Source organism: Knoellia tibetensis, from assembly GCF_048606415.1.
In the GTDB taxonomy this organism is placed as follows: domain Bacteria; phylum Actinomycetota; class Actinomycetes; order Actinomycetales; family Dermatophilaceae; genus Knoellia; species Knoellia tibetensis.
Map to the genome: position 1 here is coordinate 456,057 of NZ_JBMBWF010000001.1, position 113,112 is coordinate 569,168.

A 113,112-nucleotide genomic window follows, 5' to 3' on the forward strand; every position below is an offset into this window, starting at 1 on the left:
GACGATGGCCTCCGCGGGCATCATGATGCCGATGAGCATGAGGTAGAAGAGCGCGTCGGCACCGCGGAAGCGCATCGTCCCCAGGGCGTAGCCGGAGAGGACCGACAGCACCGTGCTCACGGCGACGACGAACGTCGAGACGAGCAGGCTCGTGCGCAGGTAGCTGCCGAACCGGCCGATCTCCCACGCCTCGGCGAGGTTGCCGAGCCCACCCGGCGCCTCGGCGTCGGGTTGGAGCCCGGCGACGACGATGCTGAGCACCGGCCAGATCGCGAAGACCGCGAAGGCGACGAGGATGACGTAGTTCATCGTCCGCTCGGAGGTGGAGACCCGCATCAGTCGGCCACCCTGTCGCCGACCCGGGTGATGCCGAAGCTGATCGCGAAGATGATGACGGTGAGGACGACGCCGATCGTGCAGGCGAGCCCGACCTGACCGATCTCGAACGCCTGCCGGTAGACCTCGTAGCTCGGCACCGTCGTCTGGTGGCCCGGACCGCCTGACGTCGTCATGTAGATGAGGTCGAAGGTCTTGAGCGCGGCGATGACGGTGAGGGTGAGGGCGACTGCGATCTCACCCCGCACCGACGGCAGCGTCACGGTGAAGAACTCACGCACCGCGCCCGCACCATCGAGCCGCGCCGCCTCGTAGAGCTCACGCGGGATGCGGCCCATCCCGGCGAGGAGCAGCACGGTGACGAGCCCGCTCTCGAACCACGTCCCGATGAGCCCGACGGCGGGCAGGGCGAAGGCATACTCCCCCAGCCACCCTCGCGTCCACGACTCGAGCCCGACGGCGGTGAGCACCGAGTTGATCGTCCCGTCGGGGGCATAGATCCGGCGCCACGCGACGGCGATGACGACCATGGCGACGACCTGCGGGAGGAAGACGACGGTCCGGAAGAACCCGAGCCCGCGCACGCTCGCCCGGTGCAGCACCGATGCCAGCACGAGCCCGACGACGAGCGGCACGACGGCGAAGAAGAGCATGAGCACGAGCGCGTGGACGAACCCGGCGCGCAGCCGCTCGTCGGTGAGCACCTCCTGGTAGTTCGACAGCCCCGCCCAGGTGCCGACCGTCAGCCCGTCCCACTCGAAGAGGGACAGGTGGACGGCCCGCAGCAACGGGTAGAGGGCGAAGACGGCATACACGAGGAGAGCCGGCAGGACGTAGAGGTAACCGATCCTGCGGGGCTCCCCCGGTGGTCCGAGCGAGCGCGTGCGCGACCCCATCACTTCGCGGTGAAGTCGCCGTAGTCCTTCTGGAGCGCCTCGAGCGCCTTCTCCGGGGTGGCCTTCTTGGCGAGGAGGTCCTGGAGCGTCGCGCCGAGGGTGTCACCCATCGTCGGCGTCGCCCAGTCGAGGTAGGGCACGAGACCGTCGTCCTTCGACACCGTCCCGAAAGCCGTGAAGACGTCGGTGCCGAGCGCGTCGGGCGCCTTCTGCTCGGCCGTCTCGACGACCGGCAGGTTGCCGTTGTCGGCGAGGACCTTCATCGCCTCCGGGCTCGTGATGAAGTTGATGTATGCCGCGGCGGCGTCCTTGTTCTTCGCCTTCTCGGTGATGGCGAAGGGCAGGCCCGACCCACCGGTCGTCACCGGGGTGCCACCGGCCTCGGGTGCGGGCGGGAGCATGAACTTCACGTCGGTCTTCATCGCCGACGACAGGTCGGCCTGGAGCCACGAGCCGGCGATGAGGAAGAGGCCCTGGCCCTTGGTGAAGCCCTGCCACGCGGGGTCGTAGTCCTGGCCGTTGAAGCCGGAGTTGAAGTAGCCCTTGTCCACCCAGTCCACGAGCGTCTGGGCGGCCTTGGTGTTCTCGGGGGTCACCCAGCTGCCGCCCGGCTGGCCGAAACCGAGCTTGCGGATGTCCTCGGCCTTGGTGAACCGGCCCTGGACGACACCGAAGACGTGGCCGGCGGGCCACTTCTCGAGGTTGCCGAGAACGAGCGGGACCTCGCCCTTGGACTTGGCCGTCGCGAGGGCGGCGTCGAAGTCGGCCCACGTCTTGGGCGGGTTGATGCCGAGCGTCTTGAGCTTGGCGTCGTTGTAGAAGATGCCGACGACCTCGCCGACCTGTGGCATGCCGAAGAGGGAGCCCGAGCCGAAGGTCTTGCCGTCGGGCGAGTAGGACGCGACGTTGCGGACGGACTGCGGGTAGCGCTTGTCCCACCCGTATGCCGTGGCGTAGGGGTCGAGGTTGACGAGCTGGCCGGCCTTGACGAACTCCCCCATCTGCGAGCGGGTGTTGTTGGCCTGCACGACGTCCGGGGCGTCGGCGCCGGTGAGCGCGAGGCGCAGGGTCTTGACGAGGTCGTCGAAGGAGCGCGAGACCCGCTTGATCTTGATGTTGGGGTACTTCTTCTGGAACTCGGCGTTGAGGGTCGACATCTGCTTCTCCTGGCCGCCGCGCACCTCCTGGTCCCAGACGGTGAGCGTGACGTCGCCGAGGCTCGCCGCGTCGGTCTTGACGGCTCCGGGCGTGGGCGACGCCGAGTCGCCCGAGGAGTCGTCGGACCCCCCGCCTGGGGCGCAGGCGCTCAGCGCCAGGCCGGCGCCGGCGACGAGTGCGACCAGCGTGGTGCGCGTGCGGTTCATGGGGTCTCCTTGAGAGGCAGGGTGGTGACGGGTGCGTCGGGGACGGTGGCTGGGCTGGCGGTCTGGTCGGCCGCCGAGGGAGCGCGAACGTCCTGACCGGACGCCTCGGAGGCGGCCTGGGCGTCGGACAGCTTGGCGATCGTCGCCGCGGCGCGGCGCACGGCCCCCGAGGGGACGTCGGCGACGAGGTCGTCGAGGAAGGAGAAGCGGCGCTGCACCGAGCGGGCCGCGGCGTTCGACGTCGGCTGGCGGCGCACGCGCTGCCACCAGTCGGCGATGTCGCCCCAGCCGGGTGCGGCGAGCGAGCCACCGAACTCCTGCACGGCCAGGCTCGAGCAGAGGGTCGCGAAGTTCATCCGGTCGAGCAGCGGCCAGCCGGCGAGGGTGCCGACGAGCATCCCCGCGTCGAAGACGTCACCGGCGCCGGTCGGGTCGATCGCCTCGACGCGCAGCGCGGGCACGACCGCCTCCTCGCCCGTCCCCGAGTCGATGGCCACGGCTCCCTCGCGCCCGTTCGTGACGACGGCGAGCGGCACGAGGTCGGCCAGCGCATAGAGCGCGTCGTGCGCGGAGTCGGTGCGGGTGTAGGCCATCGCCTCAACCGAGTTGGGCATGAACGCGTGGCACTCCTCGAGCTGGGCGAGCACCTGCGGTGACCACACCCCCGTGGGGTCCCAGCCGACGTCGGCGAAGAGCAGGGCGCCGCCGGCAGCGGCGACGTCGGCCCACTCGCGTTCGGGGTGCCCCTGTCCGAGGGGCCGCTCGGCGTCGAGGTCGAGGAGCACCGACCGGGCCCGGGGCACGGCGCCGATCATGTCGGTGGCCGACTCCGGCGCCGCGTGCCCGTGGGTGATCATCCGGCGGTCGCCGTGGACCGAGACCGAGACCGTGACGGGGGTGTGCCAGTGCGGGTAGCGACGCGAGCGGGAGAGGTCGATCCCCTCCTGCTCCTCGAGGGAGCGCCAGCAGAACTCGCCGTAGTCGTCGTCGCCGAAGGCCGCGCCGATCGAGGTGTTGAGCCCGAGCCGGGCCGCGGCGACGCCGAGGTTGGCGATGCCGCCCGGGCACGACCCCATGCCTTCGGCCCACACCTCGGTGCCGCTCTTGGGCATCGCCGAGAGCCCGGTGAAGATGATGTCGAGGAAGACCGTCCCCTGCACGAAGACATCGACGCCGGGGTCGTCGGCGCGCCTCAGCGAGGCGAGCGGGTCGTACGTCTGGTCCACCGGCACCTCGTCATCGTGGCCCGTTCGCGGCGTCTCCGCAAGACCGGCGTGCGCGTTTTTGCGCGTTTCTTCCCCGGCATACGTGCTGGGAGGGGACTCGACCTGCGCAGGCATGGCCGAAAATGCTCACTCTTGGTACCTTGCCCGATGTGAAGGTCCAGCGGCACAGCGAGATCGTCGCCCGGGTGCGCGAGGTCGGCACCGTGTCGGTGAGCGAGTTGTCGAGCGCCCTCGACGTGAGCCCCTCGACGATCCGCCGCGACCTCCACCAGCTCGACCGCGCCGGAGTCCTCACCCGCGTGCACGGCGGTGCGGCCGTGGCGACGACCGACCCGGACCGGCTCCGTCCCTTCGACGACGTCGCCCGGGCCGACGCGGAGGCCAAGGCCCGCGTCGCCGTCGCAGCTGCTGCCCGCGTCCGTGACGGCGAGGTCGTCGCCCTCGACATCGGCACGACGACGGCCCGGCTCGCGCAGAAGCTGCGCGGACGCGCGATCACCGTCGTCACCAACAGTCTCGCCGTCCTCGACGCGCTGCGCGACGACGAGGCCGTCGAGCTCATCCTCCTCGGCGGGATGCTGCGCCGGTCCTACCACTCGCTCGTCGGCGTCCTCACCGAGGACGCCGTGCACCAGATCGGCGTCGACCGCGCCTTCATCGGCACGAGCGGGATCGCGAGCGGCGGCCAGGTCATGGACTCGACCTTCGTCGAGGTGCCCGTGAAGCGGGCGTTCATCGCGGCCGCCCGCGAGGTGGTCGTCGTCGCCGACGGCCACAAGATCCCGGGGTCGGGGACGTTGCGCGTCTGCCGGGTGGACCAGGTCGACGTGCTCGTCACCTCGGCCGGGGCCGACCCGCTCATTCTCGACGAGTGCCGCGACCGCGGCGTGGAGGTGGAGGTCGCGTGAGGCTGACGATCCTGGGTGGGGGCGGCTTCCGCGTCCCCCTCGTGCACGGAGCCCTGCTCCGCGACCAGTCGGACGAGCGGGTGACCGAGGTGGTCCTCCACGACCGTGACGAGGGTCGCCTCAGGGCGATGACGCTCGTCCTCGACCAGCTCGGCGCGGGCCACGCGGACGCGCCCCGCGTGACGCGCACGACGGACCTCGACGTGGCCCTGAGCGGCGCCGACTTCGTCTTCTCGGCCATCCGGGTCGGCGGGCTCGAGGGCCGCACCCGTGACGAGCGGGTCGCGCTCGACCTCGGTGTCATCGGCCAGGAGACGACCGGACCCGGCGGCCTCGCCTATGCACTGCGCACCGTCCCCGTCGCGCTCGACATCGCCCGCCGCACCCGCGAGGTGGCGCCGGAGGCCTGGTTCATCAACTTCACCAACCCCGCCGGCATCGTCACCGAGGCCATGCAGTCCGTGCTCGGCGACCGGGTCATCGGCATCTGCGACTCTCCGATCGCCTTGGCGCGCAGGGCGATCGGGGCGCTCGGGCTCGACGCCACGACCACCGACATCGACTACGTCGGCCTCAACCACCTCGGCTGGCTTCGCGCACTGCGGGTCGACGGCACCGACCACCTCCCCCGGCTCCTTGCCGACCCCGCCGCCCTGGAGACCCTCGAGGAGGGGCGCCTCTTCGGACCCGAGTGGCTGGCGGCGCTCGGCGCGGTCCCCAACGAGTACCTCTACTACTACTACTTCTCGCGTGAGGCCCGGACCGCGATCACTTCGGCCCCGCAGACCCGCGGCGAGTTCCTCCGCGAGCAGCAGGACGCCTTCTACGCGAGCGTGGCGAGCGATCCCGAGGGCGCGGCATCCGAGTGGCACCGGGTGCGCGAGCAGCGCGACGCGACCTACATGCAGGAGGCCCGTGCCGAGGACGAGGCGCGCGACGAGGCCGACGTCGCCGGCGGCGGCTACGAGGGCGTCGCCCTGGCGATCATGGCGGCCATCAGCCGCGGCGAGCGGTCGTCGATGATCCTCAACGTGCGAGCGGGAGACGCCGTCCCCGGTATGCCGTCCGACGCCGTCGTCGAGATCCCGTGCGTCGTCGACCGCGACGGTCCGCACACGGCCGCGCTCCCGCCCGTCGAGGGCCACATGCTCGGTCTCATGCAGCAGGTCAAGGCCGTCGAGCGGTTCGTCATCGAGGCGGCGACGACCGGCTCGGCCGACGCGGCGCTCAAGGCCTTCGCGCTGCACCCGCTCGTCGACTCGGTGTCGACCGCACGGGCGCTGCTCGAGGGCTACCGCCGGGCCCACCCCGAGATCGAGGGACTCCTCGCGCGGCGCTGAGGACTGGCTCAGGTGGGCGGTATTTGGTCGTTCACCGATCGTCGTCCGGGCCCCGGAGGATGCTGGCTGGGGTCTGCATCCCCCATCCGAGCGGAGACCTCCATGACGTCCAGGACACTCGGCTTCGCGGCCATCGGGACCGCACTCGCGACCTCCGTCGCCCTCCTCGCCCCCTCGGCGGCCTTCGCCGACGGCGCACCCCTCCCCGTGGCCTCCGGCCTCAACAGCCCCCGCCAGCTCGCCTTCTCGCCGGGCGGCCAGCTCTACGTCGCCGAGGCCGGCGTTGGCGGTGACGGCGCCTGCGCCGAGCACCCCGAGTTCGGCTAGTCCTGCGTGGGGCCCTCCGGCAGCATCGCCCGGGTCAACGGCAACGGCTCGGTGAGCCGGGTCGTCACCGGCCTGCCGTCGGTCGCCAACGAGCAGGATGCGACCGGCCCCTCCGACATCGCCTTCACCGGCAACTCGAAGTTCGCCGTGAGCATCGGGCTCGGCGCCCCGCCCTCGTTCCGCGACGACCTCGGCTCGGCAGGCGCCTGGCTGGGCCACGTCCTCACCGGCGACCTGCGCACCGGCGCCCTTCAGAGCGCGGGTGACCTCGTCGCCCAGGAGGAGTCGAACAACCCCGACGGCACCGACCTCGACAGCAACCCGGTCGGTCTGGCGCGCTGGGGCAACACCTACGTCGTCGCGGACGCCGGCGCCAACGCCGTCGTGCGCACCAACGGCACCACGGTCACGGCCCTGCCGCCGGTCCCCGCGTTCGGTCCCGCCGCACCGTTCCCGGGCTTCCCGGCCGACGCGGTGCCGACCGACGTCGTCCGCGGTCCCGACGGCGCGTGGTACGTGAGCCAGCTCGTCGGCTACCCGTTCGAGAAGGGCGCCTCCTCGATCTGGCGGGTCGTCCCCGGCTCGATGCCGACGAAGTGGGCCACCGGCCTCACCAACGTCACCTCGCTCGCCTTCGCCGGGGACGGCAGCCTGTATGCCGTCGAGATCGCCGAGAACGGCCTGCTCAACGGCCCGATCGGTCGCCTCGCGAAGGTCACCAGGGGTGGCTCCACCCACGCCACCGTCGCCGCGGGCCTCTTCGCCCCCTACGGCGTGGCGGTGCGCGGCTCGAACGCCTTCGTCACCACCGGCAGCGTCCTGCCCGGTGGCGGCCAGGTCGTGAGGATCGCGCTCGGCGGCTGACAGCGACACGTCCTGCCGGGCGTGGCCCCGCGCCACGTCCGGCAGGTCGGGTCACCCGCCGACGACCCGGCCGTCGTCGAGCTCGATGACGACGTCCGCCCGGGCCGCTGCCTCGGGGTCGTGCGTCGCCATGATGACGACCGCGCCGGCGTCGGCCCGCGCCCGCATGAGGTCGAGGACGCGTTCGCGGTTGTCGTGGTCGAGCTCGCTCGTGGGCTCGTCGGCGAGGAGCACCGGGGCATCGATGGCCAGTCCCCGCGCGACCGCGGCGCGCTGCTGCTGACCGCCGCTCAGCTCCTCGACAAGGTGCGTCCCCGACTCACCGAGACCGACGGCGGCCAGGGCCTCGCTCGCCCTTGTGGCCGCCTCCGCCGGCGAGAGACCTCGCGCCCGCAGGGGGGCCAGGACGTTCTCGTATGCCGTGAGCACGCTCGCGAGACCGTTGCCCTGCGGGATGATCGCGACTGCGCTGGGGTCGCGGCGCTGGGTGGACCCGCGTCCGAGGTCGACCTCGCCGGAGGCGAGGGGCACGATGCCGGCGATGGCGTTGATGAGGCTCGTCTTGCCGGCCCCGGAGTGACCCGTGACGGCGATGAAGTTCCCGGGCCGCGCCGAGAGCGAGACACCGGCCAGCGCCGTGACGTCGCCGTAGGTGACGCCGACCGCCCGGACGTCGACGAAGCCCTCGGGAGCGCGCGACACCGAGGACGCCCCGGCCTGACCGCGCCGGCCGAAGGTCCGCTGCCGGTCAGAGTGCCTGCCCATCGGGCACCTCCCCACCGAGCTGGTCCACGGCGTTGACGTCGTCGATCTCGTCGCGCACGAGGGTCCAGCCGGCCTCCGACTCGACGAGCCGCACGAGCGTGCCCGGCGTCAGGGTGGCCAGCACGTGCGGTGGCAGCGGGACGGACCCGTCGGCCGAGACGACGGCGAACTCCTCGCCCTCGCGGCCCTCGGCGCCGACCCGGCCGTCGCGGATGGTGACGGTGCGCGGCATCCGGGCCGCGACCTCGGGGTCGTGGGTCACGACGATGACGGTCGTGCCCCAGGTCGCGTTGATGTCGGCGAGGGTCTGGAGGACCTGGTCGCGCGCCTCGTGGTCGAGCTGGCTCGTCGGCTCGTCGCCGAGGAGGAGGCCCGGCTTCGTCGAGACGGCCACCGCGAGTGCCCCGCGCTGGAGCTCGCCGGGCGTGAGCGAGGACAGCGGCAGGTCGGCTCGGTCGCCGAGCCGCACGAGGTCGAGCACCTCGTCGACCGGCACCACGTCGCCGCGAGAGCGACGCGAGCCCTGCGCGAAGGCGACGTTCTCGCGCATCGTCTTGTGCGGGATGAGGTTGCGCGAGGCGCCCTGCAGGACGATGCCGACCTCGCGACCGCGCAGGGCGTCGAGGTCGGGCTCGGACATGCGCGACAGCTCGTGGTCGCCGATGCGAATCCGGCCGGCGCTGGGTCGCAGGAGTCCACCGAAGAGCGTGAGGAGGGTCGACTTGCCGGCCCCCGAGGGCCCGAGGAGGGCGAGCATCTCCCCCGCCTGCACGGTGAGGTCGACACCGGCGAGGGCCGCGACGTCGTGGTGCTCGGCCCGGTAGATGTGCACCAGGCCAGCGGTGAGCACGGGCAGTCCGGTCACCACGCCTCCCTCAGCCGGTCGATGTCGCCGGAGCTCGACGCCCGGAGGGCGAGGAGCGCGGCCACGGCCCCGAGGACCGCGACGGTCACCACCCAGGCTGCGCCCATGACGAGCCACGACGGCGCCAGGTCGAGAGCGGGCACCGGAGCGGGCGTGTCGAAGAGCGGGATGAGCGGCATCGCGAGCACCGCACCCGCCACCCCGCAGGCGCCGCCGACGACGGCCGCGAGCGCCACCGGCACGACCGCCTCGCGCACCGTCGCCCGGCGCAGGTCCCGCCCGGAGACACCGGCGACCCGGAGCGCGGCGATGTCGCGGGTGACGACCCGGCCCGTCGTCATCGCGACGACGACGAGCATGACAGCCGCGAGCAGCAGCGACAGCAGAGCCGTGAAGAGCCCGAGCAGGAGGCCCCACCCGGTCGCCGACTCGTCGAGCAGGCGCTTGCTCTCTGGCAGCGACCGCGTCGAGAGGACCTCGAGGCCCTGGTCGCGCAGCACGCGCTCGGCGCCGGGCACACCACCGGGGAAGGCGTCGTCGATCCACACCTCCATCGACCCGGTGGCCGGCAGCTTGCCGCCCAGCCGGAGCATGAGGTCGAGGTTGACGAGCGCTCCCCGGTTGCCGACGAAGGGCAGGGCGGGAACCCGCTGGGACGCTCTCGCCGGCGTCGTCCGACCGGCGAGGCTCTGGATGTCGAACCGCTCGGCCGTGCCACCCGTGGGGATGCGACCTGACAGCAGCGCGGGGACCACCTCGGGTGCGTCGGCGCGGCTCACGGCGGCGTTGCGCCCGGTGTTGCTGAAGGTGAGGCGCAGCCCGCCCGCGGGGGCCTTGTCCAGCGCGATCGAGTCCGCCGCGGGCCCGGTGACCTCCATCGGCATGCCCGTGGCCGGGTCGATGACGGTGCCACCTCCGCCGCTCGGCGACTCCGCCGCCCCCCGCGGCCGCAGCCAGCCGGACGGGTCGTCGATGCCGAGCGAGCGGCCGTCGAGGGCGAACCCGGAGAGGTCGACCGAACCCTGCACGGCGTCGAGGGCCTGGCCCTGCGCCAGCTGGACCCACACCGACTGGAGCCGGCACCCGTTCGGGCACAGGATCGGTGCGTCGACCGCCTTGGTGCCGCGGCCGGCATACGGCAGGGCGGTGACGTCGCGGGTGAGGACGTCACCGGCAGGGGTCGTCACCGTGATCCCGACGCGCAGCGGCTCAGGGTCGACGGGGCCGGGCACCCAGCGCTTGGGGTCGATGCCGTCGGGCACGGGGCCGAAGCCGAAGCCGGTGGCCGAGAGGTCGTAGGCGATCCGGGCGGTGAGCCGGTTGCCGTCGAGGAGGACGGGGTCCTGGTCGGGCAGCGAGAGCGCACCGAGGTCGAGTGGGACCTGCGCCGGCGGAGCCCAGCCGATGCGTCGCAGCTGCTCCGGGCGGGCGGCGATCGTCGTCGTCGAGTCGGGGTCGCGCTGCTGGACGAAGCCCACCGGCATGGCGTGCTCGCGCTGCCCGGCCGGCAGCGCGTCGACGATGCGGGCGACGGCAGTCGGGTCCTTGGAGCCGGTGCGCAGCGCCGCGAAAGCCCCGACGATGACCTTGGCGCGGTTCTCCCGGTTGCGGTCGGCCACGGAGACGGCGTTGGCGGCGAAGACGACGAGGGCCGAGACCGCCGTGACGACGAGCAGGACGTGACGGGTCGTGGGGCGACGGCCCATGGCGACCCCGGCGAGACCGGACGCGAGGCGTCCCCCCTCGAGGGCCCGGCGGCCGAGGCGGGTGGCGAGGACGACGACCCCGACCCCGAGGAGGGCACCGGCGGCGAGGGCGAGCAGCGTCGGGGTGAGGATCGCCATCGGTCCGGTGACCTGCCCGGTGGCGATGCCGAGCACCCCGACCGCGGCGAGGACGACGAGGACGATGTCGCCGACGCGCAGGTGCCGCGAGGTCGTCGCAGGTGGGACGCTGCGCAGGAGCGAGGCGATGGGTTCGCGCAGGACCGGCCGCGCGGCGGCATACACGACCGCGAGCGACGCGAGCCCGGCGACACCGGCAGCGAGTGGCACCTGCCACCCCAGCTCGAACGGCACACCGGGTGGCAGGACGAACCGGCGCACGAGCTCACCCAGGCCCACGGCGAGCAGCACCCCGAGCGGCAGCCCGAGCAGGACCGTGAACCCGAGCTCGGCGATGACGAGGCGACGGCTGGCATCGCGGCTGCGACCGCGCAGGCGGGCGACGGCGATCTCCGGACGGCGTTGTGCCACAGCGGCCCCGGCGACGAGGACGAGGACCGCGAGCGCCACGGCCACGAGCTGCGCGATGAGGAGGGGCACGAGCTGGCGAACGAGGCCTTTGCCGTCGTCGACCTGCTGGGCGATCCGCGGCAACGGGCTGTCGACGGTGGCGAGGCTCGGTGGGCGCACGGCGTCAACCGCCCGTCCGGCCGCGGCGAGGGAGTCGAGGGTGATCGTCGACGTCTTCAGCCGGTAGTCGACCGACAGCTGCGCATCGGTCCAGCCCCGCTCGAGACCGGCCGGCGCCACGACGAAGTCGTCCACGGCGTCGACGAGGTCGCCGTAGTCGACGAGCTTGCCCGACTTGCCCTGGAGCTCGGTGCGCAGCCAGTAGTCCGGGTCCGCCTTGGCCGTGTAGACGCCCGAGACGACGAAGGGCTGCGGCTGCCCGTCGCTGTTGCGGACGACAAGGGTCGTGCCCAGCCGCCAGCCCCACGCCTTCGCGTCGGCGTCCGACACGAGCAGGTCGTCGGCGCCGCCGGGGCACGCTCCGGCGCTCAGGGTGAGGTGGTCGCAGACCTCGTCGCGGGCCACGAGGCGCACGGGTGACGGCTTCTTGCCCTTGGTCGGCACGACGTCGGTGTTGGCCGTGGTCATGGCGATGCCCGGCTCGTACCACTCGTCGAGCGTGCGCGGGATCTCGGCCTCGACCGCGCCCGCCGCGAGCTCGGGGTCGGAGGTGCGGCTCGCGAGCACGCCGAGCTTGAGGTCGGCCGGCTCGAGGCGGCCGAGGGTCGCGCGCAGCAGTGCCTGGTCGATCGAGCGTGAGAAGAGCGGTGCGAAGGCGGCGCACGTGGCGACGAGTGCGGAGATGAGGACGAGGACGAGGGACTGGCCGCCGCGGTAGCGGATCGCCTTCCACATGCCTCGTGCTCCTCCTGCGTCGTCCCCGGGCTCTCGTCGCCAACCCGGTCACGCTATCCGCGCGGCTGCGCGCCGACGAGGGAGTTCCGTCGACCGTGACGGTTTCGAAACTTCTTGGCGCGGGGGCCGGGAGGTCAGGCCCCGGAGGGCTCCGACTGCTCCGACTGCTCCGACTGCTCCGCGATCGTCGCCTCGAGGCGCTCGAGCTTGCCCTCGAGCTCACCGGTGCGGCCGGGACGGATGTCGGCCTTGAGGACGAGGCCGACGCGCGGGCCGTGCGCGGCGAGGGCGTCGACGCAGGCCTTGACGACGGCCATGCACTCGTCCCACTCCCCCTCGATCGTCGTGAACATCGCGTCGGTGCGGTGCGGGAGGCCGCTCTCGCGGACGATGCGGACGGCTTCGGCGACCGGTCGGGTCACCCCGCCCTGGTCGTCGGAGACGGACGGGGACACGGAGAAGGCGACGAGCATGACCCCACCGTATGCCGTCCGGCTCAGCCCGCGTCCGGCGCCAGGTGGGCGTGCACGAGCGGCACGACCCCGGCACCCTCGCCGCTGGCCGACGCGACTCGCTTCATCGAGCCGCAGCGGATGTCGCCGGCGACGAAGATCCCGGGCACGGTCGTCGCGAAGGGCTCCGGCGGACGGCCGCCCTGCCACGACTGCCACGGGGTGTCGGCGCCGGCGAGCACGAAGCCGAGGTCGTCGCGGGCGACGTCATTGGGCAGCCAGGAGCACATGGGCGCGGCGCCGATGAGGAGGTAGAGACCCGCCGCCTCGACCCGCTCGTCGGTCCCGGCGTCGACGTCATGGACGGTGAGCCACTCGAGGCGCCCTTCCCCGCCCCCGTCGGTGACGACGGTCCGGGGCCGGACGGTGATCCGCGGGTTCCCCTCGATCTCGCGGATGAGGTAGCTCGACATCGTCGCCACCAGGCTCTCGCGCCGGACGAGGATCGTCACGCTGCGCGCGAACCGCGACAGGTGCACGGCCGCCTGCCCGGCGCTGTTGCCACCGCCGACGACGTAGACGTCCTTGTGCTTCACCTCGCGCGACGTGCTCGCGGCGGCGCCGTAGTTGACGCCCCGCCCGACGAGCTCCTCGAGTGTGTCGATCCCGAGACGCCTGTACTCCACCCCGGTCGCGATGAGCACGGTCCGCCCGCGCACGGTGTCGTCGCCGAGCTCGACGACGTGCGAGCCGTCCGGGCCCTCGCCGATCCGCAGGCCGGTCACCTGGTGCCCGGCGAGGAAGCGGGCACCGAAGCGCACCGCCTGCGACCGGGCCCGCTGCGCGAGCCGCATGCCCGAGATGCCGCGGGGGAAGCCGAGGTAGTTGCGGATCATCGAGCTCGTGCCCGCCTGGCCGCCGATCGGCCCCTGGTCGATGACGAGGGTGTCGAGCCCCTCGGACGCGGCATAGACGGCGGCGGCGAGGCCCGCGGGACCGGCGCCGACGACGACGAGGTCGCAGACGGCGTCCGCGCCGATGTCGGTGGGACGTCCGTAGAGCACCGCGCCCAGGTCCGCGTTCGACGGGTTGGAGATGATCTCGTCGCTGTTCGAGGCCTGGAGCAGCGGCATGACGGCGTCCGGCCCGGCGGCCGCGAGCGCCGCGACGCCCGCCGGGCTGTCCGGGGCGTGGACGGTGTTGGGCAGGCCCATCCGGTCGAGGAAGTCACGGATCCGGCTGAGGTCCGGCGATGGTCCGTCGGCGATGATCCGGGTGCCGTCGATCTCGGAGAAGTTCACCGACTGCGCCCAGTCCGACAGGGTCTCGGAGATCGCCGTGTGGAACTCCTCGTCGCGCGCTCCCTGCGGAAGCATGAGGTAGAGGTCGAGCCGCCCCTCGGCGAGGCTCTCGCGCAGCTGGGCGACCGACCCGCGGAACCTCTCGACCGGCACGTAGACGAGCCGCCGTGCGGTCGGCATGAACTTCTGGAACTTCGCGAGCAGGTGGGTCGCCTTCTCGCCGCCGGCGAAGAACTCGCACGCGGCGAGCGCCACCGGCCGGCTCCCCGTCCTGAGCTCGGTGAGGACCTCGATGGCCTCCTCCATCGAGGTCGGCGCGACGATCTCGTACTCCGCCGAGTAGCGCAGGCTGAGGACGTCGACCATCGCCTGGCGGTACTCCGCTCCGAGGACGAGGATGACGGGGGTCGGTCGCGTGCCGGGAGGTGTCACCCGGGCCACGCTACGCGGGCGAGGGCTCCCCGGTGACCCGTCCCACGACCTGCTCCGCGGCGGCATACACGTCGGTCGCTCCGGAGGCGACGGCCGAGGCGAGCTCGTCGGGGACGAGGCCGCCCTCTCCCCCGAGCCGACGGCGCAGCTCGGCGAGGGCGATGGCCTCGACCTCGGAGCGAGCCCGCTCGCTGCGCCGCGCAGCGAGCGTGCCGGACTCGTCGAGCCAGCGGCGGTGTGTGTCAAGCGTTTCCACGAGCTCCGGTATGCCGTCCGCCCGGCTCGCCACGGTCCTCACCACCGGGGTCCGCCAGTCGACGGTGCGCTCGCGGTTGCCGAGCTGGATCATGTGCTTGAGGTCGCGGACGGTGTCGTCGGCACCGTCGCGGTCGGCCTTGTTGACGACGAAGACGTCGCCGATCTCGAGGATGCCGGCCTTGGCGGCCTGGATGCCGTCGCCCATCCCGGGGGCGACGATGACGACGGTCGTGTCGGCGCGTGCAGCGACCTCGACCTCGGACTGGCCGACGCCGACGGTCTCGAGCAGGACGACGTCGAAGCCCGCGGCGTCGAGGACTCGCAGCGCCTGCGGTGTCGCGAACGAGAGCCCGCCGAGGTGTCCACGCGAGGCGACCGAACGGATGAAGACCTCGGGGTCGGTCGAGTGCTGTTCCATCCTGATGCGGTCACCGAGCAGGGCACCGCCGGAGAACGGCGACGACGGGTCGACCGCGAGGACGGCGACGCGCCGGCCCTCGCCCCGAAGCGCCGCGATGAGCGCGGCGGTCGTCGTCGACTTGCCGACGCCGGGCGACCCGGTGAGACCGACGACGTGGGCGTGGCCCGAGTGGGGCGCGAGTGCGGCCATGACCTCCGGCAGGACGGGGTGCCCGTCCTCGACGAGGGAGATGAGCCGGGCCACCGCACGCGAGCGCCCCTCCCTCGCGTCGGACACGAGGGAGGGGACGTCGACGGTGCGAGGCGTCGCGATGGCGCGGCCCCCGGCTGCCGAGCCGGCTCGGTGGGTCAGCTCGCCGGGACGGTGAGGAGGAGGGCGTCACCCTGGCCGCCGCCACCACACAGCGCAGCCGCACCGGTGCCGCCACCGCGACGCTTGAGCTCGAGGGCGAGGGTGAGCACGACGCGGGCGCCCGACATGCCGAGCGGGTGGCCCATCGCGATGGCACCCCCGTTGGGGTTGACCTTCTCGGGGTCGAGCCCGAGCTCCTTGGTCGACGCGAGACCGACCGCGGCGAACGCCTCGTTGATCTCGACGAGGTCGAGGTCGGTGGGCTCGATGCCGGCGCGCTCGCAGGCCTTGCGGATCGCGTTTGCGGGCTGGCTCTGCAGGCTCGAGTCCGGGCCGGCGACGACGCCATGGGCGCCGATCTCGGCGAGCCACTCGAGGCCGAGCTCCTCGGCCTTGCTCTTCTTCATGACGACAACGGCGCACGCACCGTCGGAGATCTGCGAGGCGGAGCCGGCGGTGATCGTGCCGTCCTTGGCGAAGGCGGGACGCAGCCGCGACAGCGACTCGACCGTGGTGTCGGGCCGCACGCCCTCGTCGTCCTTGAACTCCACCGGGTCCCCCTTGCGCTGCGGGATCGACACGGGGACGACCTCGTCGTCGAAGAGCCCGTCCTTCCAGGCCTTCGCGGCGTTCTGGTGGCTGCGCGCGGCGAAGGCGTCCTGCTCCTCGCGCGTGAAGGCGCTCGCGTCGACGTTGCGCGACTCCGTGAGCGAGCCCATGGCCTGGGTCGTGAGGATGTCGTAGAGGCCGTCGTAGGCCATCGAGTCCTGCATGGTCACGTCGCCGTACTTGTAGCCGTCACGGCTCTTGGGCAGCAGGTGCGGGGCGTTGGTCATCGACTCCTGGCCGCCGGCGACCACGACCTCGAACTCGCCCGCGCGCACGAGCTGGTCGGCCAGCGCGATGGCGTCGATGCCCGAGAGGCACACCTTGTTGACCGTGAGGGCCGGGACGGTCAGCGGGATCCCGGCCTTGTGGGCCGCCTGACGGGCGGGGATCTGGCCCTCACCGGCCGTGAGGACCTGGCCCATGATGACGTAGTCGACGTCCTCGGGGCTGACGCCCGACTTCTCGAGCGCACCCTTGATGGCGAACCCGCCGAGGTCCGAGCCGCTGAAGCCCTTGAGGCTGCCGCTCATCCGTCCCATGGGGGTGCGGGCTCCCGCGACGATGACAGTGGGGTCGGTGTTCGGGGTCGAGGCGGTGCTCACTGCGGATCCTCCAACGTCGGTGTCGGGCTGGTCGCCCAGTTCGTCTCCGATGCTAGTTCCTGCCGCTTCGCGGCCCCACCCCCGCTGTGACCGATGTCCCGTAGGTGTCCATCACCACACCCGCAACACCTGTATGCCGTGCGCTCGCCTCCCTAGGCTCCCCTCCATGAGCGAGACACACGGGCACGCGGCGGTCGCCGGGCTCTTCACCGCGATCGACCACGTCGGCGTCGCGGTGCGGGACCTCGACGAGGCCATCGCGTTCTACCGCGACACCTACGGCATGACCCTCGCCCACGAGGAGGTCAACGAGGAGCAGGGCGTCCGCGAGGCGATGATGGCCGTCGGCGACTCCGGCTCGCACGTGCAGCTGCTCGCCCCGCTCTCCCCCACGTCGACGATCGCGAAGTTCCTCGACCGCTCCGGCCCCGGCGTCCAGCAGGTCGCCTACCGCGTCGAGGACATCGACGCCGTGAGCGCGACCCTGCGCAAGCGCGGCCTGCGCCTGCTCTACGACGAGCCGAAGCGCGGCACCTCCGACAGCCGCGTCAACTTCGTCCACCCCAAGGACGCCGGCGGCATCCTCGTCGAGCTCGTCGAGCCCGCTGCCCCACCCCACTGACTGCCAGTTCCAGCACCCCACGTCCCACTGACTGCCAGTTCGCAGAGCCCCACCCCGACTGATCGCCAGTTCCAGCGCCCACGACCGCCCTTCGCACCGCCGACCAAGGAGCACGACGACCCATGGACCAGATCCGCGACGCCATCCTCAGCGGGGACCGCACCGAGGAGACCTACGCGAACCTCTCCATCCCGCAGACCTACCGGGCCGTGACGGTCCACAAGGACGAGGTCGACATGTTCGAGGGGCTCGCCTCCCGCGACAAGGACCCGCGCAAGTCGCTCCACGTCGACGACGTCCCGGTGCCCGAGCTCGCACCCGGTGAGGCCCTCGTCGCCGTCATGGCGAGCGCGATCAACTACAACACCGTGTGGACCTCGATCTTCGAGCCGGTCTCCACCTTCGGCTTCCTCGAGCGCTACGGCCGCACGTCCGAGTACGCCAAGCGTCACGACCTGCCCTACCACGTCGTCGGCTCCGACCTCGCCGGCGTCGTGCTCCGCACCGGTCCCGGTGTCGGCAAGTGGAAGCCCGGCCAGGAGGTCGTCGCCCACTGCCTCAGCGTCGAGCTCGAGGACGCCGACGGCCACAACGACACGATGCTCGACCCGCAGCAGCGCATCTGGGGCTTCGAGACGAACTTCGGCGGTCTCGCCGAGCTCGCCATCGTCAAGGCCAACCAGCTCATGCCCAAGCCCACCCACCTGTCGTGGGAGGAGGCGGCCTCGCCCGGCCTCGTCAACAGCACGGCATACCGGCAGCTCATCTCCAAGAACGGTGCCGCCCTCAAGCTCGGTGACCGCGTCCTCATCTGGGGCGCCTCCGGTGGCCTCGGCTCCTACGCGACCCAGATGGCCCTCGCCGCGGGAGCGACCCCGATCTGCGTCGTGTCCTCGCCCGAGAAGGCCCAGATCTGCCGCGACATGGGCGCCGAGCTCATCATCGACCGCAACGCCGAGGGCTACCGGTTCTGGAACGACGACAACACCGTCCAGGACCCCAAGGAGTGGCAGCGCCTGGGCAAGAAGATCCGCGAGCTCACCGGCGGCCACGACGTCGACATCGTCTTCGAGCACCCGGGCCGCGAGACCTTCGGCGCCTCGGTCTACGTCGCGCGCAAGGGCGGCACGATCGTCACCTGTGCCTCCACCTCCGGCTACATGCACGAGTACGACAACCGCTACCTCTGGATGAACCTCAAGAACATCCTCTCCTCGCACTTCGCCAACTACCGCGAGGCGTGGGAGGCCAACGCCCTCATCGACCGCGGACTCATCCACCCGACCCTCTCCAAGACCTACACGATGGAGGAGGTCGGCCAGGCCGCCCTCGACGTCCACCAGAACGCCCACCAGGGCAAGGTCGGCGTCCTCACCCTCTCCCCCGAGGAGGGCCTGGGCGTCTCCGACCCCGAGAAGCGCGCCCGCTTCGAGAAGGAGATCAACCGCTTCCGCGACCACTGACAGACCCCCCACCCCGAAGTGCCCGCCGGTCGACGACCAGCGGGCACTTCCGTGTTCACGGAAGCGCCGTATTGCGTCCTTCAGGAGAGTGCGTCGGTGCGCCGGCCTGGGAGGAGAACGTGAGATCCGAGCGGAGCAGGGCCGGCGCGCCGCTAGCGCTCGACGAAGGTCGCGAGCGGCGCGGAGGCGACCGGACGCGGCGCGAAGGCGACACGCCCCGCCGAGCACCCGCTACTGGTGCCGCTGCCGCGGAACGAGCACCTCGTCGACGAGCAGCAGGAACGCCGCCGCCACGGGAATCGCGAGCAGCGCGCCGAGCACGCCGAGCAGCGTCCCACCGGCCAGAGCCGCGACGACCGTCACCGCACCCGGCACTGACACCGTGCGCTGCATGATCCGCGGAGCGATGACGTAGTTCTCGACCTGCTGGTAGACGAGGTAGTAGATGCCGGCGATGAGCGCGCTCCGGGGCTCGTCGAAGAACGCGACGAGGCAGACGAGCACGGCACCGAGGGTCGCACCAACCATGGGAACGAGCCCGAGGAAGCCGACGAGCACGGCCAGCACCGCGGCATACGGGATGCCGAGGATGCTCATCATGACGTAGCTCAGCACGGCGTTCACCGTGGCGATGGCGACCTGGCCGATGGCGTAGGAGCCGGTGCGCCGCATGACCTCCTCGCTCAGCTGCGCAACACGGTTGCGGCGGCTGGCGGGGACCATCGAGTAGGCGACGCGCTTCATCTTCGGCAGCGAGGCGAGGAAGTAGAGCGTGAGGATGAGGATGGTGAAGGTCTGGAAGACGCCGTTGACGACGGCGCGACCGGCGCCGAGGACGCCGCCGAGCACCGAGCCGATGAAGTTCTCGTCGGTGAGGCGCTTGTTGAACTCCTCGCTGATCTTGTCGACGACGTCGTAGTTCTTGTCGAGCTCCTGGACCCACCTGGCGTTGAGGATGCGGTCGACGTAGCTCGGCGCCTCCTGCACGAGCTGGGTGCCCTGGGTGATGACCGGCGGGAAGACGAGCAGGCCGAGCAGCACGAAGACGACGATGACGCCGACGAAGACGATGGCGACAGAGAGCGAGCGGCGCAGGCCGCGACGCCCGAGCCACTCGACGATCGGGTTGAGCGCGAGGGTGAGGAAGAGCGCGACGACGAGGATCGTGATCGTCGTCGCGAGCCGCCCGAGCGAGTGCCACAGACCGATGGCGATGAGTGCGCCGAGCGCGCCGACGAAGCCGAGGTAGAACGGCGACTGCCGGTTCATCGGCCGGCCCATCTCGCCGAACTGGGTCGTGCCGGTCGTCGACGCGGTGGCCGGAGCCGCCGCCGGCGGGGCGGACGGCTCGTCGGACGTGTCCGGCTCCTCGCCGTCGTCGCTGCCGAGGAGGTCGGCGAGCAACCGGCGCTCGAGGTGCTCGTCCTCGTGGGAGATCCGGTTGCTCTCGCGCAGCGCGGCCCGCTGGCGCAGCCGGTACTCCCGCCACGATCGGACCGAGTTCTTGCCCCAGCTCAGGTTCACGTCGCCTCCACGTCCGGCAGCCTAGACGGGACGGAGGGGGTGCTCAGCGATACGCGCCGGGCGGCCTGCGACGCTCGCGCGCCGTCCAGCACGTCGAGTGCCAGTGGCGCCGGTCCCCCACGCCACCGACGCCCTCCTCGGGCCAGGCCACGACGTGCGGGACTCCGGGCGGGATGCCCTGCTCGCACCCGGGGCACAGGTAGGTGCGGTCGGACGACTCCCCGGTGACCCGGCGGACGGCCCAGCGCTGGCCGGCATACGACTCGGTCGTCGTCGTGCCGCGACCGAGGCGGCCGAGGGCGAGGGGCACGTCGTCGCGGCGACGGCGGTTGGCGCGGGGCATGGCTCCAGTGTCGCGCGCCGGTGCCCACGCGCACGAGGACGGTCCTGCAGCCGGGGCTGCGGGACCGTCCCTGTCGTCCGTGCCGTCGTCAGGCGGTGGCGGTCACCGGGGTCCGGCGGGCCGTGGCGCCGATCTCCTCCTCGACCGGGACCCGGCGGAGGTGGCGGAAGCCGAGGAGGCTGAGGACGATCATCGCGGCGGCGCCGGCGAAGCTGGCCCAGGCGGCGTACATCGCGATCTTGCCCATGGTCCCGAAGGCGTAGGCGTTGAGCAGGAGCCCGCGGAGGGTCTCGCCGCGGAAGGCGAGCTGCACGAGACCGGCGGCCTTCTCGTCGTCCGGGTTGGCGCGCGAGATGGTGCTCAGCTCCGAGTAGGTCTTGCCACCGGTCGAGGCGTCGAGGTGGACCTTGATGAAGTGGTCGGCGTAGGCCTTGGCCTGCTCACCGGTGAGGAGCTGCTGGCCGGCGTACTTCTCGAGGTAGGGCTTGACGGCCGGGTCCTCGAGCTGCTCGCTGCCCTTGTCGGGGAAGTAGATGTTCTGCGCCGCGAGCTGGGTCCGGACGTTGTCGTCGACGAAGTTGTTGGCCCACGAGAGCAGTCCGCCTGCGACGAGGAGGACCATGGCGACGATGAGGCCGCCCGTCGTGAGCATTGCATCCAGGGTGCGACGTCGCATGGCGGTACTTCCTTCTGGGCTGCTGCCCGGTGTGGTGGGTGCCTGTGCCGGCACCACCACTGTCGCGTGGGCGAGGGGACCCGCATCAGGGACATAGGTCCCGACTGCTGGACCGTTCACTGAGATCCGGGTCACAGGGCCCTCGACGCCATCGCCTCGTGCCTGAGCGGCAGTCCTCGCTTCCGAGCAGGCACACGAGGCGAGCGTTCAGGCCCGCACGCGCGCGCTCGTCGGGTCGTAGAGGGGACGGAGCGACACCGTGGCCGGCACCCGGGTCCCGGCGACGTCGACCTCCCACGCGCCCTCGTCGAGCCACGCCTTGGTCACAGGCCCGTCACCGGTGACCGCCGCGAGCCCCACCGCGCCGCCGAGGGTCCAGCCGTAGGACGCCGAACGCACGTCACCGACCGCAACACCGTTGCGCAGCACCACTTCCGCGCCGAACATCAGCGGCTCGGGATCCGTGAGCAGGACCTGGACGAGCTTGTCGTGGCGCGGCTGCTCGCGCTCGGCGACGACGGCGCCACGCCCGACGAAGTCGGTCTCGAGGTCGACGGCGAAGCCGAGTCCGGCCATCCCCACGGTGTCGGTGTTGTCGATGTCGTGGCCGTAGTCGCGGTAGGCCTTCTCGAGGCGGAGCGAGCCGAGTGCGCGCAGCCCGACAGGCAGGAGCCCGTATGCCGTGCCCTCCTCGCGCAGTGCCCTCCAGACCGTGGCCGCGTGCTCGCGCGGGAGGTACAGCTCGTAGCCGAGCTCACCGACGTAGGTGATGCGGACGCAGAGCACCTCGACCCCGGCCACGGTGATCGTGCGAGCGGTCCGGAAGGGGAACGCCTCGGTCGACAGGTCGGCGTCGGTGAGCGCGGCGAGGAGCTCGCGCGACCGAGGGCCCTGGACGTTGAGCTGCCCGGTGACCTCGGTGACGTCCTCGATGTTCACGTCGGCGTCGCCCACCTGCCGGTGCAGCCACGCGAGGGTGTGCCCGTGCGCCGTGTCGGAGGCGACGACGAGGAAGTCGCCCTCCCCTCGCTTCGTCACGGTGAGGTCGGCCTCGATCCGGCCGTCCGGTCCGAGCCACTGCGTGTAGGTGATCCGGTCGACCTCGCCGTCGACGTGACCGGCGCTCACCCGCTCGAGCACCGCGCCCGCGTCCCGGCCGGTCACGGCGAAGGTCGCCATGAACGACATGTCGATGAGCCCGACCGCCTCTCGGACGGCGCGGTGCTCGGCCTCCCAGTGCTCGAACCACGGCTGGCGACCCCACGAGGGCGTGAGGTGCGGCGTGCGGCCGTCGCCGGCATACCAGTCGGCGCTCTCCCAGCCCGAGACGTCCTTGAGCCTCGCTCCGGCGGCGACCATCTCGTCGTGGACCGGCGAGACGAAGGTGCCGCGTCCGGTGAGGAGCTCCACTCCGGGCGTGTGGGCGGCATACGTCCTGCCGAGCACCTCCATGACCCGGTCGCGGCGGTAGTCGCGGTGGAGCTGGTGTGGCCGGAAGCGCGCGACGTCGATGGCGGTGACGTCGACGTCGGGACGCCCGCTCGGGATCCACTGTGCGACAACGCGTCCGAGGCCACCGCTGCTGAGGATGCCCACCGAGTTGAGGCCGGCGGCGACGAAGTAGCCCTGCAGCCCGGGTGCCTCTCCGACGGCAGGCAGGCGGTCGGGGGTGAAGGACTCCGGGCCGCAGAAGAAGGTCCGCACGCCGGCGTCGAGCGTGACGGGCACGCGCGACATGGCGGTCTCGAGCGGGCCGGCCACCCGCTCCCAGTCCGGCGGCAGCGTGCCGAAGGAGAAGTCCTCGGGGATGCCGTCGAGGTTCCAGGCCGCCGCCTCCGGCTCGAAGAGGCCGACCATCATGCCGCCTCCCTCCTCGCGGTAGTAGCCGTGGCGGGCGGGGTCCTCGAAGATCGGTCCGTCGGGGTCGAGGCCGGGGATCGTGTCGGTGATGAGGTAGTAGTGCTCGGCGGCCTGGTTGGGGATGACGACACCGTGCCGCTCGCCCAGCTGGCGGGCCCACATCCCGGTGCAGTTGACGACCGTCTCGCACTCGATGTCGCCCGCGCTCGTGCGCACGCCCGTGACGCGCGGCAGCGCCCCGTCCTGGCGCGTGACGACATCGCCGACGCTCACGCCCTCGACGATGCGGACGCCGAGGGTGCGCGCCCCGCGCGCCAGCGACATCGTGAGGTCGACCGGGTTGACCCGCCCGTCGCCGGGCACGTGGAAGCCCGCGACGAGCCCGTCCATGTCGGCGTGCGGGAAGAGCTCGGCCATCTCGCGCGGCCCGATCTCGTCGACCTCGAGCCCGAGCCGCCGCTGGAAGGTCGCGACCCTCCGGTACTCCTCGAGCCGGTCGGTGTCACCCACCGCCTCGATGACCCCGACGGGGCGGAAGCCGGTCGAGAGCCCCGTCTCTGCCTCGAGCCGCGCGAAGAGGTCGCGGGAGTGGAGCCGGATGTTCGTCAGCGTCTCGCTCGTCGTGCCGAAGCACGTCATGAGCCCGGCGGCGTGCCACGTCGTGCCGCTCGTGAGGCGGTCGCGCTCGACGAGGACGACGTCGGTCACCCCCTCGTGCGCCAGGTGGTAGGCGATCGAGGTGCCGATGACGCCGCCACCGACGACGACGACACGAGCCCGGTCCGGGAGCTGCTGCGCTGCACTCACACGCGGAGGCTACCCAGCGCGGCTGCGCCGGTCTCGGGGCGCGCGCTCAGTGGCGCATCTTGAGGAAGTCGTGCAGCGCGCGCGGCACCTTCTCGGGCTTCTCCTTGGTCTCGCCCGTGAGGCCGAACATGCCGGCGCCCATGAGCGAGCCCTGCAGGTTCGGCGTGAGCTGCCCGGTGCGCTCGGCCTCGAACGCCTCCTGCTGCTCCTCGGCGCTCAGCGCGTTCCACCACTGGGCGAGCATCGCATCGTCGTTCGTCATGAGGAACTCCCATCGACTGGTCGGGAGGCGAACGTTATTTCCGGAGCGCCCGGACGTCCGGCGAACGGGCGGAAACCCCCCGAGTGGGCCAGTCCCTCGGCCACCGCGTCCTCGATGGCGAGCGTGGCCCCCCGGTCGCGTGCCCGGTCCCACTCGGCCGGTCCGAGGGACTCGCGGGCGGACGTGACGAAGCGGTCGAGGTGACGCTGGTCGGGGTCGGCGCGTGGGATGCCGGCGACCTCGCGCTGCCGGTCCGACGCACCGAGGAGGGTGGCCGCGAGCGCCCCCTCGCCCAGCGCGGCCCACACCGACGCGCCGGAGTCGAGGAGGTCCAGCGACAGCTCGACGTCACCGAGGGCGACCGCCTCGTCCGCGACCGCCACGAACTGCTCCAGGGCGGCCTCGGCGCCCTCGGCGTTGAGCAGGGCCGGGATGAGGTTGCACTGGTTGATCGCCACCCCCCACGGGTCGCCGAGCGCGCGGTCGGCCTCGACCGCCCGGCGGGCGGCGACGACGGCGTCGCCGTACTCGCCCGCGTCGAGGTGGATCTGGACGACGTTGCTCAGGGCGATGGCCTCACGGTGGGTGTCGCCGATGTCGCGGGCGAGGGCGGTGCTGCGCAGGATGAGCTCGCGCGCGGCCTCGGTGTCCCCGGCCTCCCGCCGGGCCACTCCGAGGCTGTTGGACTCCCTCGACTCGCGGAAGGGGTCGCCGATGCGGTGCGCCAGCTCCAGCGCCCGTTCGAGGGCCTGCGAGCCCGTGGCCAGGTCGTTCTGCTGCACCGCGAGGATCCCCTTGCCGTGGAGCGCGTCGACGAGCCGCCCGGGATCGGCGTCGTCGTCGCTCTCGAGGACGCCGAGGGCGCGGTCGTGCCACGCGCGTCCCTCGGCGATGTAGCCGAAGCGGTACCAGTAGGCGTCCATCGGCTCGAGCAGGGCCAGCCCGCACTCGCGCCGCTCCGGTGTCGTGACCCGGCCGGGCGCCAGGCACCAGTCGAGCGCCGACCGGATGTCCTCCTCGACCGCCTCCATCCGGTCGAGGGCCGTCATCTGATGGGGTCCGGTGAGGAGGGCGCTGATCCCCGTGGCGACGTGCACGCACCAGCGAGCGTGCCGGAGCCGGATGTCGTCGCGCTCGCCCGCGGCACCGAGCCGGTCGCGGGCGAAGCGCCGGATGGTCTCGAGGAGCAGCACCATCGGCTCGCCGTCGGAGCCCTCGACGATCTCGACGAGGCTGACGTCGACGAGGTGTGCGACGAGGTCGAGCGGGTCCTCCCCCTCGTCCGCGGCGACCGCCTGAACGGCGTCGAGCCCGACCCGCCCGGCGAAGACGCCGAGCCGCCGCAGGGCCCGCTGGCTGTCGTCGTCGAGGAGGTCCCAGCTCCATGCGATCGTCGCGGCCAGCGTCTGCTGCCGCGAGGCCCGGTGGCCGGTCGTGAGCCGGTCGCCGAGGTGGTCGTCGATGCGGGCGAGCAGGGCCCGCGGGCTGAGCAGCTGCGACCGGGCCGCGGCGAGCTCGATGGCGAGCGGCAGCCCGTCGAGCCGCCGGCAGAGGGTGACGACCGCGTCGAGGTTGTCGGGGGTGAGCCGGAAGCTCGGCCGCACCATCCGGGCCCGCTGCTCGAAGAGCTCCACGGCCCCGGCCCGGGCGGCCTCGACGTCCTGCGGGGTCACCGCCGGCACGGCGAGCACGGCGACCGGGTAGACGTGCTCGTCGACGAGGTGCAGCGGCCGCCGCGACGTGGCGAGCACCGCGACGCCGGGGGCGGCGGCGAGGAGGTCGGCGACGACGTCGGCGGCCTCGGGGATCTGCTCGAGGTTGTCGAGGACGAGCAGGGCCGTCCGGTCCGCGAGGAAGCGCCTCACCCGGTCGTGCGGCAGCACCTCGGCGTCGACGGGCGCGCCGACCGCCTCGGAGATGCCCGACCACATGAGCGCGGCCCGGTCGGCGGTGTGCAGCGGCACGAAGATGATCTCGTGCGGGAACCGGTCCTGCAGGTCCCGCGCGACCGCCACGGCCAGGCGGGTCTTGCCCGTGCCACCCGTGCCGGTGAGCGTGACGAGCCGGGCCCGCGTGTCCTCGAGCAGTCCCGTGACGTCGTCCACCTCGCGCTCGCGCCCGATGATCTCGCTCGCGTATGCCGGCAGGTTGGCCTGGGTGCCCAGGCTCCGGAGCGGGGGATGGTCACCGAGCAGCCCGGGGGCCGTCAGCTCGTAGAGGTGCACCGGCTCGGGCAGGTCCTTGAGCCGGTGCAGGCCGAGGTCCCTCGCGCCGATGTCGTCGCCGACGCTCGCGGCCAGCGCCTGCGTGGCCGCCGAAAGGACGACCTGGCCGCCGTGCGCGGTGGCGGCGATCCGCGCGGCCTGGTGGACGTCGAGGCCGATGTAGCCCTCACCGTGGCGCTCGGGCTCGCCGGTGTGCAGCCCCATCCGGACCCGCAGGCGCGAGTCGTCGGGCCAGTCGTGCTCGAGCAGCCGGCGCTGACCCTCGACGGCCGCGAGCACCGCGTGCTGCGCCGACGTGAAGACGACGAAGAAGCTGTCGCCCTCGGTGCCCATCTCGCGTCCGTCGTGCTCCGCGAAGGTCGCCCGGAGGATCTCGCGGTGCGCCGTGAGGGCCTCGCCCCAGCGCGCGCCGAGGCGCTGGAGCATCGAGGTCGACCCCTCGATGTCGCTGAAGAGCAGGGTGAGGGTCCCGCCCGGCAGGGAAGGCATGGCTCAGTATGTCCGCTGGTCAGGGCGCTGTCTGCCCGATTTCCCCGACCTCCGGACACCCCGGCGACGTCTTTGTATCGTGGACGGACAGGCGAGGTCCGTGGGACATGGAGGCCGGATGCGACTCGAGGGAGCCGTGACATCGGTGTCGTGGATTCCGAGCGAGTCCGTGACGGGGTCGGTCTACCGCGTGCCGTTCGAGGTCGGGTTCGCGCACTACGACGCCCCGCCGCCGGACCACCTCGACGACGTCGACACGCTGCTGGCGGCCGACCGGGCCCGCTTCTGCAACCGGCTGAAGGCGTGGATCGAGGTCGAGGACGGGCGCGTCGTCGCCCACGGCCACGACGGCTCCGGGGCGATCGGCTCGACGACGGTGCGCCTCGGACCCCGGGACCTCACCTTCACCGCGATGGCGCTGCCCGACCGACGGCGTGCGGAGCCGGTCGGCGACACGGCGGTGCGCTTCGAGCAGACGGCCGGCGGGCGCACGGGCGTGCCGGCGCCGCGCCGGGTGAGCCACCCGCCCTACGTCCAGTACCTCGCACCCACCGCATGGACGACGCTGGCCCTCACCCTCCACGTCGACGGCCGGCAGGAGCTCGAGCTCGTCGGCGCGAGTCCCTTCCCCCGGCACTGGGTCTACGACGGCGAGGGCCGGCTCACCTCGAAGTCGGCGACGATCGACTACGCGCGGTGGAGCACGGAGGCCTTCGGACGGCATACGCCATGGGGCGACACGGACTCCCCTGCGTTCGTCAGCGAGGTCGAGAGCGCCCTCGAGCGCCAGCTGTCGGTGCGGATCATGCGTTCGGGCACCACGCCGCGGACGCGCCGGCTCGCGCAGGGCGAGCGGCTCACGACGCAGGGCGAGCCGGCCGACGAGCTCTTCCTCCTCCTCGACGGCATGCTCGCCGTGGACGTCGACGGCGAGACCCTCGCCGAGATCGGGCCGGGCGCCGTCCTCGGTGAGCGGGCCGTCCTCGAGACGGGCCGCCGCACCGCGACCCTGACGGCCCTCACCCCGTGCCGGGTGGCGGTCGCCCCACGCGACACCATCGACCTCGACGCACTCCACGAGCTCTCGGCCGGGCACCGACGCGAGGACGCCCCACCCGACGAGGGGTGAGGCGTCCGGTCGCGCTGTGCGGCGTCAGGCGTAGGTGCGGAAGCCGCGCCCGGTCTTGCGGCCCAGGTAGCCCGCCGTGACGAGGTGCTCGAGCAGCGGCGCCGGCGCGTAGCCGGGCTCGCGGAACTCGGTGTAGAGCTCGCGCTCGATGGCGAGCGAGACGTCGAGCCCGACGACGTCGAGCAGCTCGAAGGGACCCATCGGCAGGCCGCAGCCGGTCTTCATCGCCGTGTCGATGTCGTCGGCGCTCGCGTAGTTGGCCGACAGCATCTTGATGGCGTCGTTGAGGTAGGGGAAGAGCAGCGCGTTGACGATGAAGCCGGAGCGGTCACCGCATGTCACGGGGTGCTTGCCGATCTCGCGGCACAGCTCCTGCACCGTCGCGACGACGTCCTCGCCGGTCGAGACCGTGTGGACGACCTCGACGAGCTTCATGACCTGGGCCGGGTTGAAGAAGTGCATGCCGATGACGTCCTCGGGGCGCGAGGTCACCTTGGCGCAGTCGATGATGGGCAGCGACGACGTCGTCGTCGCGAGGATGGCACCGGGCTTGCAGACCTTGTCGAGGTCGCGGAAGAGCTCCTGCTTGAGGTCGAGGTCCTCGGCGATCGCCTCGACGACGAGGTCGACCTCGGCGAGGTCTGCCCGTGACGTCGTGGGGTGGAGCCGCGCGAGGAGCGCGTCGGCCTCCTCCTGCGTCGCCCGGCCCTTCTCGACGGCGCGCGCCTGAGAACGCTCGATCGCCGAGCGGACGCCGTCGAGCCGCTCCTCGGTGCGTGCGACGTAGGTGACCTGCTTGCCCGCCTTGGCGAAGACCTCGATGATCCCCGTTGCCATCGTGCCGGAGCCGACGACGCCGACCGAGGTGACCTCGCGCAGCGTCACCCCCTCGGCGCGGCCCTCGGCGGGGGTGTGGGCGTCGGCGACGACCTCGGGCGAGCCCGCGGCGGCGTAGGTGTAGAAGCCGCGCCCGGTCTTGCGACCCTTGAGCCCCGCGGAGACCATCTGCTTGATGATCGGGCTCGGTGCGTGGAGGCGGTCGCGTCCCTGCTTGTACATCGTGTCGAGGATCTCGTATGCCGTGTCGAGACCGATGAGGTCGAGCAGGGCGAGCGGGCCCATCGGGTAGCCGCAGCCGAGCTTCATCGCGGCGTCGATGTCCTCACGCGTGGCGTAGCGGCTCTCGAACATCGAGACCGCGTGGTTGAGGTAGCCGAAGAGCAGCGCGTTGGCGATGAAGCCGGCCTTGTCGCCCACGACGACGGGCTTCTTGTCGAGCCGCTCGGCGAGCGCCTTGACGTCCTCGAAGACGTCGTCGGCGGTGATAACCGTGCGGATGACCTCGACGAACTGGAGGACCGGGGCCGGGTTGAAGAAGTGCATGCCGACGACGCGCTTGGGGTTGCCGGTCGAGGCGGCGATCTCGGTGACCGGGAGCGAGGACGTGTTCGTCGCGAGGATCGCGTCCGGGGAGACGATCGTGTCGAGCGCGGCGAAGATCTCCTTCTTGAGCTCGAGGTGCTCGGGGACGGCCTCGACGACGAGCTGGCAGTCGGCGAGCGCGTCGAACCCGGTGGCATAGGTCACGTGTCCGTGGAGGGCGTCGTGGGCGGCCTGGTCGATTTTGCCGCGGTCGAGTGCCCGGCCGGTCGACTTCGCGAGGAAGGAGCGCCCACGCTCGACGGCCTCGTCGTCGGCGTCGACGGCGACGACGTCGATCCCGTTGCGCGCGAACACCTCCACGATGCCGGCACCCATGGTGCCCAGTCCGATGACGCCTACCCTGGTGAACTCGCGTGACATGGTCGGAATCCTCCCAGACCCCGTATGCCGTGTGGACCGCCTCCTAAGGTGAGAGTCCTCACCGTGGGTAGTGGCGGACCGTTAGGGTGACCCGGTGCGAGTGGTGATTGCGACGTGCAGTGTCGACTACGACGGGCGGCTGACCGCCCACCTCCCGCTCGCGACCCGGCTGCTCATGGTCAAGGCCGACGGCTCGGTGCTCATCCACTCCGACGGCGGCTCCTACAAGCCGCTCAACTGGATGTCACCACCCTGCGCGATGGCCGAGGTCGAGCCCGACGAGTCCGAGGTCGCCGACGGCGTCACGGCCGTCTGGGTCGTCCAGCACGCCAAGTCCGAGGACCGGCTGCGAGTCCGCCTCCACGACGTCCACAGCGACACCAGCCACGACCTCGGGGTCGACCCGGGCCTCGTCAAGGACGGCGTCGAGGCGCACCTCCAGAAGCTGCTCGCCGAGCACATCACCACCCTCGGCGACGGCTGGACGCTCACCCGACGCGAGTACATGACGCCCATCGGCCCGGTCGACATCCTCTGCAAGGACGCGTCCGGCGGGACCGTCGCGGTCGAGATCAAGCGGCGCGGCGAGATCGACGGCGTCGAGCAGCTCACCCGCTACCTCGAGCTCATGAACCGCGACCCCCACCTTGCCCCGGTGACCGGCATCTTCGCCGCGCAGCAGATCAAGCCGCAGGCGCGCACGCTCGCCGAGGACCGCGGCATCCGCTGCGTCGTCCTCGACTACGACGACCTCAAGGGCATCGACAACAGCGAGCACCGGCTCTTCTAGTCGAGCGACCTAGACGACCTAGACGACCGAGCGGTCGGTGCTGCCCGGCCACGAGACGACGGTGACGTCATCGGCGTCGACGAGGACCTCGGCGACGGCGCAGTTGGGCAGGTAGAGCTGCTCGGCGAGGTCGCTGCGCACGTTGCGGCCCATCCGCGGGACCGCGAACGACATCACCCCGCCGTGGGTGAAGACGAGGACCGTCTCGCCGCGGTGGAGGTCGGCGATCTCCTCGACGGCGGCGCGGTAGCGGTCGAGGACGGCCCGGCCGCTCTCGCCGCCGGGGACCACCGTCCCGAGGTGACCGGCCCTCCACGCCTCGAAGACACCGAGCAGCTCGGGGTCGTCGTGCTCGCGACCCGCGAGCGCCCCGACCGAGAGCTCCTCGAGCCCGTCGACGACCCGCGAGGCGACGCCCAGCGCCTCGGCGGCCACCACACCGGACTCGACCGCCCGCTGCAGCCGGCTCGTGTAGACGGCGGCGACGTTGCGCGAGCGCAGCGAGCCGGCGAGCTCGAGGACCTGGGCACGGCCGCTGTCGGTGAGCCAGCCGCCGTCGTCCGAGAGCACGGCGGGGTGGGGGTAGCCCGCGTCGCCGTGCCGGGCCACGAGCAGGGTCGCCGGGCAGTGCAGGTCGCTCACCCGCCCACCATCCCACGTCGCCCCGACCCCGCACCCGTATGCCGTCCGCGCGCCAAAGTCGGTCGACAGCGCAGCCGCGTCGCTGGTTGGCTGGCGGCGTGAGCTTCCACACCGGCACCGGCCACCTCGACGTCGTCACGCTCGACCTGCACGACGAGTCCGAGGACACGCGCGCCCGCGTGCGCGGGTGGGTGGAGGCGGTCCACCGCTCGTTCCACGAGCAGACCCCCAGCGACGAGCACCTCGAGAAGTGGCTCACGGTCCAGCGCGGCGAGGAGGCGGTCCTGCGGGGCGTGTGGGAGCAGCCGGACCTCCCGCTCGCCGGAGCCATCCCGGTCGCGACCTTCGGCTACTTCGACAAGCACCTCAATACCGGCGCCTCGATGCTGCTCGTGCGGATGATCACCGACGTCACGGTGTCGCCCACGCACCGTCGGCGGGGCCTCATGCGTCGGCTCATGACCGAGCACCTCGACGAGGCGGCCCGCGAGGGCCTCGCCGTCGCCGTGCTCACGGCGTCGGAGGGATCGATCTACCAACGCTTCGGCTTCGGGGTGGCCACGACCGAGCAGTCGGTGCGCATCGACACCTCCGCGAAGTTCCGGATGCGTCGCCCGGTGGACGACGACGGTCGCGTCGTCCTCGTCGAGCCGGGCCCGGGCTGGGAGTCGATGCGGACGGCATACGAGCGGTTCCACGAGGCGACGCGCGGCAGCCTCGAGCGGCCCGGCTACTACGAGACCTGGCTGCGCGGCTACGACTGGGAGGAGCAGGGCGAGGACCGCGCCCAGCGGGTCGCGGTCCGGCTCGACGCCGACGGGCGGCCGGACGGCTTCGTCGTCTGGGCGGTCAAGGAGGTCGACGACGCCTACGAGGTGCGCGTGCGCGACCTCATCGGCGTCACGCCGCAGGCGCGGCTGGCGCTCTGGCAGTTCGTCGCCGACATCGACCTGGCCGACGTCGCGGTCGCCACGACCCCGAACCTCGACCCGCTCCCGCTCGCGCTCGTCGACCATCGCGTCGTGCGGGTCCGCCAGCGGCCCGACCACGTCTGGGTGCGCGTTCTCGATGTGCCGGCCGCGCTGGCCGCACGGCCGTGGTTCGCCGACGACGTCCTCACGCTGCGGGTTCACGACCCGCTCGGCCACGCCGACGGGCACTTCACCCTCGGCACTGCCGACGGGCGTGTCCACGTCACTCCGGCCGGCGAGTCCGAGGCCGACGTCGAGCCCGACGTCGAGCTCGACGTCGAGACGCTCGGCGCGCTCTACCTCGGTGGGGTCAGGGTGCCGAGCCTCGTCGACGCAGGTCGCCTCACCGGCTCCACCGACTCGCTGGAGCGGTTCGCCGCGATGGCCGACGGCGGGCCGACGCCTCGCTGCGCGACGCACTTCTGACGCACGCGCAACCTGTTGCCAGTTCCAGCGCCCCGCGGCCGGGCTGGCTCCGGACGAACCGCTGGAACTGGCAATCAGTCGTCAGACGGGGGTGGGTTCCGCGCCCTCCGTGTGCCGTGACTCGCGGATGACGTCGACGAACCTGCCCATGATGTCGTTGAGCCCGAAGTCCTTCGGGGTGAAGACCTCGGCCACCCCGAGCGCCTTGAGCCGGGCCGCGTCGGACTCGGGGATGATCCCGCCGACGACGACCGGGATGTCGCCGGCCCCGGCGTCGCGCAGCCGCTCGAGCACCTCGGGCACGAGCTCCATGTGCGAGCCGGAGAGGATCGAGATGCCGACGAGGTGGACGTCCTCGGACACCGCGGCCGCGACGATCTGCTCCGGCGTGAGCCGGATGCCCTGGTAGATCACCTCGAAGCCGGCGTCGCGCGCCCGGACGGCGATCTGCTCTGCGCCGTTGGAGTGGCCGTCGAGCCCGGGCTTGCCGACGAGGATCCTCAGGGTCTCGCCCAGCTCGTCACGGAGGTCGGCCACACGCTGTCGGACCGCGGTGAGCTCGGTCCCGGCCGCACCGCCGGTGAGACCGACCGAGCCGGTGACGCCCGTGGGGGCCCGGAACTCACCGAAGACGTCACGCAGCGCCTGGGCCCACTCCCCCGTCGTCACCTCGGCGCGGGCGCACTCGAGCGAGGCCTCCATGAGGTTCTCGTCGGTCGCCGCCACCTCGCGCAGGCGGGCCAGCGCCGCGGCCGCGCGGTCGCGCCGGGCCGGGTCGGCGTCGCGCTGCTCGCGCCACTGGCGCACCGCGGTCGCCGCGGCCTGCTCGACCCCGGCGTCGACCGTCTGGATGGCGGTGTCGAGGTCGGCGGTGAGCGGGTTGGGCTCGGTCGACTCGAACCTGTTGACGCCGACGATGACGTCCTCGCCGGCCTCGATCCGCTGGCGCCGCAGCGCGTGCGAGGCGACGAGGGCCGACTTCATGTAGCCGCTCTCGACGGCCGCGACGGCCCCGCCCATCTCCTGCACCCGGGCGATCTCGGCCTTGGCGCCGGCGACGAGCTCGGCGACCTTGGCCTCGACGACCGTCGACCCGGCGAAGAGGTCGTCGTACTCGAGCAGGTCGGACTCGAAGGCGAGGACCTGCTGCATCCGCAGCGACCACTGCTGGTCCCAGGGGCGCGGCAGCCCGAGCGCCTCGTTCCACGCCGGCAGCTGGACGGCGCGGGCACGCGCGTCCTTCGACAGCGTGACCGCGAGCATCTCGAGGACGATCCGCTGGACGTTGTTCTCGGGCTGGGCCTCGGTGAGGCCGAGCGAGTTCACCTGCACGCCGTAGCGGAAGCGGCGCTGCTTGGCGTCGGTGACGCCGTACCTCTCCCGGGTCAGCTCGTCCCAGAGCTCGACGAAGGCGCGCATCTTGCACATCTCCTCGACGAAGCGGACGCCGGCGTTGACGAAGAAGGAGATGCGGGCGACGACCTCGCCGAACCGCTCCGGCGGCACCTGCCCGGCGTCGCGGACCGCGTCGAGGACGGCGATCGCCGTCGACATCGCGTAGGCGATCTCCTGCACGGGTGTCGCGCCGGCCTCCTGCAGGTGGTAGCTGCAGATGTTGATCGGGTTCCACTTGGGGATCTCGGCGACGGTGTAGCTCACCATGTCGGTGATGAGCCGCAGCGACGGCGCCGGCGCGAAGACGTAGGTCCCGCGCGAGAGGTACTCCTTGATGATGTCGTTCTGGGTCGTCCCCGCGAGCGCCCTGACGACGCTGGCCGGGTCCTCGCCGGCTGCCTCGGCCTGCTCCTCCGCCGCGACCTGGTACATCGCGAGCAGCCACATCGCCGTCGCGTTGATCGTCATCGACGTGTTCATCTGCCCCAGCGGGATCTGGTCGAAGAGCGCCTTCATGTCGCCGATGTGCGAGATCGGCACGCCGACCTTGCCGACCTCGCCGCGCGCGAGCACGTGGTCGGGGTCGTAGCCGGTCTGCGTGGGCAGGTCGAACGCGACGGACAGCCCGGTCTGGCCCTTCTCCAGGTTGCGCCGGTAGAGCGCGTTCGACGCAGCGGCGCTGGAGTGGCCGGCATACGTGCGCATGACCCAGGGGCGGTCGCGCTCGGGACGAGCGGGGGCGGCAGCGTCGGGGGCGTCGGGTCGGTCGTCGGCCATGGCGGCGACGCTACCGGCGGGCCAGCAGGCGAGACAGGGTCTCAGGCGGTGAGAGTCCTCACGCCGCGTCGACCGTCACCGGTGGCCGCCGGGAGGGCGAGACGGCGTCGAGGACCGCCTCGACCGGACCTCGTCCGACCAACCTGGCCCAGGCCCAGGCGGCGAGCACGCTCACCCCGACGAAGAGCGTGAACGGCAGCCAGCCGCCGTCGGGGAACGCCGGGATGACGGGCACGAGCAGCGCCACGTGCGCCACGTAGAGCGAGAGGGCGACCGTGCCGACCGCGGCCAGCGGACCGAGCACGACGTGCTGCACTCCTCTCGCCTCGCCCCCGATCCACACCGCCATGACGAGCCCGTATGCCGCGAGCGCGAGACCGTTCTCCTGCAGCTGGTCCGTGTGGTCGCCGGAGAAGACGACGGGGTGGCCGAGCAGCTCGGCCGCGAAGCTCGCCCAGACGAGGGCGAGACCGCCCATGAGGCACCACCACGAGGTCCGCTCGTCGCGCAGCCCTCGCCGGGCGAGGACCGCGCCGACGAGGAAGAGCGGGAGCAGCGAGAGCACCCGGTAGTGGGTGTTGAGGACGAGCCACTCGAGCACCGGGTTGCCGGCCCATGAGGTGGTGGGCGACGTGCCTCCCGCCTCTCCACCGGCCGCTCTCGTCACCGCCGCGATGACCGAGGGGGCGACGAGGAGCAGGACGACCGCGAACCCGAGGAGCCAGCGCGAGCCGAGCAGGAGCAGCGGCGTCCCGACGATGACGAGCATTCCGAGGATGTGGAGGATGACGGCGACCCAGTGGTCGAGCTGCTCCAGCCCAACACCGAGGGCGATGAGAGCCACCCCGCGCACGCCCGCACGGGCGAGACCACGTCCGACCGACGGACCGGGGAAGACGAGGCCCGCCGCGGCGCCCATGACGAGCGCGAAGAGCGGCGAGGCCAGGTCGTTGACCTGGAGGAGCAGGAACGTCGCGGCCTCCGAGAGCCGGGCGCTGACGAAGGGCAGGGCGTGCGCGACGACCATCGCGACGACCGCGAGGCCCCGGGCGGCGTCGAGCCCGAGGAGCCTCGTGGCCGGCGCCGGAGGTGTCGTCACCCCGACAGCGTGGCAGACGGGTCAGCCGGCAGCGGGGACGACCACCGCGTCGGCGGGGTCGACATGGCCGACGACGTGGCTCATGCGGGCCCGGCGGAGCAGGCGGTGGGTGCGGTCGTCGGCGTCGACGATGCAGAAGGTGCGCGAGCCCCGGCGAGCCCGGCGCAGGCACTCGACGAGGACGCCGAAGCCGGTGGCGTCCCCGATCTCGCACTCGGCCAGGTCGAGCAGCAGGTCGTCCGTGCCGTCGTCGACGACCCGGTGCAGGACGATCCGCAGGTCGGGGACGGAGCGGACGTCGAGTCGACCGCGCAGCGAGACGTGGTGCCCGGACGCGTCACGGTGCTCGTCGAGCGCGACGATCTGGTCTCGGCGGTGGGCCACGATGCACCCCTTTCCCTCTGGCGACCATTGAACGTGACCCTCTCCCCGCCCGGGGCATGCCACCGGTAAAGAGTCGGTCAAGACATCTGGCAGGCTCGAGCCATGGTCAACCTCACCCGCATCTACACCCGGACCGGCGACGACGGCACCACCGGGCTCGGGGACTTCAGCCGCACCCGCAAGACCGACCCCCGGCTGGCCGCCTACGCCGACGTCAACGAGGCCAACGCGGTCATCGGCGTCGTGCTCGCCACGGGCACGCTCGACGACGACGTCCGGGCCATCCTCGGGCGGGTGCAGAACGACCTCTTCGACGTCGGCGCCGACCTGTCGACCCCGCTGCTGGAGAACCCGGAGTACCCGCCGCTGCGGGTCCGGAGCGAGTGGGTGGACGAGCTCGAGGCCGACTGCGATGCCCAGAACGCCCGGCTCGAGAAGCTTCGGTCGTTCATCCTCCCCGGCGGCACGGTCGCAGCCGCCCACCTCCACCAGGCGACGACCGTCGTCCGTCGTGCCGAGCGCGCGACGTGGGCCGCCATCGAGGCCCACGGCACCGAGGTCGGGACGACGAAGGGCGAGGGCGGGGTCAACCCGACCGCCGCGGCCTACCTCAACCGGCTGTCGGACCTGCTCTTCATCCTCGCGCGGGTCGCCAACCTCGACGCCGGTGGCGACGTCCTGTGGCAGCCGGGTGGCGGGCGCGCCGAGGCGCCCGAGAGGAGCCGCCGCGCCGCGGTCGAGGCAGCGGACGACCCCACGACCGACGACGACTGACGCCGCGCTCGGGGCGCCGACCGCGCGCCGGGCCTCAGTCGAGCCGCGCCTCAGACGGGTCGGGCCCCAGGAGAGCCGGGCGTCAGGCCACGTTGACGTTGTAGCCGGGCGGCGAGCTCTCGAGCCACGCACGGACGGCGGTGTAGGCGGCTGGGCTCATCGCGAGCTCCCAGTCGTGCGAGGTCGACCGCCCGGTGACGCAGACGGCATCCGGCGGCAGGCCCGGCACGGCGTCGGGGAGGCGCTGCGGCGCCCCGAGGTCGAGCTCGTGGCGCACCCACGAGTGCGCCGGTCGCGGCGAGGGCCCCACGACCGAGAACCAGTCGAGCCGGTCGCCGGAGATCCGGGCCAGACCGAGGCGCCACCGGCTGTGCTGCCCCGCGCTGATCGCGCAGAGCATGAGCGGCTTGCCACCGGCGATCCACCGCCGGCGCAGCCAGACGTAGAGGATGAGCGCCACCATGAGGGCGAGCGCCACCGCGAGCACCAGCTCGACGGCGACGATCGGCGTCATGTCGTGACCGAGCCCTGCGTCAGCTCTTGAGGCCGGAGGCGTCCACGGCCTCGGCGAGGATCGTCACGCGGTCGTGGTCGACGGAGAGGAAGCCGCCGTCGATCGTCGCGGAGCGGACACCGCCCTCACCGTGGATCCTGACCTCGCCCTCGACGAGGACGCCGAGGATGGGGGTGTGACCGGGCATGATGCCGAGCTCGCCCTCGATGGAACGGGCACTGACCTGGCTCGCCTCGCCCTCCCAGACCTTGCGGTCCGCGGCGACGAGTTCGACCTGCAGCTGGCTCACGTGTTCCTCCGGGAAGTGGTGTGGAGATGAAGTCTACCGGCGCTGGAGGAGTGCCTCCGACGCCGTGTGCCGCAGGGCCGACACCGCGTGCGGCATCGGCCCTGCGATCGCCCCGTGTAGGGACGTCCTGCGACGATCAAGGAAGTGCGTGGCAGGCTCGCGACGAAGGAGCGCGCCACGCACTTCCGATGAGGAGCAGGCCCAGAGGACTCAGAGGTTCTTCTGGATCTCCGCGGCCTGGCGCTCGACGTCGTCGAGGCCACCGCACATGAAGAACGCCTGCTCCGGGAAGTGGTCGAACTCGCCGTCCGCGATCTTGGTGAAGGCCTCGATCGTGTCGGCCAGCGGAACCGTCGAGCCCTCGATGCCGGTGAACTGCTTGGCGACATAGGTGTTCTGACCGAGGAACCGCTGGATGCGACGGGCCCGGTTGACGAGGATCTTGTCCTCCTCGGACAGCTCGTCGATGCCGAGGATGGCGATGATGTCCTGCAGCTCCTTGTTGCGCTGGAGGATCTGCCGGATACGGACCGCCGTGTCGTAGTGGTCGTCGGCGATGTAGCGGCGGTCGAGGATGCGGGACGTCGACGTCAGCGGGTCCACGGCCGGGTAGATGCCGAGCGAGGCGATCTCGCGGGAGAGCTCGGTCGTCGCGTCGAGGTGCGCGAAGGTCGTCGCCGGGGCCGGGTCGGTGTAGTCGTCAGCGGGCACGTAGATCGCCTGCATCGAGGTGATCGAGTTGCCTCGCGTCGAGGTGATGCGCTCCTGGAGAACGCCCATCTCGTCGGCGAGGGTGGGCTGGTAGCCCACGGCGGACGGCATACGGCCGAGGAGGGTGGAGACCTCGGAACCCGCCTGGGTGAAGCGGAAGATGTTGTCGATGAAGAGGAGCACGTCCTGGTTCTGGACGTCCCGGAAGTACTCGGCCATCGTCAGGGCCGAGAGCGCGACGCGCAGACGCGTGCCCGGCGGCTCGTCCATCTGGCCGAAGACGAGGGCGGTCTGACCGAGGACGCCGGCCTCCTCCATCTCCACCATGAGGTCGTTGCCCTCACGGGTGCGCTCGCCGACACCGGCGAACACCGAGACGCCACCGTGGTTGCGTGCGACGCGGGCGATCATCTCCTGGATGAGGACGGTCTTGCCGACACCGGCGCCACCGAAGAGACCGATCTTGCCACCCTGCACATAGGGGGTCATGAGGTCGATGATCTTGATGCCGGTCTCGAACATCTGGGTCTTCGGCTCGAGCTGGTCGAAGTCCGGAGCCTTGCGGTGGATGCCCCAGCGCTCGGTGACCTCGAAGCGCTCGCCCTCCTCGAGGTTGAGCACCTCGCCGGTCGCGTTGAAGACCTTGCCGAGGGTCGCGTCGCCGACGGGCACCGTGATCGGGCCGCCGGTGTCCTGGACGGTCGAGCCGCGCACCAGGCCGTCGGTGGGCTGGAGCGAGATGGCGCGGACCATGTTGTCGCCGATGTGCTGGGCGACCTCGAGGTTGAGGTTCTTGGACTCGCCGCCGAGCTCGACGGTGGTCGTGAGCAGGTTGTACTGCTCCGGCATCGCGTCGACGGGGAACTCGATGTCGACGACCGGGCCGATGATCCGCGAGATCCGGCCGATGCCGCCCTCGCGGGTCTCCTGAGTGTCTTCAGTGACAGTGGCAGTCATGGGTTTCTCTCTCACTTGCTCTCGGCCAGGGCGCTGGCGCCACCGACGATTTCGCTGATCTCTTGGGTGATCTCCGCCTGACGGGCCTGGTTGGCCAGCCGGGTGTACTTCTTGACGAGCTCCTCGGCGTTGTCCGTCGCGGACTTCATCGCCCGCTGGCGCGCCGCGAGCTCGGAGGCCGCGGCCTGGAGCATCGCGTTGAACAGGCGCGAGTTGACATACTTGGGGAGCAGGGCGTCGAGGACCTCCTCGACGGTGGGCTCGAACTCGTAGAGCGGGAACAGCTCGCCCTCGGTGGGAGCCTCGGTGCCCTCGACGATCTCGAGGGGCAGGAGACGGATGACCTCGGGCTCCTGGGTGACCATGGAGACGAAGCGCGAGTAGACGATGTGCACCTCGTCGACGCCGCCCTCGGCCTCGGTGTCCTTGAGAAAGTCGTCGACGAGCCGGATCCCGATCTCGCGGGCCCGCTCGAAGGCCGGCTTCTCGGAGTCACCGGTCCAGTCGGCGGCGAACTCACGGCCACGGAAGGAGTAGTAGCCGACGGCCTTGCGGCCGAGGAGGTACGGGACCGTCTCCTTGCCCTCCTCGCGGAGGCGGGCGATGAGGCGCTCGGACTCCTTGAGGACCGATGAGCTGTAGGCGCCGGCGAGACCACGGTCGGAGGTGATGATGACGACCGCTGCCCGGGTCACCTTCTCCTTCTCGGTGGTGAGGACGTGCTCCTCGTTGGAGAAGGTCGCGACCGCCGACACCGCACGCGTGATGGCCCGCGCGTAGGGGGTCGACTCGCGCACGGCCTGCTGGGCCTTGACGACGCGCGCCGCGGCCATGAGCTCCATGGCCCGCGTGATCTTCTTCGTCGCGCTGACGGAGCGGATGCGCTGCCGGTACTCCCGGATCTGCGCTCCCATAGGTTTCCGCCTTCCTTGGTTTCTGGTGCTGCTCTGCGAAAAGTTCGTATGCCGTCCGGCCGACGTGGCGACCGCGCTCCCCGCGCCGGGCGGTCACGCGAGGTGACCACCCGGCATACGGGTCAGCGCTTCTGCTTGACGATCTGCTCCTGGGCGGAGTCGAGGGCGTCGTCGCCGCTCTCGCTCTCGTCGCCCACCGGGACGTTCTCCTTGTTGGAGGGCTCGAAGCCCTTCTTGAAGGAGTCGATCTCGGCCTTGAGGGCCTCCTCGGTGGACTCCTCGAACTTGCCCGTCTCGCGGATGGCCGCGAGGAGGTCGCCCTTGCTGCGACGCAGGTGGCCGAGGAAGTCGGCCTCGAAGCGGCGGATGTCCTCGACGGCGATGTCGTCGAGCTGGCCGGTGGTGCCGGCCCACACGGAGACGACCTGCTCCTCGACCGGGAACGGCGCCGACTGCGGCTGCTTGAGCAGCTCGACGAGACGCGCGCCCTTGGCGAGCTGGGCCTTCGAGGCCGGGTCGAGGTCGGACGCGAACATCGCGAAGGCCTCGAGCGCGCGGAACTGGGCGAGGTCGAGCTTGAGACGACCGGAGACCGACTTCATGGCCTTGGTCTGGGCGGCGCCACCGACTCGGGAGACCGAGACACCCACATCGACCGCGGGGCGGACGTTGGAGTTGAAGAGGTCGGCCTGGAGGTAGATCTGGCCGTCGGTGATGGAGATGACGTTCGTCGGGATGTAGGCCGAGACGTCACCGGCCTTGGTCTCGATGATCGGCAGGCCGGTCATCGATCCCGCTCCGAGCTCGTCGCTCAGCTTGGCGCAACGCTCGAGCAGGCGGGAGTGCAGGTAGAAGACGTCACCCGGGTAGGCCTCGCGGCCCGGCGGGCGGCGCAGGAGGAGCGAGACGGCGCGGTAGGCCTCTGCCTGCTTCGACAGGTCGTCGAAGACGATGAGGACGTGCTTGCCCTGGTACATCCAGTGCTGTCCGATGGCGGAGCCGGTGTAGGGCGCGAGGTACTTGAAGCCCGCGCTGTCGGAGGCCGGGGCGGCGACGATGGTGGTGTACTCCATCGCGCCCGCCTCCTCGAGGGTGGCGCGGACCGACGCGATGGTCGAGCCCTTCTGGCCGATCCCGACGTAGATGCAGCGGACCTGCTTGTTGGGGTCGCCGGTCTCCCAGAACTCCTTCTGGTTGATGATCGTGTCGACCGCGACAGTGGTCTTGCCGGTCTGGCGGTCACCGATGATGAGCTGGCGCTGGCCTCGCCCGATCGGCGTCATGGCGTCCACCGACTTCAGGCCGGTCTGCAGCGGCTCGTGCACCGACTTGCGCTGGACGACCGAGGGCGCCTGCAGCTCGAGCGCGCGGCGCTCGTCGCTGGCGATGTCGCCCAGGCCGTCGATCGGGGTGCCGAGCGGGTTGACGACGCGGCCGAGGTAGCCGTCGCCGACGGGCACCGAGAGGACCTCTCCGGTCCGCTTGACCTGCTGGCCCTCCTCGATACCGGAGAAGTCACCGAGGATGACGACACCGATCTCGTGGACGTCGAGGTTGAGCGCCAGGCCCAGCGTGCCGTCCTCGAACTCGAGCAGCTCGTTGGTCATCGCCGAGGGCAGGCCCTCGACGTGGGCGATGCCGTCACCGGCGTCGGTGACGCGGCCGACCTCTTCGCGGGAGGCCGCGCCGGGCTCGTAGGACTGGACGTAGCTGTCCAGTGCGTCCCGGATCTCCTCCGGACGGATCGAGAGCTCCGTCATGTGATCTCTTCTCCTCGGTTACCAGCCCCCGGTGGGGCCGAAGCGTGTTGGTTGAGTCGTCGTGCTTTTCAGGTGTGGTCGAGCAGTACGGCGTGTGCCGTGGGGTCCGGTCAGCCGGCGAGGTCGCGACGCACCGTGTCGAGGCGGCGCACGACCGTGCCGTCGACGACCTCGTCGCCGATCTGGACGCGGATGCCACCGACGACGCTCTTGTCGAGCACCGTCTGCAGCGTCACGGGCTTGCCGTAGATCGAACGGAGCGCCGACTTGAGCCGCGCCTGCTGGCGCTCGTCGAGCGCGACGGCGACGGTGACGAGGGCGGTGAGCTCCTCGCGCCGGTCGGCCGCCATCGTGAGGTAGGACTCGAGCACGCGGTCGAGGCGACGGCCCCGGTCCGCCCGCACGGCCTGCTCGGCGAGGCGCAGGGTCTCGGGCGCCACCTTGCCCTCGAGCAGGCGGCGCACCACCCCGGCCTTGCCCTCGGCGTCGGTGTTGCGGCTCGAGAGGGTGTCGCGCAGGCCGGTGTCGGCCGCGACGATCCGCTCGAACCGGAACAGCTGGTTCTCGACGTCGTCGATGCGACCGGCCTTCTCGGCGCTCGCGAGGAGCGCGCGGACGGCCAGGGCCTCGACGGTGTCGGCGAGGTCGCCCTCGGAGGACCAGCGCTGGGCGACGACCTCACCGATGACGCCGTTGGCCGACTCGCTCACCTTGCCGCCGAAGAGGCGCTCGGCGAGGTCACGCTTGGCCGACCCCTCCCGCGACGGGTCGGCGAACGCGCGGCGCAGGGCGATGTTGCCGTCGATCGCTGCCGCGATCGAGAAGAGCTCCTCGGCCAGGGCGGAGCGGTCGACGCCGTCGAGGGCGCCGGTGAGCGCCTTGTCGGCGGCCGCCCGCGCCGCACGGGACGAGCCAGCCATCAGGCGTCCCGCCCAGCGGGGCCGTCCGCACCGAGGTCGAGCTGGCCCTGCGCGGGCTGGTCGGCCGCGGGCGCGGCGGCCGGTGCGCTGGCACCGACCTTCTCGGGGCGGACCGAGCCGCTCTCGAGCTCCGCGAGGAAGCGGTCGATCATGCCCTTCTGACGGACCTCGTCCTCGAGGGACTCGCCGACGATGCGGCTGGCGAGGGTCGTCGAGAGCGTGCCGACCTCGGAGCGGAGCGAGACCACGGCCTGCTGGCGCTCGGCCTCGATCTGGCGCTTGGCCGACTCGGTGATCCGGTTCGCCTCCGCCTGGGCCTTCTCGCGCATCTCGGTGACGATCGAGGCACCCTCGGCGCGCGCCTCCTCACGGATGGCGTTGGCCTCGGTGCGGGCCTCGTGCAGCTGGGCTTCGTACTGCTGCTTCGCTGCCTGGGCCTGGGCCTGGGCCTCCTCGGCCTGCTCCATGCCGCCCTCGATGGCGGCGCGGCGCTCCTCGTAGGCCTTCTCCAGGTTGGGGACGACCTTGGTCGACACCACCCAGTAGAGGATCCCGATCATCACGAGGCCGAAGATCAGCTCGGGGATGTGCGGGATGAGCGGCATCTTGGCGCCCTCGGCCGTGGCCAAGGAAACAACCGACGATGCGGTGGCGGTGAACTGCACGGGTACTCCTAGTGCTTCGTGCCGGATCGGGGGATTGCCGGGATCGGCGGTCAGGCGCCCTTGACGAAGTAGAGCACCAGCGCGAAGATCGCGAGCGCCTCGGCGAGCGCGAAGCCGAGGATGGCGATCGGCTGCAGGAGGTTGCGGGCCTCGGGCTGACGGGCCACACCGTTGATGTAGGCGGCGAAGATCAGGCCGACGGCGATGGCCGGGCCGATGGTCGCAAGGCCGTAGCCGACGAGCGAGAGGTTGCCTTCCACGATGATTCCTCTTTCGTGTTTTTGGAGTTCCTCCACGGCCGTGTGCCACGGAGGAAGAACGGGGACGAGCTATGAAGTTGTGGGGTGGAGCAGCTGGGGGCCGGGTCGACTCAGTGGTCGTCGGCGAGGGCGCCGGCGATGTAGCTCGCCGAGAGCAGGACGAAGACGTAGGCCTGGAGGAACTGGACCAGCGCCTCGAAGATGAACATCACGGCCGCCATGACGAAGGTCGGCACGGAGAGCAGCTTGAACAGGACGCCCTGGGTGAGGAAGTAGGCGCCGGCGCTCACGAACAGCACGATGAGCATGTGGCCGGCGAACATGTTGCCGAAGAGTCGCAGGGCCAGCGTGAGCGGCCGGGTGATGAAGTACGTGATGATCTCGAGCAGCATGATGAACGGCTTGATCCAGCCGGGCAGCCCGTCCGGGACCATGTGGGCGAAGTAGCCCTTGAGCCCCATCCGCTTGATGCCGACCCAGTGGTAGACCACGTAGACGACGAGGACGAGGGCGATCGGGAAGCCGATCCGGCCCATCGTCGGGTTCATGACCGGCGGGATGATCCCGAACCAGTTGTTGAGCAGGATCAGCGCGAAGAGGCTGAACAGGAGCGGCACGAACCTGAGGAAGTGCCTGGTGCCGATCATGTCGCGGGCGACGCCGTTGCGCGCGAAGTTGTAGAAGCCCTCCATGAGCCACTGGCCCTTGGACGGGACGACCGCGGCGTTCTTGGACAGGGCCACCATGACGACGCTGAGCAGAAGGACGGAGACGCCGCCCCACACCATCTGCTCGGTGATGGCCCACTCGCCCTCACCGATCAGCGGAAGCCAGAAGATGTCGGGGGTCGGGGTCTCGAACCCCTCGCCACCCTCGGCGGTGACGACGGCGGTCGTGGTCCCTGCAGCAAGCGCAGTCAGGATCACAGGTGGGTCTCCTCGTTCATGGTGGTGGCGGCACCCTGCGTGCGCGGCTCGAACGCGAGTCGCCGGCGGCCGATGTTCAGGGGCGTCACGTCGTACCGTACCGGAGCCAGATGGTGTACAGCGACAGGGCCATCCCGCCCAGGATCCCGAGGACGACGACGAATCCGGTACCGAGAAGTCGGTCGACTCCCCAGCCGATGGCACCGAAGACGGCAGGTCCGGTGATGAGGTACGCGATGACGGTCGCACCGAGCGCGTCGGCCCGTGCGGTGGCGCTGGGGAGCTCGGGGTCGTCGTGCCACGTGGCGAACGGCTCGTGGCCCTCGACGCCCTTGGGGAGCCTGCGGTCGGCGCCCTCGGGGCGCGTGCTGTCCTCGCTCATGCGTCACCTCCGCGGTCGAGCGAGCCGGGTGCGACCTCGTGGCGCGCGCGGGCGTAGCCGGCCACCTGGCCGACCTGCATGACGAGGGTCTGGGCGATCGCCGAGAGCGCGAAGGGGCGGCCGTCGAGCCAGTCGGCGCCCCGCAATGCGAGCACCGCGGCGACGACGAGGATGAGCTGGCCGAGGTAGACGACGCCTGCGCCTGCCATGGACGTGGCGGCCGGGCCGAGGACGACGGCGGTGATGCCGAGCAGGCCCACGGTGAGCACGACGAAGACGAGCGCGGCACCCGCGAGGGCCGACAGCGCGGCCCGCTCGCCGGCATACGCCCAGACGGCTCCGGCGAGCACGGGAAGGGCGACCATCCCGGGGACGAGAGCACCTCGCAGCATCATCCGGACCGGGGTCCGGGGCGCGGGGTTCGAAGTCACTGGGAGCTCTCCATCGAGGTCGTTCCGGGGCTTGTGAAAACTATCACAAGCGCGGCAGGGGGACCAAACGCCCGTCGCGCGGGGCGTCCCGGAGTCCCCCCCGCGCTCCGAATACACTTCCCGCCATGAGACAGCGGCTCCTGGTCGGCATGGTCTGCGCCGACGCCGCACTCCTTGCCGTCGCGTTCGTGCTCGCGGCGTTCCTGCGCTTCGACGACCACCCCTTCAGCGACGCGGTCATCGCCCAGACGCAGGGGCGCGGTCTCGGCCAGATCTTCGTCATCGCCGTCGTCGGCGCCGTCCTCGGCGACGCGCTCGTCGCCGCGGTCATGCCGCAGGGCCCGCCGCGGCCGACCTACTCGCGCGGCGCCCTCGGCGCCCTCTTCGCCTTCCTCGCCATCACGGCGATGATCGTCCTCGTCCGCCCCTACTACTCGCGCCCGCACCTCTTCACGACGCTCGCGATCTGGTTCGTGCTCGTGCTCCTCATGCGGCTCGTGCTCCGGCGGCGACCGTGGACCGAGCGGCTCGTCGTCATCTCGTCGGCCGATGCGATCGTCCGCGAGCTCGACGAGACCCCCCACATCAGCGTCGTCGGCGTCATCGACCCCGAGGCCCACGGTCCGCTGCCGGCGCCCCCACCCGACACCGTCCTCATCGTCGACCTCAGCGACCGCTGGTCGCGCGAGGTGACGGCCTACGTCTCGGCGACCTCGGTCGCGGGGCGTGAGGTCCGCCCGCTCAACGACGTCTACGAGGAGCACACCGGCCGCGTCCCCCTCGGGCACCTCTCCGAGGGCTGGGAGATCGAGACCTCGCTGTTGCGCAAGCTGCCGTTCCTGCCGGTCAAGCACGCGGTCGACCTCGTGCTCGTCGTCCTCACGCTCCCGGTGTGGATGCCGGTCGTCGCCGTCGTCGCCCTCCTCGTGCGCATCGTCGACGGCTCCCCCGTGATCTTCCGGCAGGTGCGGGTGGGACGCCGCGGGGAGATGGTCGAGCTCTTCAAGTTCCGCACGATGCGCAACGACGCGGAGGCCCACGGCGCGCGCCAGGCCACCGGCGACGACCCCCGCATCACGCGGCTGGGCCACTTCCTGCGCAGCGTCCGCCTCGACGAGCTGCCCCAGTTCTTCAACGTGCTGCGCGGCGAGCTGTCGCTCATCGGCCCTCGGCCAGAGCAGGTGAGCTTCGTCGAGAAGTACCGCGAGGCGATCCCCTTCTACGACCAGCGCCACCTCGTCCGGCCCGGCATCACCGGGTGGGCGCAGGTCCGCCACGGCTACGCCGCGTCGGAGGAGGAGACGATCGAGAAGCTCTCCTACGACTTCTACTACCTCAAGCACATGGGGCCGCTGCTCGACCTCGAGGTCCTCGGCCGCAGCGTGCTCACGGTGCTGACGGCATCGGGCACCAAGCCCAAGTCGCAGCAGCCGTCGGCCGAGGAGGCCGCGGCCCTGGCCCGGGAGGCCGCCGAGGAGGCCGCCGACCAGCGGGCCGACGACGAGCGGCGCGACCGCCGCCGCGGACGCGCCGCCAGCTGACCCCTGCGCGTCGGCCGCGTTGCCGCCGCCACACGCGAACGGCGCCCGCTCCCGTTGCCGGGAGGGGCGCCGTCGGCGTCAGGTGCCGGTCGCGTCAGCGGGCGTATGCCGGGAAGCGCGTCACGAGGTCGGTCACCTCGGCGCGGACCTCCATGGAGACCGCGTGCTCGGGGTCGGCGTCGCCGTCGACGACCGCTCGGGCGATGAGCCCGCCGATGGTGCGCATCTCGTCCTCGCCCATCCCCTGGGTCGTCACGCACGGCGTGCCGACGCGGATGCCGCTGGCGATGTTGGGCTTCTGCGGGTCGAACGGGATGGCGTTCTTGTTGAGGGTGATGCCGGCCGCGTCGCAGCGCGCCTCGGCGTCGGCGCCGGTGACGAGCACCTGCTGGAGGTCGTGCAGCGACAGGTGGGTGTCGGTCCCGCCGGTGGTCGGGCGGATGCCCTTCTCCCCCAGCGTCTCGGCGAGGACGCGCGCGTTGGCGATGACCTGCTTGGCGTAGGCCTGGTACTCCGGCGTCGCGCACTCCTTGAAGTTCGTCGCCTTGGCCGCGATCGTGTGCATCTGCGGACCGCCCTGCATCATCGGGAAGACGGCCTTGTCGATCGCGGCGCGGTGCTCCTCCTTGCAGACGATCGCTCCGGAGCGTGGGCCGCGCAGCACCTTGTGCGTCGTGAAGCTCACGACGTCGGCGTGCGGCACCGGGCTGGGGATGGCCTTGCCGGCGACGAGCCCGATGAAGTGGGCGGCGTCGACCCAGAAGATCGCGCCGACCTCGTCGGCGACGCGGCGGAAGAACTCGAAGTCGATGAGGCGCGGGATGGCCGAGCCGCCGGCGAGGATGACCTTGGGCTTGTGCTCCTTGGCGAGGCGCTCGACCTCGTCGTAGTCGATGTCCTCGGTGTCCTTGTCGACGCCGTAGTGGACCGCGTTGAACCACTTGCCCGAGAACGACATCTTCGTGCCGTGGGTGAGGTGGCCACCGTGCGGCAGGCTCATGGCGAGGATCGTGTCGCCGGGCGACATGAACGCGCCGTAGACGGCCTGGTTGGCGCTCGCACCCGAGTGCGGCTGGACGTTGGCGTGGTCGGCCTCGAAGAGCGCCTTGGCGCGCTCGATGGCCAGCGACTCGGCCTTGTCGACCTCGGAGCAGCCGCCGTAGTAGCGACGGCCGGGGTAGCCCTCGGCGTACTTGTTCGACAGCGTCGAGCCGAGCGAGGTGAGCACGGCCGGCGAGGACATGTTCTCGCTGGCGATGAGCTGGAGTCCGCCGCGCAGGCGGTCGAGCTCGGAGACGAGGACCCCCGCGATCTCGGGGTCGAAGGCCTCGAGGGCCCCGAAGTCGGAACCGTAGAACGTCTCACTCATCGTTGCTGCTCTCCTCGGGTGCTGGTGCCGTGTCGTCCGACGTGTCCGCCGGGGTGTCGTCCGACGTGCCTGCCGGCGACTGTATGTGCTCGGCCGTGAGGGCCAGGATCTCGTCCGCATCGATGGCCCCGCGGCGCAGGATGGTCGGCTCGTCGTGGGTGCAGTCGACGATCGTCGAGGGCAGCCCGCCCGTCACCGGCCCACCGTCGAGGTAGAACTCGACCGAGGCCCCGAGCTGGGTCGCGGCGTCGATGACCGTGCGTGAGGCGGGGTGGCCCGTGCGGTTGGCACTGCTCACCGCCATCGGGCCGACCTCCTTGAGCAGGTCGAGGGCGACCTCGTGGTCGGGCATGCGGACCGCGACGGTGCCACCGGTGTCGCCGAGGTCCCACATGAGGGACGGCTGTGCCTTGAGCACGAGCGTGAGGGGGCCGGGCCAGTAGCGCTCGATGAGGGCGCGGGCGTAGTCCGGCACGTCGGTCGCGAGACCGTCGATCGTCCGGACGTCGGCGACGAGCACGGGGGGTGGCATCTCGCGGCCGCGCCCCTTGGCGTCGAGCAGGCGCTGCACGGCGTCGGGCGAGAAGGCGTCGGCGCCGATGCCATAGAGCGTGTCGGTGGGCAGGACGACGAGGTCGCCGAGGCGGATGCCGGCACTCGCCTTGGCGATGCCGTCCTGCCGACCCTCGGGTGTCGTGCAGTCGAAGACCGGACTCATGGGAGCAGCCTAGGACCGCCCTCGGGCGCCCGGCACCGCGGGCACCCCGGCCACCGGCTGACCTGCGGGGACGGACCGAAATTGGCCCGTGTCCGATCCGTCACGGGACGCCGGGGATGCGTAGGGTCGGACCGTTTCGTCCCTGTCTCTTGGAAGTGAGGTGCAACGCAATGCGTGGTTCCGGACTCATCTGGACGATCGTCGGTGTTCTGCTGATCATCGCCCTGCTCATCTACATCCTCTGACGAGGTCGAACGACTGCTGTGGCCCCCACCCGATCCGGGTGGGGGCCACAGTCTTCTCGGGCTCGCGCGGGCGTGCTCAGGCCCGGGTCGCGACGGTGGCGCGGGGGCGGCCGGTGAGGTCGACCCGGTCCTCGATGTGCGACCAGGAACCGCTCGCCCGGAGAGCGGCGGGCAGCGACTCGCCCTGGCTGTCGGCGTGCTCCATGACGAGCACCCCTCCGGGGCGCAGCAGGCCGGCCGCGCGGGCGGCGACGAGGCGCGGGATCGCCAGGCCGTCCTCGCTTCCGCCGTAGAGCGCGACGTGCGGGTCGTGGTCGCGCACCTCGGGGTCGACCGGCTCGGCGGTGGTGGGGATGTAGGGCGGGTTCGACACAACGACGTCGACGTCGGTGAGCCCGGGCAACGCGGTGACCGCGTCGGCGTGCTCGACCTCGACGTCGAGGCCGAGACGGTCACGGTTGCGCTGCGCCCAGGCCACCGCGAGGTCGCTCACCTCGACCGCGAGCACCCGCGCCTCGGGGACCTCGGACTTCACGGCGAGCGCGATCGCGCCCGAGCCGGTGCAGAGGTCGACGACGACGGGTGCCCCGACGCCGGCGTCGAGGCAGTCGCGGGCCGCGTCGACGGCCCAGCCCGCGACGACCTCGGTCTCGGGCCGGGGCACGAAGACACCCGGGCCCACCTCGAGCTCGAGCCCGCGGAACCAGCTGCGCCCGGTGAGGTGCTGGAGCGGGACGCGACGTGCGCGCTCGGCGACGAGGCCGGCATACGACTCGGGAACCTCTCCGCCGAGGACCATGCGCCGTCTCACCTCGGCGGCGTCGACGCCGAGTGCGTGCGCCGCGAGCGCGACCGCGTCGTGGTCGGGCGAGCCGACGCCGGCGTCGGCAAGGGTGCGGGCGGCGGCCCGGACGGCGTCACGCAGGTCGTTCACGCGGTGCCCTCGCCGAGCGCCTCGAGCCGCGCCGCCTCGTCGGCCGACATCGCCGACTCGACGACGGCGTCGAGCTCACCGCCGAGGACAGTGTCGAGGTTGTAGGCCTTGAAGCCGGTGCGGTGGTCGCTGAGCCGGTTCTCGGGGAAGTTGTAGGTGCGGATGCGCTCACTCCGGTCGACCGTGCGGACCTGGCTGGCCCGGATGTCGGCGCTCGCGGCGTTGGCCTCGTCGACGGCCATCTGGTGCAGGCGCGCGCGCAGGACCCGCATCGCGGCCTCGCGGTTCTGGAGCTGGGACTTCTCGTTCTGACACGAGACGACGGTGCCCGTCGGCAGGTGGGTGATGCGCACGGCGGAGTCGGTCGTGTTGACGCTCTGCCCACCCGGACCGGACGAGCGGAAGACGTCGATGCGCAGGTCGTTGGGGTCGATCGTCACCTCGACCTCCTCGGCCTCGGGCATGACCCAGACGCCGGCGGCGCTCGTGTGGATGCGGCCCTGGGTCTCGGTGACCGGCACGCGCTGGACGCGGTGGACGCCGCCCTCGTACTTGAGCCGCGCCCACGGCCCCTCGCCCGGCTGCGGGTTGCCGCGCGACTTCACGCTCACCTGGACGTCCTTGTAGCCACCGAGGTCGGTCTCGGTCGCGTCGAGAACCTCGGTGCGCCAGCCGCGCTGCTCGGCGTAGCGGAGGTACATCCGGAGCAGGTCGCCGGCGAAGAGCGCGGACTCGTCGCCGCCCTCCCCCGCCTTGACCTCGAGGATGACGTCGCGGTCGTCGTCGGGGTCGCGCGGGATGAGCAGGCGGCGCAGCCGGTCGGCCGCCTCGTCCGCGGCCGTCTCCAGGGCGGGCACCTCGGCCGCGAAGGAGTCGTCCTCCGCGGCGAGCTCACGCGCCGCACCGAGGTCCTCGGTCGCCGAGACCCACTCGCCGTATGCCGTCACGGTCGGTCCCAGCGCGGCATACCTCTTGTTGACCTCGCGCAGGCGGTCCGGGTCGGACGCGACGGCCGGGTCGCCCATCTCCCGTTCGAGGTCGGCGTGCTCCTGGGCGAGGGCGGCGGCGGACTCGAACATCGGGGTACCTCTCGGGCGAGCGGGCTCAGGGCTGGGAGAAGGTCGTGCAGACACGAATGCGCCGACCCGGATCCAGTGCTGGATCGACGGGTCGGCGCATCGGAGGTGCTACGCGTCGGCCTTCTTGCCGTAGCGCGCCTGGAAGCGGGCCACGCGACCACCGGTGTCGAGGATCTTCTGCTTGCCCGTGTAGAACGGGTGGCACTGGCTGCAGACCTCGGCGTGGATCTGGCCGTTGGGGGCCGTGCTGCGGGTCGTGAACGTCGCGCCACAGGTGCAGGTGACGGTCGTCTCGCCGTAGTTCGGGTGGATGTCCTTCTTCACGATGCTTCTCCTTGGATGTCTCCGGGTCGGCGGGCCCACCACGATGGTGCAAACCCTGGAGCGCCCCGCCTGCATCCGCTCGTGAGGGCGATGCTCAGGAAACGCGTTCGTGCCGTGAACCGGTCCAGCGATCAAGTGTGCCAGAGCAGGCACACGATCCCCTAAACGGCGGGGGCGCCGCCCGCATTCCCCGCCGCGGCCGACCTGACATGGGCGTCCTCGACCGGGTTGAGTGCCCACTGGTCCGGCAACCTCGTCGCGACCGGCTACGGCCGTCGGCGCGACGTGGCGGGCGAAAAGGACATGAAGGCGCCGTCCACCCTCGACTAGCGTCGCCGCATGACCGGCCCGAGACGCGCCACCGCGGACGACCTCGACGACCTCATGCGCCTGCGCGTGCTCATGTTCCAGGCCATGGGGACGTCGCCGGCCGCCCTCGCCGACCCCACCTGGCAGGAGTCCGCGCGGGCATGGTTCACGACGAAGCTCACCGACGAGCGCACGCTCGTCCTCGTCGTGGAGGAGGCGGGCGAGGTGCTCGCCGGAGGGCTCGCGGAGGTGCTGCCGGCCATCCCCGCACCGACCCTGCCGCACGGCCGCCTCGGGTTCGTCTCCAACGTCGCCACGCTCCCCCACGCCCGTGGCCGCGGCTTCGCCCGCGCGGTGATGACCGAGCTCGTGCGCTGGCTCGAGGAGGACGCCGGAGCGGACCGCGTCGACCTCGCCGCAACGACCGAGGGCGCCGTCATTTACCGCTCGATGGGCTTCGCGGAGTCCGCGTTCCCGACGATGCGCAGGCTGCGGGCCGGCAGCGGTGGGTGAGCGCGGGTCCCATGCTCTGCATGGGCCGGCATACGTGGTCGTTCGTGACTGCACTCGTATGCCGCGAGGCGGCCTCCCGTCGTGGGAGACCGCCTCGCGATGGACCGGGACGACTCAGTCGTCGCTCTCGTCCTCGAGCTTGTTCGAGCTGGTCTGCTGGACCTGCTTGAGGAACTCGTAGTTCGTCTTCGTCTTGCGCAGCCGGTCGAGCAGGAGCTCGATGCCCTGCTGGCTGTCGAGCGCGGCGAGGACGCGACGGAGCTTCCACATGATCTTGAGCTCCTCCGGCGCGAGGAGGATCTCCTCGCGACGGGTGCCCGAGTTGTTGATGTCCACGGCCGGGAAGATGCGGCGGTTGGACAGGCCACGGTCGAGCTTGAGCTCCATGTTGCCGGTGCCCTTGAACTCCTCGAAGATCACCTCGTCCATGCGCGAGCCGGTCTCGACGAGCGCGGTGGCGAGGATGGTGAGCGAGCCGCCGTTCTCGATGTTGCGCGCGGCGCCGAAGAACTTCTTGGGCGGGTAGAGCGCGGCCGAGTCGACGCCACCGGAGAGGATGCGACCGCTCGCCGGGGCGGCGAGGTTGTAGGCGCGACCGAGCTTGGTGATCGAGTCGAGGAGCACGACGACGTCGTGACCCATCTCGACGAGGCGCTTGGCGCGCTCGATCGAGAGCTCGGCGACGGTCGTGTGGTCCTCGGCCGGGCGGTCGAAGGTCGAGGCGATGACCTCGCCCTTGACCGCACGCTGCATGTCGGTGACCTCCTCCGGGCGCTCGTCGACGAGCACGACCATGAGGTGGACCTCGGGGTTGTTCGTCGTGATCGCATTGGCGATGGCCTGCATGACCATCGTCTTGCCGGCCTTGGCCGGGGCGACGATGAGCCCGCGCTGGCCCTTGCCGATCGGCGCGACGAGGTCGATGATCCGCGTCGTGAGGTTGGTCGGGTCGGTCTCGAGGCGCAGGCGGTCCTGCGGGTACAGCGGCGTGAGCTTGCCGAACTCGGCGCGCTTGCGGGCGTCGTCCGAGCTCATGCCGTTGATCGTGTCGAGGCGCGCCAGCGGGGTGTACTTCTGACGGTTGTTGCGCGAGCCGACGCTCTGCTGCTGCGCCTCCTCACCCTCACGCGGGGCCTTGGTCGCGCCGACGACGGCGTCACCCTTGCGCAGGCCATTGCGCTTGACCATGCCGAGCGGCACGTAGACGTCGTTGGTGCCGGGGAGGTAGCCCGACGTCCGCACGAACGCGTAGTTGTCGAGGATGTCGAGGATGCCGGCCACCGGCACGAGGACGTCGTCCTCGGTGATCTGCGGCTCGTTCTCGGTCGTCGGCTCGGTGCCGCCCGGGACCGGGCCGCGGCGCTTGTCGCGGTTGCGGTTGCGGTTGCGACGGCGGCGACCGCTGCGGCCACCCTCGTCGTCGTCGTCCTGGCCGCCGTCGCTCTGAGAGGCGTTGGTGGGGTCCGTCCGGTCCGTCCGGTCCGTCCGGTCGGTGCGGTCGGTGCGGTCGCGCTGGGCGTCGCCGCGCTCGCCGTCACGATCGCGGGCGGGACGGTCGGAGTCGCGCTGCTCGCGCTGCTCGCGCTGGGAGTCGCGGGACTCCTGCTGCTGCTCGCGGCCACCGTCGCGGGCGTCACGACGCTCGCGAGGCTCACGGTCGGAGCGGCCCTCACGGCCCTCGGCCGGGGCGTCCCCCGCCCGCTTCTGGTCGAAGCGCTCGGAACGCTCCGCACCGTCGCGCGCCTCGCGGCGACCGCGATCGGCGTCGCCGGACGTGCGTGAGCGGTCGGTGTCCTCGGCCTTGGGCGACTCGACCTTGGGCGACTGGGTCTCGGTCGCCTCGGCCCGCGGTGCGTCGGCCTTGGGCGCGGCCTGGCCCGAGGAGGACGCGCGCCGCGGGCGGCGGGTCGGAGCCTCGGTGGCGGTCGCGACCGGGCCGCTGTCGCCGTTCTGGCGCGACTTGATCGCGGCGACGAGGTCGCCCTTGCGCATCTTGGCAGTGCCGGAGATGCCCATGCTCGAGGCGAGCCCCTGCAGCTCAGCGAGGCGCATGGCCGTCAGCGAGCCCGATCGGCGCGGGCCCTGCCCGGATGCCGACGACGCCTCAAGGGTGGTGGTGTCTGTCACGAAGGATCCTTCCCCTCGTCAGTGGGCCCGGACCACGAGTGCGTGGGGGGCCGGAAGTGGGTGCCAGGGATCTGGCTGCTGGTTCCACGGGGCCTGCCGACATCGGCGCGTGGCACGGCACGACCGGCCCAAGGTGGAGGATGCGGGTCTTGGTAGGCATCGGTGGGGAAGCGCCCCCTCCGGCATCAACTGCGACCGCGCCACCACACTAACACCACGCACTCCCTGCCGACGGGAGGACGAGAACGCGTGGTCAGGCGTTCTCGGCGGTGACGCCACGCGTGGGTATGCCGGGCAGCAGCACCCGCCATCCCTCGCCTCCCGAGGTGGCCACCTCGTCGGCCGTGCCAGCCGTTGCGAGGACGAGGACGCTCGGCCCGGCGCCGGACACGACGGCCGCGTGCCCGGCCGCCCTGAGCGCGTCGACGAGGGCCATCGACGCGGGGTAGGACGGCCGGCGGGGTTCCTGGTGCAGCCAGTCGCGGGTGCCGGCGAGCAGGTGCTCGGGCGCCGTGGTGAGGGCGTGGACGAGCAGCGCCGCCCGCGCGGAGTTCGCGGCCGCGTCGGCCAGCCGGACCTGCCCCGGCAGGACCGCGCGGGCCGTCGCCGTCGAGAGCTGGGTGCCCGGGGTGAAGACGACGGGGACGACGTCGGGGTGGGGTGTGAGGCGCAGGGTGGTCGTGCCGGCGGACGGGTCGTCCGACCACGACAGGGTCACGCCGCCGTGGACGCTCGCGGACGAGTTGTCGGGGTGCCCCTCCAGCCGGGCGGCGAGGTCGTTGACCGGCGTGAGGTCCATGGCGGCGATCACCCGACCGTCGCGAGCCGCGCGGAGGGCATGGGCGACGGCGATCCCGGTGACGATCGCGGTGGCCGACGAGCCGAGCCCGCGACCGTGCGGCACGGCGTTGTCGCACTCGAGCCGCAGACCGGGCGGTGCGCTCTCACCGAGCTCGTCGAAGGCGTGCACAAGGCTGCGGTGGACGAGGTGCGTCGCATCGGTGGGGACCGAGTCGGCACCCTCGCCGCGCACCACGATCTCGAGCCCGGGAGCGTCGAGAACCGTTGCGCGACAACGGTCCCAGACCCCGAGGGCGAGACCGATCGAGTCGAACCCGGGCCCGAGGTTGGCGCTGCTCGCCGGGACGCGGACGGCGACCGTGACGCCGCGCTGCCACTCCCCCAACCGTCAGCCCTCGAAGCCGAGGACCTCGGCCACCGCGCGCGCCTCGGCGCCGACCCGCACGGGCTCGACCTCCGAGCCGTCGGCGGTGCGCAGGGCCCACTGCGGGTCCTTGAGGCCGTGACCGGTGACGGTGCAGACGATGGTCGCGTCGGCCGGGACCTCACCGCGCTCGCTCGCCTGCACGAGCCCGGCGATGCTCGCAGCCGACCCCGGCTCGACGAAGATGCCCTCGGTCGAGGAGAGCAGGCGGTGCGCCGCGAGGATCTGCTCGTCGGTGACGGACTCGATGCGCCCGCCGGACTCGTCGCGCGCAGCCTCGGCCTGCCGCCACGAGGCGGGGTTGCCGATCCGGATGGCGGTGGCGATCGTCTCGGGGTCGTCGACCGGGTGGCCGAGGACGATCGGCGCCGCGCCGGCTGCCTGGAATCCCCACATCTGCGGGGTCCGCGTCGCGACGGCCGGCAGCCCTTCGGCGTCGGTGGCGTACTCGGTGTAGCCGCGCCAGTAGGCGGTGATGTTGCCGGCGTTGCCCACCGGCAACACGTGGATGTCCGGGGCGTCGCCGAGGGCGTCGACGACCTCGAAGGCCGCGGTCTTCTGACCCTCGATACGGGCCGGGTTGACCGAGTTGACGAGCTCGACCGGGTGCACCTCGGCGAGCTTGCGGGCAACGGTGAGGCAGACGTCGAAGTTGCCGTCGACCTGGATGAGCGTCGCGCCGTGGGCGATCGCCTGGCTGAGCTTGCCCATGGCGATCTTGCCCTCGGGCACGAGGACGGCGCACGTCATGCCGGCCTTCGTCGCGTATGCCGCGGCGCTCGCGCTTGTGTTGCCGGTGCTCGCGCAGATGACCGCCTTGGCCCCGCGGCCCTTGGCGTGCGAGATGGCCGTCGTCATGCCGCGGTCCTTGAAGGACCCCGTGGGGTTGAGACCTTCGTACTTGACGAGGACGTTGGCACCGACGAGCTCGGACAGGTGCTCGGCCTGGATGAGCGGCGTGCCGCCCTCGTGGAGGGTCACGACGGGTGAGCCGGCCAGCATCGGCAGGCGGTCGGCATACTCACGGATCACTCCGCGCCACTGGTGTGCCACGTCAGGCTCCTTCCACACGCATCCACGAGACGACCTCGTCGACGGTCTCGAGTCCGGCGAGCGCACCGACGGTCGCAGCGAGCGCGGAGTCGGGTGCGCGGTGGGTGACGATGACGAGCTGGGCCCGCGAGTCGTCGCCCTCGCCGAGGATCCGCTGCCTCACGGTCTCGATGGAGACGTCGTGCTCCGCGAAGGCCGAGGCCACCTGGGCGAGGACGCCCGGACGGTCGGCGACGGCCAGGCTGATGTGGTACCTCGTCTCGGCGCGGCCCATCGGCACGACGGGGAGGTCGGCGTAGGCCGACTCGACCGGGCCGTGACCGCCCGCGAGACGGTGCCTGGCGACCGCCACGACGTCTCCGAGGACGGCCGACGACGTGGGGTCCCCACCGGCGCCCTTGCCATAGAACATGAGCTCGCCCGCGGCGGAGGCCTCGACGAAGACGGCGTTGTAGGCGTCGCGCACCGACGCGAGCGGATGGCTGCGGTGGATCATCGCCGGGTGCACCCTGACGGTGACCCCGCTGGGTGCGCCGGACTCGTCGCGCTGGAGCTCGCAGATGGCGAGGAGCTTGACGACGGCGTCCATGTCACGGGCCGCCTGGACGTCGGCGGCGGTCACCTCCGTGATCCCCTCGCGGTGGACGTCGGCACTGGCGACCCGGGTGTGGAACGCGAGCGAGGCGAGGATGGCCGCCTTCGCAGCCGCGTCGAAGCCCTCGACGTCGGCCGTCGGGTCGGCCTCGGCGTAGCCGAGCGCCTGGGCCTGCTCGACGGTCTCGGCGAAGCCGGCGCCCGTCGTGTCCATCTTGTCGAGGACGAAGTTCGTCGTGCCGTTGACGATGCCGAGCACGCGCACGACGTCGTCCCCGACGAGCGACTCGCGCATCGGCCGGACGATCGGGATGGCACCGGCGACGGCGGCCTCGTAGTAGAGGTCGACACCGTGCTCGGCCGCCGAGGCGTAGAGCGTCGGCCCGTCCTCGGCGAGGAGGGCCTTGTTGGCGGTGACGACCGACGCGCCGTGCTCCATGGCAGTGAGGATGAGGCCGCGGGCGGGGTCGATGCCGCCGATGACCTCGATGACGATGTCGGCACTGCGGACGAGGGTGTCGGCGTCGGCGGTAAAGAGGGCGGGGTCGACCGGCACGTCGGGACGCGGGCGGTCCGGCCGGCGGACGGCGATGCCGATGAGGTCGAGGCGGGCGCCGACGCGGGCCGCGAGGTCCTCCGCGTTCGTGGTGAGCATCGTCGCGACCGCGGAACCGACGACGCCGCACCCGAGCAGGGCGACCTTGAGGGTGGGCAGGTCGGCAGTGGCTGCCATCTCGGCGGTCTTCTCCTCGGTGGTCACGGGCTCGACCACGTCGCAGCGACCCCGCACAGCGGCGACATCAGCTGCTCCCCACGTCGAGGGCCAGCAGGTCGTCGATCGTCTCACGACGCACGAGGACTCGCGCCTGACCGTCTCGGACCGCGAGCACCGGCGGCCGGGGGGTGTGGTTGTACTGGCTCGAGAGGGCGCGGCAGTAGGCGCCGGTCCCCGGCACCGCGATGAGGTCGCCCGGCCCGGTGTCCTCCGGGAGCCACTCGTCCTGCACGACGATGTCGCCGCTCTCGCAGTGCTTGCCGACGACGCGGGCCAGCATGGGCGCGGCCTCGGAGCTGCGGTTGGCGAGCGTGCACGAGTAGTCGGCCTCGTAGAGGGCCGGCCGGACGTTGTCGCTCATGCCGCCGTCGACCGAGACGTAGGCCCGCGAGTGCGAGTCACCGAGCTCGACCTGCTTGACCGTCCCGACCTCGTAGAGGGTGAAGGTCGACGGGCCGACGATGGCGCGCCCGGGCTCGATCGACACCCGCGGCACCTGGGCGAGGTCGCCGTCGCCGATGGCCTTGAACTCGCGCCCGACGATGTCGGCGAGCTGCTCGCCGAGCTCGGCGGGGCTCATCGGGGTGTGCTGCGAGGTGTAGGCCATGCCGAAGCCGCCACCGAGGTCGATCTCGGGGCTGTGGTGCCCGAGCTCTTCGGCGATGCGGGCGTGGAGGCCGATGAGCCGGCGGGCGCTCATCTCGAAGCCGCCGGTGTCGAAGATCTGGCTGCCGATGTGGGAGTGCAGGCCGCGCAGGTCGAGGCTGTCGTGCGCCAGCACGGCCCGCGCCGCCTCGAGCGCCTGTCCCCCGGTGAGGCTGAACCCGAACTTCTGGTCCTCGTGGCCGGTCGCGATGAACTCGTGGGTGTGAGCCTCGACCCCGACCGTCACGCGGATCATCACCGGCGCGAGGACGCCGAGCTCGGCAGCCATCTCGGCCACCCGCTCGATCTCGACGAAGCTGTCGACGACGATCCGCCCGACGCCGTAGTCGAGGGCGGCGCGGATCTCGTCGAGCGACTTGTTGTTGCCGTGGAAGCCGATGCGCTCGGGGGGGAAGCCGGCCCGCCGCGCGACGGCCAGCTCGCCGCCGCTGCACACGTCGAGCGAGAGCCCCTCCTCCGCCACCCACCGGGCGACCGCCGTGCAGAGGAACGCCTTGCCCGCGTAGTAGACGTCGGCGCCGCCGCACACCGGACCGAAGGGCGCCGCGAACTCGTCACGGAACGCCCGCGCCCTCGCGCGGAAGTCGTCCTCGTCGATGACGTATGCCGCGGTGCCGAAGTCGCGCGCGATGCTCACGACGTCGAGCCCGGCCACCTCGATCCGGCCCTCGGCGTCACGGGTCACCGACTCCGGCCACAGCTGCGGCAGCAGCGCCATGACGTCGTCCGGATAGGGAAGGTAGAGCGGAGGACCGCCGTAGCCCTCCGCGTGCAGGGCACCGGCCTCGTGCGAACGCATCGGTCAGGACCTCACATGCGCTCGGGCGCGCTGACGCCGAGCAGGTCGAGTCCGTTGGCGAGCACCTGCCGGGTGGCGTCGTTGAGCCACAGCCGGGTGCGGTGGAGGTCGGTGACCTCCTCCTCGGCGTTCATCGGCCGGACCCGGCAGGTGTCGTACCACTTGTGGTAGCGCCCGGCGAGGTCCTCGAGGTAGCGCGCGACCCGGTGCGGCTCACGCAGGTGCGCCGCCTGGGCGACGACCCGCGGGAAGTCGCCGAGCGTCGCGAGCAGCGGCGCCTCGGTGGGGTCGGCGAGCAGCGACGGGTCGAAGCCGTCCTCGCGGCGCACGCCGTCCTCGCCGGCGAGCCGCGCGACGTTGGCCGTGCGGGCGTGGGCGTACTGGACGTAGAAGACGGGGTTGTCGTTGGTCTGCTTGCGCAGGTCCTCACCGTCGAGCGACAGCGGGCTGTCGGCCGGGTAGCGCGCGAGCGAGTAGCGCACGGCGTCGCTGCCGATCCAGTTGAGCAGGTCGTTCAGCTCGATGATGTTGCCGGCCCGCTTCGAGAGCTTGGCGCCGTTGAGGTTGACGAGCTGGCCGATGCGGACGTCGATGTTGACGTCGGCGTCGTCCCCGGCGGCGGAGGCGATGGCCTTGAGCCGGTTGATGTAGCCGTGGTGGTCGGCGCCGAGGAGGTAGATCTTCTCGGTGAAGCCGCGGTCCTTCTTGCTGAGGTAGTAGGCGGCGTCGGCGGCGAAGTAGGTGGGCTCGCCGTTGGCCCGGACGAGGACCCGGTCCTTGTCGTCGGTGAAGTCGGTCGTGCGCAGCCACACCGCGCCGCCCTCGTCGAAGACGTGGCCCTGCTCGCGAAGCCGCTCGACGGCCTTCTCGACCGCCCCGCCCTCGTGAAGCTCGTTCTCGGAGAACCACACGTCGAAGAAGACGCCGAACCGCTCGAGCGTCGAGCGGATCTCGTCGAGCTGGGCCCGGTAGGCCAGCGGGCGCACGACGGCGACCGCCTCGTCCTCCGGCAGGTCGACGACGTCGGGCCGCTGGTCCAGGACGACCTTGGCGAGGTCGCCGATGTAGGCGCCCGGGTAGCCACCCTCGGGGGTCGGCTGCCCCTTGGCCGCGGCGAGGACGCTCAGCGCGAACTTGTCCATCTGCGCGCCGGCGTCGTTGATGTAGTACTCGGCGGTGACGTCGGCGCCCGATGCGGAGAGCAGCCGCCGCATCGAGTCGCCGAGCGCGGCCCAGCGGGTGTGACCGATGTGCAGCGGCCCCGTGGGGTTGGCCGAGATGAACTCGAGGTTGATTGTGTGCCCGGCTTCGGAGTCGTTGTGCCCGTATGCCGTCCCGCTCTCGACGATGCTTCGCGCCAGCTCGCCCGCGCTCGCGGTGTCGAGCGTGATGTTGAGGAAGCCGGGGCCCGCGACGTCGACCGCAGAGATGCCGTCGACCTGCGCGAGACGAGTCGCGAGGGAGGTCGCGAGGTCCCGCGGCGGCATACCGGCCGCCCTGGCGAGCTGGAGCGCGATGTTGGTCGACCAGTCGCCGTGGTCCCGGTTGCGCGGTCGCTCGACGCGCACCTCCGCGGGGACGTCGGCGGCGAGGTCACCGGCGGCCACGGCCTCGAGGAGGGCAGCCCGGATCGCGGACGAGAGTTCTTCGGGAGTCACCCGCGAAGTCTATTGGGCAGGCGCTGAGGGCCGTCCGTCGGCCGCGAGCCGTGAGACGACCTCGACGAGCTCCACCGGGTCGAACGGCTTGGCGACGAAGGCGTCGAAGCCCGCGAGCGCCGCCTCGCTGCGGTCGTGGGCCGAGGTCGAGGCGGTGACGAGGATCGTGGGCACGTCCCGCAGCCGCGGGTGCGACCGGATGGCGGCGATGGCCCACCAGCCGTCGCGCCGTGGGGTCTGCGCGTCGAGGAGGATGACGTCGGGGACGCGGGCGGACGGGTCGATGAGATGGCTCATCGCCTCGTGCCCGTCGACCGCTTCGAGGACGTCGAACCCTTCGAGCTCGAGGTTGATCCGGATGATGTCGCGGATCGACTCGATGTCGTCGCACACGAGGACCAGGGGTGGCGTCACTGCCACCGTGGACGGCCCTGATTCCATGATCAGAACTCTAGGCTGCTACCCTCCGTGAGCGTCCCGTAACGGGCCGAATCGTCACCATTCGGACACCGTGAGCCCCCGTAGCTCAGGGGATAGAGCACCGCCCTCCGGAGGCGGGAGCGCAGGTTCGAATCCTGCCGGGGGCACCATTGAGACGAAGGACCTGGATTGCGCAATGCGCGTTCCGGGTCCTTCGTCGTTGGTGCCCACGGCAGAAGCACCAGGCGCTTCGAACAAGTGAGAGGGCCGGCGGGGCACCACGGGGCGGCCCGACGACGTCGGGATCAGGCTCAGGCCGAAGGCCGCTGCCGGTGAACCGAGGTGCAAGGCAGCTGCTGGCGGCAGCGGGCGGACTCAGCCGCGCTGGCTGGAGTCGGTGACCTCGCCGACGAGCTCCTCGATGACGTCCTCGAGGAAGACGACGCCGAGCACCTCGCCGTCGTCGGCGACGACCCGGGCGAGGTGCGAGCCCGTGCGCTGCATCGTCGCGAGCACCGACTCGACCTCGTCGTCGCGGCGGACGTTGGCCATCCGGCGCACCCGCTTGGCCGGCACCGGCTGAAGCCGCTCCTCCTCGTCGGCGAAGAGGACGTCCTTGAGGTGGAGGTAGCCGGTCAGCGTCCCGTCGCGGTCGGCGATGGGGTAGCGCGAGAACCCGTGCCGGGCGACGAGCCGCTCGATGTCGTCGGGAGTGGTCTCGAGCCCGATGGTCACGAGCTCCCCCACCGGGACGCCGACATCGCGGGCGTCCTTGTCGCTGAACTCGAGCGCGGCGCCGAGCAGGCCGTACTGCTCGGCCTCGACGAGCCCCTCCTTGTGCGACTCGGAGACGATCTGCGCGACCTCCTCGGCGGTGAACGCGGAGGCGAGCTCGTCCTTGGGGTCGACGCCCAGGGCGCGCACGAGGACCTTGGACACCCAGTCCATGGCGGAGATGACCGGCTTCACCACCCGCGAGACGACGACCAGCGCCGGCACGAGGGCGATCGCAGCTCGCTCCGGAGTCGCGATCGAGATGTTCTTGGGGATCATCTCGCCGACGACGACGTGGAGGAAGACGACGACGAGCAGGGCGAGGACGAGGGCAAGGATGTCGGCCAGCGCTTCGGGCGCGCCCAAGGCCTCGACCGGTCCGACGAGGGCGTGGTGGAGAGCGGCCTCGGACACGGCGCCGAGCAGGACCGAGCAGACGGTGATGCCGAGCTGCGCCGTCGCGAGCAGGATTCCGGTGCGCGACATGGCCTCCAGCGCCGCGCGGGCGCCCCTGCTCCCCTCCTCCGCCAGCGGCTCGAGCTGGCTGCGCCGCGCGGACATCGCGGCGAACTCGGCGCCGACGAAGAACGCGTTGGCGAGGAGGAGGACCACGGTGACGAGGATCGTGCCGGCGCTCATGCGGGCGCCCCTTCCTCGTCGTGCTCGGCATCGAAGGCCAGCTCCTGGACGGGGGTGAATCGGAGACGGTCGACCCGACGGGCCTCCATGTCGACGACGGTGATCCGCCAGCCGGGCAGCTCGACGACCTCCCCGACGACGGGGACGCGTCCGAGCTCGGACATGACGAAGCCGGCGACCGTCTCGTATGCCGGCCCCTCCGGGATGTCGATCCCCGTGCGCCTCTTGACCTCGTCCGGCCGCCACAGCCCCGGCACCGTCCACGAGCCGTCGGTCATGCGGCGCCCTGTCGTCTGGCTGCGGTCGTGCTCGTCGGACACCTCGCCGACGATCTCCTCGACGAGGTCCTCGAGCGTGACGACCCCCGAGGTCCCGCCGTACTCGTCGACGACGATGGCGAACTGCTGGCCGCTGTCGCGCAGGTGGATGAGCAGGGGGTCGAGACGGATCGTCTCGGGTACGACGAGTGGTGGGGTCATGAGCGCCGACACCGGGACGTCGTCGCGACGCTCGTGCGGCACGGCGATCGCCTTCTTGACGTGGACGACGCCGTCGACGTCGTCCCAGTCGTCGTCGATGACCGGGAAGCGGGAGTGCCCGGTCTGGCGGGCCAGCTCGACGCACTCGCGGGCCGAGGCCGAGCGGTCGATCGCCGTGGCCCGGGAGCGCGGGGTCATGACGTCGGCCGCGGTCTGGGCGCCGAAGCCGAGCGAGGCCGTGACGAGCCGGGCGGTGCCGACGTCGAGCGTGCCCGCCTCGGCGGAGGTGCGGACGAGGGAGGCGAGCTCGGCCGGGCTGCGTGCCGCCGAGAGCTCCTCCTGGGGCTCGACGCCGAGGGCGCGAAGGGCGGCGTTGGCGGTGCCGTTGAGGACGGCGATCATCGGTCTGAAGGCCAGGGCGAACCACCGGACGGGCGTGGCCACGACCTTGGCCGTCGACAGCGGCGTCGAGATCGCCAGGGTCTTGGGCACCATCTCGCCGACGATCATCGAGAAGACCGTCGCGACGACCATGGCGAGGACCGAGGCGACGCGCGCGGCGAGCGGCTCCCCCAGCCCCGCCGACTCGAGCGGCCCGCGCAGCAGCGCCCCGATCGAGGGGTTGGCGAGGAAGCCGAGCACGAGCGTCGTCAGCGTGATGCCGACCTGCGACGCGGAGAGCTGGGTGGACAGGCGGCGCAGCGAGGCGAGCACCGTGCGCGCCCGACCGTCGCCGCGCTCGACGGCCTTCTCGACCGACGGTCGGTCCAGGGCCACGAGCGCGAACTCGGCGGCGACGAACAGGGCGGTCCCCAGGGTCAGCGCGACGCCGGCGAGGACGAGCAACCACTCGGTCATAGTGCAGTCATCCTAGGCAGGCGCCCGCGCGCGGCGACGGCCCCCGACTCGTGGCATCGGGTCGATGCCGCCCGAATCATCCTCCGGACGGACGCCGACTCCACCAAGCGGTTGACCCTCACGTCCGGGGAGGCTGGAAGACTCCGGGGCATGGCCTCACACCTGACCACGGGGGGTGGATCTCGATGAGCACGGCCGCGACCGCGACGGGCGCATCCATCGAGGTGCGCGACCTCACCAAGACCTTCGGCTCCTTCACCGCCGTCGACCGACTCTCCTTCACCGTCGAGCCCGGCCGGATCACCGGCTTCCTCGGCCCCAACGGCGCCGGCAAGACGACGACCCTGCGCATGCTGCTCGGCCTCGTGCACGCCAGCTCTGGGACGGCGACGATCGACGGGCGCGACTACCGCGACCTCGAGCATCCGCAGTCGATGGTCGGCTCCGCCCTCGAGGCGACGAACTTCCATCCCGGCCGCAGCGGCCGCGACCACCTCCGGGTCCTCGCCGCGGCCGGCGGGCTGCCGATGAGCAGGGTCGACGAGCTCCTCGAGCTCACCGGCATCCCCGCAGCCGCACGCAAGCGCGCCGGCGAGTACTCCATGGGCATGCGCCAGCGCCTCGGGCTCGCCGCGGCCCTCCTCGGCGACCCGCGCGTCCTCATCCTCGACGAGCCCTCCAACGGCCTCGACCCCGAGGGCATCCGCTGGCTGCGCGGCTTCCTGCGCCACCTCAGCAGTCAGGGCAAGACGATCCTCGTCTCGAGCCACCTCCTCCAGGAGGTCGAGCAGACCGTCGACGACGTCGTCATCATCGCCAACGGGCGGCTCGTCCGCTCCGGCCCGATGTCGCAGCTGCGCGGCGCCCCGTCGACGATCGTGCGCACCTCGGACGCCGAGCAGCTCGCCGGTGCGCTGCGCGTCGCCGACGTCACGAGCACCTCGGGCAGCGACGGCGAGCTCGTCGCCGAGACGACCGACATGCGGCTCGTCGGCGACGTCGCACTGCGTGCAGGCCTCCCCATCTGGGAGCTGCGCGCCCGCAAGGCAGACCTCGAGGCGCTCTACTTCGAGCTCACCGAGGGCACCAACCGCAACCTCGGCGACGGCGCGATGCCGGTCGAGGCCGATGCCGTCTCCGGCCGGGAAGGGGCGAACGAGTGATGGGCGCCGCCATCAAGTCCGAGTTCCTCAAGTTCTTCACGACCCGCCTCTGGTGGGGCATGGCCATCGGCATCTTCGTCGCCGGTGCGCTCTTCGCCGGCTTCTTCGGCTGGGCCTTCACCTCGGAGGAGGCGATGGCGTCCGGAGCCACCGGCGTCCAGGGCAGCGACACCCAGATCGTCAACTCCGTCTACACCGCGGGTCTCAGCGTCGGCTACCTGCTGCTCCTCACCGTCGGCATCCTGCAGATCGGCGCCGAGTACAGGCACAAGACGATCAGCTCCACGCTGCTCTCCACGCCGAAGCGGGTCCGGGCGATGGGCGCCAAGATCGTCGCCCTGCTCGGCATCGGCGCCGCCTACGGTGTCATCAGCCTGCTCGGCTCGGTGTCGGTCGGCGCCATCGTCCTGTCGCTGCGCGACATCGACCCCTTCCCCTCCGGGTCGATCGTGCGCACGCTCGCGCTCAGCCTGCTCGCGCTCGGTCTCTGGGCGCTCATCGGGCTCGGCGTCGGGATCCTCATCCCCAACCAGGTCGCGGCACTCCTCGTCGGTGTCGGCGTCGCGTGGATCGTCGAGCCCCTGCTCGGCCTCGGCCTCTCCTTCGTCGACGCGCTCAAGGGGGTCGTCCCCTACTTCCCGAGCCAGGCGACGAACGCCATGGTCGACGGCGTGACGCAGAACGGCCCCGACGCCGCCCAGCCGCTCGCCTGGTGGGCCGCGGCCCTCGTCCTCACGGCCTACGCCACCGCGCTCAGCGCCTTCGGCACGTGGCGGACCGTCCGTCAGGACATCTCCTAGGACCTCCCCACCGCGGGAGCGTGAGCCGGAGTCAGGGGCCGGATCCCCCCGCGGTGGGGTACGGAAGCAGAAGGGCCGGTATGCCGGGTGCGAGCCACCCGGCATACCGGCTCCTTTTCGTCCCCGTGGCGCATCCGACGACGGCTCCGTGGCCGTGGTGGACCCTCGCTCGCGCGACAGCGGCGGAGAGATAGGCTGGGTGGACACGTGAACGTCGATGTCGACACCGCAGAAAGAGGCGTATACGCCGTGCCTGACCAGCCCGCTTCGAGCGACCCCCTGACCGCCTTCGGACCCAACGAATGGCTGGTGGACGAGCTCTTCGAGCAGTACAAGAAGGACAAGAACTCGGTCGACAAGGCGTGGTGGGAGTTCTTCGCGGACTACGACCCCAACGCGGGCAACGGCGGCGCGGGCGCCAAGGCCGGTGACGCACCGAAGACGGAGGCCGCACAAGCGCCGAAGCAGGAGGCCACCACGCAGGAGGCGCCGCAGGCGCAGGCCGCTCCGGCGCAGGCTCCGAAGCAGGAGGCCCCGAAGGCGGAGGCGCCCAAGGCCGAGGACAGGGCCGCCCCCGCCAAGGCTGCGCCGGCCAAGGCTGCCGCGCCGAAGGCGGAGACGCCGGCCGAAACCCCCACGCCGCGCGATGCCTCCACGAAGAAGAGCGACGGTGCGGTCAACTCCCCGGAGACCTCCCCCATCCGCGGTGCGAGTGCCCGCGTGGTCACCAACATGGAGGCCTCGCTCGCGGTGCCGACCGCCACCTCGGTGCGTGCGGTCCCCGCCAAGCTGCTCGTCGACAACCGCATCGTCATCAACAACCACCTCGCCCGCTCGCGCGGCGGCAAGGTGAGCTTCACCCACATCATCGGGTTCGCCGTCGTCAAGGCGCTCGGCGCGATGCCGGCCATGAACGCCGGCTTCGGCACCGACGACAAGGGCAAGCCGGTCCTCATCACGCCGGCCCACGTGAACTTCGGCCTCGCGATCGACCTCGAGAAGCCCGACGGCACGCGCCAGCTCCTCGTCCCGTCCATCAAGGCGGCGGAGACGATGGACTTCGCGCACTTCTGGACGGCATACGAGGAGATGGTCAAGAAGGCGCGGGGCAACAAGCTCACCGTCGAGGACTTCCAGGGCACCTCGATCTCGCTCACCAACCCCGGCGGCATCGGCACCGTTCACTCGGTCCCTCGCCTCATGGCGGGCCAGGGCGCGATCATCGGCGTCGGCGCGATGGACTACCCCGCCGAGTGGCAGGGCGCGAGCGACGAGACGCTCAACCGCAACGCCGTCTCCAAGATCCTCACGCTGACGAGCACCTACGACCACCGCATCATCCAGGGCGCCCAGTCCGGTGAGTTCCTCCGCGTCGTCCACCAGCTGCTCCTCGGCGAGAACGGCTTCTACGACGAGATCTTCGAGAGCCTGCGCATCCCCTACGAGCCGGTGCGCTGGGTCCAGGACATCTCGGCCTCGCACGACGACGACATCAACAAGGTGTCGCGGGTCCAGGAGCTCATCCACGCCTACCGTGTGCGCGGCCACCTCATGGCCGACACCGACCCCCTCGAGTACAAGCAGCGTCGCCACCAGGACCTCGACGTCACGAGCCACGGCCTCACGCTGTGGGACCTCGACCGCTACTTCGCGACCGGAGGGTTCGGCGGCGAGCCGTTCCTCAAGCTCCGCAAGATCCTCGGCATCCTGCGCGACAGCTACTGCCGCAGCATCGGCGTCGAGTACATGCACATCCAGGACCCCGAGCAGCGCCAGTGGATCCAGTCCAAGATCGAGGTCGGCTACGCCAAGACGACCCGTGAGGAGCAGCTGCGGATCCTGCGCAAGCTCAACGCCGCCGAGGCCTTCGAGACCTTCCTCCAGACGAAGTTCGTCGGGCAGAAGCGCTTCTCGCTCGAGGGTGGCGAGTCGGTCATCGCGCTCCTCGACCGCGTCCTGTCGCGCGCCGCGGAGGACGACCTCGACGAGGTCTGCATCGGTATGCCGCACCGTGGCCGCCTCAACGTCCTCGCCAACATCGCGGGCAAGTCCTACGGCCAGATCTTCCGCGAGTTCGAGGGCAAGCAGGACCCGAAGTCGGTCCAGGGCTCCGGCGACGTGAAGTACCACCTCGGCACCGAGGGCACGTTCACCGCCGAGGGAGGCGCGACGACGAAGGTCTACCTCGCCGCCAACCCCTCGCACCTCGAAGCCGTCAACCCCGTGCTCGAGGGCATCGTCCGCGCCAAGCAGGACCGCCTCGACCTCGCCGGCGAGGACTTCACCGTCCTGCCCGTGCTGCTCCACGGTGACGCGGCGTTCGCCGGCCAGGGAGTCGTCGCCGAGACGCTCAACCTCTCGCAGCTGCGCGGCTACCGCACCGGCGGCACCGTGCACGTCGTCATCAACAACCAGGTCGGCTTCACGACGTCGCCGAGCTCGTCGCGCTCCTCGACCTACTCCACCGACGTCGCCCGGATGATCCAGGCGCCGATCTTCCACGTCAACGGTGACGACCCCGAGGCGTGCGTCCGGGTCGCCGAGCTCGCCTACGAGTTCCGCAAGGAGTTCGCCAAGGACGTCGTCATCGACATGGTCTGCTACCGGCGCCGCGGCCACAACGAGGGCGACGACCCGTCGATGACGCAGCCGCTCATGTACAACCTCATCGAGGCCAAGCGCAGCGTCCGCAAGCTCTACACCGAGTCCCTCATCGGCCGTGGCGACATCACGGTCGAGGACGCCGAGGCCGCGCTGCGCGACTACCAGCAACAGCTCGAGCGCGTCTTCGTCGAGACCAAGGAGGCGCTCAAGGCCAACGACGCCGAGGCCGCCCGGGCCGCCGACGACAGCTACACCGGCACCGACGTCGAGGGCCACACCGGCCTCGAGCCGCCGACCGCGCAGACCGCGGACGCGACGACCCGGTCCGCCACCGAGACGGCGATCTCGCCCGAGGAGCTCAAGGCGATCGGTGAGGTCTTCGCCAACCCGCCGCAGGGCTTCACCGTGCACCCGAAGCTCCAGCAGATGCTCGAGAAGCGGGTCGCGAGCATCAGCCAGGGCGGCATCGACTGGGCCACCGGGGAGCTCCTCGCCTTCGGCTCGCTGCTCAAGGAGGGCACTCCGGTCCGCCTCGCCGGCCAGGACAGCCGTCGCGGCACCTTCGTGCAGCGCCACGCGGTCCTCATCGACAAGAACACCGCGCTCGAGTGGACGCCACTGCTCTACCTCGGCGAGGGCCAGGGCCGTTTCTGGGTCTACGACTCGCTGCTGTCCGAGTTCGCCGCGATGGGCTTCGAGTACGGCTACTCCGTCGAGCGCCCCGACGCGCTCGTCCTGTGGGAGGCGCAGTTCGGCGACTTCTTCAACGGCGCGCAGACGATCATCGACGAGTTCATCAGCAGCTCGGAGCAGAAGTGGGGCCAGCGCTCCTCGGTCGTCCTGCTCCTCCCCCACGGCTACGAGGGCCAGGGCCCGGACCACTCCTCGGCCCGCATCGAGCGGTTCCTCCAGATGTGCGCGGAGGACAACATGACGGTGGCCTACCCGTCGACGCCGGCGTCGTACTTCCACCTGCTGCGCCGTCAGGCCTACGCCCGCCCGCGCCGTCCGCTCATCGTCTTCACGCCGAAGTCGATGCTGCGTCTCAAGGCGGCGTCAAGCATGCCGGACGACTTCACGAACGGCACCTTCCGCCCGGTCCTGCCCGACCGCGAGGGTGCGACGAGCGGCAACGTCGACCGCGTGCTCCTCGCCGCGGGCAAGGCGGTGCACGAGCTCGAGGCCGAGCGCACCAAGCGGGGCGACACCCGCACGGCCATCCTGCGGCTGGAGCAGTACTACCCGCTGCCGACGCAGGAGCTCGCCACCGAGCTCGAGAAGTACCCGGAGGCCGAGCTCGTCGTCGTCCAGGACGAGCCGCAGAACCAGGGCGCCTGGCCCTTCCTCGCCCTCAACCTGCCGACCGCGCTCGCCGACCTCGGCGTCCAGCGTCCGCTGCGGGTGCTCTCCCGCAAGGCGTCGGCGTCACCGGCGACGGGGTCGACCAAGAAGCACCAGGCCGAGCAGGCCGAGCTCGTCGCGGCAGCCTTCACCCGCTGACCCGACGCGAGAAGGCCCCCCGAACCGGTATGCCGGTCGGGGGGCCTTCTCGTGTGCCACGCCCGCATCGCCGGCCCATGCGACCAACGAGCGGTCGGCAGCTCTCGCCTAGCGGACGAAGAACCCCGCCACGTCAGTCACGACGTGGGTCTGCAGACCCTCAGGAACTCCGAAGTAGACAGAGTCGAGGCTGGGGCCGGTGCCCGTGACCGACATGTTGCCGGCGACCTCGCCCGCGGTGAAGTTGAGGATCGAGGTGGTCATGCTCCAGTGCGGGTACATGCTCGCCGAGAGGAAGCCTGCGCGGGTCGGCGCCACGACGCTCGCCCGATAGAGGACAGCCTCCATCCGTTCCGGCTGCGCGAAGATGGGCATCCGTGCCGAGTGGCTGGCGCTCACGGGGCCACCCTGCTCCCCCACCCCGGTCCGGGTGTCAAGCCACCGCAGCGGACCCACGGGGAAGAACGACATGCCCCTGTCGCGGTGGTACTCGCCGACGACGTCGGCAAGCAGGTTGACCGACCCGGCGTTGTTGTGGAGACGGACGCGGCCGTCGGCACCAACGGGGACCAGCACGAGGTTGGCCATGGTCCGGCCAGCGCCGAGGTTGATCGTCGACGCCACGGGCCGCGCAGACCCGCTCGCGTATGCCGTGATGTAGGTCGACGTCGTCGCCCCCACGCCGGTGACGTTGAGCAGTACCGCGTCCGGCACCCCGTGGCCCCGCGGCACCGTCAGCACGACCTCGCCTCCGGGGCCCACGGCGCCACGAGGAGCACCGACGCCGGTCCGGGTGTCGAGCGCCCTCAGGGGAAGGTCCTGCGGGACGAAGCCGAGACCCGACCGACCGTCGGTGTACCCGGCGAGGTCGGCGAGGAGGTGGACCTGACCCGCGGCGTTGACCAGCGTGACCCGGCCCTTCGTCACCGGGACGGTGACGAAGGCGGCTCGCGTCTCACCGGCCACGAGGTTGAGGTGTGCCGCCGTGGGACGGGGTTCGCCGGCTGCATGCGCAGTGACCCACGTCGGTCGGGTGGGCCCGACCGCGGTGAGGTTGAAGGTCGCCGACGTCGCCGTGAGGGGGACGCCCGGCAGCGTCAGGGTCACGGAGGCGTTGGCTCCCACGGGTCCCCTGGCGGCGCCGAGACCAACGCGAGTGTCGAGGACCCGCCGAGGGCCGATCACGTGCTGCGTCGTCCCGTCGTTCGTCGGGGTCGTCAGGCGGACCGGGTCCGACACCGGCCCGTCACCCGGCCACGCGACGGCGCGGACCGTGTAGGACTCGGTGCGGGCCGCCGGGACGTCGGGAAACCGGGCCTCGCGCTCACCGACGAGGACGCACTCGATGAGCGAGCCGTCAGCCCGTCGCCGGCAGACCTCGTAGCCCGTGATGTCGTCGTAGCCCAGCGGCGCAGCCCACGTGAGCACCGCGGTGTTGCGGCTCCCCAACGTCGCCGTGACGACGGGCTTCTGCGGGACCTGCACCAACCGCACGGGCGCCGAGGGCTTCGAAGGGGCACTGTCGCCCACGACGTTGCGGGCGACCACCGTAAAGGTGTGCTCGACGTCGGCGGTCCCGAGCGCGCTGAAGGTGACGCTCTTGACGGGGTCGGAGACCGTGACCGCCTGGTTGGTCGGGTGCGCGGTCACGACGTAGCTGGTCACGGGCCATGACGTCGAGGCCCACGTGACCTTGACCTCCGAGCGGCCGGCGACGGCCGCGACCGAGGTCGGCGCGGTCGGAGTCGTCCAGGTCCGCCTTGGCATCAGCGTGGCGACCGCACCGAGGCCGACGGCGTTGCGGGCAGCGATGGTCGCGGTGTGGATGGTGCCGTCACCGAGGTCCGTGAAGACCGTCCTCCTGACGTCCGGACCGACGGTCCGCGTCATCGGCTCCTCCACGTTCTGGGTGCGGAGGGTGATCTCGTAGCCGGTGATCGGTAAGCCTCCGTCCGAGAACGGTTGCGTCCAGTCCAACGACAGCCCTCCACGGCAGCACGCCATGAGGTGGTTGTCGTAGGTCGGGCCGGGCACGACCGCGGTGGCCGACGCCACGGGTGACCCGGCGGCGAAGGCGGGCGGCGCGGCGACGAGGATGGCGAGGAGGACCGTCAGCCCCATCCACATCCGGCGACACGGACGTCGTTGCACGCTTCTCCCCAAGTTCCCGCGCCGGAGCCGGCGCACATTTCGGCCGAGTATGCCAGCCAACCACCTCCCCCTCAGCCGGTTCCCGACATTCGTGGTGAGGTCCGAGGTGAGCGCCGCACGGCGCGTTAGGGTTTCGACGTGTACTTCACCGACCGAGGGATCGAGGAGCTCGAGACGCGGCGGGGCGACGAGGAGGTCACGTTCGCGTGGCTCGCCGAGCAGCTGCGCACCTTCGTCGACCTCAACCCCGACTTCGAGACCCCCGTCGAGCGGCTCGCCACGTGGCTGGCCCGGCTCGACGACGAGGACGAGTGACCGATGAGCAACGACCACACCGCGCCCGGCCAGACGGCTCACGACGAGGGTGACGGCTCCGACCTCGAGTTCCGCCCGAGCGCCGCGTTCAGCGTGCCGACCGAGGGCCCGCGCGACGTCGCCGTCGTCTTCATGGGCGCTTCGATGGTCGCCGGCGTCGGCGACCCCAAGGGTCAGGGCTGGGTGACGCGGGTCGTGGGACGCACGTCGCACCCCGACCTCGAGCTCACGGCATACAACCTCGGTGTCCGCGGGCAGACCAGCGGTGACGTCCTCACCCGCTGGCACACCGAGTGCCCGCCGCGCTGGAAGGACCGCGGTGAGCGCAGGCTCGTCGTCTCCGTGGGCGCCAACGACATCGCCGCCGGCGTGACCCTCGCCCGCCACCGCCTCAACCTCGCCAACATCCTCGACGAGGCCGCGAGCAACGGCGTCTCGACGTTCGTCGTCAGCCCGCCACCGAGCAGCGACCCGGCGTTCAACGAGAAGCTCGCGATCCTCGTCGAGGCGCAGGCCGACGTGTGCTCCCGGCGCTCGGTGCCCTTCGTCGACTGCTACCGGCCGCTCCTCGGCCACGACCAGTGGCGTTCCGAGCTGGCCGCGAGCCGCGACGGCCACCACCCGGGGCAGGCCGGCTACGGGCTCATCGCCTGGCTCGTCCTGCACAACGGCTGGAACGAGTGGCTCCAGATCTGAGCCAGCTCCACCGCCTGGTCAGCTCGTGAAGACGACCTTGCCGGTGACCTGCCCCTCGACCATCCGGGCGAAGCCCTCGCGCGCATCGGCGAGCGGCATGACCGAGTCGACGAGCGGCTCGATACCGCTCGCGACGACGAACGCGGCGAGGCGCTCGAGCTCGTCGCGTGTCCCCATCGTCGACCCGACGACCCGCAGCTGCTTGAAGAAGATCTTCGTCAGCTCGGCCTTGGCCGGGGCGTCACCCGAGGTCGCCCCCGAGATGACGATCGTCCCGCCGGGACGCAGCGAGTTGACGGAGTGCGACCACGTCGCGGCACCGACGGTCTCCATGACCGCGTCGACGCGGTCGGGCAGCCGCTCCCCCGAGCCGAACGCCCGGTCGGCACCGAGAGCCACCGCCTGCTCACCCTTGGCCCCGTCCCGGCTCGTCACCCACATGCGCAGCCCCGCGGCCGCGCCGAGCTGGACGAGCGCCGTCGCGACACCGCCGGCCGCTCCCTGGACGAGCACCGTCGCGCCGGGCTGCACCCCCGCGTTCGTGAAGAGCATCCGGTATGCCGTGAGCCATGCGGTCGGGAGGCACGCCGCCTGTTCCCAGCTCAGCTCGGCCGGCTTGGGGACGAGGTTGGCCCGCGGCACCGCCACCTTGGTGGCGAGGGTGCCGTCGTGCAGCTCGGAGAGCAGCGTCCGGCGCGGGTCGAGCGTCTCGTCGCCGCGCCACCCGTCGGAGGGGACGACGGCGTGGACGAGCACCTCGTTGCCGTCCGCGTCGACGCCGGCGCCGTCGCAGCCGAGCACCATGGGCAGGCGGTCGGCGGGCAGGCCCACGCCACGCAGCGACCACACGTCGTGGTGGTTGAGCGCGCTCGTCCGCAGGTCGACGACGGTCCAGCCCTCGCGGGGCTCGGGGTCGGGGCGCTCCCCCACCTCGAGACCCGACAGCGGGTCGTCGGCGGACTGCGACACGGCGTAGGCGGCGAGCATGGGCTCGACCCTATCCAGAGGCCTGCCTGACCGGTGAGACGATGTGGCGATGACCATTTCCGCGCAGCTCGCCGCTGGTCCGCTCGTCCTCGACGGTGGCCTCTCAACCGCGCTCGAGGCCCGGGGCCACGACCTCGCCGGCTTGCTGTGGTCGGCCCGGCTGCTGCGCGAGGCTCCCGATGAGCTCGTCGCCGCGCACCGCTCGTTCGTCGACGCCGGGGCGCAGGTCGTCATCACCGCGTCCTACCAGGCGAGCCACGCCGGCTACCTCGCCGCCGGGCTCACCGACGAGCAGTGCGACGCCGACCTCGAGGCGTCGGTGCGGCTGGCCCGAGAGGCCGCCGGCGACCGCGCCCTCGTTGCCGCGTCGGTCGGGCCGTGGGGCGCCCACCTCGCCGACGGCTCGGAGTACACCGGATACCCCGACGTGAGCCGGGGGCGGCTGCGCGACTTCCACGCGCGCCGGCTCGAGCGTCTCGTCGCCGCCGGGCCTGACGTCGTCGCCGTCGAGACTCTCCCCGAGGTCCTGGAGGCGGAGGTCGTCGTCGAGCTCCTCGAGGAGCTGGCGCCGGAGCTGCCCTACTGGGTCTCGTTCTCCGCGACCGAGGGCGCGCGGGTCACCGGTGGCGCGTCGTTCGCAGAGGCGGTGGACGTCATCGGCCCGGGCGCCGTCGCCGTGGGCGTCAACTGCACGGCGCCCCAGCACGTCGACGCCCTCCTCGAGTCGGCGACTGCGACAGTGCCCTTCGTCGTCTACCCCAACGCGGGAGCGACCTACGATGCGCGCACGAAGACGTGGACCGCCGACGGCGCGTCGACCTTCCCGGCCACGACCGTGCAGGGCTGGCGCGAGCGGGGCGCCGCGCTCGTCGGCGGCTGCTGCGGCATCGACGCCGACGGCGTCCGCAGCATCGCGCACGCCGTCGACGCCTGAGCCGCAGCACCGGGCCACGGGTCCGCCCGCCTCAGCCGCGGGCGAGCCTCGCCACGGCCGCGGCCACGGTGTCGGCCACGCCAGGCGCGAAGACGCTGGGCACGATCTCCTCCGCCGTCGGCTCGGGCACCATCGCCGCGATCGCCTCGGCCGCGGCGATCTTCATCGCCTCGCTGATCTGGCTCGCGCCGGAGTCGAGCGCGCCGCGGAAGATCCCCGGGAACGCGAGGACGTTGTTGATCTGGTTCGGGAAGTCGGAACGCCCGGTGGCGACGACGGCGGCGTGACGGTGCGCGACGTCGGGGTGGACCTCCGGGTCCGGGTTCGCGAGCGCGAAGATGATCGACCGCGGCGCCATCCGCGCCACGTCGGCCTCCGGCACCGCCCCGCCCGAGACGCCGATGTAGACGTCGGCGTCGACGAGCGCATCCGACAGCTGACCCGAGAGCCCGCGCGGGTTCGTGGAGGCCGCGATCCGGTGCTTGTGCCCGGTGAGGTCCGCTCGCGACGGCGCGATGATGCCGCGCGAGTCGCACACGACGACGTCGCGCACCCCGGCCCTCTGTAGGAGCCCGGTCACCGCCACCCCGGCCGCGCCCGCACCCGCCACGACGACCCTCAGGTCGGCCAGCGACCGCTCGACGACCTTGGCCGCGTTGAGAAGGCCGGCGAGGACGACGATCGCAGTGCCGTGCTGGTCGTCGTGGAAGACCGGGATGTCGAGGCGCTCCTTGAGCCGCTCCTCGATCTCGAAGCACCTCGGCGCGGAGATGTCCTCGAGGTTGATGCCGCCGTAGGACGGCGCGATCCGCGCGATGGCCTCGACGAGCTCGTCGACGCTGCCCGTCTCCATGCACACGGGCACGGCGTCGATCTCGCCGAAGTGCTTGAAGAGGATCGCCTTGCCCTCCATGACGGGCATCGCGGCCAGCGGCCCGATGTCGCCGAGCCCCAGGACCGCGGTGCCGTCGGTGACGACGGCGACCGTGTTGCGTCGCGCGGTGTAGCGCGCCGACAGCGACGGGTCCTCGGCGATGGCGCGGCACACGTCGGCGACGCCCGGGGTGTAGAGCAGGGAGAGGTCGTCCCGGTCCCGCAGCGGCTGCGTGGCGTGTACGCCGAGCTTGCCGCCCTCGTGGGCTCGGAACACCGGACCCTCGAAGTCGAAGCTCGGGTACAACGGGGACGCGGACATGAGGGACTCCCAACGGAAAGAACTGGTGCCACGACCGGCGCGGGGCCGGCGGGTCGAACCACGTCCCAGGTGCGGGACGGCGAGGGGCGGGAGGTGTGCCGCGCCCGCTCATCCTCGCACGGGCAGCGGCACCGTGACAGCGCCTTGCCGCGTGTGCAGTGCCACAATCGGCGCGTGTCCAGGCCCCGGCTCCCCCGTCCCCGCCTCGTGCGGGTGAGCGGCCGGTCCATGGAGCCGACCCTGCGCGAGGGCGACCTCCTGCTGGTGCTGTGGGGCGCCCGCGTCCGGCGAGGGGACATGGCTGTCGTCCGCCTGCCCGACGACGCGCAGGGCCGGCCCCGTCCGCTGTCGGTCAAGCGCGTCACGGGCCGCGACCCGGACGACCCGGCGAGGTGGTGGCTCGACTCGGACAACCCACGCGAGGGCGTGACGTCCTTCGACGTCGGCTCGATCACCGGCGACGACGTGCTCGCCGTGGTGCGCGCACGCCTGCACCCGGGACCGCGCTGGGTGGGCGGACGGCATACGCCCAGTCACAGGTGAGCACGCTCGTTGTAGGTTGGGGAGCGGCCGAACACCCGCCCAACGAAAGGGACCGTTCATGCGCTTCCCCGCACTCTTCAGCGTCACCGACGTCAGCGCCCACTGCGACCTGCCCTGCGGTGTCTATGACCCCGCCCAGGCCCGCATCGAGGCGGAGTCGATCAAGGCGATCATCGCCAAGGTGGCCGACAACGACGACCCGGACTTCCGCACCCGCGCCATCCTCATCAAGGAGCAGCGCTCCGAGCTCGTCAAGCACCACCTGTGGGTGCTCTGGACCGACTACTTCAAGGCGCCGCACTTCGAGAAGTACCCCAACCTCCACACCCTCTTCAACGAGGCCACCAAGCTGGCCGGTGCCTCGGGCACGAAGGGTGAGCTCGACGCCGGCAAGGCCGACGAGCTGCTCGCGAAGATCGACGAGATCGACGCGATCTTCAAGGAGACCAAGAAGGGCTGACCCCTTCGCGGCACGAGCGAGAGGGCCCCGGCGCACGTCGCGCTCGGGGCCCTCTCGTATGCCGTCCGCTCACCGCAGGCTGAGCGCGGTCGGTGCGGGGATGGTGCGGATGAGGGCCTCGACGACCTCGGGGTCGTACTCGTAGCCGAGCCCGAGGTGGATGCGCTCGAGCGCGGCCTCGACGGAGGGGTCGTCGGCCCGACCGTGCGAGAAGTCGTCGAAGGCGTTGGCGACCTTGATGATCCGGCTCGCGAGCGGGACCTCCTCGCCCCACTCGCGGACGTGCCGGAAGGGCGTCGTCTGCCGCTCCATGAGGTCGGCGACGTTGTCGAGGACCTCGGTGCGACGCACGATGCGCGCCCCCTCTGAGGCGATGCGGCGCTGGTCGTCCGGGGCGGCGAGGACGGTGGCACCGTCGGGGATGGGAGACCGCAGGCCGACCTGGCCGAGGTCGTGGAGCAGCGCGGCGTACTCGAGCTGCTGGATCTCGTCGGCGTGCAGGCCCATGGAGCGCGCGATGGCCACGGATCGGGCGGCGACTCGCGAGGCGTGGCCGGCCGGTGTGTAGCCCGCCGCCTCGGTGAGCCGCGAGAGGGCCGCGATCGTCTGGCGGTAGGTCGCGCGGTTGGCGGCGTAGCGGCGGACCGCGACGTAGGTGAGGACCATCGGCAGCAGGCCGAGCGGGAGCGCGGCCAGGCCGATGACCGGGGCGAGGAAGGCGACGAGCGGGCCGGCGGCGATGACACCGACCGTGAGCGCCTGCGCCTCGCCGAGCTCGTCGCGCAGCGTCGTCGCGGCGGGCAGCTCCCACCGCTCGGACTGGACGAGCGCGGTGAGCACGATGTCGGCGTAGAGCCCGGCGGCGGCCGCACCCATCATGACGACGGCGATGAGCCAGGCCTCGCGCTCGGTGTCGAGCTGCCAGGCCCAGACGCCCGCGCCGTCGATGAAGCCCATCCGCATGAGGGCCGCGGTGATGGCGACGCCGACGGTGCGGGCGGCGACGAGGTACCACTGCGTCGGACGCCTCATGAGCGCCCGCAGGACCTGCGCCAGCCCGAGACCGGCCGCCACGACGAGGGTGACCACACCGGCGGGGACGTCGAAGACCTCGTGGCCCCAGACGGGACCGAGCACGGCGAGGGCGATGCCCGAGCCGGTGGCGACGGGGGCAGCGATCCGGCCGGACGGCATACCGACCCGGAAGAGCTCACCGATGGTGATGGCGAGGAGGAAGGCCACGACGACGACGGAGTGCTGTCCGAGCGCGCCGAGGAACTCGTCGCTGGCACTGACGACCGACCACAGCAGGGTCAGGCCGCCGAGACCGAGCACGAGGGACTCGAGGCGGTGACGGCTCACGGGGCCACCAGCGGGCCGGGCCCCGCTCCATCGTCGTGGGGGCGCTGGGTCCGGGACAGGGCGGCGAGGACGCGGTCGCCCTCCACCATGGTCGGCCGAGAGCGCAGCAGCTCCATGGCCTCGGCCGAGCCGAGCCCGTCACCGTGCATGAGGAGGTCGAAGTCGTCCGCGACCCGGACGACCTCTGCGGCGAGCGTGGGAGCCGCCTGGTGGGGGCCGGCATGCGCGACCTGCTCGAGGACGGCCGAGGCGCCGGTGAGGAAGGGCAGGTCCTGGAGCATGGCCGCACCGCGCAGGACCGCGCTCCGCTCGTGGTCCGGGCCCTCCTGGCCCGGGGCGACGACGACGGTGCCGAGGTCGTGGAGCAACCCGGCGGTGCGGACGTCGGCGACCTCCTTGGGTCGCAGCCCGAGCTCCTGCGCCATGCCCGCCGCCATGGCGGAGACCCGGGCGCTGTGACCTTCGAGCTCGGGCGCACGGGTCTCGATCGCGGCGACGAGGGCGCCGAGCGCGCGCTCACGCGCCTCGCGCTCCTCGCCGTACTGGAGCAGGGCCCAGCGGGCACCGGCCAGTGGGGCCAGGCCGACGAGGACGGCGACCGGACCGAGGTCGCCGGGCAGCCACATGACGATGACGACGAACGCGACGACGCCGTAGGCGAACTGGGTCAGGCCAGAGCTCGTGAGCATGTCGAGCAGCTGGAGTCGGAACGGCACGCCGGCGGACAGCCGGATGACGCCCGCGACGATGACCGCGTTGGCGAGCAGGTTGGCCGCGTCGGCCACGACGATCGGCAGGCCGACGTGGAGGATCAACGGCATGACGCCGTGGAGCTCGCCCACCTCGAGCGACCCGCCCGCGAGGTCGTAGGCAATGCCTCCGACCATCGCAGACGCGGACGCCATGGCCATGTTGAACACGCGTCGATGCAGGGCGATACGACGGCGCGCCAGAGCGGCCATGACGAGGCCGACGACACCGGCGCCGACCGGGCCCACGATCGGGATCGCGGCCAGGACGACGACGTTGTCGGCGGTGAAATGGATGAGCCCGTCACTCGACGTCGACGGCAGCCACCAGGTCAGTGCCCCGATGAACGCCAGTAGGCCGAGCGCGACCCAGTTGGGAGGCCACCCGTAGAGGTGGTGGCACACCAGGGCCAGACCCACGGCGCCGAGTACGGTCACGCCGATGTAGATCGGCGTGCCGTACCGCGCCAGCAACGGAGTCGACGACTCCGGCATCACTCGAGGAGGATGTGGCTTACCACTGCCAGCCGTCGAGCTGGATGACGGTGCCACGGGACGGGGCGGCCTCGGCCTGGGCGGCGTTGGCGCCGAGGGCGGCGACGGCAGCGACGACGGCGGCCGCGACGACGAGACGGAGAGTGCGCATGGGAAGACCTTTCTGAGAGCCGACCAGGGAAGCCGGCTAGTCACAACAGTCTAGTCTCCCACTGGGGTCACGTGTGCGACAATGGAGCAGACGAGTGATTTGTGAGGGCCCGTTCGGCCCTCGCGTCACGCCCTCACCCCCGATCTCGAGGAGCTCCCATGAGCAAGCGCGCCCGCAAGCGTCGCTCGCGCAAGGGCAACAAGGCCAACCACGGCCGCAAGCCCAACGCCTGAGCACAGCGCAGCAGACGTCGAAGGGGCGACCACCAGTTGGTGGTCGCCCCTTCGGCGCGCCCGAGCGGTGACCGGCCCGAACGGGCCACTCCCTCGTAGGTCGTTCAGCCGTCGAGCTCGAGCCGGACCATCGTGATCCGCTGGACGATTTGCACCCGCAGCGAGTCGGGACAGGCCTGGTCGGAGACGCTCGATCGCCTCACGGCCTCCTTGACCGCGCGGTCGAGGTCGTGCTCGCTCAGGCACGGCCCGCACGCCTCGAGGTGCTGCGCGACCCGGGCGACGTCGGCCGGCTGCATCTCGCCGTCGAGATACTCGTAGATGCGGTGCAGGACCTCGGAGCACTCCGCGTGCGACTCGCCGTGTGACGTCGAGCCGGGGTCCGCGACGTCGTGGTGACTCTCGTTCATGACGAGACCTCCTTGCCGAAGCCGCGCTCGGCGGCGTACTCGGTCAACATCTCGCGCAGCTGGCGCCGTCCACGGTGCAGTCGCGACATCACCGTACCGATGGGGGTGCCCATGATCTCGGCGATCTCCTTGTAGGCGAAGCCCTCGACGTCGGCGAGGTAGACAGCCATCCGGAAGTCCTCGGGCAGGTCCTGCAGGGCCCGCTTGATCTCGGAGTCCGGCAGGTGGTCGAGCGCCTCTGCCTCGGCGGACTTCAGGCCCGAGCTCGTGTGCGACTCGGCGCGCACGAGCTGGTAGTCCTCGACGTCGGCCGCGTCGGACTGCTGGGGCTCACGCTGCTTCTTGCGGTAGGTGTTGATGTAGGTGTTGGTGAGGATGCGGTACATCCAGGCACGCAGGTTGGTCCCGGGCCTGTACTGGTGGAAGGCCGCGAACGCCTTCGCGTAGGTCTCCTGGAGCAGGTCCTCAGCGTCGGCGGGGTTGCGCGTGGTGCGCAGCGCCGCGGCGTAGAGCTGGTCGAGGAGGGGAAGCGCCTCGGCCTCGAAGCGGGCCTGGCGCTCGGCCGGGGTCTCGGTCGCGACGTCGACGGTCGTCTCGTCCGATGTCGTCTGTGGTGTCGTCATCGCACTCCAGCCTAGACCCGTTTCGGCGGGGGACGTCGTGTGCAGCACCAGCACGGGCAGGCCTCTCGACACGGGGTGCGCCACCGGAGTGGCACGAGGACGCACGAGTCAACAGGCCCGTGGGCGCCGCCATTCCCAGCCTGAGTACCGTTCGCTCATGCGCATTCGACCCGAGCCCACCTTCGTCACCCTCCTCGGTGAGCAGGTGCGCCACGAGTTCACCGCCAGCCAGCAGTACATCGCCATCGCCGTGTGGTTCGACGACCTCGACCTCCCCCGCCTCGCGGAGCGCTTCTACGCGCAGAGCGTCGAGGAGCGCAACCACGCGATGATGATGGTCCGCTACATGCTCGACCGCGACTGGAGCGTCGAGGTCCCCGGCGTCGACCCGGTGCGCAACGCGTTCGACAAGCCGGCCGAGCCCATCGCCCTCGCCTATGCGCAGGAGCAGAAGGTCACCGAGCAGTGCGAGGCCCTCTTCCGCGCTGCCCGCGCCGAGGGCGACGTCCTCAGCGAGCAGTTCATGCTGTGGTTCCTCAAGGAGCAGGTCGAGGAGGTCGCCTCGATGAAGACGCTGCTCACGATCACCGAGCGCGCCGGCGACGACTGGTTCCAGGTCGAGGAGCACCTCGCCCGTGAGCCGCAGGAGGACCCGGACGACGCCTCGGCCCCCGAGGCGGCCGGCGGCATGCTCAGCGCCGGCTAGCCGAGCGTCGCGACGAACGCGCGGGCGGCCTCGACGAGCGGGCCCGTCGCCCGGATCGTGTGCTCGCCCTTGACGGCCGTGACGTATGCCGGGTCATCCAGCTCCGCACGCACCTCACCGGGGCTCCCGAACGGGTCGCTCTCGCCCTGCACGACGTGCAGGGCGATGCCGGCCTCGAGAGGCAGGCGGAGCTCGTCGGCGCGGGACACCTCGGGGCGGCCCGGCGGGTGGAGCGGGAACGAGAGGCACAGCACGCCGTCGGCCGCGAGGTCGGCCGCGGTGCGGCAGGCGACCCGCGCGCCGTTGCTCTTGCCCGACAGGACGAGCGGCCCGGGGAGCCGTCCCCGGCCTGACTGCAAGGCCTGGACCACGGGGAGCCAGGCCTCGTCCTGCGGCACCGGGCGCGGCGGCATACGGCGTCCTGCGACGCCCCACGCCTGCTGGACGAACGCGACCGCCCACCCGGCGGCGACGAGCCCGTCTCGCACGGCGAGGAGGTCGCCGCCGGTGAGCCGACCGCTGGCGCCGTGGGTGAGGACGACGGTGCCGAGAGCCCGGACCGGGCGCTCGACGTGCGCGTGCGCCGGGCCGAGCGGGGTCTCGACCTCGACCAGCCGCCGCGTCGTCACGACGCTCCCCCGACGATCTCGCCGGTCATCGGGTCGACGACCCCGCGGAGCTCCGACTCGGGCAGCGGGTCGAGGAGCTGCGGGCCGTTGGAACGGTTGCTGCTCACCGCCCGCGAGACGGGGTATGCCGTGAAGCGTCCCGGCGGTCCGCCGCGCAGGAGGTCGGCCACGTGCCCCGGGTCGGTGAGCTCGGGGTCGAGCCAGTCGGCCCACTGCCCCGGCTCGAGGACGAGCGGCTGGCGGTCGTGGATCCGGTCGAGACCGGGTTCGGCCTCGGTCGTGAGGATCGTGAAGGTGGTGAGCCATGCGTCGGGGTCGTCGTTGTCGGCGACCGCAGGATCACGCCAGAACTCGTAGAGGCCGGCGAACGCGCAGCTCGCGCCGTCGTCGCGCGAGGTGAAGAAGGGCTGCTTGAGCGGCTTGCCCTTGGCGTCGGTGGCGGTCGGCGACACCTGCCACTCGAACCACCCACGGGCCGGGACGAGGCACCGGCGACGGGCTGCGGCCTTGGCGTAGGCGGGCTTCTCGAGGACCGACTCTGCACGGGCGTTGATCATCCTCACGCCGGCCTTCGGGTCCTTGGACCAGCTGGGGACGAGCCCCCACGTGAGCAGCCTCAGCTGGCGCGTGGGTGCGGCCTCCTCCTCGCCCCTCGCGGTGCGGGTGAGGACGACCGGCGCCTGCTTGGTCGGCGCCATGTTGTGGTCGGGAGTGCCCGCGGGCGGCGACTGAGGGTTGGCGAGGACGCTGCGCCCGGGGTCGGCCGTGCGGTCCTCGTCGACCTCGAACTCGAGGGTCAGCTCGTCAGGGTTGGCCGTGGCCGCGTAGCGCCCGCACATGCCTCCAATCTACGCAGCGGCGCTGACACGCAACGACACGGAGACGAGACCACCAACTACGGTAGGAGCAGGTCCACGATCCGTTCACCCGTGAGGAGGACGCATGTCCCTCGTGCGTCGTGTTGCCCGTCCCATGCTCGCCGCCATGTTCGTCGTTGGTGGGCTCGACCAGCTGAAGCACCCCGGCGCGAAGGCCAAGGCCGCCCGGCCGGTGCTCGACCAGGCCAAGAGAGCGGGCCTGCCCGACGACCCCGAGATGCTCGTGCGCGCCAACGGGGTCGCCATGGTCGGCGGCGGCGCCCTGCTCGCCACGGGCCACGTCCCGCGCGTCGCGTCGACGGTGCTCGCAGGCACGCTCATCCCCACCACCCTTGCGGCCCACCCCTTCTGGAACGAGTCGGACCCGCAGAGGCGCGCCCAGCAGAAGGTGCAGTTCCTCAAGAACCTCGGCCTGCTCGGTGGTCTCCTCCTCGCCGCCGTCGACACCGACGGGCGCCCGAGCCTGGCCTACCGCGCCCGCAAGGCCGGGGCCAGTGCGCAGCGCACCGTGCACACGACCAAGCGCGAGGCCCGGCACGCCGCCCGGGCCGCCCGGCGCGAGGCTCGACTCAAGGCGGCCCAGGCGCAGAATGCCCTCACCTGACTGGACCTGCCCGGCCGCCGAGGGACCGGTCGACGCCACCGTCGAGCTTCCCGGCAGCAAGTCGCTGACCAACCGCTTCCTCGTCCTCGCGGCCCGCGCCGGTGGCGTCTCCCGGCTCCGCGCTCCCCTGCGTTCGCGTGACACCCTGCTCATGGCCGACGCGGTGCGTGCGCTCGGCACGGCCGTCGAGGACGTCGACGACGGAGACTGGCTCGTCACCCCCGGGACCGCCCGAGGGGGTGCGCACGTCGACTGTGGTCTGGCCGGCACCGTCATGCGCTTCGTCCCACCGCTCGCCGCCCTCGTCGACGGTGACGTCTCCTTCGACGGTGACGAGCACGCACGAACCCGTCCGATGGGGCCGGCGCTCGGCGCGCTGCGCGTTCTCGGCGTCGACGTCGCCGACGACGGGCGAGGCACCCTTCCCTTCACGGTGCGCGGCCGGGGCGCCGTCCGCGGCGGCGACGTGACCCTCGACGCGTCCGCCTCCTCGCAGTTCGTCTCGGCCCTGCTGCTGTCCGGGGCGCACTACGACGACGGTGTGACGATCCGCCACGAGGGCCCCCCGGTGCCCAGCCAGCCGCACATCGAGATGACGGTCGAGGCGCTGCGCGACGTGGGCGCCGACGTCGACGACGGTGAACCGGACACGTGGCGTGTGGAGCCCGGGCCGCTCAACCCCCTCGACGTGCAGGTCGAGCCCGACCTCTCCAACGCCGCGCCGTTCCTCGCCGCCGCCCTCGTCACACGTGGCCGCGTGCGTGTCCCCGGCTGGCCGCAGTACACGACCCAGGCCGGCGACGACATCCGCGACATCCTCGACGAGATGGGGGCCGACGTCGTCCTCGCCCGCGACGGGCTCACCGTGAGCGCCGTCGACGGCTTCACCGGCGTCGACCTCGATCTCCACGACGCCAGCGAGCTCACGCCCGTCGTCGCGGCGCTCGCCGCACTCGCCGACGGGCCGACCCGCATCCGCGGCGTCGCTCACATCCGCGGCCACGAGACCGACCGGCTCGCCGCCCTCGCCCGTGAGCTCGGCGCCCTCGGCGTCGACGTCGACGAGACCGAGGACGGGCTCCACATCGTCCCCCGGCCGCTCTCCCCCGGGCGGTTCGCCACCTACGGCGACCACCGCATGGTCATGGCGGGCGCCGTCCTCGGCCTCGCCGTTCCCGGCCTCGTCCTCGAGGACCCGGGGACGGTCGCCAAGACGCTGCCGACCTTCGTCGACCTGTGGACGGCGATGCTGGGCGAGACCGCGGCACAGGGCCGCACCGCCTGATGGCCCGCTCCGCCCGCGACTACGACGAGTCGGACGTCCGGATCCGGCCCAACAAGCGAAACAGCCGCCCGCGGTCCAAGGACCGACCTGCGCACCTCGACGCCGTGCCCGGCATGGTGACTGCGGTCGACCGGGGCCGCTACACCGTCCTCGTGGGCGACGCCGACGCCGACGAGCGCGTCGTCCTCGCGATGCGCGCCCGCGAGCTCGGGCGCAAGGGCATCGTCGTCGGTGACGACGTCGCGCTCGTCGGCGACATCTCAGGCAGCCCCGACGCCCTTGCCCGCATCGTGCGGGTCGAGCCGCGGCGGACCCTGCTGCGCCGCACCGCGGACGACACCGACCCCGTCGAGCGGGTCATCGTCGCGAACGCCGATCAGCTCGTCGTCGTCTCCGCCCTGGCCAACCCCGAGCCGCGCCCACGCCTCATCGACCGGTGCCTCGTGGCGGCTTACGACGCCGGCATGTCACCCCTGCTGGCCCTGACCAAGGCCGACCTCGCCGACCCCGGGCCGTTCCTCGGCAGCTACGCCCCGCTCGCGGTGCCGGCCGTCGTCACGGCGACGCGGGGCCCGGGCGGCACCGACGGCCTCGACGGCCTGCGGGACGCTCTCCGCGGACGGGTCAGCGTCCTCGTCGGGCACTCCGGCGTCGGCAAGTCGACCCTCGTCAACGCCCTCGTGCCCGATGCGCTCCGGGCCACCGGCGTCGTCAACGACGTCACCGGGCGTGGAAGGCATACGAGCACCTCCGCGGTGGCGCTTCGGCTGCCCGGAGGCGACGGCTGGGTCATCGACACCCCCGGCATCCGCTCGTTCGGTCTCGCTCACGTCGACCCCGAGCGGATCATCACCCACTTCCCCGACCTCGAGGCGGGGACCGACGAGTGCCCGCGCGGCTGCAGCCACGACGAGGAGGAGTGCGCCCTCGACGCCTGGGTCGCCGAGGGTCACGCCGGCCCCGCCGGCGCCTCGCGACTGGAGTCGCTGCGCCGGCTGCTGCGTGCGCGCACACCCGAGAAGGGCGACTGAGCAGGTCCGACCCACCGACAGGGCCCCGACGGACGATGTCCGCCGGGGCCCTGTCGGTGGGATGACCGCTCGTGCGGCGCCCGGTCAGACCCGGGGGTCGCGGTGCTCGGCCGGCTCGTCGTCGACGAGGCGCGTGTTGTCGGCGGGCCGGTCCATCGGACCCTCCGACTCACCCACGACCCGAGAGCCCTGCTGCACCGACGCGGCATCGGCCGGCAGGACGCCGTCGTCCTCGGCGAAGGCATCGAGGTCGATGACGTCGGTGCTGGCGAAGCGCTCGTCCGGCTCGACGTCGGTGACGTCGACCGTCTCGACGATGACCCGCGGCTCGGCGAAGAGGCAGGCCGAGCGGTGCTCGGCGACGCCGTCGGGACGCGGGATGAGCTCGGGATCGTCGACCTTGCAGCGGTCCTGCGCCTTGAAGCAGCGCGTGTGGAACCGGCAGCCCGACGGCGGGTTCGCCGGCGAGGGCACGTCGCCGGTGAGCACGATCTGCTCACGCTTGCCGCGCATCGTCGGGTCCGGGACCGGGACGGCGGACAGCAGCGCCTGCGTGTAGGGGTGCGTCGGTCGCTGGTAGATCTCCTCCTCGGTGCCGAGCTCGACCATGCGCCCGAGGTACATGACACCGACACGGTCGGAGATGTGCCGGACGACGGAGAGGTCGTGCGCGATGAAGATGTAGGAGAGCCCGAGCTCGTCCTGCAGCTTCTCCATGAGGTTGATGACCTGAGCCTGGACCGAGACGTCGAGCGCGGAGACCGGCTCGTCGCAGATGAGCACCTTGGGCCGCAGCGCGATGCCGCGGGCGATGCCGATGCGCTGGCGCTGGCCGCCCGAGAACTGGTGCGGGTAGCGGTTGATGTGCTCGGGGTTGAGGCCCACCATCTCGAGGAGCTCCTGGACGCCCTTCTTGCGGCCACCCTTCGGCACGACGTCGGGGTGGATCTCGAAGGGCTCCCCGATGATGTCGCCGACCGTCTTGCGCGGGTTGAGCGACGTGTAGGGGTCCTGGAACACGATCTGGATGTCGCGGCGGAGCTTGCGCATCGCCGAGCCACTCTGTGAGTACATGTCGACGCCGTCGAAGTTCACGGTCCCCGACGTGGGCTCCTCGAGGCGCATGAGCACGCGGCCGAGGGTCGACTTGCCACAACCGGACTCGCCGACGATGCCGAGGGTCTCACCGCGCTGGAGCTCGAACGAGACCCCGTCGACGGCCTTGACGTGACCCGTCGTCGTACGGAGCACACCACCCTTGATCGGGTAGTGCTTGTAGAGGTTGTCGGCCTTGAGAATGACGTCAGCCATTGAGGACCTCCTCGGCGAAGTGGCAGCGCGACTCCTGGTTGCCGATGACGCGCAGGGCGGGCTCCTCGGTGCGGCAGATGTCCTGCGCCATGCGGCACCGCGGGTTGAACGTGCAGCCCGGGGGAATCCGGGTGAGGTTCGGTGGCAGGCCACCGATCGCGGCGAGGGTCTGGCCCTTCTGGTCGAGGCGCGGGATCGACTCGAGCAGACCCCGGGTGTAGGGGTGGGCGGGACGGGCGTAGAGGTCCTCGATCTCCGCCTGCGCGACGATGCGACCGGCATACATGACGGAGGCGCGGTCGGCGACGTCGGCCACGACACCGAGGTCGTGGGTGATGAGGATGAGGCCCATCTGACGCTCCTCCTGGAGCTCAGCGAGCAGGGCCATGATCTGCGCCTGGACGGTGACGTCGAGGGCGGTGGTCGGCTCGTCGGCGATGAGGACTGCCGGGTCGAGCGCGATCGCCATCGCGATCATGATGCGCTGGCGCATGCCGCCCGAGAACTGGTGCGGGTACTGCTTGACCCGCTCCTTGGCCGCCGGGATGGCGACGCGCTCCATGAGGCGGATGGCCTGGGCGTAGCTGTCGGACTTGTTCATCCCACGGTGCTGGCGGAACATCTCGCCAATCTGCCACCCGACCGGGAAGGTCGGGTTGAGCGAGCTGAGCGCGTCCTGGAAGATCATCGAGATCTCGGGACCGCGCATCTTGCGACGCTGCTCCTCAGGCATGGTGAGCAGGTCCTGGCCGCAGTAGCGGATGGCTCCGGACGGGATGACGGCCGGCGGCATGTCGAGGATGCCCATGATCGCCTGCGCGGTCACGGACTTGCCCGAGCCGGACTCGCCGAGGATGGCCAGGGTCTCGCCCTGGCGGAGGTCGAACGACACGCCGTTGATGGCTTTGGCGACACCCTCCGCCGTGTGGAACTCGACGAAGAGGTCGTCGACCTGGAGGAGGCGTCCGTCGGAGTCGGGCTTGTAGGCCGAGGCGGGCGCCACTGACTTGGTGGTGGTGGTCACTGAGCTGCCTTCCTGCTCATCGAGACTTCGGGTCGAAGGCGTCGCGCACGGCATCGCCGAGCAGGATGAACGCCAGGACCGCGAGGCTGAGGAACAGACTGGGGAAGAGAAGGATGTGCGGGTAGGTGCGCACGGCCACGAGCGCGTCGCTGATGGCCACGCCCCACGAGATCGCCGGCGGCGTGAGTCCGATGCCGAGGAACGACAGGGTCGCCTCCGCCACGATGTAGGCGCCGAGGTTGATCGTCGAGACGACGATCGCGGGGGCCAGGGCGTTGGGGAGGATGTGTGACCGGATGATCCGCCACGGGCTCGCACCGAGCGCGCGCGCCGCGAGGACGTACTCGTTGGGCTTGACCTGCAGGACGCTCGAGCGCATGAGTCGCGCGATCGAGGGCCAGCCGAAGATCGTCAGGGTGAGCACGACCTTGCCGACGATGAGGAAGTACGGCGTCGTCTGCGGGTTGTTGGGGAAGCTCGACATGAAGAGGATGCCGCCGAGGAGCAGCGGGATCGCGAAGAAGATGTCGGTGATCCGCGAGACGAGCGCGTCGAGCCACCCACCGTAGAAGCCGGCGATGATGCCGACCGCACCACCGACGAGCAGCGTCGTCAGCGACGTGAGGATGCCGACGATGATCGACGCCCGCGCACCGTAGATGGTGCGGGCGAAGATGTCGTAGCCCTGGGTGTCGGTTCCGAACCACGCGTCGCCGTTGGGCTTCGCGCGCACGTTGTTGATGTCGCCGAAGGTCGGGTCGGTCTTGGTGAAGAGCGAGGGCCAGACGGCCATGAGCACGAAGACCGTGATGAGCGCGACCGAGACCCAGAACAGCTTGTTCTTGCGCAGGGAGCGCCACGCGTCCTGCGCGAGCGAGCGGGCCTCGCCCACGTCGTCGCCAACCGTGGGCTGGACGCTGACGGCAAGGGAGTCAGTCATGGCTGATCCTCGGGTCGAGCACGCCGTAGAGAAGGTCGACGAGCAGGTTGACGAGCAGGTACACGATGACGAGCACGGTCACCGCGGAGACGACGGCGACACCGTCGCGGGAGTTGATGCCCTTCCAGATGTAGCCACCCACTCCCTGGATGTTGAAGATGCGCTCGGTCACGATGGCCCCACCGAGGAGTCCGCCGAAGTCTGCACCGATGAAGGTGACGACGGGGATGAGCGAGTTGCGCAGCGTGTGCACGCCGACGGCGCGGGACTTCTTGAGGCCCTTCGCGGCGGCGGTGCGCACGTAGTCCGCGCGCAGGTTCTCGACGAGGTTGGTCCTCGTGAGGCGCGCGACGTAGGCGATGGAGAGGGAGCCGAGGACGAACGCGGGCAGGATGAGCGAGCTCGTGGGCGCCTCGAGGCTGGGCACGGTGGCAGGGAAGATCCCCCACTTGATGCCGAAGAGGTACTGCAGCAGCACGCCGATGACGAAGACGGGGATGGAGATGACGAAGAGGGTGCTCACGGTGACGAGGTTGTCGATGAACCTCCCCTTGCGCACTCCGGCCAGCACTCCGGCGAGGATGCCGATCACCGCCTCGAAGGCGATCGCCATGAGCGCGAGCCGACCGGTGATCGTGTAGCGCTGGGCGAGGTCCTCCTTGACGGGGATGCCGTAGAAGTTCGTGCCCAGGTCCCCCTGGACGAACTTGCCGAGGTACTTGCCGTACTGCACGGGCAGCGGGTCGTTGAGGTTGTGCTCCTCGCGGAACTTCGCGACGTACTCCGGCGAGCACGGGCGCTCACCACACTTGCCTGCGGTCGGGTCTCCGGGCAGGGCGAAGACCATGGCGAAGATGATGAAGGTTGCTCCCAGCACCACTGGGATCATCTGCAACAGCCGCCTGACGATGTACTTGCCCATGTCACCTCCTGGGTCACTTGCGGCCCAGTCCGCGGTGGCGGAGGGGCACGACGAGACGGCGTGCGCTCATCTCGAGAAGTTGGGGTTGGCTTGGTGTAGCCGGCAGAACTGCAACATACCTGACGCGAGAAGCGCTCAGGCAGCGTCGCGGCTCCGGTGGGGCCAGGGTGCCCCGAGGGGAAATGTACTTCCGGCATGCTGTCGGCCTGCCGGCGAGTGCCGGCAGGCCGACAGCCTGCTCTTGCCGGGTCAGATGCTCACCCGACGTGTGGGGGTCACTTCAGCGAGATGCTCGCGTAGTCCGGGACACCGAACGGCGTGGACTTGACGTTGGTGACCTTGTCGGACCAGCCGAAGGTGGCCGTCGAGTACCACAGCGGGATGGTGGCCATGTCCTTGGCGATGATGGCCTCGGCCTCCTGGTAGAGCTTGTTCGCCTCGGCGGGGTCGGTGGCCGCAGCGGCCTCCTTGAGCTTGGCGTCGAACTCCGGGTCGGAGAAGTCACCGTCGTTGGACGAGGCGCCCGTGCCGTAGAGCGGCGCGAGGAAGTTCTCGATCGACGGGTAGTCCATCTGCCAGCCGGTGCGGAACATGCCCTTCATCTTCCGGTCGTGGATCTGGGTCCGGAAGGTGGAGAAGTCGACCACCGGGGTGGCGACACAGTCGACACCGAGAGCCTGCTTGATGCTGTTGCAGGTGGCCTCGGTCCACTCCTTGTGCGACGCGTCAGCGTTGTAGGAGAGGGTGATCTTGCCGCCCTTGAAGCCGCCGGCCTTCGCGAGCTGCTCCTTGGCCTTGGCCGGGTCGTACTTGCAGAACTCGCCACAGACGTCGGCCTTGTAGCCGTCGACGACCGGGGAGACCCAGCCGGTCGCGGGCTCACGCGAGCCGTTGAAGATGGCCTTGATGATGGCCTCGCGGTTGATCGCCATGGAGATGGCCTTGCGGACCTCGGGACCGTAGTTCGGGTCCACCTTGGCCGGGGCCGTGGTGATCGTCTGGATGACACCGACCGGCTTCTGGAGGTTGCGGTCCGGAAGGTCGGTCTTGTACTTGTCGTCGATCTGGGCGCTGGCCGGGACCTCGTCGGTCACGTCGAGCTGGTTCGCCTGGACGTCGGCGTAGGCCGCGTTGCTGTCCTGGTAGATCTTGAACGTGATGCTGTCGAGGTTGCCCTTCTTGTCGCCGCTGTAGTCGGCGAACTTCGAGAGCTTGATCTCGGCGTTCTTGGTCCAGCTGTCGACCTTGTAGGGGCCGGCCGCGATCGGCTTGTCACCGAACGTCTTGGGGTCGGCGAAGAAGGCGTCGGGCTGCGGCGAGAACGCGGTGTAACCGAGACGCACCGGGAGGTTCGAGACCTTCTCCGTCGTCTTGATGGTGAAGGTCGTGTCGTCGACGACCTTGAGGCCGGTCATCTCCTTGGCCTTGGGCTCGGGAGCCTTCTGCGGGCCCTCCTCGCCGTCCGGGTCCTCCGACTGGAGGTCGCCGTAGCCCTCGATGGGCTCGAAGAAGTAGGAGCCGAGCTGGGCGTTGGGGCCGTAAGCGGTGTAGTTCCAGGCGTCGACGAAGTTCTTGGCCTTGACGACGGTGCCGTCGTGGAACTTGTAGTCCTTCTTGAGCTTGACCGTGAAGGTCTGGTTGTCCGAGGTCTCGATCGACTCAGCGATGTCGTTCTCGGGAGCGGCGGTGTCGACGTTGTACTTGACGAGCTTGGCCGTCACGACGTCGAGAACGTTGCCGCCACACGTCTCGGACGTGTTGCCCGCGATCAGGGGGTTCTCGGGGTTGCAACCGCGGACGGTGATGGCGCCACCGGTCTTGGCAGCGGTGTCGGTCGTGTCGCCGCCCTCGTCGCTGCCGCCACCACAACCGGCGAGCAGCAGCGCTGCTGCCGAGATACCGGCAACGGCCACCGTGCGAGTGGTTCCTCGCATGGATGTCCTCCTACGTGTCGATCCGTCCCAGGGAAAGTGAACGGACATCAAGTGAGAGCCGGACCCGGTCGGGTGGCCCCCGCATGCCCTGGAAGGCACGCGGTCCCCATGTAAGACCACATCGGCGGCATCCGGGAGGGGCGTGACCGACCCGAGACCCGATTGTGACCGTCCCGAGGGGCTACGGTGACGGACGTGCCGACCTACGACGACGACCTGCGACTCGCCCATGTCCTCGCGGACGCCGTCGAGCGGGTGACGGTGTCCCGCTTCCGTTCCGAGGACCTCCACGTCGAGGCCAAGCCCGACCTCACACTCGTCAGCGACGCCGACCGCAGCGCCGAGGAGCTCGTCCGCTCCCAGCTCAAGCGCACCCGCCCTCGTGACGCAGTCATCGGCGAGGAGATGGAGCCCACGGGACACGGGCCACGCCAGTGGGTCATCGACCCCATCGACGGCACCCACAACTTCGTCCGCGGCGTGCCGGTCTGGGCGACGCTCATCGGGCTCATCGACAACGGGCAGCCGGTCCTCGGCCTCGTCGCCGCGCCGGCCCTCAACCGCCGCTGGTGGGCGGCCCTCGGCAGCGGGGCCTGGGCCGGGCGCAGCCTCACCTCCGCGTCACGCATCTCGGTCTCGAAGGTCTCGCGGCTCGAGGATGCATCGCTGTCCTACAGCTCCGCGACGTCGTGGGAGGCGGTGGGTCGCCAGGAGGCAGTCCTCGACCTCGCCCGCGACTGCTGGCGCGAGCGCGCCTACGGCGACTTCTGGTCCTACATGCTCCTCGCCGAGGGCGCGGTCGACATCGCCGCCGAGCCCGAGCTCGGGCTCCACGACATGGTCGCGCTCGTGCCGATCGTCACCGAGGCCGGCGGCCGCTTCACCTCGCTCAAGGGTGAGGACGGCCCCTTCGGCGGCAACGCGGTGGCGACCAACGGCCTCCTCCACGATGAGGTGCTCGGCCGCATCGGCCTCTGACCGCGGGCCTGACGGACCTCAGTTGGGGACGACCGTCACCGGCCCCAGGCCCAGGCCCTCGATGCCCTCACGGAGGCTCGCCGCGTCACCGACGACGACGACGACCCACTCCCCCGTCGCGACCTCGGCGTATGCCGTCCTCAACCGTTCTTCGTCGAGCTCGCGCATCGCGGCGAGTGTCGTCGTCTGGAAGTCGAGCGGGAGCCCTTCGAGAGCGAGCGCCGAGGCCTCGTCCGCGACCGCGTCTGCGGTGGCGTAGCGACCGGGGGCGGTCTGGACGACGTAGTCGACGCCACCGCGGATCTCGCTCTCGGAGAACCCGTCTCGTGCCCGGTCGAGGATCTCGACGAGGAGTCGCAGGGCGTCGATGGTCGAGTCCGCGCGCACCGACCCGGCGGTGACGAAGGACCCACCGCGGGCCCTCGGCCGGAACGCCGAGCGGAGGCCGTAGGTGTAGCCCTTGTCCTCGCGCAGCACCGCGTCGACGCGGGCGCTCGGCGACCCGCCGACGACGAAGCTGAGGACGGGGTAGGGCGCCCACCCGGTGGCGACCGACCGGTCCGGTCCGGGTGCAGCGACGGTGAGCTCGCTCTGGACCGATCCCGGGCGGTTGACGAGGACGACCCGGCGGCCTCCCCCTGCCGGTCGGGGCGCTCGGGGTGGGGTCGCGCCGACGTGGTCGGGGTTGACCCACTGGCCCAGGGTCTCCTCGACCAACGACACGACGTCGACACCGTCGAGGTCGCCGGCGACGACGAGCGTGGCGCCGCTCGGCCCGACGTGGCGGCGGTGGAAGTCGACGACGTCGTCGCGCCCCATCGCCGAGATGGTCTCCGGACGGCCCGCGGCGGGGCGCGAGGCGCGCTCGGTCGGAGCCCAGAGGGTGGCGCTCAGCTCACGCGCCGCACGGTGCGGGGCGGAGGCGCGCTCCTGCTCGATCTCGGCCAGCCTGCTCCGCAGGATCCGGCGGACCTCGGACTCCGGGAAGGCCGGCTCGGACAGGGCCTGGCGAAGAAGGTCGAGCGCCTGCGGCAGGAGCCGCTGCGGCACGTCGACGTCGACGCTCAGTCCCCCGTCGGTGACCGAGGCGCCGAGTGCCATGCCGGTGCGCTCCATGAGCTCGGCGAACTCCTCGCTGGAGTGCCGGGCCGTACCCTCGTCGAGGAGCCGTGCGGTCATGGCGGCGACGCCCTCGCGGTCTGCCGGCTCGTCGGTGAGCGAGAGCGGCACGACGAGACGGAGCGACACGACGTACTGGCCGGGGACGGCATACGAGAGAAGGCGTATGCCGTTCTCCGTCACCGACTCGTCGGGGACCGGGAAGGCCCACGGTTCGGGTGGGGCGACCTCGGGGCGGGCCACGGTTCCGGCGCTCATGCGACCTCCTCCGTCTCGACGTCACCGCGGTAGGCGACCACGGCCCTGCTCTCCGGGCGCAGCCAGACCGCCGCGGCCTCGCGCACCTGTTCGGGCGTCACGGCTCGCAGCCGGTCGAGGTGGGTGTTGACGAGCCGGGGGTCGCCGTGGAGCGACGCGTAGTGGGACAGGGCGTCGGCCCTCTCCTCCTGGCTCGCGAGCATCGACAGCCAGGACCGCTCGGCCTGGGCGAGCGCGGCGTCCATCTCGGCCTCGGTCGGACCCTCGACGGCGAACCGCTCGAGCTCCTCGACGAGCACCGCCTCGACCTCCTCGGTGTCGGACTCGTCGGCCACGTCGAGGACGAAGAAACCGAGCGAGACACCGTCGACGAAGCCCCACGAGGTCGCGTGCACACCGAGGGCCTTCTGCTCCTGGCGGACCAGCCGGCGGACGAGGCGCGACGAGGCGAGCCCTCCCAGCGCGTCGAGCGCGAGGCTCGCGGCGTCGAACTCGGGGGTCTCGTCCACGGGCAGCCGGAAGGCGATGTGGAGCCGGTCGTTGGGGACGTCCTCGCGCCGTTCGACGCGCACGGGCTCGACGAGGGGCGAGAGGTGCTCGACCCGATCGCGACGGTCCTCCTCCCGCGGCTCGATGGCGCCGAAATAGCGCTCCACGAGGGCGAACCCGTCCTCCGGGGTGACGTCACCGCAGAGGGTGAGGACGGTGTTGCCGGGGGCGTAGTGCCGACGGAAGAACGCGTGGACGTCGTCGAGGCTGGCGGCGTCGAGGTCCTCCATCGAGCCGATCGTCGGGTGGTGGTAGGGGTGCCCCTCGGGGAAGGTCGCGGCGTAGACGTCGATGAGCGCGTTGCCGTAGGGCTGGTTGTCGTAGCGCTGGCGCTTCTCCTCCTTGACGACGTCGCGCTGGTTGTCGAGGTTGGCCTGCGTCACGGCATCGAGGAGGTGACCGTGGCGGTCGGCCTCGAGCCAGAGCGCGAGCTCGAGGGCACCCTTGGGCACGGTCTCGAAGTAGTTGGTGCGGTCGAACCACGTCGTCGCGTTGAGCCGGCCGCCCTGGCTCATGAGCGCCTCGAAGTGCTCCCCGCTCCTGACGCTGCGCGAGCCCTGGAACATGAGGTGCTCGAAGAGGTGCGCGAAGCCCGTGCGCCCCGGGGACTCGTGGCGTGAGCCGACGCCCACCCAGATGTTGACCGTGACGTTGGGGACGCTGGGGTCCGGCGAGACGACGACACGCAGCCCGTTGGGCAGAGTGCGCTCGTGGACCGGGTAGTCGAGCGGCATGGCGCCACCCTACGTGCCGCCGGGCTCCCGGCTGGCGTGGCAGAGGGGGGTGGCCCTGACGGGCCCGTATGCCGTCCGCTCAGCCGACGCGCTCGACCTCGGCCGCGTCGTCGGTGCGCGGCTCTGCGGCTGGAGCGTGGTCGGACTCGACCACGGGCAGCTTCGGCAGGTCCTCCGGCGGGATGCCGCGGATGATGTTGCGGGCGAGGATCTGCTGCGCCGTCACCGTGCGCTCCGAGCGGCCGCGGCCGATGAAGCTCACCATCCAGTGCAGCAGCGTCGTGATCCGCTGCTTGAAGCCGATGAGGTAGACGATGTGGATCGCGAGCCACAGCACCCAGGCGAGGAACCCGGAGAAGCGGAGCTTGCCGACGCTCGCGACCGCGCTGAAGCGCGAGATCGTGGCCATCGAGCCCTTGTCGAAGTAGGAGAACTTCTCGGGAGCGGGCTTGCCGTCGAGGCGGGCCTTGAGGTGCTTCGCGGCGTAGCGGGCTCCTTGGATGGCCACCTGGGCCACACCCGGCAGGTTGTCGAGGGCAGCCATGTCGCCGACGACGTAGACGTCGGGGCGCCCGGGCAGGGTGAGGTCGGGGTTGACCATGATGCGTCCGGCGCGGTCGAGCTCGGCCTCGGACTGCTCGGCGAGCATCACGCCCAGCTCGGAGGCCTGGACACCGGCGGCCCAGACCTTGGTCGCCGACTCGATGCGGTCGCGGGTGCCCTCGGGCGTCTCGATGTCGATGCCGGTGGAGTCGACGCCGACGACCTTGGTGCCGAGCACGACCTCGACACCCATCTTCGTGAGCCGCTCGCGGGCGTCGCCTCCGAGCCGGTCGCCGAAGGACGGCAGCACCTTGGGCGCGGCGTCGAGCAGGATGATGCGCGCCTGCCGGGTGTCGATGGCGCGGAAGTCGCGCCTCAGGGTGCGGTGCGCGAGCTCGGCGATCTGGCCGGCCATCTCGACACCGGTGGGACCGGCTCCGACGACGACGAAGGTGAGGTAGCGGTCGCGCTCGGCCGGTGCGGTGGCGAGCTCGGCCCACTCGAAGGAGCCGAAGATGCGGCCACGCAGCTCGAGGGCGTCGTCGATGCTCTTCATTCCCGGTGCGTACTCGGCGAACTGGTCGTTGCCGAAGTAGGACTGCCCGGCGCCCGCCGCCACGAGCAGGGTGTCGAAGGGTGTCACCGTCTCGCGGCCGAGCACCTCGCTCGTCACGGTCTTGGCATCGAGGTCGATCGCGACGACCGTGCCGAGGATGACGCGGGCGTTCTTCTGGCGGGCGAGGATCTCACGCGTGCTCGGCGAGATCGCGCCCTCGGAGAGGATGCCGGTCGCCACCTGGTAGAGCAGCGGCTGGAACAGGTGGTGGGTCGTCTTGGCGACGAGGGTGACCTCGACGTCCTTGCGGCGACGCAGTGCCTGCGTGCCGAAGAGCCCGCCGAAGCCGGAACCGATGACGACGACCCTGTGCGTGGCCATGCTGTGCCTCCTCGAAAGTGGTCGGGTGACCTCTCCGGCCCACCACTGACAAAATCGGCGGGCCGTCCATGACGACCCGCCTTTGTCGACCGCTGGTCGAGCCCGTGGGGCTCGCTCCATCTCACTTCATCCTAACCACCCGCCGAGCCAGGTTGTTCCTGGGCGTCGTGCCGTCGTCGTCGGGCTTTTCCGTCGTCGAGAAGGTTTGGTTGGGCGCTGAGGGGGCAGGGACCGTCACCCACACAGCCCGTCCGCGAGAGCGCTCCGGCGCCTCGCCAGAAGGAGGAACGATGACGACCAAGGTCGAGAAGAGTGTCACCGTCGACGTCCCGGTCGAGATGGCCTACAACCAGTGGACCCAGTTCGAGGAGTTCCCGAAGTTCATGGGCGGCGTGCAGGAGGTGCAGCAGCTCGATGACAAGCGCCTGCACTGGGTCGCCGAGATCGCGGGCGTCAGGCGCGAGTGGGACGCCACCATCCTCGAACAGCGTCAGGACGAGAAGATCGCGTGGGCTGCCACCCAGGGTGCGACCAACGCCGGTGCGGTCTACTTCTCCCCCGTCGGCGCCGGGCAGACCCAGGTCAGGTTGGAGCTCGAGTACGAGCCGGAGGGCCTCATCGAGAAGGCCGGTGACGCTGTCAACGTCATCGAGCGCCAGGCGGAGAAGGATGTCGAGTCCTTCAAGACCTTCATCGAGGGCCGCATGTCCGAGACGGGCGCCTGGCGCGGCGACGTCGAGGGCACCACCGTCGGCACACCGGGCGTCGAGAGCGCCACGTCACAGGGCGACAGCGGCAAGGCCGGCCTGTCGGGCACGGCCAAGGTCGCCGGCGCTGCCGGCATCGCCGCAGCCGGAGTCGCGGCCGCTGCGGCCACGAGGACGTCGGGCTCCGGAGGGTCCTCCGACGAGACGGAGGACGCGGGAGCCACGACCGAAGGCTCCATCGAGGCGACCCAGCCGCCCGTGACGGAGACGACGACCGCCCCCGAGACCACTCTCGATCCCGACACGAGGGTGGACGACGCCATCATCCTCGACGAGCCGCCGCGCACGGGCGGCGCCGGAGGCACCGGCACCGGGGTCTGAGACCCTCGACGGCCGGCACCCGGCAACGCAGGAACCCCGGACCTGTGGGTCCGGGGTTCCTGTCGGTTCTGCGTGGTAGCGGGGGCAGGATTTGAACCTGCGACCTCCGGGTTATGAGCCCGGCGAGCTACCGAGCTGCTCCACCCCGCGTCGAGTGAGGACCTTGCGGTCGCTCGGTACCCCTAGGTTACGTGACCACGACCGAGGGACCAAATCGAGGTGGGGCTTCCCCGCCGGACCGCATGGTTGCAGGGTCCGCACACCGTCCGACCCGTCGAGGAAGGCGCGGGGGCACGATGGCGCCATGTGGACCGGGCGGGACTGCACGGGATCGCGTCCACCGACCCTCGCCTTCGGGATCCGGGACCTCCTCCGCCTCAACCCGCCGCCCTCGACCGGCTCACCATCGAGAACCGCCGCGCCCACCGGTGGTGAGCGCGGCGGTGCCGAGGTCTCGGGTGCCGGGTGTCGCTGCCGTCAGGGGGACGGCGACGGCGTGGGCGTCGGTGTCGCCGAGCCGCTCGGGCTCGGCGTCGCCAGCTGCGGGCTGATCGCGGCCGCACGGGCGATCGCGTCCTGAAGGTCCTTCTGGGCCTCGCCGTATGCCGCGAAGTCACCCTTCTTGAGCGCCGCCTGACCCGCGGTGTTCGCCGCCTCGATCTCACGGATGATCGCGGCGAGCTGGATGCTCGGTGTCTGGCTCGGCGTCTGGCCACCGGTCGTGGGTGGCGTGCCCCCGGAGTCCGAACCGCTGTCGCCGGCGCTCGCGCCCGAGTTGCCGCCGAAGAGCCCGTCGAGCGCCTGGTCGAGGGTCTCTCCCCAGGCGATGCGCTTGCCGAAGACGGCGACGGTCGCCTTGTTCTGCGGGAACGACCCGCCCTCTCGCGAGGCCTGGACGTACATCGGCTGGACATAGAGCAGACCCTCGCCGACCGGCAGGGTGAGCAGGTTGCCGTAGGTGAGCTGCTTGCCCGACTGCCGGTTCTGGGCGATGAACTGGCTGAGGTTGAGCGGTTCGCTCGGACTCTGCGACCGGGCGGTGGAGACCTCGATCTGGTTCTGGACCTGGCCCGGCCCGTCGACGGCCGAGTTGCGTGGCAGCTCGAGCAGGCGCATCGAGCCGTAGGACCCGGCGGGCTTGCCGGCCGTCGAGCCGGCGTCGGAGTCGACGGCGAGGAACCCGCGGAGGATCTCGCGGCCGGAGCCGGAGGGGATGAACGTCGTCGTGAGCGAGAACGCCGGGGCGGACTGGTCGGGCATCGCCAGCGACTGGTAGTAGACCGGCTGGTCCTGCGTGGCGTGGGTCGGGTCCTTGGGGACCCGCCAGAAGTCGCCACCGCCGTAGAACGAGTTGGCGTCGGTGACGTGGTAGCTCGAGAGCAGCTGCCGCTGGACCTTGAAGAGGTCCTGCGGGTAGCGGACGTGGCTCATGAGCTGCGCGGACATCTCGGACATCGGCGACACCGCGCCCGGAAACGCCTTGCTCCATGCCTTGAGGATCGGGTCCTTGGTGTCCCAGCCGTAGAGCTTGACCTGGCCGTCGTAGGCGTCGACCGTGGCCTTGACCGAGTTGCGGATGTAGTTGACCTGCTCCGACCCCGCGACGACGACGCTCGACGAGCGCTCGCTCACCGAGTCCGAGGTCGCCTCCGAGAGGTCGGTGAGCTTGCTGTTGGGGTAGCGCGCGGTCGTCGTGTAGGCGTCGACGATCCACGTGACCCGACCGTCGACGACCGCCGGGTAGGCGTTCCCGTCGACGGTGAGGAACGGGGCGACGCGCTCGACGCGCTCCCGCGGACCGCGGTGGTCGAGGAGCCGCGACTCCTCGTTGACCGCGTCCGAGAGGAGGAACTTCGGCTCGCGGTACTTCACGGCATACGCGACCTTGCGGAAGAAGGAGCCGATCGCGACGCCACCCTTCCCCTCGTAGGTGTTGTTGGCCTGGCCGCCCGCGCCGCGGTCGTCCGGGTAGTCGAACTCGCGCGGGGTGGCACCCTCGGGCGCGCCGACGATGGAGTAGCGGGGCGACTCCTCGCCGAAGTAGATGCGCGGCTCGTAGTCGACGCCCATCGGGCCCTTGGTGGAGAAGCCGCTCGAGAAGAACTGCGGGTCGCCCTCGCTCGTGCGCTTGTTGCCGTAAGCGCCGATGAAGCCGAACCCGTGGGTGTAGACGGTGTGGTCGTTGAGCCAGTTGCGCTGTCCCTCCGGGACGCCCGCGAGGTTGAGCTCGCGCACGGCCACGACCGAGTCGCTCTTCCTGCCGTCGATCGAGTAGCGGTCCACGTCGAGGATGTCGGGGAAGGCGTAGTACTGGCGCAGGCCCTCGAACTGACGGAAGGTCGGCGAGACGACGTTGGGGTCGACGAGGCGGATGCCCGGGATCGTCTCGGCGTCCTCGCGCAGCTGCCCGGGCTCGGCGTCGGTGGTCGCGGAGTAGGGCGTCTTCTCGATGCCGTCGATGCCGAAGGCGACCCGGGTGGCGTCGATGTTGCGCTGGATGTACGTGGCCTCGAGCGACTTCTCCGACGGGCGCACCTTGAGCGACTGCACGGCCGCGGGGTAGAGCCCGCCGGCGACGACGGAGAGCACGGTGAGCAGGCCGACGCCGATGAGCGGCAGGCGCCAGCTGCGGGTCCAGATCGAGGCGATGAAGAAGCCGGCGCACATCACGGTGGCGACGGCGAGGATGGCCTTGATCGGGAGGACCGCGTTGGCGTCGGTGTAGGTGATGCCGGTGATGAGCCGGGACTCGTGGGTCGTGAGGTTGTAGCGGTCGAGCCAGTAGGCGGCGGCGCGCACGAGGGCGAGCAGCGAGGCGAGCGTCGCGATCTGGATGAAGGCCGCGCGGGTCGTGTCACCGCGGCCGGGCAGCTGGAGCCCGCCGTAGACGTAGTGCGTGAAGGCCGCGGCAAGGAGCGCGAGCAGGAGCACGACGGTGAAGAAGCTGACGAGGAACCGCAGCCACGGCAGCGTGAAGACGAAGAAGCCCACGTCGAGCCCGAACTGGGGGTCCTTGGTGCCGAAGGGCACGGCGTTGCGCCACAGCAGGAAGGTGCGCCAGGCACCCATCGCGGCAGCACCGGCGAGGAGCCCCAGCACCGACGGGATGACGACCGTCGCGAGCCGGCGCAGCGGGTCGAGGACCTGGCGGTACTGGTCGAGGACCTGCGCCGACGGTGACGGCAGGATGCGGCGGGGACGCGAGCGGTAGGCGATGACGAGGCTCGAGCCGACGGCGCCGGCGGTGAGGACGAAGGCCGCGGCGAAGAGCAGGACGCGCGTGCCGAGCTGGGTGAGGAAGACGTCGCGGAAGCCGACGGAGTCGAACCACCACACGTCGGTGAGGATGCCCGCGGCCATGAGCCCGAGGATCGCGAGGCCGGCGAGGATCATGAGCGTCGTGCCGAGCGGCCCTCGCCTGGGCGGCAAGCCGGGTCCACCGGGACCGGGGCCACCGGGCCGGCGGATGCGTCCCCCGGCTCCCCCGCCGGGGCCGGCGCCTCGAGCCGGACCATCGGGCTCACGCGGGCCCGACCCGCCCCCCTGCTTGTCTGCATCGTCGGGGTTGATGCCGTCGAACCACTCTGGCCGGCTCACTGCTCGTTGACTCCAGCTCGGAAAACCGCCCCGGGCGAAACCCGGGCTGAGGGGTCAACCTATCTCGCGAGTCTGAGTGCGGCACGATGGGTCCGTGACCCGCCCCTCGCAGCCCGTGACCGACCCGCTCTCCCTGGCCGCGCTCGACACCGAGCGGCACGTCGCCTCCGGTGGCTGGGACCAGCCGCCGCGCCTCTTCGCCCTCGTGTCGACCGCCGACCTCGTCGCCCGTGAGCCCCAGCTGGCCGCGGGCCTCTCGGTCTCGGACCAGATCGACGGGGCGCTCACAGCCATCGAGCAGGAGGACCTGCCCGAGTCGGAGTCGATCGAGAACCTGCTCGGCAGGATCGCTTGGCCCGAGACCGTCCTCGGCTGCGCCATCGTCGTCGAGCGACTCGTCGTCCCGCCCGAGGCCGAGCGGGACCTGCCCCGCGACCGGGACGCAGCCGTCTCGGCCCTGGCCGCGCACCCCGACCGTCGCGACGTGCGGCTGCTCGCCGCCGTGACCCGCGACGGACGCAGCATCTGCCTCCTGCGCCAGCGCGAGCACGACAGCGACGACCGGGTCGCGACCGGGAGCGACATCGCACCTGGACTCGTGGCTGCGCTGCGCTCGACCTTCACCGACTGAGGCCGCTCCCCCGGCTCAGCAGCGCGGGAGGGTGTCGACCTTGTCGGCGGCGATGGCCTTGACCGCGCCGAGCGCGTCGTCGAACGAGCCGATCTTGACGACCTCGAGCCCGTCGGGGACGTGCCCCACGACCTCGTCGCAGTTGTCTGCCGGCGCAAGGAAGTAGTCGGCGCCGGACTGGCGTGCGCCCGAGAGCTTCTGCCGGATGCCGCCGATCGGGCCGACGGCCTCGTCGGGTCCCATCGTGCCGGTGCCGGCGATCCGCTTGCCGCCGGTGAGGTCACCGGGGGTGAGCAGGTCGTAGACCGCGAGGGTGAACATCGTCCCGGCCGACGGCCCGCCCACGTCGCCGGCGGCGATCGTCACGTCGACCGGGAGCTCGTAGTCGCGGCCCAGGAGGATCCCGATGACGGTGACGCCCTGGTTGTCGCGGGTCGTCACGCTCACCGTCCTCTCGGTGCCCTTGCGCTCGAGGACGACCGCCACCGGCTGGCCGGCCTTCGTCGCACGGACGGCGGTCTGCACGGCGGCGGAGTCGGTCGCCGGGGCGCCCGCGACGGAGATGAGCTGGTCCCCGGCCTCGAGGACGCCCTTGGCCGGGGAGCCCTCCGGCACCTGCGACACGACGACCCGCTCGGGAACGGTGCGCCCGGTCTCGCGCAGGGCGATCGCCGCGGCGACCTCCTGCGAGTCGACCATCTCGGCGGCGTTCTCCTGCTGGATCTGCTCACGGGTGGTCTCCTCCGGGTAGATCTCCTTGCGGTCGTAGATCTCCTGGTCCCGACGTATGGCCGCCTCGACGAGGTCGAAGACGTTCACGCGCACTCCCGGCCCGCCTGTCACGCGGACGGTCGTGAAGTCGAGCTGCCCCTTGGCCGGGTATGCCGTGGCGCCCTTGATCTCGATGATCGGCTTGCCGTCGAGCGTGCCGAGGGTGTTGGTGATCGGCCCCGGCTTGAAGATCACGTAGGGCAATGGGATCCACGACAGGGCCGCGCCGACGACGATGGCGAGGAAGAGCGTGGTGAGCATGCCCGAGCTGCGGCGGCTCACGGCATACGGGGAAGGACGGGACGAGTCGTCGACGGGGTGCGCGAAGGCCCCGTCGGAGGGCGCGTCGGCGGAGTCGCCGCGCTCGGGGGCGGCGTGGTCGTGGCCGCTCACGGCAGGCCGACCCACTCGGTGCCACCGTCGCCGAGGTGCTGGTGCTTCCAGATCGGCACCTCCGCCTTGAGGGTGTCGATGAGGTCGCGACAGGCGGCGAACGCGGCGTCCCGGTGGGCAGCGGACGCCGCGACGACGACGGCGACGTCGCCGATCTCGAGGTGGCCGCTGCGGTGCAGGGCCGCCAGCCGCACAGCACCGGAGCGGGCGGCGACGGTCCGGGTGACCTCGAGGAGCCGCTCGGCGGCGCTCGGGTGCGCGGAGTAGTCGAGCGAGGAGACCTCCTGCCCGCGGTCGTGGTCTCGCACCACGCCGAGAAAGACGGTGATGCCACCGCACGAAGGGTGCTGCACGCTGTCGACGACCTCGTCGAGGGAGAGCCGGGCCTCGCGGATGTCGGCAAGGGCGACGATCCCGCCGACCTCGGAGTCGCTCCTGACCTCCTGCTGCACGCGCGCCTCCTCGGAACTATCCCCGGGCCATCCGTGGTTGGGTACTGATGAGAACACATCCTCGCACTGCCTCCCCAGGAGACCTGCCTTGACCGACTCGCACGACCGCCCCGACGACTCCGAGGGCTCGGGCCTCCCGCCGGAGCTGGAACAGGTCCTCCGCGGCCTCACCGGAGGAGGTGACCTCGACCCGCAGATGGTCGAGATGATGCGGTCCATGGGACTGGCCGACGTCGACCCGCAGATGCTGCAGATGGTCGCCGGGCAGGTCCAGGCGATGTTCGCCGGGGCCGACGAGAGCGGGTCGGTCGACGTCACGGTGGCGACCGACATCGCCCGCAAGACGATCGCGGTCGAGGGCGACCCATCGGTGTCCCGTGAGGTGTCGAGTGACGCCCGTCAGGCCGTCGACGTCGCCAACCTCTGGCTCGACAGCGTCACCGACCTGGACCACTCGGGGCTCGTGGGTCGCGCCTGGAGCCGCGCCGAGTGGGTCGAGGCCACCATGCCGGTCTGGCGCGACCTCGTCGACCCCATCGCCGTCGGCGTCGGCGACGCCATGGGCGCCGCCCTCACGAAGCAGCTCGGCGACCTCGGCGAGGGCGGGCTGCCCGAGGGCCTCGTCCCGCCGGGCACCAACCCGGCCGCGATGATGGGCCAGATGGCGCCGATGCTCCGGCGGATGCAGGGCTCGATGTTCTCTGTCCAGCTCGGACAGGCCGTCGGCACGCTCGCGGGCGAGGTCCTCACCGGTGGCGAGGTGTCGCTCCCGCTCGTGCCCGCTCCCGACGTCGTCCTCATGCCACAGGCCGTGACCGCGTTCGCCGAAGGGCTCGGCATCGACGAGCCCCAGGCGCGACTGCACCTTGCCGTGCGCGAGGCCGCGCGCACCCGGCTCTTCCACGCCGTGCCGTGGCTCGGCCCGCAGGTCCTCGCGGCCGTGCGCGACCACGCCCGTGACACGACGATCGACACCGACGCGATCGAGGAGGGCCTGCGCTCCATCGACCCGACGGACGCCGAGGCGATGCAGCAGGCGCTCGCCGGCCGGCTCTTCGCCCCGCAGCAGTCGCCGGCCCAGAAGGCTGCGCTCGCCCGCCTCGAGACGCTTCTCGCTCTCATCGAGGGCTGGGTCGACGTCGTCACCGCGGCCGCGGTCTCCCCGCACCTCCCCCAGGCGGAGGCCCTCGGCGAGGCGATCCGTCGCCGACGCGCGAGCGGTGGCCCGGCCGAGAAGACCTTCGCGGCCCTCGTCGGTCTCGAGCTCCGACCGCGCCGCCTGCGCGATGCCGCCAACCTCTTCGCCGCGCTCGAGGCCTCGGGTGGCGCGGAGGCGCGCGACGCCGCCTGGGCCCACCCCGACGTCGCACCGGACGCCGCGGACCTCGACGACCCGCTCGGCTACGTCGAGCGGCAGCGGGCCTCCGGTGCGGGCGACGACTTCGACGCCGAGCTCGACGCGTTCCTGCGTGGCGACACGGGTTCGGGCGAGCCCGGGAGGGGCGACTGCGGCGGGCCCACCGCCTCATGACCGGCGGTCTGCCGACCGAGGAGCACCAGCGCGCGCAGGACTCCGACATCGCGCGCGACTTCGCGCACCTCCACGCCGACGTCGTCCGCGTGCTCGACGCGTGGACGGCGCCGGACGCGGGGCAGGAACGGTTGCGGACGGCATACCTCGCTCATCTCGCGGAGGGGCCTGCCGCCGTCGCGAAGGCCGGGGTGCGCGACCACCTCACCGCGAGCTGCCTCGTCATCACGCCAGATGCGGGCCACGTCCTGCTCACGCACCACCGCAGGGCGCGGGAGTGGTTCCAGTTCGGTGGCCACCTCGAGGCGACCGACCCGACCCTGCTCGCCGCCGCGACCCGCGAGGGGCGCGAGGAGTCCGGGATCGCTGACGTGACGCCCGACCCGCTCGTCGTGCAGCTCGACCACCACGAGCTGAGCGGCGACTTCGGCTGGTGCCGGTCGCACCTCGACGTGCGGTTCGCCGCCGTCGTGGACCGCGAGGTCGTCCCGGTGACGAGCGCCGAGTCCCTCGACGTGACCTGGTGGCCGACCGACGGGCTGCCGGAGGGGACGCGGGACGAGATCTCCGCCCTCGTAGGCGCCACGCGTCGCGCCCTCGGCCTCTGAGCCGACTCAGGCGGGCCGACTCAGGCGGGCCGTGCCATGCGGGCCGTCCCAGGCGGACTGACCCGGTGGCGTCAGGCAGTCGCGCCCTCGACGTCGTCGTCCTCGTCGGAGACGTCGATCCCCTTGGCCAGCGCGACCCCGTCGAGGAAGCCGCGGGCGCGCTCGAGCTTGGGGTAGGACCGCAGCAGCGTCCAGAAGTCACGGTTGTGCCCGGCGACGAGCAGGTGCGCGAGCTCGTGGAGGATGACGTAGTCGACGACGTAGCCGGGCATCCCCTGGAGCCGGTCCGAGAGCCGGATCGAGCCGTCGGACGGTGTGCAGCTGCCCCACCGCGAGCGCTGGTTGGAGACCCACCGGATGCTGCGCGGTCGGGCGTGGCCCCCGAGGTAACGCCCGGAGAGCTCGGTGGCGCGGGCCATGAGGTCGAGGTCGCTCGGTCGGCGGCGACGCTCCCCCGCCTCGAGGCGCTCGACCATGCGGGCCACCCACACTCGCTCCTCGGCCCGCGACATCGACGCCGGGATGAGGACGACCACGCGGTCACCCTCACGGCGCGCGCTCACCGTCCGCCGACGGCGGTGGCTGCGCCGGACCTCGATGTCCTCGGTGCTCACGCGCCCCACGGTAGGGCCTTGACCTGACAAGGCCTCGGTGGCGCGCGGTGGGGCGGCCTGCCGCGTGCCGGAGTGACGGCATACGCTCGGAGTCGTCGGGAGCACGCTCGCGCCCTGCCCCTGGGGCCCATGAGACCGGTGGGGCGGACGGGACGGATGAGGCGTCTGACCTGCGACAAACCCCCCGCCGCGCCTGCGTGGGGCGTGCGTGGCTCAGCACGAATCCGTGCTGCTGCGGTCTAGGGTGAAATCGTCAACGCCGCTCATCCGCGGCACCACGACCAAGGAGTTGCAATGGCTGACGAGACCTACAAGGGCGAGTTCTACTGCGTCAAGTGCAAGGAGAAGCGCGAGGCCGAGGGCAACGTCGTCGTCTCCGACAACGGACGCCGGATGGCCAAGGGCAAGTGCCCCGTGTGCGGCACGAACCTCAACCGCATCCTCGGCAAGGCCTGACCGCCCGCCCTCTCGTTCTCGCGGCCCCCGGTTCCCACCGGGGGCCGCAGCACGTCCGGGACCTGTGGATGACGGCGCGGCGTGGTGTCGGCACTGTGCGAGATTGGCCGAACCCCACGATCCGGAGGCACCGATGCCACAGCCGCTCATCGTCGTGGACGGCCGCGGTGGCCTTCCCGACGAGATCAGCCGCCAGCTGCGCCTCACCGGTGCGGCGCGGGTCCACGGCGGTCCCTTCGCGGCGGACGCCGCCGAGGCGCTGCTCGCGACGAGCCCACGCGAGCGCCCGGCCGCGGTCGTCCTGGTGGCCACCCGAACGGTCACGGTCGAGGCGACCGCGCCCTGGCACCGTGCGGGGATTCTTCACCTGCCGGTGACGTGCGACGGGGACGTCGGCACGGTCGGCCCGCTCGTCGCTCCGGGCAGCGGTGCGTGTTGGCGCTGTCACGCCCTCACCGCCCACGACCTCGACGCTGTGGGCGCCCTGCCGAGCAGCCGGCTCACCCTCGACGCGGTCGCCCTGCCGCCGGGAGGGCTCGGGGTCCTCACCGCCGCCGTCACGGCCACCGTCGTCCTCGGGGCGGTCGCCGGCGCGACCCGGCTCGTCGGGGTCTCGACCGAGCTCGAGGTCGCCGGCCCCACGGTCACCCACCGGCACTGGGAGCGCCACCCGCTGTGCGGGTCGTGCGGGCCACCCCGGGCCGCAGTCCGGGCGGGAGCGGGGGCGCGTTCCGGAGTCCGCGCACCCCTGTCAGGAGGTCACGACACAATGGCGGGGTGAGTGACATCCCCCGACGCTCCCTCTCCCGCACGGCCAAGCTCGTCGGCCTGCCGCTGGGGCACGCCGGGCGGGCCGCCGTGGGTCTGGGACGTCGGGTCGGGGGCGCGCCCGCGGAGGCCATCGCCGCCGAGCTCCAGGCACGCACGGCCGAGCAGCTCTTCGCGGTGCTCGGCGAGCTCAAGGGCGGGGCGATGAAGTTCGGGCAGGCCCTGTCGGTCATGGAGGCCGCGATGCCCGAGGAGCTCGCCGGCCCCTACCGCGCCACCCTCACCAAGCTCCAGGACGCCGCTCCGCCGATGCCCGGCGCGCGCGTGCACGCGATCCTCGCCGACCAGCTGGGCCCACGCTGGCGCACGTCGAAGTTCCAGTCCTTCGAGGACGAGCCCGTCGCCGCCGCGTCGATCGGACAGGTGCACCGGGCGGTGTGGCGCGACGGACGACCCGTCGCGGTCAAGATCCAGTACCCCGGCGCCGGCGAGGCGCTGCTCTCCGACATCAACCAGCTCTCGCGCGTCGCCCGGCTGGCCGGCGCCTGGATCCCGGGCATCGCCATGGGCCCGATCCTCGACGAGGTCAAGGAGCGGATGAGCGAGGAGCTCGACTACGACCTCGAGGCGAGCCACCAGAGGGCGTTCGCGAGGGCGTTCCGCGACGACGAGGAGGCCTTCGTGCCCGACGTCCTCGCGCACTCCTCGCAGGTCATCGTCTCCGAGTGGGTCGAGGGCCGGCCGCTGTCGCAGGTCATCGCCGACGGCACGCCGGCCGAGCGGGACCAGGCCGCCTCGCTCTACCTCGAGTTCCTCCTCCGTGGCCCCAACCGGGCGCGCCTCCTGCACGCCGACCCGCATCCCGGCAACTTCCGCATCACGCCCGACGGCCGGCTCGGCGTCCTCGACTTCGGTGCCGTCAACCGGCTGCCGACCGGCATGCCCGACTCCCTCGGCGAGCTCATCACGCACACGCTCGCCGGTGACGAGGCCGCGCTCGGGGCCGTGCTGCGGCGGGCGGGTTTCATCCGTCCCGGGGTCGAGGTGTCCGACACCGCGCTGCTGCACTACCTCCAGACGTTCGTCGAGCCGCTCGAGCACGAGTCGTTCACCTTCAGCCGCAGCTGGCTGCGCTCGGTGTCGGCCACGATCCAGGACCCGCGCCGCGAGGAGTTCCTCGTCGGGCTGCGGTTCAACCTCCCGCCCGAGTACCTCCTCATCCACCGGGTCTGGCTGGGGTGCATCGGCGTCCTGTGCCAGGTCGGAGGGACCGTGCCCATGCGCGAGATGGTCCTCGCCCACGTGCCCGGCGTCGACGAGGAGGCGCTGCCCCCGCCGCGGTGAGCGGACGGCATACCGGCGTTGACGACCGGCGTATGCCGGCCGCCCTCGTTCGCGGAATCGGCTGGGTCAGGCCTTCGCGGCCTTGGCCGCCGCCTTGGCGGACTTCTTGAAGTCACGCACCTTCTGGAGCGACTCGGCGTCGACGACGTCGGCCACGGAGCGGAAGCTGCCGGTTTCGGAGTAGGCGCCGGCGGCCTTCTCCCAGCCGTCGGGACGGACGTCGAGCTGCTTGGCGAGCAGCGCGACGAAGATCCTGGCCTTCTGCTCACCGAAGCCGGGGAGCGCCTTGACCCGGGCGAGCAGCTCGCTGCCGGTCGCGGCGTCGGACCAGATGCGGCTCGCGTCACCGGCGTAGTCATCGCGCACGACCGTGGCGAGAGCCTGGATGCGTGCCGCCATCGACCGGCCGTAGCGATGCACCGCAGGAGGGGTCGCGCAGAGATCGGCGAACGCCTCGGGGTCCGCGGCGGCGATCTCGGAGACGTCGAGGGTGCCGAAGCGCTCGAGCACCTTGGCCGGCCCGGCGAACGCGCGCTCCATGGGGAACTGCTGGTCGAGGAGCATGCCGGTGAGGAGCGCGAACGGGTCCTCGCTGAGCACCTTGTCGGCGGCCGGGTCCTGGGCGATCGTCAGCGTGGGCATGGCCCCAGCCTAGGACCCGGCCCGACCGGGTCAGGCGCCGATCCGGTGGGCTCTGCGGGCGACGGGCAGGCCCTCCCCGCGCCACGCGGCGAACCCGCCGACGACGTCGGTCGCCCGCTCTAGCCCCAGCGAGCGGAGGGCGTCCGCGGCCAGGCTCGAGGTGTAGCCCTCCTGGCAGAGGACGATGACGCGGGTGTCGAAGTCGACGCCGGGCAGGGCCACCTCCTGGCGTGGGTCGAAGCGCCACTCAAGGACGTTGCGCTCGACGACGAGCGGCGAGAGACCGGGTGCGACCTCGCCCTCCTCGGCGCGCTGGGCTGCGGGCCGGATGTCGACGAGCCACGCCTCGCCGGAGCGGACCTCGCGCCAGGCCTCGCGCGCCGCGAGACGCTCGAGCCGGCTGCGGGCCTGCGCGAGGAGCTCGTTGATGCCGGTGCCCGGCTGCGACGTCGTCACCAGCCCACTCCCCGCTGCTCGACGCCCGACGGCACGAGGGCGCCGTCGACGAGGTCGTAGTGCGTCATCTGGTCGAGCCGCGGCGAGTAGGCGTGCACGCTGAGCGCCGTGACGTCCCCCTCGTTCGTCACGTCGTGGAGGTGCTTGGGGCCGAAGGCACGCCCCTCCCCCTCGGCGAGGACACGCTCGTGAAGGTCGCCGTGCACGAGCTGACGCTCGGTGAGCGCACCACGCACGACGGTGAAGGCGCCGCGGGAGCCGCCGTGGTCGTGGAAGCCGGTGCCGGCGCCGACGGGCCACTCGATGACCCAGAGCTGGAGGTGGTGGGTCTCGGCGAGCTGGTGCCAGCGGCGGCCGCCCGGGTCGTCGGCGCGCTCGGGCAGGAGGTCGGGGAGCTCGGGGTCGGCGGCGAAGAGCCGGGCCACGCGGAGCAGCTGGACGGGGGTGAAGGTGTTGACGCCGGGCAGGGCGGAAGCGGGTCGAGCAAGGGTCATGGGTGTCTCCGGGTGTCGTGAGGGTCGCGCACGGGGGCGACCGGTGCTGGGTTCGGGTGCGGGTGACGGGGGGTCGAACGAAGGGTTCGCGTCAGCGGCAACAGCGACAGCACATGACGGCAGCGAGCATCACCGGGCGGATCCGGGCGGCTGCGGTCGACGACATGGGACGAGCGAACCACGGCGGCACCGACCCGTCCACCGCGAAGGGCGCACGTCTCAGGACGTGGTCAGCGGACGGCATACGGCGTCGGTGGGGGCCGGCCGGGCAGGGTCCGGACATGGAACGACGCCGCCCCCGGCGTGGGAGCGGCGCAGATCCTGGTCGGTCATCGCACGATCATGCGGACCTCGGCGAGCATGCGCTCGCGCTCGAGGTGCGCCTGCGCCTTGCGCTGTGCTTCGTGCACGTTGCGCTCGTGCAGCTGGCGACGAACCTGGTGCATTCGCCTGCGGTACATGGTTCCTCCAAGGATCCGGGTGGGTGGTCATGAGGTCGTGGGCCGGTCGACGGTGTCGATCGGGTGCTGCGGGTTGCCGCTCATGCGGCGACGGTCTCCTTGCGCGGGCGGCCGCGGGGCCGCTTGCGGGGGATGACGACGCCCTGCTCGAAGAGCTCGCCTCCCCAGACGCCCCAGGGCTCCCGCCGGGTGAGGGCACCCGCGAGGCAGGCCTCCCTGATGGGGCAGGTCGCACAGAGCGCCTTGGCGAACTCGACTCCGGCGGGGGTGTCGGCGAACCAGATCTCCGCGTCGTTCT

107 protein-coding genes and 2 tRNA genes (2 of these 109 running past the window's edge) are annotated in these 113,112 nt (G+C 71.5%); 34 read left to right on the forward strand and 75 right to left on the reverse strand.

Going from position 1 to position 113,112, the window contains the following annotated elements; genetic code table 11:
* The 4 genes in view from ACOJV7_RS02125 to ACOJV7_RS02140 are tightly spaced (each overlapping or abutting the next) and all read right to left on the reverse strand, a layout consistent with a single transcriptional unit that may run on beyond the window.
* Nucleotides 1–336, reverse strand: the 5' portion of a protein-coding gene (locus ACOJV7_RS02125; protein WP_420188511.1) for a carbohydrate ABC transporter permease. The gene continues 468 nt to the left of window position 1, outside the view; 336 of the gene's 804 nt are visible here — the first part of the coding sequence; its start codon is at nt 334–336; the stop codon falls past the left edge of the window.
* Entirely contained in the window at nt 336–1,232 is an 897-nt protein-coding gene (locus tag ACOJV7_RS02130) for a carbohydrate ABC transporter permease (RefSeq protein WP_420188512.1), read from the reverse strand. The genes ACOJV7_RS02125 and ACOJV7_RS02130 overlap by 1 nt, the downstream gene beginning before the upstream one ends.
* On the reverse strand, nt 1,232–2,596 hold the full coding sequence (locus ACOJV7_RS02135; RefSeq protein ID WP_420188513.1) for an extracellular solute-binding protein: 1,365 nt from the start codon (nt 2,594–2,596) through the stop codon (nt 1,232–1,234). The genes ACOJV7_RS02130 and ACOJV7_RS02135 overlap by 1 nt, the downstream gene beginning before the upstream one ends.
* Entirely contained in the window at nt 2,593–3,828 is a 1,236-nt protein-coding gene (locus tag ACOJV7_RS02140; protein WP_420188514.1) for a PfkB family carbohydrate kinase, read from the reverse strand. The genes ACOJV7_RS02135 and ACOJV7_RS02140 overlap by 4 nt, the downstream gene beginning before the upstream one ends.
* Before the next feature lie 143 nt (nt 3,829–3,971).
* Here ACOJV7_RS02140 and ACOJV7_RS02145 point away from each other — a divergent pair, with 143 nt between their 5' ends.
* The 4 genes from ACOJV7_RS02145 to ACOJV7_RS02160 all read left to right on the forward strand — a co-directional run bounded on the left by ACOJV7_RS02145 (nt 3,972) and on the right by ACOJV7_RS02160 (nt 7,261).
* Entirely contained in the window at nt 3,972–4,730 is a 759-nt protein-coding gene (locus tag ACOJV7_RS02145) for a DeoR/GlpR family DNA-binding transcription regulator (RefSeq protein WP_420190361.1), read from the forward strand.
* Nucleotides 4,727–6,070, forward strand: coding sequence for a 6-phospho-beta-glucosidase (locus ACOJV7_RS02150; protein ID WP_420188515.1), 1,344 nt, complete (start codon nt 4,727–4,729; stop codon nt 6,068–6,070). The genes ACOJV7_RS02145 and ACOJV7_RS02150 overlap by 4 nt, the downstream gene beginning before the upstream one ends.
* 102 nt (nt 6,071–6,172) lie before the next feature.
* Entirely contained in the window at nt 6,173–6,397 is a 225-nt protein-coding gene (locus ACOJV7_RS02155) for a hypothetical protein (RefSeq protein ID WP_420188516.1), read from the forward strand.
* 6 nt (nt 6,398–6,403) lie between these two features.
* Nucleotides 6,404–7,261 carry a ScyD/ScyE family protein gene (locus ACOJV7_RS02160; protein ID WP_420188517.1) on the forward strand — a complete coding sequence of 286 codons (858 nt, stop codon included), beginning with the start codon at nt 6,404–6,406 and terminating at the stop codon, nt 7,259–7,261.
* Nucleotides 7,262–7,312: 51 nt separating this feature from the next.
* Here the strand turns inward: ACOJV7_RS02160 and ACOJV7_RS02165 are convergent, their stop codons facing one another.
* The 7 genes from ACOJV7_RS02165 to ACOJV7_RS02195 form a co-directional block, all read right to left on the reverse strand.
* Nucleotides 7,313–8,026 (reverse strand): ABC transporter ATP-binding protein, encoded by a 714-nt coding sequence (locus ACOJV7_RS02165; RefSeq protein ID WP_420188518.1) that lies wholly within the window; start codon nt 8,024–8,026, stop codon nt 7,313–7,315.
* A complete protein-coding gene (locus ACOJV7_RS02170) occupies nt 8,010–8,891 on the reverse strand; it encodes an ABC transporter ATP-binding protein (protein ID WP_420188519.1) in 882 nt (293 codons plus the stop codon). Before ACOJV7_RS02170 ends, ACOJV7_RS02165 begins: the two co-directional genes overlap by 17 nt.
* The gene (locus tag ACOJV7_RS02175; RefSeq protein ID WP_420188520.1) at nt 8,888–12,040 is read right to left on the reverse strand and encodes an FtsX-like permease family protein; all 3,153 of its coding nucleotides are present in this window, start codon (nt 12,038–12,040) and stop codon (nt 8,888–8,890) included. The genes ACOJV7_RS02170 and ACOJV7_RS02175 overlap by 4 nt, the downstream gene beginning before the upstream one ends.
* Before the next feature lie 134 nt (nt 12,041–12,174).
* On the reverse strand, nt 12,175–12,513 hold the full coding sequence (locus ACOJV7_RS02180) for a thiamine-binding protein (protein WP_420188521.1): 339 nt from the start codon (nt 12,511–12,513) through the stop codon (nt 12,175–12,177).
* Between the two features lie 23 nt (nt 12,514–12,536).
* On the reverse strand, nt 12,537–14,225 hold the full coding sequence (locus tag ACOJV7_RS02185; protein WP_420188522.1) for an NAD(P)/FAD-dependent oxidoreductase: 1,689 nt from the start codon (nt 14,223–14,225) through the stop codon (nt 12,537–12,539).
* Between the two features lie 10 nt (nt 14,226–14,235).
* Entirely contained in the window at nt 14,236–15,180 is a 945-nt protein-coding gene (meaB, locus tag ACOJV7_RS02190) for a methylmalonyl Co-A mutase-associated GTPase MeaB (protein WP_420188523.1), read from the reverse strand.
* A gap of 71 nt (nt 15,181–15,251) precedes the next feature.
* Nucleotides 15,252–16,466 (reverse strand): acetyl-CoA C-acetyltransferase, encoded by a 1,215-nt coding sequence (locus tag ACOJV7_RS02195; RefSeq protein ID WP_420188524.1) that lies wholly within the window; start codon nt 16,464–16,466, stop codon nt 15,252–15,254.
* 166 nt (nt 16,467–16,632) lie between these two features.
* Between ACOJV7_RS02195 and mce the strand changes: the two genes are divergently transcribed.
* Both mce and ccrA read left to right on the forward strand, forming a co-directional pair.
* Complete coding sequence (mce, locus tag ACOJV7_RS02200; protein WP_420188525.1) at nt 16,633–17,088, forward strand: methylmalonyl-CoA epimerase; 456 nt, start codon at nt 16,633–16,635, stop codon at nt 17,086–17,088.
* 122 nt (nt 17,089–17,210) lie between these two features.
* Complete coding sequence (gene ccrA, locus ACOJV7_RS02205; protein ID WP_420188526.1) at nt 17,211–18,551, forward strand: crotonyl-CoA carboxylase/reductase; 1,341 nt, start codon at nt 17,211–17,213, stop codon at nt 18,549–18,551.
* A gap of 231 nt (nt 18,552–18,782) precedes the next feature.
* Here ccrA and ACOJV7_RS02210 read toward each other — a convergent pair whose 3' ends face one another.
* The 6 genes from ACOJV7_RS02210 to ACOJV7_RS02235 form a co-directional block, all read right to left on the reverse strand.
* Nucleotides 18,783–20,075: an AI-2E family transporter gene (locus tag ACOJV7_RS02210; protein ID WP_420188527.1), complete on the reverse strand. Its 1,293-nt coding sequence runs from the start codon at nt 20,073–20,075 to the stop codon at nt 18,783–18,785.
* A 43-nt stretch (nt 20,076–20,118) separates the two neighbouring features.
* Nucleotides 20,119–20,418 carry a hypothetical protein gene (locus ACOJV7_RS02215; RefSeq protein ID WP_420188528.1) on the reverse strand — a complete coding sequence of 100 codons (300 nt, stop codon included), beginning with the start codon at nt 20,416–20,418 and terminating at the stop codon, nt 20,119–20,121.
* An 88-nt stretch (nt 20,419–20,506) separates the two neighbouring features.
* Nucleotides 20,507–21,094, reverse strand: a complete 588-nt coding sequence (locus tag ACOJV7_RS02220) for a hypothetical protein (protein ID WP_420188529.1) — start codon at nt 21,092–21,094, stop codon at nt 20,507–20,509.
* 207 nt (nt 21,095–21,301) lie between these two features.
* The gene (locus ACOJV7_RS02225; RefSeq protein ID WP_420188530.1) at nt 21,302–23,761 is read right to left on the reverse strand and encodes a GcvT family protein; all 2,460 of its coding nucleotides are present in this window, start codon (nt 23,759–23,761) and stop codon (nt 21,302–21,304) included.
* A 46-nt stretch (nt 23,762–23,807) separates the two neighbouring features.
* Nucleotides 23,808–24,023, reverse strand: a complete 216-nt coding sequence (locus tag ACOJV7_RS02230) for a hypothetical protein (protein WP_420188531.1) — start codon at nt 24,021–24,023, stop codon at nt 23,808–23,810.
* Complete coding sequence (locus ACOJV7_RS02235; protein ID WP_420188532.1) at nt 24,020–26,737, reverse strand: ATP-binding protein; 2,718 nt, start codon at nt 26,735–26,737, stop codon at nt 24,020–24,022. Before ACOJV7_RS02235 ends, ACOJV7_RS02230 begins: the two co-directional genes overlap by 4 nt.
* A gap of 118 nt (nt 26,738–26,855) precedes the next feature.
* Here ACOJV7_RS02235 and ACOJV7_RS02240 point away from each other — a divergent pair, with 118 nt between their 5' ends.
* The gene (locus tag ACOJV7_RS02240; RefSeq protein ID WP_420188533.1) at nt 26,856–27,866 is read left to right on the forward strand and encodes a cyclic nucleotide-binding domain-containing protein; all 1,011 of its coding nucleotides are present in this window, start codon (nt 26,856–26,858) and stop codon (nt 27,864–27,866) included.
* Between the two features lie 24 nt (nt 27,867–27,890).
* Here ACOJV7_RS02240 and ACOJV7_RS02245 read toward each other — a convergent pair whose 3' ends face one another.
* Complete coding sequence (locus ACOJV7_RS02245) at nt 27,891–29,669, reverse strand: 3-hydroxyacyl-CoA dehydrogenase family protein (RefSeq protein ID WP_420188534.1); 1,779 nt, start codon at nt 29,667–29,669, stop codon at nt 27,891–27,893.
* Nucleotides 29,670–29,763: 94 nt separating this feature from the next.
* Here ACOJV7_RS02245 and nucS point away from each other — a divergent pair, with 94 nt between their 5' ends.
* Entirely contained in the window at nt 29,764–30,459 is a 696-nt protein-coding gene (gene nucS, locus ACOJV7_RS02250; RefSeq protein WP_420188535.1) for an endonuclease NucS, read from the forward strand.
* 18 nt (nt 30,460–30,477) lie between these two features.
* Here nucS and ACOJV7_RS02255 read toward each other — a convergent pair whose 3' ends face one another.
* Nucleotides 30,478–31,101: a histidine phosphatase family protein gene (locus ACOJV7_RS02255; RefSeq protein ID WP_420188536.1), complete on the reverse strand. Its 624-nt coding sequence runs from the start codon at nt 31,099–31,101 to the stop codon at nt 30,478–30,480.
* A gap of 98 nt (nt 31,102–31,199) precedes the next feature.
* Between ACOJV7_RS02255 and ACOJV7_RS02260 the strand changes: the two genes are divergently transcribed.
* Nucleotides 31,200–32,498, forward strand: a complete 1,299-nt coding sequence (locus ACOJV7_RS02260) for a GNAT family N-acetyltransferase (protein ID WP_420188537.1) — start codon at nt 31,200–31,202, stop codon at nt 32,496–32,498.
* An 81-nt stretch (nt 32,499–32,579) separates the two neighbouring features.
* Here ACOJV7_RS02260 and ACOJV7_RS02265 read toward each other — a convergent pair whose 3' ends face one another.
* The 3 genes from ACOJV7_RS02265 to ACOJV7_RS02275 form a co-directional block, all read right to left on the reverse strand.
* Complete coding sequence (locus ACOJV7_RS02265; RefSeq protein ID WP_420190362.1) at nt 32,580–34,598, reverse strand: protein meaA; 2,019 nt, start codon at nt 34,596–34,598, stop codon at nt 32,580–32,582.
* Between the two features lie 130 nt (nt 34,599–34,728).
* Nucleotides 34,729–35,769, reverse strand: coding sequence for an acyltransferase family protein (locus ACOJV7_RS02270; RefSeq protein WP_420188538.1), 1,041 nt, complete (start codon nt 35,767–35,769; stop codon nt 34,729–34,731).
* Between the two features lie 21 nt (nt 35,770–35,790).
* Complete coding sequence (locus ACOJV7_RS02275; RefSeq protein ID WP_420188539.1) at nt 35,791–36,153, reverse strand: STAS domain-containing protein; 363 nt, start codon at nt 36,151–36,153, stop codon at nt 35,791–35,793.
* 102 nt (nt 36,154–36,255) lie between these two features.
* On the opposite strand from ACOJV7_RS02275, the gene ACOJV7_RS02280 reads away from it, so the two are divergent.
* A complete protein-coding gene (locus ACOJV7_RS02280; RefSeq protein ID WP_420188540.1) occupies nt 36,256–36,927 on the forward strand; it encodes a cob(I)yrinic acid a,c-diamide adenosyltransferase in 672 nt (223 codons plus the stop codon).
* A gap of 82 nt (nt 36,928–37,009) precedes the next feature.
* On the opposite strand, the gene ACOJV7_RS02285 is transcribed toward ACOJV7_RS02280, so the two are convergent.
* The 11 genes from ACOJV7_RS02285 to ACOJV7_RS02335 form a co-directional block, all read right to left on the reverse strand.
* On the reverse strand, nt 37,010–37,441 hold the full coding sequence (locus tag ACOJV7_RS02285; protein WP_420188541.1) for a DUF2550 family protein: 432 nt from the start codon (nt 37,439–37,441) through the stop codon (nt 37,010–37,012).
* A 19-nt stretch (nt 37,442–37,460) separates the two neighbouring features.
* Entirely contained in the window at nt 37,461–37,730 is a 270-nt protein-coding gene (locus ACOJV7_RS02290) for a F0F1 ATP synthase subunit epsilon (protein WP_420188542.1), read from the reverse strand.
* A gap of 210 nt (nt 37,731–37,940) precedes the next feature.
* Entirely contained in the window at nt 37,941–39,398 is a 1,458-nt protein-coding gene (gene atpD, locus ACOJV7_RS02295; RefSeq protein WP_420188543.1) for a F0F1 ATP synthase subunit beta, read from the reverse strand.
* A gap of 11 nt (nt 39,399–39,409) precedes the next feature.
* Nucleotides 39,410–40,312, reverse strand: coding sequence for a F0F1 ATP synthase subunit gamma (locus ACOJV7_RS02300; RefSeq protein ID WP_420188544.1), 903 nt, complete (start codon nt 40,310–40,312; stop codon nt 39,410–39,412).
* A gap of 122 nt (nt 40,313–40,434) precedes the next feature.
* Entirely contained in the window at nt 40,435–42,072 is a 1,638-nt protein-coding gene (gene atpA, locus ACOJV7_RS02305; RefSeq protein WP_420188545.1) for a F0F1 ATP synthase subunit alpha, read from the reverse strand.
* A 110-nt stretch (nt 42,073–42,182) separates the two neighbouring features.
* Entirely contained in the window at nt 42,183–42,992 is an 810-nt protein-coding gene (locus tag ACOJV7_RS02310; RefSeq protein ID WP_420188546.1) for a F0F1 ATP synthase subunit delta, read from the reverse strand.
* Nucleotides 42,992–43,657: a F0F1 ATP synthase subunit B gene (locus ACOJV7_RS02315; RefSeq protein ID WP_420188547.1), complete on the reverse strand. Its 666-nt coding sequence runs from the start codon at nt 43,655–43,657 to the stop codon at nt 42,992–42,994. Before ACOJV7_RS02315 ends, ACOJV7_RS02310 begins: the two co-directional genes overlap by 1 nt.
* 50 nt (nt 43,658–43,707) lie before the next feature.
* Nucleotides 43,708–43,923 carry an ATP synthase F0 subunit C gene (locus tag ACOJV7_RS02320; RefSeq protein WP_186828029.1) on the reverse strand — a complete coding sequence of 72 codons (216 nt, stop codon included), beginning with the start codon at nt 43,921–43,923 and terminating at the stop codon, nt 43,708–43,710.
* A 104-nt stretch (nt 43,924–44,027) separates the two neighbouring features.
* The gene (atpB, locus tag ACOJV7_RS02325) at nt 44,028–44,843 is read right to left on the reverse strand and encodes a F0F1 ATP synthase subunit A (RefSeq protein WP_420188548.1); all 816 of its coding nucleotides are present in this window, start codon (nt 44,841–44,843) and stop codon (nt 44,028–44,030) included.
* 85 nt (nt 44,844–44,928) lie between these two features.
* A complete protein-coding gene (locus ACOJV7_RS02330) occupies nt 44,929–45,225 on the reverse strand; it encodes a hypothetical protein (protein WP_420188549.1) in 297 nt (98 codons plus the stop codon).
* Nucleotides 45,222–45,656, reverse strand: coding sequence for a hypothetical protein (locus tag ACOJV7_RS02335; RefSeq protein WP_420188550.1), 435 nt, complete (start codon nt 45,654–45,656; stop codon nt 45,222–45,224). Before ACOJV7_RS02335 ends, ACOJV7_RS02330 begins: the two co-directional genes overlap by 4 nt.
* A gap of 125 nt (nt 45,657–45,781) precedes the next feature.
* Here ACOJV7_RS02335 and ACOJV7_RS02340 point away from each other — a divergent pair, with 125 nt between their 5' ends.
* Complete coding sequence (locus tag ACOJV7_RS02340; protein ID WP_420188551.1) at nt 45,782–47,197, forward strand: sugar transferase; 1,416 nt, start codon at nt 45,782–45,784, stop codon at nt 47,195–47,197.
* A 94-nt stretch (nt 47,198–47,291) separates the two neighbouring features.
* Here the strand turns inward: ACOJV7_RS02340 and ACOJV7_RS02345 are convergent, their stop codons facing one another.
* The 5 genes from ACOJV7_RS02345 to rpmE form a co-directional block, all read right to left on the reverse strand.
* A complete protein-coding gene (locus tag ACOJV7_RS02345; RefSeq protein WP_420188552.1) occupies nt 47,292–48,566 on the reverse strand; it encodes a serine hydroxymethyltransferase in 1,275 nt (424 codons plus the stop codon).
* Entirely contained in the window at nt 48,559–49,284 is a 726-nt protein-coding gene (locus ACOJV7_RS02350; RefSeq protein WP_420188553.1) for an L-threonylcarbamoyladenylate synthase, read from the reverse strand. The genes ACOJV7_RS02345 and ACOJV7_RS02350 overlap by 8 nt, the downstream gene beginning before the upstream one ends.
* A 321-nt stretch (nt 49,285–49,605) precedes the next feature.
* Entirely contained in the window at nt 49,606–50,463 is an 858-nt protein-coding gene (gene prmC / locus ACOJV7_RS02355) for a peptide chain release factor N(5)-glutamine methyltransferase (RefSeq protein WP_420188554.1), read from the reverse strand.
* On the reverse strand, nt 50,460–51,542 hold the full coding sequence (prfA, locus tag ACOJV7_RS02360) for a peptide chain release factor 1 (protein ID WP_420188555.1): 1,083 nt from the start codon (nt 51,540–51,542) through the stop codon (nt 50,460–50,462). The genes prmC and prfA overlap by 4 nt, the downstream gene beginning before the upstream one ends.
* A gap of 108 nt (nt 51,543–51,650) precedes the next feature.
* Nucleotides 51,651–51,866: a 50S ribosomal protein L31 gene (gene rpmE, locus ACOJV7_RS02365; RefSeq protein WP_420188556.1), complete on the reverse strand. Its 216-nt coding sequence runs from the start codon at nt 51,864–51,866 to the stop codon at nt 51,651–51,653.
* Between the two features lie 339 nt (nt 51,867–52,205).
* On the opposite strand from rpmE, the gene ACOJV7_RS02370 reads away from it, so the two are divergent.
* Entirely contained in the window at nt 52,206–52,688 is a 483-nt protein-coding gene (locus ACOJV7_RS02370) for a GNAT family N-acetyltransferase (RefSeq protein WP_420188557.1), read from the forward strand.
* A gap of 114 nt (nt 52,689–52,802) precedes the next feature.
* Here the strand turns inward: ACOJV7_RS02370 and rho are convergent, their stop codons facing one another.
* From rho to ACOJV7_RS02405, 7 genes are all read right to left on the reverse strand, one after another.
* Nucleotides 52,803–54,740: a transcription termination factor Rho gene (gene rho, locus ACOJV7_RS02375; RefSeq protein ID WP_420190363.1), complete on the reverse strand. Its 1,938-nt coding sequence runs from the start codon at nt 54,738–54,740 to the stop codon at nt 52,803–52,805.
* Between the two features lie 328 nt (nt 54,741–55,068).
* On the reverse strand, nt 55,069–56,001 hold the full coding sequence (gene thrB / locus ACOJV7_RS02380) for a homoserine kinase (protein ID WP_420188559.1): 933 nt from the start codon (nt 55,999–56,001) through the stop codon (nt 55,069–55,071).
* Between the two features lie 3 nt (nt 56,002–56,004).
* Entirely contained in the window at nt 56,005–57,093 is a 1,089-nt protein-coding gene (gene thrC, locus ACOJV7_RS02385) for a threonine synthase (RefSeq protein WP_420188561.1), read from the reverse strand.
* 1 nt (nt 57,094) lies between these two features.
* Complete coding sequence (locus tag ACOJV7_RS02390) at nt 57,095–58,420, reverse strand: homoserine dehydrogenase (protein WP_420190364.1); 1,326 nt, start codon at nt 58,418–58,420, stop codon at nt 57,095–57,097.
* A gap of 67 nt (nt 58,421–58,487) precedes the next feature.
* Nucleotides 58,488–59,927 carry a diaminopimelate decarboxylase gene (lysA, locus tag ACOJV7_RS02395; protein WP_420188562.1) on the reverse strand — a complete coding sequence of 480 codons (1,440 nt, stop codon included), beginning with the start codon at nt 59,925–59,927 and terminating at the stop codon, nt 58,488–58,490.
* A gap of 11 nt (nt 59,928–59,938) precedes the next feature.
* Entirely contained in the window at nt 59,939–61,585 is a 1,647-nt protein-coding gene (gene argS / locus ACOJV7_RS02400) for an arginine--tRNA ligase (protein ID WP_420188563.1), read from the reverse strand.
* A gap of 9 nt (nt 61,586–61,594) precedes the next feature.
* Nucleotides 61,595–62,026 (reverse strand): response regulator, encoded by a 432-nt coding sequence (locus ACOJV7_RS02405; protein WP_420188564.1) that lies wholly within the window; start codon nt 62,024–62,026, stop codon nt 61,595–61,597.
* A gap of 74 nt (nt 62,027–62,100) precedes the next feature.
* On the opposite strand from ACOJV7_RS02405, the gene ACOJV7_RS02410 reads away from it, so the two are divergent.
* Nucleotides 62,101–62,175 (forward strand) — tRNA-Arg (locus ACOJV7_RS02410).
* 205 nt (nt 62,176–62,380) lie between these two features.
* Here ACOJV7_RS02410 and ACOJV7_RS02415 read toward each other — a convergent pair.
* Nucleotides 62,381–63,418, reverse strand: a complete 1,038-nt coding sequence (locus tag ACOJV7_RS02415) for a hemolysin family protein (protein ID WP_420188566.1) — start codon at nt 63,416–63,418, stop codon at nt 62,381–62,383.
* Nucleotides 63,415–64,755, reverse strand: coding sequence for a hemolysin family protein (locus tag ACOJV7_RS02420; protein ID WP_420188568.1), 1,341 nt, complete (start codon nt 64,753–64,755; stop codon nt 63,415–63,417). Before ACOJV7_RS02420 ends, ACOJV7_RS02415 begins: the two co-directional genes overlap by 4 nt.
* 185 nt (nt 64,756–64,940) lie before the next feature.
* On the opposite strand from ACOJV7_RS02420, the gene ACOJV7_RS02425 reads away from it, so the two are divergent.
* The 3 genes from ACOJV7_RS02425 to ACOJV7_RS02435 all read left to right on the forward strand — a co-directional run bounded on the left by ACOJV7_RS02425 (nt 64,941) and on the right by ACOJV7_RS02435 (nt 70,822).
* Nucleotides 64,941–65,918: an ABC transporter ATP-binding protein gene (locus tag ACOJV7_RS02425; RefSeq protein WP_420188570.1), complete on the forward strand. Its 978-nt coding sequence runs from the start codon at nt 64,941–64,943 to the stop codon at nt 65,916–65,918.
* Complete coding sequence (locus tag ACOJV7_RS02430) at nt 65,918–66,718, forward strand: ABC transporter permease (protein ID WP_420188571.1); 801 nt, start codon at nt 65,918–65,920, stop codon at nt 66,716–66,718. Before ACOJV7_RS02425 ends, ACOJV7_RS02430 begins: the two co-directional genes overlap by 1 nt.
* Nucleotides 66,719–66,967: 249 nt before the next feature.
* Entirely contained in the window at nt 66,968–70,822 is a 3,855-nt protein-coding gene (locus ACOJV7_RS02435) for a multifunctional oxoglutarate decarboxylase/oxoglutarate dehydrogenase thiamine pyrophosphate-binding subunit/dihydrolipoyllysine-residue succinyltransferase subunit (RefSeq protein ID WP_420188572.1), read from the forward strand.
* A gap of 108 nt (nt 70,823–70,930) precedes the next feature.
* Here the strand turns inward: ACOJV7_RS02435 and ACOJV7_RS02440 are convergent, their stop codons facing one another.
* Nucleotides 70,931–72,943: a fibronectin type III domain-containing protein gene (locus ACOJV7_RS02440; protein ID WP_420188573.1), complete on the reverse strand. Its 2,013-nt coding sequence runs from the start codon at nt 72,941–72,943 to the stop codon at nt 70,931–70,933.
* A 168-nt stretch (nt 72,944–73,111) separates the two neighbouring features.
* Here ACOJV7_RS02440 and ACOJV7_RS02445 point away from each other — a divergent pair, with 168 nt between their 5' ends.
* Complete coding sequence (locus ACOJV7_RS02445) at nt 73,112–73,288, forward strand: DUF6104 family protein (RefSeq protein WP_188450360.1); 177 nt, start codon at nt 73,112–73,114, stop codon at nt 73,286–73,288.
* 3 nt (nt 73,289–73,291) lie between these two features.
* A complete protein-coding gene (locus tag ACOJV7_RS02450; protein WP_420188574.1) occupies nt 73,292–73,984 on the forward strand; it encodes a GDSL-type esterase/lipase family protein in 693 nt (230 codons plus the stop codon).
* A gap of 18 nt (nt 73,985–74,002) precedes the next feature.
* On the opposite strand, the gene ACOJV7_RS02455 is transcribed toward ACOJV7_RS02450, so the two are convergent.
* On the reverse strand, nt 74,003–74,971 hold the full coding sequence (locus tag ACOJV7_RS02455; RefSeq protein ID WP_420188576.1) for a zinc-binding dehydrogenase: 969 nt from the start codon (nt 74,969–74,971) through the stop codon (nt 74,003–74,005).
* 49 nt (nt 74,972–75,020) lie between these two features.
* On the opposite strand from ACOJV7_RS02455, the gene mmuM reads away from it, so the two are divergent.
* Nucleotides 75,021–75,905 carry a homocysteine S-methyltransferase gene (gene mmuM, locus ACOJV7_RS02460; RefSeq protein WP_420188577.1) on the forward strand — a complete coding sequence of 295 codons (885 nt, stop codon included), beginning with the start codon at nt 75,021–75,023 and terminating at the stop codon, nt 75,903–75,905.
* A 31-nt stretch (nt 75,906–75,936) separates the two neighbouring features.
* Here the strand turns inward: mmuM and ACOJV7_RS02465 are convergent, their stop codons facing one another.
* Nucleotides 75,937–77,100: an NAD(P)-dependent malic enzyme gene (locus tag ACOJV7_RS02465; RefSeq protein WP_420188578.1), complete on the reverse strand. Its 1,164-nt coding sequence runs from the start codon at nt 77,098–77,100 to the stop codon at nt 75,937–75,939.
* A 174-nt stretch (nt 77,101–77,274) separates the two neighbouring features.
* Here ACOJV7_RS02465 and ACOJV7_RS02470 point away from each other — a divergent pair, with 174 nt between their 5' ends.
* Both ACOJV7_RS02470 and sodN read left to right on the forward strand, forming a co-directional pair.
* On the forward strand, nt 77,275–77,643 hold the full coding sequence (locus ACOJV7_RS02470) for a S24/S26 family peptidase (protein WP_420188579.1): 369 nt from the start codon (nt 77,275–77,277) through the stop codon (nt 77,641–77,643).
* 58 nt (nt 77,644–77,701) lie between these two features.
* Nucleotides 77,702–78,103: a superoxide dismutase, Ni gene (gene sodN / locus ACOJV7_RS02475; protein ID WP_420188580.1), complete on the forward strand. Its 402-nt coding sequence runs from the start codon at nt 77,702–77,704 to the stop codon at nt 78,101–78,103.
* A gap of 69 nt (nt 78,104–78,172) precedes the next feature.
* On the opposite strand, the gene ACOJV7_RS02480 is transcribed toward sodN, so the two are convergent.
* Genes ACOJV7_RS02480 through ACOJV7_RS02490 form a run of 3 tightly spaced genes read right to left on the reverse strand, consistent with a single transcriptional unit; the run spans nt 78,173 to nt 80,860 of the window.
* Complete coding sequence (locus tag ACOJV7_RS02480) at nt 78,173–79,465, reverse strand: HD-GYP domain-containing protein (protein ID WP_420188581.1); 1,293 nt, start codon at nt 79,463–79,465, stop codon at nt 78,173–78,175.
* Nucleotides 79,462–80,709, reverse strand: a complete 1,248-nt coding sequence (locus ACOJV7_RS02485; protein WP_420190365.1) for an HD-GYP domain-containing protein — start codon at nt 80,707–80,709, stop codon at nt 79,462–79,464. The genes ACOJV7_RS02480 and ACOJV7_RS02485 overlap by 4 nt, the downstream gene beginning before the upstream one ends.
* Before the next feature lie 19 nt (nt 80,710–80,728).
* Nucleotides 80,729–80,860 (reverse strand): hypothetical protein, encoded by a 132-nt coding sequence (locus ACOJV7_RS02490; protein ID WP_420188582.1) that lies wholly within the window; start codon nt 80,858–80,860, stop codon nt 80,729–80,731.
* 158 nt (nt 80,861–81,018) lie between these two features.
* On the opposite strand from ACOJV7_RS02490, the gene ACOJV7_RS02495 reads away from it, so the two are divergent.
* Complete coding sequence (locus ACOJV7_RS02495) at nt 81,019–81,093, forward strand: 50S ribosomal protein bL37 (protein WP_009775747.1); 75 nt, start codon at nt 81,019–81,021, stop codon at nt 81,091–81,093.
* A 104-nt stretch (nt 81,094–81,197) separates the two neighbouring features.
* On the opposite strand, the gene rsrA is transcribed toward ACOJV7_RS02495, so the two are convergent.
* Together rsrA and ACOJV7_RS02505 are read right to left on the reverse strand one after the other, a co-directional pair.
* On the reverse strand, nt 81,198–81,503 hold the full coding sequence (gene rsrA / locus ACOJV7_RS02500; RefSeq protein ID WP_420188583.1) for a mycothiol system anti-sigma-R factor: 306 nt from the start codon (nt 81,501–81,503) through the stop codon (nt 81,198–81,200).
* Nucleotides 81,500–82,126 carry a sigma-70 family RNA polymerase sigma factor gene (locus tag ACOJV7_RS02505; protein ID WP_420188584.1) on the reverse strand — a complete coding sequence of 209 codons (627 nt, stop codon included), beginning with the start codon at nt 82,124–82,126 and terminating at the stop codon, nt 81,500–81,502. The genes rsrA and ACOJV7_RS02505 overlap by 4 nt, the downstream gene beginning before the upstream one ends.
* A gap of 157 nt (nt 82,127–82,283) precedes the next feature.
* On the opposite strand from ACOJV7_RS02505, the gene ACOJV7_RS02510 reads away from it, so the two are divergent.
* A complete protein-coding gene (locus tag ACOJV7_RS02510) occupies nt 82,284–82,832 on the forward strand; it encodes a ferritin (RefSeq protein ID WP_420188585.1) in 549 nt (182 codons plus the stop codon).
* Here ACOJV7_RS02510 and ACOJV7_RS02515 read toward each other — a convergent pair.
* Nucleotides 82,829–83,461 (reverse strand): alpha/beta hydrolase family protein, encoded by a 633-nt coding sequence (locus ACOJV7_RS02515; RefSeq protein WP_420188586.1) that lies wholly within the window; start codon nt 83,459–83,461, stop codon nt 82,829–82,831. The genes ACOJV7_RS02510 and ACOJV7_RS02515 overlap by 4 nt on opposite strands.
* On the reverse strand, nt 83,458–84,300 hold the full coding sequence (locus ACOJV7_RS02520) for an SOS response-associated peptidase (RefSeq protein WP_420188587.1): 843 nt from the start codon (nt 84,298–84,300) through the stop codon (nt 83,458–83,460). The genes ACOJV7_RS02515 and ACOJV7_RS02520 overlap by 4 nt, the downstream gene beginning before the upstream one ends.
* A gap of 103 nt (nt 84,301–84,403) precedes the next feature.
* On the opposite strand from ACOJV7_RS02520, the gene ACOJV7_RS02525 reads away from it, so the two are divergent.
* From ACOJV7_RS02525 to rsgA, 3 genes are read left to right on the forward strand one after another with little or no spacing between them, the layout of a single operon-like run.
* Nucleotides 84,404–84,943: a DoxX family protein gene (locus ACOJV7_RS02525; RefSeq protein ID WP_420188588.1), complete on the forward strand. Its 540-nt coding sequence runs from the start codon at nt 84,404–84,406 to the stop codon at nt 84,941–84,943.
* Nucleotides 84,930–86,228: a 3-phosphoshikimate 1-carboxyvinyltransferase gene (gene aroA / locus ACOJV7_RS02530; RefSeq protein WP_420188589.1), complete on the forward strand. Its 1,299-nt coding sequence runs from the start codon at nt 84,930–84,932 to the stop codon at nt 86,226–86,228. The genes ACOJV7_RS02525 and aroA overlap by 14 nt, the downstream gene beginning before the upstream one ends.
* A complete protein-coding gene (rsgA, locus tag ACOJV7_RS02535; protein WP_420188590.1) occupies nt 86,228–87,259 on the forward strand; it encodes a ribosome small subunit-dependent GTPase A in 1,032 nt (343 codons plus the stop codon). Before aroA ends, rsgA begins: the two co-directional genes overlap by 1 nt.
* 84 nt (nt 87,260–87,343) lie before the next feature.
* On the opposite strand, the gene ACOJV7_RS02540 is transcribed toward rsgA, so the two are convergent.
* From ACOJV7_RS02540 to ACOJV7_RS02560, 5 genes are all read right to left on the reverse strand, one after another.
* Nucleotides 87,344–88,570 carry an ABC transporter ATP-binding protein gene (locus ACOJV7_RS02540; RefSeq protein ID WP_420188591.1) on the reverse strand — a complete coding sequence of 409 codons (1,227 nt, stop codon included), beginning with the start codon at nt 88,568–88,570 and terminating at the stop codon, nt 87,344–87,346.
* Complete coding sequence (locus ACOJV7_RS02545; protein WP_420188592.1) at nt 88,563–89,594, reverse strand: ABC transporter ATP-binding protein; 1,032 nt, start codon at nt 89,592–89,594, stop codon at nt 88,563–88,565. The genes ACOJV7_RS02540 and ACOJV7_RS02545 overlap by 8 nt, the downstream gene beginning before the upstream one ends.
* Before the next feature lie 16 nt (nt 89,595–89,610).
* The gene (locus ACOJV7_RS02550) at nt 89,611–90,534 is read right to left on the reverse strand and encodes an ABC transporter permease (protein ID WP_420188593.1); all 924 of its coding nucleotides are present in this window, start codon (nt 90,532–90,534) and stop codon (nt 89,611–89,613) included.
* Complete coding sequence (locus tag ACOJV7_RS02555) at nt 90,527–91,456, reverse strand: ABC transporter permease (RefSeq protein WP_420188594.1); 930 nt, start codon at nt 91,454–91,456, stop codon at nt 90,527–90,529. Before ACOJV7_RS02555 ends, ACOJV7_RS02550 begins: the two co-directional genes overlap by 8 nt.
* 275 nt (nt 91,457–91,731) lie before the next feature.
* Complete coding sequence (locus tag ACOJV7_RS02560) at nt 91,732–93,390, reverse strand: peptide ABC transporter substrate-binding protein (RefSeq protein WP_420188595.1); 1,659 nt, start codon at nt 93,388–93,390, stop codon at nt 91,732–91,734.
* A gap of 195 nt (nt 93,391–93,585) precedes the next feature.
* Here ACOJV7_RS02560 and hisN point away from each other — a divergent pair, with 195 nt between their 5' ends.
* Entirely contained in the window at nt 93,586–94,368 is a 783-nt protein-coding gene (hisN, locus tag ACOJV7_RS02565; protein ID WP_420188596.1) for a histidinol-phosphatase, read from the forward strand.
* 18 nt (nt 94,369–94,386) lie between these two features.
* Here the strand turns inward: hisN and ACOJV7_RS02570 are convergent, their stop codons facing one another.
* The 3 genes from ACOJV7_RS02570 to ACOJV7_RS02580 form a co-directional block, all read right to left on the reverse strand.
* On the reverse strand, nt 94,387–95,745 hold the full coding sequence (locus ACOJV7_RS02570) for a M16 family metallopeptidase (RefSeq protein WP_420188597.1): 1,359 nt from the start codon (nt 95,743–95,745) through the stop codon (nt 94,387–94,389).
* Nucleotides 95,742–97,028: a M16 family metallopeptidase gene (locus tag ACOJV7_RS02575; protein WP_420188598.1), complete on the reverse strand. Its 1,287-nt coding sequence runs from the start codon at nt 97,026–97,028 to the stop codon at nt 95,742–95,744. The genes ACOJV7_RS02570 and ACOJV7_RS02575 overlap by 4 nt, the downstream gene beginning before the upstream one ends.
* 79 nt (nt 97,029–97,107) lie before the next feature.
* Nucleotides 97,108–98,508: an NAD(P)/FAD-dependent oxidoreductase gene (locus ACOJV7_RS02580; RefSeq protein WP_420188599.1), complete on the reverse strand. Its 1,401-nt coding sequence runs from the start codon at nt 98,506–98,508 to the stop codon at nt 97,108–97,110.
* A 290-nt stretch (nt 98,509–98,798) separates the two neighbouring features.
* Between ACOJV7_RS02580 and ACOJV7_RS02585 the strand changes: the two genes are divergently transcribed.
* Nucleotides 98,799–99,596, forward strand: coding sequence for an SRPBCC family protein (locus ACOJV7_RS02585; RefSeq protein WP_420188600.1), 798 nt, complete (start codon nt 98,799–98,801; stop codon nt 99,594–99,596).
* 73 nt (nt 99,597–99,669) lie between these two features.
* On the opposite strand, the gene ACOJV7_RS02590 is transcribed toward ACOJV7_RS02585, so the two are convergent.
* Together ACOJV7_RS02590 and ACOJV7_RS02595 are read right to left on the reverse strand one after the other, a co-directional pair.
* Nucleotides 99,670–99,746 (reverse strand) — tRNA-Met (locus ACOJV7_RS02590).
* A 327-nt stretch (nt 99,747–100,073) separates the two neighbouring features.
* Entirely contained in the window at nt 100,074–103,025 is a 2,952-nt protein-coding gene (locus tag ACOJV7_RS02595) for a UPF0182 family membrane protein (RefSeq protein ID WP_420188601.1), read from the reverse strand.
* Between the two features lie 262 nt (nt 103,026–103,287).
* Between ACOJV7_RS02595 and ACOJV7_RS02600 the strand changes: the two genes are divergently transcribed.
* Entirely contained in the window at nt 103,288–103,824 is a 537-nt protein-coding gene (locus ACOJV7_RS02600) for a PPA1309 family protein (protein ID WP_420188602.1), read from the forward strand.
* A 15-nt stretch (nt 103,825–103,839) separates the two neighbouring features.
* On the opposite strand, the gene ACOJV7_RS02605 is transcribed toward ACOJV7_RS02600, so the two are convergent.
* Together ACOJV7_RS02605 and ACOJV7_RS02610 are read right to left on the reverse strand one after the other, a co-directional pair.
* Entirely contained in the window at nt 103,840–104,988 is a 1,149-nt protein-coding gene (locus ACOJV7_RS02605) for a YlbL family protein (protein ID WP_420188603.1), read from the reverse strand.
* Nucleotides 104,985–105,440, reverse strand: coding sequence for a molybdenum cofactor biosynthesis protein MoaE (locus tag ACOJV7_RS02610; RefSeq protein ID WP_420188604.1), 456 nt, complete (start codon nt 105,438–105,440; stop codon nt 104,985–104,987). The genes ACOJV7_RS02605 and ACOJV7_RS02610 overlap by 4 nt, the downstream gene beginning before the upstream one ends.
* 88 nt (nt 105,441–105,528) lie before the next feature.
* Between ACOJV7_RS02610 and ACOJV7_RS02615 the strand changes: the two genes are divergently transcribed.
* The gene (locus ACOJV7_RS02615) at nt 105,529–106,971 is read left to right on the forward strand and encodes a zinc-dependent metalloprotease (RefSeq protein ID WP_420188605.1); all 1,443 of its coding nucleotides are present in this window, start codon (nt 105,529–105,531) and stop codon (nt 106,969–106,971) included.
* On the forward strand, nt 106,968–107,579 hold the full coding sequence (locus tag ACOJV7_RS02620) for an NUDIX hydrolase (protein ID WP_420188606.1): 612 nt from the start codon (nt 106,968–106,970) through the stop codon (nt 107,577–107,579). Before ACOJV7_RS02615 ends, ACOJV7_RS02620 begins: the two co-directional genes overlap by 4 nt.
* A gap of 71 nt (nt 107,580–107,650) precedes the next feature.
* On the opposite strand, the gene ACOJV7_RS02625 is transcribed toward ACOJV7_RS02620, so the two are convergent.
* Entirely contained in the window at nt 107,651–108,193 is a 543-nt protein-coding gene (locus ACOJV7_RS02625) for a M48 metallopeptidase family protein (protein WP_420188607.1), read from the reverse strand.
* A 294-nt stretch (nt 108,194–108,487) separates the two neighbouring features.
* Here ACOJV7_RS02625 and ACOJV7_RS02630 point away from each other — a divergent pair, with 294 nt between their 5' ends.
* The 3 genes from ACOJV7_RS02630 to ACOJV7_RS02640 all read left to right on the forward strand — a co-directional run bounded on the left by ACOJV7_RS02630 (nt 108,488) and on the right by ACOJV7_RS02640 (nt 110,761).
* Entirely contained in the window at nt 108,488–108,649 is a 162-nt protein-coding gene (locus ACOJV7_RS02630) for a DUF5679 domain-containing protein (protein ID WP_009775774.1), read from the forward strand.
* Nucleotides 108,650–108,782: 133 nt separating this feature from the next.
* Nucleotides 108,783–109,430, forward strand: a complete 648-nt coding sequence (locus ACOJV7_RS02635; RefSeq protein ID WP_420188608.1) for a TOMM precursor leader peptide-binding protein — start codon at nt 108,783–108,785, stop codon at nt 109,428–109,430.
* Entirely contained in the window at nt 109,427–110,761 is a 1,335-nt protein-coding gene (locus tag ACOJV7_RS02640; RefSeq protein ID WP_420188609.1) for an ABC1 kinase family protein, read from the forward strand. The genes ACOJV7_RS02635 and ACOJV7_RS02640 overlap by 4 nt, the downstream gene beginning before the upstream one ends.
* Before the next feature lie 66 nt (nt 110,762–110,827).
* Here ACOJV7_RS02640 and ACOJV7_RS02645 read toward each other — a convergent pair whose 3' ends face one another.
* The 5 genes from ACOJV7_RS02645 to ACOJV7_RS02665 form a co-directional block, all read right to left on the reverse strand.
* Complete coding sequence (locus ACOJV7_RS02645) at nt 110,828–111,403, reverse strand: HhH-GPD-type base excision DNA repair protein (protein ID WP_420188610.1); 576 nt, start codon at nt 111,401–111,403, stop codon at nt 110,828–110,830.
* Nucleotides 111,404–111,433: 30 nt separating this feature from the next.
* Nucleotides 111,434–111,859 carry a rhodanese-like domain-containing protein gene (locus ACOJV7_RS02650; RefSeq protein ID WP_420188611.1) on the reverse strand — a complete coding sequence of 142 codons (426 nt, stop codon included), beginning with the start codon at nt 111,857–111,859 and terminating at the stop codon, nt 111,434–111,436.
* Nucleotides 111,856–112,353: a cysteine dioxygenase gene (locus tag ACOJV7_RS02655; RefSeq protein WP_420188612.1), complete on the reverse strand. Its 498-nt coding sequence runs from the start codon at nt 112,351–112,353 to the stop codon at nt 111,856–111,858. Before ACOJV7_RS02655 ends, ACOJV7_RS02650 begins: the two co-directional genes overlap by 4 nt.
* A gap of 329 nt (nt 112,354–112,682) precedes the next feature.
* Nucleotides 112,683–112,814 carry a hypothetical protein gene (locus ACOJV7_RS02660; RefSeq protein WP_268234554.1) on the reverse strand — a complete coding sequence of 44 codons (132 nt, stop codon included), beginning with the start codon at nt 112,812–112,814 and terminating at the stop codon, nt 112,683–112,685.
* 80 nt (nt 112,815–112,894) lie between these two features.
* On the reverse strand, nt 112,895–113,112 hold the 3' portion of the coding sequence (locus ACOJV7_RS02665; RefSeq protein ID WP_420188613.1) for a WhiB family transcriptional regulator. The gene runs 70 nt beyond the window's last position; 218 of the gene's 288 nt are visible here — the last part of the coding sequence; its start codon lies beyond the right edge, outside the window; its stop codon occupies nt 112,895–112,897.

Coding starts and splice junctions, on each gene's coding strand:
- ACOJV7_RS02130 (WP_420188512.1), bottom strand. CDS start 1,232: ATGGGGTCGCGCACGCGCTCGCTCGGACCACCGGGGGAGCCCCGCAGG.
- ACOJV7_RS02135 (WP_420188513.1), bottom strand. CDS start 2,596: ATGAACCGCACGCGCACCACGCTGGTCGCACTCGTCGCCGGCGCCGGC.
- ACOJV7_RS02155 (WP_420188516.1), top strand. CDS start 6,173: ATGACGTCCAGGACACTCGGCTTCGCGGCCATCGGGACCGCACTCGCG.
- ACOJV7_RS02165 (WP_420188518.1), bottom strand. CDS start 8,026: ATGGGCAGGCACTCTGACCGGCAGCGGACCTTCGGCCGGCGCGGTCAG.
- ACOJV7_RS02175 (WP_420188520.1), bottom strand. CDS start 12,040: ATGTGGAAGGCGATCCGCTACCGCGGCGGCCAGTCCCTCGTCCTCGTC.
- ACOJV7_RS02180 (WP_420188521.1), bottom strand. CDS start 12,513: ATGCTCGTCGCCTTCTCCGTGTCCCCGTCCGTCTCCGACGACCAGGGC.
- mce (WP_420188525.1), top strand. CDS start 16,633: ATGAGCGAGACACACGGGCACGCGGCGGTCGCCGGGCTCTTCACCGCG.
- ccrA (WP_420188526.1), top strand. CDS start 17,211: ATGGACCAGATCCGCGACGCCATCCTCAGCGGGGACCGCACCGAGGAG.
- ACOJV7_RS02215 (WP_420188528.1), bottom strand. CDS start 20,418: ATGCCCCGCGCCAACCGCCGTCGCCGCGACGACGTGCCCCTCGCCCTC.
- ACOJV7_RS02220 (WP_420188529.1), bottom strand. CDS start 21,094: ATGCGACGTCGCACCCTGGATGCAATGCTCACGACGGGCGGCCTCATC.
- ACOJV7_RS02230 (WP_420188531.1), bottom strand. CDS start 24,023: ATGACGAACGACGATGCGATGCTCGCCCAGTGGTGGAACGCGCTGAGC.
- ACOJV7_RS02235 (WP_420188532.1), bottom strand. CDS start 26,737: ATGCCTTCCCTGCCGGGCGGGACCCTCACCCTGCTCTTCAGCGACATC.
- ACOJV7_RS02240 (WP_420188533.1), top strand. CDS start 26,856: ATGCGACTCGAGGGAGCCGTGACATCGGTGTCGTGGATTCCGAGCGAG.
- ACOJV7_RS02245 (WP_420188534.1), bottom strand. CDS start 29,669: ATGTCACGCGAGTTCACCAGGGTAGGCGTCATCGGACTGGGCACCATG.
- ACOJV7_RS02265 (WP_420190362.1), bottom strand. CDS start 34,598: ATGCGCACGTATGCCGGCCACTCCAGCGCCGCTGCGTCGAACGCGCTC.
- ACOJV7_RS02280 (WP_420188540.1), top strand. CDS start 36,256: ATGGTCAACCTCACCCGCATCTACACCCGGACCGGCGACGACGGCACC.
- ACOJV7_RS02285 (WP_420188541.1), bottom strand. CDS start 37,441: ATGACGCCGATCGTCGCCGTCGAGCTGGTGCTCGCGGTGGCGCTCGCC.
- atpD (WP_420188543.1), bottom strand. CDS start 39,398: ATGACTGCCACTGTCACTGAAGACACTCAGGAGACCCGCGAGGGCGGC.
- ACOJV7_RS02300 (WP_420188544.1), bottom strand. CDS start 40,312: ATGGGAGCGCAGATCCGGGAGTACCGGCAGCGCATCCGCTCCGTCAGC.
- atpA (WP_420188545.1), bottom strand. CDS start 42,072: ATGACGGAGCTCTCGATCCGTCCGGAGGAGATCCGGGACGCACTGGAC.
- ACOJV7_RS02310 (WP_420188546.1), bottom strand. CDS start 42,992: ATGGCTGGCTCGTCCCGTGCGGCGCGGGCGGCCGCCGACAAGGCGCTC.
- ACOJV7_RS02330 (WP_420188549.1), bottom strand. CDS start 45,225: ATGAGCGAGGACAGCACGCGCCCCGAGGGCGCCGACCGCAGGCTCCCC.
- ACOJV7_RS02340 (WP_420188551.1), top strand. CDS start 45,782: ATGAGACAGCGGCTCCTGGTCGGCATGGTCTGCGCCGACGCCGCACTC.
- ACOJV7_RS02345 (WP_420188552.1), bottom strand. CDS start 48,566: ATGAGTGAGACGTTCTACGGTTCCGACTTCGGGGCCCTCGAGGCCTTC.
- ACOJV7_RS02350 (WP_420188553.1), bottom strand. CDS start 49,284: ATGAGTCCGGTCTTCGACTGCACGACACCCGAGGGTCGGCAGGACGGC.
- prfA (WP_420188555.1), bottom strand. CDS start 51,542: ATGTTCGAGTCCGCCGCCGCCCTCGCCCAGGAGCACGCCGACCTCGAA.
- ACOJV7_RS02370 (WP_420188557.1), top strand. CDS start 52,206: ATGACCGGCCCGAGACGCGCCACCGCGGACGACCTCGACGACCTCATG.
- rho (WP_420190363.1), bottom strand. CDS start 54,740: ATGCGCCTCGCTGAGCTGCAGGGGCTCGCCTCGAGCATGGGCATCTCC.
- ACOJV7_RS02390 (WP_420190364.1), bottom strand. CDS start 58,420: ATGGCAGCCACTGCCGACCTGCCCACCCTCAAGGTCGCCCTGCTCGGG.
- lysA (WP_420188562.1), bottom strand. CDS start 59,927: ATGCGTTCGCACGAGGCCGGTGCCCTGCACGCGGAGGGCTACGGCGGT.
- ACOJV7_RS02405 (WP_420188564.1), bottom strand. CDS start 62,026: ATGGAATCAGGGCCGTCCACGGTGGCAGTGACGCCACCCCTGGTCCTC.
- ACOJV7_RS02415 (WP_420188566.1), bottom strand. CDS start 63,418: ATGAGCGCCGGCACGATCCTCGTCACCGTGGTCCTCCTCCTCGCCAAC.
- ACOJV7_RS02420 (WP_420188568.1), bottom strand. CDS start 64,755: ATGACCGAGTGGTTGCTCGTCCTCGCCGGCGTCGCGCTGACCCTGGGG.
- ACOJV7_RS02425 (WP_420188570.1), top strand. CDS start 64,941: ATGAGCACGGCCGCGACCGCGACGGGCGCATCCATCGAGGTGCGCGAC.
- ACOJV7_RS02430 (WP_420188571.1), top strand. CDS start 65,918: ATGGGCGCCGCCATCAAGTCCGAGTTCCTCAAGTTCTTCACGACCCGC.
- ACOJV7_RS02440 (WP_420188573.1), bottom strand. CDS start 72,943: ATGGGGCTGACGGTCCTCCTCGCCATCCTCGTCGCCGCGCCGCCCGCC.
- ACOJV7_RS02450 (WP_420188574.1), top strand. CDS start 73,292: ATGAGCAACGACCACACCGCGCCCGGCCAGACGGCTCACGACGAGGGT.
- ACOJV7_RS02455 (WP_420188576.1), bottom strand. CDS start 74,971: ATGCTCGCCGCCTACGCCGTGTCGCAGTCCGCCGACGACCCGCTGTCG.
- mmuM (WP_420188577.1), top strand. CDS start 75,021: ATGACCATTTCCGCGCAGCTCGCCGCTGGTCCGCTCGTCCTCGACGGT.
- ACOJV7_RS02465 (WP_420188578.1), bottom strand. CDS start 77,100: ATGTCCGCGTCCCCGTTGTACCCGAGCTTCGACTTCGAGGGTCCGGTG.
- sodN (WP_420188580.1), top strand. CDS start 77,702: ATGCGCTTCCCCGCACTCTTCAGCGTCACCGACGTCAGCGCCCACTGC.
- ACOJV7_RS02485 (WP_420190365.1), bottom strand. CDS start 80,709: ATGCCGGAGTCGTCGACTCCGTTGCTGGCGCGGTACGGCACGCCGATC.
- ACOJV7_RS02490 (WP_420188582.1), bottom strand. CDS start 80,860: ATGCGCACTCTCCGTCTCGTCGTCGCGGCCGCCGTCGTCGCTGCCGTC.
- rsrA (WP_420188583.1), bottom strand. CDS start 81,503: ATGAACGAGAGTCACCACGACGTCGCGGACCCCGGCTCGACGTCACAC.
- ACOJV7_RS02505 (WP_420188584.1), bottom strand. CDS start 82,126: ATGACGACACCACAGACGACATCGGACGAGACGACCGTCGACGTCGCG.
- ACOJV7_RS02510 (WP_420188585.1), top strand. CDS start 82,284: ATGCGCATTCGACCCGAGCCCACCTTCGTCACCCTCCTCGGTGAGCAG.
- ACOJV7_RS02520 (WP_420188587.1), bottom strand. CDS start 84,300: ATGTGCGGGCGCTACGCGGCCACGGCCAACCCTGACGAGCTGACCCTC.
- ACOJV7_RS02525 (WP_420188588.1), top strand. CDS start 84,404: ATGTCCCTCGTGCGTCGTGTTGCCCGTCCCATGCTCGCCGCCATGTTC.
- aroA (WP_420188589.1), top strand. CDS start 84,930: ATGCCCTCACCTGACTGGACCTGCCCGGCCGCCGAGGGACCGGTCGAC.
- rsgA (WP_420188590.1), top strand. CDS start 86,228: ATGGCCCGCTCCGCCCGCGACTACGACGAGTCGGACGTCCGGATCCGG.
- ACOJV7_RS02540 (WP_420188591.1), bottom strand. CDS start 88,570: ATGGCTGACGTCATTCTCAAGGCCGACAACCTCTACAAGCACTACCCG.
- ACOJV7_RS02550 (WP_420188593.1), bottom strand. CDS start 90,534: ATGACTGACTCCCTTGCCGTCAGCGTCCAGCCCACGGTTGGCGACGAC.
- ACOJV7_RS02555 (WP_420188594.1), bottom strand. CDS start 91,456: ATGGGCAAGTACATCGTCAGGCGGCTGTTGCAGATGATCCCAGTGGTG.
- ACOJV7_RS02560 (WP_420188595.1), bottom strand. CDS start 93,390: ATGCGAGGAACCACTCGCACGGTGGCCGTTGCCGGTATCTCGGCAGCA.
- ACOJV7_RS02570 (WP_420188597.1), bottom strand. CDS start 95,745: ATGAGCGCCGGAACCGTGGCCCGCCCCGAGGTCGCCCCACCCGAACCG.
- ACOJV7_RS02575 (WP_420188598.1), bottom strand. CDS start 97,028: ATGCCGCTCGACTACCCGGTCCACGAGCGCACTCTGCCCAACGGGCTG.
- ACOJV7_RS02580 (WP_420188599.1), bottom strand. CDS start 98,508: ATGGCCACGCACAGGGTCGTCGTCATCGGTTCCGGCTTCGGCGGGCTC.
- ACOJV7_RS02585 (WP_420188600.1), top strand. CDS start 98,799: ATGACGACCAAGGTCGAGAAGAGTGTCACCGTCGACGTCCCGGTCGAG.
- ACOJV7_RS02620 (WP_420188606.1), top strand. CDS start 106,968: ATGACCGGCGGTCTGCCGACCGAGGAGCACCAGCGCGCGCAGGACTCC.
- ACOJV7_RS02630 (WP_009775774.1), top strand. CDS start 108,488: ATGGCTGACGAGACCTACAAGGGCGAGTTCTACTGCGTCAAGTGCAAG.
- ACOJV7_RS02635 (WP_420188608.1), top strand. CDS start 108,783: ATGCCACAGCCGCTCATCGTCGTGGACGGCCGCGGTGGCCTTCCCGAC.
- ACOJV7_RS02645 (WP_420188610.1), bottom strand. CDS start 111,403: ATGCCCACGCTGACGATCGCCCAGGACCCGGCCGCCGACAAGGTGCTC.
- ACOJV7_RS02655 (WP_420188612.1), bottom strand. CDS start 112,353: ATGACCCTTGCTCGACCCGCTTCCGCCCTGCCCGGCGTCAACACCTTC.
- ACOJV7_RS02660 (WP_268234554.1), bottom strand. CDS start 112,814: ATGTACCGCAGGCGAATGCACCAGGTTCGTCGCCAGCTGCACGAGCGC.